Below are 112,493 nucleotides of genomic sequence, written 5' to 3' on the forward strand. Positions count from 1 at the left end.
CGGGTGACGTGACGGACCTTAAGCTATTCCGCCTGGATGCCGCGAGCGGGGACGTGGAGTTGCGGGGCTCGACGGTAGCGCGTGAGGTGGAGCTGCAGCGTCGAGTTGAGGCGGGCATGGAGGCGATGCTCGGCATTCGGTTCCTGGCGTCGGAGTACCCGACGGGGCCGTGGCATCGGGGTCGGATTGACACCTTGGGTTTGGACGAGAACGGTGCTCCGGTAGTTGTGGAGTACAAGAAGGGTGCCGACAGCGGGGTCCTCAGCCAGGCTTCCTCCTACCTGTCGTGGCTTTGCTCGGCTCGGCATGAGTTCGAGGCGCTGGTGCGGGAGCGGCTTGGCGCCGAGGCGGTCGCGGAGGTTGACTGGCGGAACGCGCGGGCGGTATGCATCGCCAGCGACTTCTCGCGGCATGACCGGGTCGCGGTGTACGACAACCGCAGACGGATGGACCTGGTGCGTTATCGGGTCTTCGACGGCGGCTTGCTGAGCCTGATGCTGATCGAGTCCTCACCAGCTTCTGCCGGCACGGGACCGGCGTGGCAGCGCAGCCGGGAGGGGCAGGCGACGGCCAGTGTCGGTGGCCGCCTTCGAGCGGCGCCGACCAGCGTTCCCGAGTGCCTGCGGGACCTGTACGGCGAACTGGACGAGGCATTGACGGCATGGGGCGAGGTGGAGGTCGCCCCGCTTCGCCACTACATCGCCTACCGGCGGATGGTGAATCGTGCTTCGGTCCTCTTCCGTCCGTCGTTCGGGGTGATCCTGGTGTATCTCGCTCTCGACCCGAGCACGGTGGAGCTGGAGGTGGATTTCACGCGCGACATGCGCGATATCGGCCACCTCGGAACGGGTGACCTGGAGGTCCGCATCGCGTCAGCGGCCCACCTGGAGAAGGCGGGCCCACTGATCCGGCGGGCGTTCGAGGCGGCCTGACAACAAGGGGAAGGGCGGCTGGGTGCACCGGTTTCTCGCTCTTCACCGCGGCACCGCACGCACTGGCAGCCACGTCCCACAACCGGTCCACCGTGACGCCACGGTTCGGCGCGGTCACCGACGACGCGCTCCCTCCCGTATCCGAAGCACGCCTGGACATGGGGCTGTGAGCGTACAAACCGCTGCTGCGGAGTTGATCCCCGAGGGAGTCGTGCGAGCAGTCGAAGAAGCTCCGCGTCGTGGTCACGGCGTCGGGACTCGGAGCGGTGTCGCGATGGGCCGACCGGATTGACGTCACCTGCGCTTCACGAAGTGGGCGGTTCGGGGTTGAGGAGTACCCCGAGGACGACGATGTCGTCCTCGGGGTGTTTGCCGAAGGTTTCGATCAGCGAGTCGCACAGGGCCCCGGGACCGGTGGGGCCGGTGGCTATGGCGTCGCGGAGGAGGTCGAGGCGGTCGGCCAGGTCGGTGCCGCGGGTTTCGATGAGGCCGTCGGTGATCATCAGCAGATGGCTGCCTGGCGCAGTCTCGTAGGGCGTCGCGGCGGGATGCGGAAGGTTCAGGCCCAGGAGCGGTCCGTGGCGGTCGAGGTAGCGGGCCGCGCGCTCGGTCGTGACGAGCAGGGGCGGCAGGTGTCCGGCGTTGGCGACCTGGATGCTCTGGTTACCGGGTTCGACGAGGATGATGCACAGCGTCGCGGTCCAGCCCGGGTGATGCAGGCGCATCAGGTTGTCCAGGTGTTCCAGCAGGATGTTCGGTGGGTGGCCCTGGGCGGCATAGGCGCGCAGGGCGTGGCGCAGTTCGCCCATGACCATGGCGGCCTGCAAGGAGTGGCCGACGACGTCGCCGACCGCCAGCAGCAGGCCGTGTCGCGTCGGGACCGCTTCGTAGAAGTCGCCGCCGATCTCCGCGGTGACGGCGGCGGGCAGGTAGCGTACGGCCAGTTCCACGCCCGGCACGGCCGGGAGGTCGGCGGGCAGGAAGGTGCGCTGGAGCGTGAGGGCGAGTTCGTGCTCCTCGGTGAAGCGTTCGACCACGTCGTTGTGCTCGACGGTGAGTTCCGCGTAGAGCGCCATCACTCCGGTGTTGGTCTCGGTCAGTTCCTGGTTGAGCCGTTCCAGTTCGTCGCGCTGGGCGTGTGCTTCCTGCAGGGCGGCCAGCAGGTCGCGGGTCTGGGCCCGCAGGTCGTCGATGGCCGTGGCCGGGATCTCGCCGCGCACGGCCTCACGAATCCGCAGCGGATCACTGACAGTCGCCGGCAGCGGGTGGGTGATCTCGATCCGTCCGCCAGGCCCCCGCCCCGGTTCCTGCCCCTGCCGGGCGGGATCTGCCCCGTGGGCGGAAGAGGGGTGGTGGCGCGTCTGGGGCAGCAGGTGGGTGACGGCGGTCAGGGATTCGCCGCTGGGAGCACGGTCGTCGGGCCAGGACAGCGCGACTTCCAGCGCGGCCGGTGTCTGGTGAAGGGTGAAGACCACGGCCACCGCGTCGCCCGGTCGCAGCAGGTCGCGGCCCAGCTCGCTGAGCGCGGTGGCCAGGCGCACCTGGCCGCGTGCGTCGATGCCGACCGCTTCGGCCAGGGCCTTCGCGCGGCGCCTGAGGGCGAAGACGTCCTGCTCGGTTGCCAGGGATGTCGCCAGCAGTTCGCAGCCCCCGCGCGCGGACGTGCGAGCGGGCCACGTCACGAGGTCTCCTCGATGATCACCGCGCACGCGTCGTCGCAGGGCGTTCCGGCGTGCCGCCGCCGTCCTGGCCTGGCCTTGGCAGGGCTTGTCCGGAATGCCGACGGCGCGGCGGCAGGGGTGTTCACCGGGACCACTTAGTGACGGTGACCGTGGTTCCCGCGCCTACGGCGGTCTCCAGCACGAAGTCGTCTACCAGCCGCCTGGATCCGGAAAGGCCGAGCCCCATTCCCGAGCCGGAGGTCCAGCCGTCGGTCAGTGCCAGGTCCACATCGGGGATTCCAGGGCCCTGGTCGGCGAACACCAGCCTGATCCCGCGCCGGCCGTGCTCGGTGACCAGGGCAGCGGTCACGGTGCCCCCACCCCCGTAGACGAGGGTGTTGCGCGCGAGTTCACTGGCGGCGGTCACCAACTTCGTCTGTTCCACCAGGGACAGCTGACACTCGTGCGCCAGAGTACGTACGAGCTGTCGCGCCTGCACCACACTGTCGTTGGCGGTGATCGACAGGACGGTCGAGCCTGCGTGGTCCGGGGTCGTCACCATGATGCCGGGCTGGTTCGGACATCGCCCGCGTCCACTTCACGCTCGCCGCCGTGCCGGCGGGCACGGGCGCGTTCCAGGGCTTGAAGTCCGTTGTCGAGGTTCAGAGCGGTCTTCACGCCGCCCATCGACAGGCCGAGTTCGACCAGGGTGATCGCGACTGCCGGGCGCATGCCGACGACCACGGTCTCGGCGTCGAGCATGCGGCAGATCGACGCGATGGTGGCGAGCATCCGGCCGACGAAGGAGTCGACGATCTCGACCGCGGTGATGTCGATGACCACCCCGTAGGCGCCGGTCGTGATCACCTGGTCGGCGAGGTCGTCCTGAAGCTGCGTGACCGCGTTGTCGTCGAGGTCGGTCTGGATGGAGACCAGCAGCACCTTGCCGATCTGCAGGACCGGGATCTGATCGCTCATCGGGCCGCTACCGCGCCCTTGGTGGCGGCCAGGGTGGTGCCGGAGCGGCGCAGGGCGTGCCGCAGGGCGTCGGCCAGGGTCGCCTTGGTGGTGATGTCGCCGAAGTCGATGCCGAGCGCGACGATGGTCTGGGCTATCTGCGGGCGGATGCCGGATATCGTGCATTCCGCGCCCATCAGCCGGGCCGCGACCACGGTCTTCAGCAGGTGCTGGGCGACCTCGGTGTCCACCGCGGGCACGCCGGTGATGTCGATGATGGCCTGCTCGGAACCGGTGTCGAGCAGCGCCTGGAGCATCTTCTCCATCACCACCATCGTCCGCGCCGAGTCGAGCGTCCCGACCAGCGGCACACCGATCACGCCGTCCCAGAGCTTGACCACCGGAGTGGACAGCTCCAGCAGCTGCTCGGCCTGCGCGGTGATCAGCTCCTCGCGCGCCCCGGTGTACACCTCGATGGTGAACAGCCCCAGTGCGTCGAGCAGTCCGGTGAACGCGAGATAGGCCGGGACGTCGGTGTCCTGACCCCCGAGCGTCGACTCCAGGGCCTGCTTGAGGGAGAAGACGCTCAACGCGGTCTCGGTCGGGGTGAAGCCCTGCCGGGCCCGGCTCCGCGACAGCTCCGTGAGCAGGGCACGGACTTCGCCGTACGCCTCCCCCTGCGCGTCCAGACTGCCCTGTCCCAGCCCGCCCAGCAGCGCCGCGTACAGCTCATCCAGCTCGCGCCGCACCTCCGCCCGGCTGACCCTTCCGCCCAGCGCGCCCGACACCCGCGCCACCCACTCCGACGCCAGATCGTCCCCCGGGACCGAGAGCAGTCCCACCACACGGTTCGCCACATCTTCCGAAGCCACAGCGCCCACCCCTTGTCGTCCACGGGGCCAGGTGGCCTCGGACTCGAACACTAGGCCATGCCACGGCCCCTGGACCCCGGCCCCTGATATCGAGCCGCCGACCGTGACCGAGGCGGTCGGCGGTGGGTTCCCGGGGAAGGCGAGTACACAGCAATGCCGACGTACGGTCGCCTCGGGCGTGTGCGCGGCCTCAAGGACAGATACGGCGATGATGGGTTGTGACGGGACGGTTCCTCGCGGTGAGTTCGGAGCCGGGCCAGCTCGCTGCGGCACGTGACTGGGTCCGCGGCCAGGTGCAGGACTTCGCGTGGCCGACGCGGTGGCGGCCGGACGCCGATGAGGCAGTGCTGGTGGTCTCCGAACTGCTGACCAACGCACGGCGGTACGCGGGGGGAACGGTGGGGTTGTCGCTGGTGTTCGGGGCCAGGCGGCTGCGGATCGTGGTGAGCGACGACTCGCGCCGCCTTCCGGTCCCGCGATGGTCCGGTGGCGCCGGCGGGGGCTACGGCCTGCGTGTCGTCGGTGCGGTGGCCGGCGCATGGGGTTCGGTGCCCAAAGAGAACGGCAAGCAGGTCTGGGCGGACCTTACCGACGCCGGCTCGCGAGGGCCGGGCGTCCGATCGGTGCCGCCGACGCTCGCCGACATGCCCGGTGCGTGGGAACCGGGTCAGGACTGCTTGAGCTGCCCGTCGGCGATGACCGGGAACATCTCTCCGACTCCGGTGAGGTCCAGGATGCGCTGGACGCTGATGCTCACCGCCAGCAGGCGGACGCTTCCCGCTTGCTTCGCCGCCGCGCTGCGGGCCAGCAGCAAAGCCCTGAGGAAGGTCGAGTCCGCGAAGCTGACTCCGGCGAGGTCCAGGACGAGCTGAGGGTGGTGGTCGAGCGCCTGTTCCACGGCCTGATGCAGAGGGCCGATGCTGTCCAGATCCGATTCGCCCGCCACGGTGAGCACGGTTGGCTCGCCGAGTTCCACGGTCACCGTCAGCCTTGGCCTGTCGCCTACTGGTGGAACAGAGTCGGCGCTCATCCGTACTCCCGCTCTCGATCTTCTCCGACCCGGAAATCGTTCCCCTCATTACCCCCTACGGGCCTTGGGGGGAATAACGAATCGCTCCAGGTCACTCAGCGGTCGGTGAGCATCGCGTTGCGGAGCTTGGTGAGAGTGCGGGAGAGCATGCGGGAGATGTGCATCTGGGAGTAGCCGAGCTCTTCGCCGATCTCCGACTGGGTGAGTTCCCGACCGAACCGCATTTCGAGGATGGTGCGTTCGCGGTCATCGAGTTCGCCGAGCAGCGGGGCGAGGGCGTGGAAGTCCTCGACGAGTTCCATCGCAGGGTCGCAGGCCCCGATGGTGTCGGCGAAGGAGCGGTCAGAGCCGGAGTCGTCGGCCTCGCCGGCGGGGAGGTCGATGGAGCCGGCCGTGTAGCCGTTGGACGCCACCAAGCCCTCGATGACCTCTTCCTCAGGGATCTCGAGGTAGGCGGCGAGTTCGGCAACGGTGGGCGGGGCGTCCAGGACCGCGGTGAGGTGGTCGCGGGCCCTGGCCAACTCCACCCGCAGCTCCTGGAGACGCCGGGGTACGTGGACGGCCCAGGTGGTGTCGCGGAAGAAGCGCTTCATCTCGCCGACGATGTACGGGACGGCGAAGGTGGTGAACTCCACCTCGCGGCTGAGTTCGAAGCGGTCGATGGCCTTGATCAGCCCGACCGTACCGACCTGGATGATGTCCTCCCACTCCTGCGGACCCCGGCCGCGGAAGCGGCGGGCGCTGAAGTTGACCAGGGACATGTTCATCTCGATCAGCGTGTTCCGCGCGTACTGGTACTCCCGGGTGCCCTCTTCGAGGGACTGCAAACGGTCGAAGAAGACCTTCGTCAGCGACCGCGCGTCCTTCGGAGCGACCTTCCGCGCCTGCTCGATCCACGGCAGATCACCGGCGCTCGTGGCGGGAGAACACAAGGCGGCGGCCTGAGCCGCCTCGACGGACGATCCTGCGGACTGCGTGGATACGGTCACGTCATCACCTTTGAGTTGTCGGCCGGTCTATGCCCCCTACCCCCGGTCTGCATTGCCACACCTTGCACAGCACGCCGGCGCGATGCCGTTCACCGCGACTCGTTGCACGGTCGCTGCCGGCGCAGGGCAGACCTTCCACTTCCGCGAGGCGCCCACGCGCCACACGAGCGTGCCGGACGGGGAGCCGGCGGTTTCTGTCGGTGCGATGAGCGGCAGTGCGTTCTGGGCGGTTGGCGCGTGATACGACCTGAATTCCGGTGGCCTGCCGGCTGCCCAGGGGCTGGATGAGGCGTATGTCCGCTGGGTACGGATACGGCTGCCCAGGGGTCCGGACCGCGGGCGCCGGCACCCGGCGCCTCCGTGCCCGTGGTGAAGGTCGAGGTGGCGCGGTGGAGGCTCGGCACGGGATTCTGGCGCTGATGGGTTCGGGAGAGACCAGCCCAACGATGGTGACGCTTCACCGGGAGCTTGCCACGTCGTCGGGCCTCGGTCCGGATGCGGGAGCGGTCATTCTGGAGACGCCGTACGGCTTTCAGGTGAACCGGGACGACATCTCGGCGCGCGCCCGGCAGTATTTCCAGCGCAGTGTGGGCTTGGCCACCGCGGTGGTACCTGATGAGGTGCGGCTGACGTCGGTGGAGGCAGACCGAGACCGGCTGCGCGATCAGGTGCGCACGGCGGGATGGGTGTTCTCCGGCCCTGGCAGCCCTTCGTACGCGCTGGGCCGGTGGCGGGACCAGGGCTTGGGGCAGGTTCTGGTCGACCGGGTTCGGCGGGGGTACGGCGTGACGGTGATGGCTTCCGCGGCGGCGTGCACCGTGGGACTGGCCGCGCTGCCCGTCTACGAGGTCTACAAGGCCGGGCATCCGCCGGCGTGGTTGGACGGCTTGGACCTGTTGGGCGTTCTGGGGTTGGCGGTGGCGGTGATCCCGCACTACGACAATGCCGAGGGCGGTACCCACGACACCCGGTTCTGCTACCTCGGGGAGACCCGGCTGGCGGTGCTGGAGGAGGAACTGCCCGGCGGTAGCGCGGTGCTGGGTATCGACGAGCACACCGCGGTCGTCATCGACCTGGCTGATCGTGTCGCCCGGGTGTGGGGGAAGGGGGTGATGACCGTACGCCGCCACGGGGTCAGCACCGAGGTTCCCGCGGGGTCCGTCCTGCCGCTGGACGCGTTGCGGGGCCTGCTGGCCGGCACGGTGACCAGCGGCAGTACCGTCCCGCGGCAGTCCGCGGCCGGCCCCGATGACGCCCCTGCGGAGACAGGTGGTCCGGCAACGCTTCAGGAGACCGCGTCAGCTGCGGAGACCCGTTTCGCGACGGCCCGAGCGGCCGGCGACGCCGAGCGGATGGTCGAGGCGGTGCTCGACCTGGAGGACGCGATCACCCAGTGGGGCGCCGACACCGAGGAGGACGAGGGCGGGCAGCAATGGGCCCGCACCATCCTGCGCGGGATGCTTCGCCAACTGGCTCAGCCTGCCCGGCAGGGGATGGTGGAACCGGAGCGGACCCTCGGCCGGGTGCTCGACCCCTTGCTCGATCTGCGGAGGGAACTGCGCGTGCAGGGTGCGTACGAGCTCGCCGACCGGCTGCGCGCGTCCTTGGCCGCAGGGGGCGTCCAGCTCCGCGATGATGCCCGGGGCAGCCGTTGGCGGCTGCTCCCGGTCGAGCCGGAGCAATCCTCGGGCTCCGGCTCGCGGCTGCTGTGATCACCTGCCCGCCGCCCCGATAGCCATCAAAGAATGCAGGTGCACATCCATCGCAATAAGGTGACTGAAGGGCCGTCAACCCGTGTGCCGATGCCCTGCCACGACTCGGGAGGCGTCACATGAGGGCTGACCAGCCGGCTTGCCGCAGGCCGATCCGTCCGGTTCGCCAGTATCGTTCCGCCTGGCGCGGGCAGTCGGCGGGGACGCCACCGGCCGCCGCTCCCGCGGTGGTGATCGAGACGCTGCTCCTGCGGCACGACCAGACCGGCGGCTTCGCCTATCGCCGGCTGCACACCGGCCTCAGCCAGGGCAACGACCCGGACCGTACCGCCCGCCGCCTGGCGGGACTCGACGGCCACCAGGACGAGGACGGCGACGGCGACGGCCACCTTGTGCACTCGACGAGTTGGCGGGCCGGCCACGAGGGCGAGATCATCCTCACCTACCTCGTCCATCCGGACCCCGACCCGGCCCGGCCCGCTGTCGCTCTGGCGGACCCGCACGACGTGGCTCGCGGGGACCGGCCGGGCCGTCCGGCACCGCTGGACCTGACGCTCGACCATGTCGCGGCCCACGCGGTGAGGCATCTCGCGTTCCTGGCCCGCACCGATCCGACGGTCACGGCGTTCGCCGCCGCCCGACCCGCCATGCGGCGGGCGCTCGACATCATCCCGGGCGTCCCCGCGGGTCAGTTCCGGACTGCCGCCGGAGAGCCGCTGGCCGTGGGCGTCGGGCCGCCCGCTCCGCCGAGCCTGGCGTAGAGATCGGTCCACCGCTGGTCGGTACGGGTGGGGGGCTTGCCGTCGCAGAACGCCTTGCCACCGTTGGCGGTGTAGTAGCGCATCAACTCCAGGACCGACCGGGGGTCGGAGCGGGCGCCGGCGGTGTAACGCTCGGACGGCTGCTGGTTCTGGTGCACGCGGCAGGCGGGTGTCGCAGTGGCGTCCTGAGCGTTGAGGGCGCCGCCCCCCGAGTGCGCGCAGCCGCCGAGGGCCAGTGCGGCCAGCATCGCTGCTGCGGGGACGATCCGGCGATACGTCATGGAGGACTCCCTGGTGACGACGCGTGCTACAGGACGGTGGGCAGGCTGCGCGCCATCAGACCGAGGCCGACGACGAGGACGAGTGCCGCGGTCAGCAGCGCGGTGTACGGAGTGATCCGGCGCAGCCGCGCGAACAGCGGATGGTCCGCCAGCCTGCCCGCGCGACCGCCCAGCCGTACGAGCAGCAGGCCGACGGCCGTGAGGGTGCCCGCCATGCCGAGCCCGTAGGCCAGCACGAGGGTCGCCCCGAAAACGGTCCGGCCGAGGGCGATGGCACCGAGCAGTACGACCAGCGCCGACGGGCTCGGTACCAGGCCGCCGGCCACGCCGAGCCCGACCAGGCCGCGCGTGCTGAACGGCTGGGCGTCAGGGGTGGCCGACCCATGGCTGTGGTGGTGTCCGAACAGGCCGTGTCGGTGGGGCTTTCCGTGGTCGTGGGCGTGGTCATGGGCATGGCTGTGGTCGTGGGGTCGGCTGTGCCCGTGCCCGTGGTGGTGTCCGTCGTGGTGGTGAACCTGCTCGTGGTGGTGCTCGTGCCCGCCGCGCGCGTCGGTGTGGACGGCGGGCGCCTCCACCGGAAGGCCGCCGGCCGCGCCGACCAGGGCCGCCTGCGGGGTGCCGATCTCCGCGGCCTCCGCTCGCGGATGCCGGCCGGCCCGCCGGGAGCGCCGGGCCGCGTCCGCGAGCAGCGTCGCTCCGACCACGGCCACCAGCGCGCCGCTGACCACGCCGAGCCAGTTGAGCACCGTGTCGCCGGCCAGCGAGGAGAAGGTGGTCAGGCACAGGCCGAGTACCAGGACCCCGGCGGTGTGGGTGATCGTCACGGTCGCGCCGACGGTGACGGCGTCGCGGGTGCTCCCCCGCCGGCCGGCCAGGTAGGCGGCCATCACCGTTTTGCCGTGGCCGGGCAGGAGTGCGTGCCCGGCGCCCAGCACGATGGCGAGCAGGATCGCCAGCAGCCCGACCGGGACGGTCAGGTGCCGTGCGCCGCTGAGGGACGCCAGGTGCTGGGACAGCGCCTCCACCCGCCCGGTCAGGCCGCCGCCGAGCGCCGTGGAGGGCCTGTGGCCCTCGACTGTGGAGGCACCGCTGCCGTTGACGGCGGTGAACCGGGCGCTGGTGTCGCCGCGCGGGGTCGAGAGGAGATCGCGCGGGTAGTTGCGCAGTTCGTCGGTGACCGACGAGGCCGCCGCGGTGGAGTGCTGGAGGTGGGTTCCCGCGCCCTTCGCGGTGATCTCGTTCCAGCCGACCCGGCCGGCGTCGGCGCCGGTGGCGACCGTGACCTGCACCGGGCCGTCGGCCAGATCCAGCGGAGCGTGCAGCCGGCACTCCAGGCGGCTGGTGCGCAGTCCGGCCTGGCCGGGCCGGTAGTCGAAGCTGGCCGAGGCGACCGTCCAGTTCAGGCGGTTCGGGGCGGTGACCGCGAGCTTGCCGGCCGTCTCGGCGCAGCGGGCGGTGGCCCAGGCGGCGCGTTCGGGCCGGCTCTGCACGCCGTCTCCGTCGGTGTCCACCGCGGGAGCGGCCTGGAGGGTGGGAATCTCCGCGGTGTCGGTGACCGCCAGCGCGTCGAGGCGGTCGGAGTGCACGGTGAACCCGGTGTAGTGGTTGATCGAGAAGTTGCCCAGCGGATGGGCCTGCGCGCCGGTGGCGGCCGCGAGTACCCACAGGGCGCTGCCGACCCACACGGCCGCGAGGCGCGCAAGGTGACGCGATGCCATATGACGCTCCGGGGACGGGGATCGGCCCGGCGGGCCCGACACGAGGCGACGGCCCGCGTGCCGAGGTGACGCGGACCGGGAGCCACTCACGTACCCGGCCTGGGCGTTCCCCCCACCTGACGCGAATCCGGACTCACCCGTGCGGCTCACCACTCCTACCGGGCTGGCGCAGCGGCGTCACCCCACCGATGGCACCGGCGTTCGTCCTTTCGTTCCGGATGCCCGGGCAGCCGACGTGAGTGCGTGCGGGAGCCGCTTCGTTGAGCCGGTTGGCGCACCATGTGGCCCTGTGTGACCCCTTTCGGACCCGGCGCGTTGCACGGTCCGTTCGACCATGGTGCTTTATATGCAGCTTAAGCCTTATATCGGACTTAACTGGACCCGGTCGCCGTCCTTGCGCGGCGCCGCCGGCCGGATTCCGTTCAGGGCTGAGGCATCTGCCACTCGCCGCCGTCTCGCCCTCAGCAGGGGGCTGCGGCCCTCACCTGGAACGGACGATCCATGCGCTCCTCGCACCTCCTGCCCCGCCGAAGGCGCGGCCGCGCCGCCGAACGATCCCTGGCCACCGCCGGTCTGCTGGCCCTGGTGTCCTCCGTGGTCCTGACCGGACTGACACCGGGCGTCAGCTCCGCCTCCAGCCACCGCGAGGCTCCGCTGATCGCCGGCGACCCCAAGGCCGACAACACCGACGTCTACGCGTTCACCAGCCCGGACAACCCGGACACGGTGACGATGGTGGCGAACTGGATCCCGTTCGAGGAGCCCAACGGCGGCCCGAACTTCTACCCGTTCGCCAATGACGCCCACTACAACATCAAGATCGACGCCGACGGAGACGGCAAGGCCGACACCACCTACACCTGGACATTCACCGACCACTACCGCGACGACGCCAACCAGTTCCTCTACAACACCGGCGTCGTGAACAACCTGGACGACCCCACCCTGAACTTCCGCCAGACGTACTGCCTGACCGTCACCGACGCGGCGGGCAACACCAAGACGCTACTCAAGGACGTCCCCGCGGCGCCCTCCAACGTCGGCAAGGCGTCGATGCCCGACTACGCGGCGCTGCGCAAGCAGGCCACCCTGCAACTCCCCGACGGCGGCCAGACCTACGCCGGACAGGCGTCCGACCCCTTCTTCCTGGATCTGCGGGTCTTCGACCTCCTCTACGGCGGCAACCTCAAGGAGAGCGGCCACAACACGCTGGCCGGCTACAACGTCAACACCATCGCCCTCCAGGTCCCCAAGTCGGCGCTCGCCCTGAAGGGTGACGCCACCCGCAACCCGGTGATCGGCGTCTGGTCCACCACCGACCGGCAGGGCGCGGCGGTCGCGGCTCCGTCCGGCAAGGGCGACGAGGGCACGGCGTCCAAGGGCAACCAGGCCGCCGCGGCCCCGCAGGACCAGGGCAAGGGCGGTCCCCCGATGCCCGACAAGGGCGGCGAGTCCGGCTGGCACCAGGTCTCCCGACTGGGCAACCCGCTGGTCAACGAGGTCGTCGTCCCGCTGAAGTACAAGGACGCCTTCAACACCCTCAACCCCGACCAGGACCACACCGTGCAGCCGGTCGTGGACAAGGTCCTGGACCCGATCGTGCCCAAGCTCATCCAGAGCATCTACGGCATCCCGGCCCCCGCGACCCCGCGCAAGGACCTCGCCGAGATCTTCCTGTCCGGTATCTGCAAGGCATGCGGGCCGATCCAGGCCGACCTCAACTCGCAGCTGCTGAACGCCGACGTCGACAAGAAGGCGTTCACCCCGTCGGAGGAGCTGCGGCTGAACATGGCCGTCGCGCCCGCCGCCAACCCCAACCGGCTCGGTGTCCTCGGTCAGGACCTGGCCGGCTTCCCCAACGGCCGCCGGCTCGACGACGACGTCGTGGACATCGAACTCCAGGCCCTGGAAGGCGCCGCGCAGACCGGCAAGATCGTTCCCGCGCTGGCCGCCGGTGACGCGGTGGACGCCCCCTACCGCCAGCCCGGTACGACCTTCCCGTACGTGGCGCTGCCCAACACCGCCGCGGTCAACCAGGCCGACTCGCTGCACCCCGACGGCGGCGTCGGCGCCGGCCTCGGCGGCACCGCGTTCCACGGCGGCTTCCCCACCGTTCCGGTGACCGCCCTCGGCGGCGGCGCCCTGCTGGCCACCGCCGGTCTGCTCGCCCTGCGCCGCAGGCGCGCCGACCGGGTGTGACCGCCCCTGCCACGGCCGGTCGCCCGCCCTCCGTACCGGGGGGCGGGCGACCGCAGCGCGCCCGCCACAGGTTCCGCCCCGCCCGGCCCTGGCGGCTGATCACCGCCATGGGCGTCCTCGCCGGCATCGGCATGATGACCGCCGGCGCCTGCGCGCTGCTCACCGACCGGCCCCCCGCCACCACCCGCGTCGATGTCGGCACCCTGCCGGTGCCCGCGACCGCCGGCGGCCACGCCGCGGCCATGCCCCCGGCCGCGCCCGCCGAGGCCGCTGCCCCGGTACGGATCCGCATCCCTAGCATCGGCCTGGACCGCACCCTGACCGGCCTCCAGGTCATGCAGGACGGCCACCTCGGCGTGCCCGACAACCCCGGCCAGGTCGGATGGTGGAGCGACGGCCCGCGCCCCGGCGATCCGGGCGCCGCCATCGTCGTCGGCCACGTCGACTCCCTCACCGGCCCGGCGGCCTTCTACGGCCTGTCCACACTGCGGCCCGGCAACTCCATCACCATCGACCGGGCCGACCACACCCACATCGTCTTCACCGTCCAGGCCCTGCGGCAGTACGAGAAGGACGCGTTCCCCGACGACCAGGTCTACGCGACCACCGGGCCGCCCACCCTGCGGCTGATCACCTGCGGCGGCACCTACGCAGGACCGGCGGGCGGCTACCTCGACAACATCGTCGTCTACGCCACTCCCGCCGCGCCACGCCCCGCGCGCCCGTCCGGTGCCGCCCCCAAGGCCCTCCCCACCCCTCAGACCCCACAACGGAGCGGGAATTGACCAAGTCCCCACGCCGGCGCCCCGAGCGCCGGCGTCACCTGCGGTCCGCCGCCACCACCACCGTCCTCGGCGTGGGACTCTTCCTCGCCGGCGGCATCGGCCTCGCGCCCTGGCCGGTGACCGGCGCCGACCACGCCGCGGGCTCCCCGGGCGGGACCGGAGCTCCCGCCGCCGACCCGCTCGCGCAGGACATCACCGGCGTCCAGGCCCACCTGCGGCAGGACCCGCACGACGCCGTCGCGCTCGGCACCCTGGGCCTGGACTACGTCCAGCAGGCCAAGAACACCGCCGACCCCACGTACTACCCCAAGGCCGAAGCGGTGCTGAAGCAATCGCTCGCGGTGGACGCCACCGACAACTTCACCGCGATGGGCGGCATGGCAGCCCTGGAGGCCGGCCGACACGACTTCGCCCAGGCCCTGGTCTGGTCCCGCAAGGCCGTAGCGGTCAACCCGTACAACTCCTCGCTGTACGGCACCCTCGCCGACGCCTACACCCAGCTCGGCCGCTACGACGAGGCCGCCGACGCCGTGCAGCGCATGGTCGACCTCAGGCCCGGCGCACCCTCACTGGCACGGGCGTCCTACGTGGCCGAACTGCGAGGCGACATCGGCACCGCCCGCACCGACATGCGTCGCGCCCTCGATGACTCCGCGGGCCCGGCCGACCAGGCATTCGCCCACTACTACCTCGGCGAACTCGCCTTCAACAACGGCGACCCCGCCACCGAACTGGCCGAAGCCGAGGCCGGCCTCCGGGTCGCACCGACCTACGCCTCGCTCTACCAGGCCAAGGCCAGAGCCGAGGCCGCGCTCGGCAAGACCGACGCCGCCCTCGCCGACCTCAACCGGGCCGTGCAGCAAGTCCCACAACCCGAATATCTCCTCCAGCTCGGCGAGCTGTACCAGTCGCTCGGCCGCACCCGCGAGGCCGACCAGCAGTACCAGGTGTTCCGCGCGGAACAGAGCCTCTTCGCCACCAACGGCGTCGCCCTGGACGCCGACGCCGCGCTCTTCGAGGCCGACCACGGCAACGCCCAGCGCGCCCTGTCCATCGCCCGCAAGGGCGTGAAGACGCGCCCCTTCCTCGACACCCACGACGCCCTCGCCTGGGCCCTGCACGTCAACGGCCGCGACCGCGAAGCCCTGGCCGAAAGCGACCGCTCCCTCGCCCCCGGCAACCGCAACGCCCTGTTCCGCTACCACCGCGCCATGATCGAGAAATCCCTCGGAGACACCGACGCGGCACACACCGACCTCGCGACAGCCATGGCCATCAACCCCCACTTCAGCCCGCTGTACGCCCCCAAGAAGTGATCGCCATATAAGGGTTCACACAATGAGTTGACCTGTCCCAGGGTGATCAGGCAGCAGGCGAGTTCGAGGAAGACTTCGTGAATGCCCCTGCCGCCGCCTCACTCGAAAGACTTTCCGAGAGTCACAGCGCCTGGGGACCGCCGTCTGGCTGCCGAGCGCAGAATTACGCGCTCTGTGGGCCCGCAGACGCGGGAGCACGTAAGAAAGGGCGACCATCGGCGCTGCTGTCACCCTGCTCGACGCGCTCGCCGTCCGGGAAGGTGGGTCCCGGTCCCTGGCTGACGGCCTCCGCAGCCAGATCAACGAACTGCAGGCTCGACCGCGAGAGTCCGACACCTCCCCGGCGCATGAGGAGGGACGGTCGTCCTCATTGATCTGGTCCAGCGCTGCTCTCTGTCATGAGCCTGTGGACTGTGTGCTGGGAGCATTCTGACGACCAGTGGTTTCCTGTCACTTGATCTTGAGCGTACGAATCGATCGAGGGTTGTCGCAGATCCCATGACGTCGCCATTGATCAGGTCGGCGGCTCAGTTCCCGTAATCGATGGAGTCAGTGAGGTTTTCTCAGCGGTGATCGTTCGTCTAGGGTGATCTGGTCCCCGTGCAGACTCAACTGAGGTTGTCGGTCGGTTTCCGGACCATGCGCACGTTCGGCAGTTTGCCTTGCCAGAGCTCTCGCTCGCCTGTGGCCTTGAACCCGTAGCGTTGGTAGAAGCGGATCGCGCGCTCGTTGTAGTCAGTGACCCACAGGCGCATAGGTGTGCGCCTTGCCCAGGTGAAGAACTCGCCCATCAGTCGGCCTCCGATCCCCCGGCCCTGGACTTCCTCCAGCAGGTACATCGGCCCGAGGGTGACCACCTCGTCCCGGCGACCGCAAAGGAAGCCGACGATCTCCCTCTCGGAGCGGACGACACGGCAGAACAGCAGATCCGGCTGCTGCCTCGCCGCATCGATGAACTCCCGCCACTGGGAGATTCCCTCCTCCGAGGCAGAAGGGCCGCGGTGTTCACGGATCCAGTTCTCATCAATCCCCGCGTCCTCGCAGGGATACGTCTGCAGCCAGACCCTCAACTGCAGCGGGCCCAGGGAGCCGGCGTCGTCGGCATCGGGAGCTTCGATCACGTGGGTCATGGGGACCATCCTCGACGACGCCCCCCGAGCGGCTCGCGCGATTTTTCGATCCCGTCGCCGCGGGTCACAGTCCTGACTCGGAGCGGATCACTTCCAGATTCCATTGAGGACGAGGGCCGCGCCGGCGATGTCGCCGATCCGGCTGGGGCTGAGCGTGACGTACTGGAGGGTGCGCCATCGCTGCTTGAGCTCGGCGGCGGTGCGCTCGCCCAGGGCCCGGACGTGCCGGAGCAGGATGTTGAACATGCGGGTGTCGACGTAATGTGCCTGTTCGGACTTGCCCTTTGGACGGCGGACGGGGATCAGGATGCCGATACCCGCGCCGATGTAGCCCTTGTCCGCCAGGGTCGGCAGGCCGTCGGCGCCGCCCTGTAGAGGGCGGGGAGTGCATGGATGCGGGCTGCGGTGATGTCAGGGACGCTGCCGGGCTCGACATCGGAGACCCACAGCGGGGTGCCGTCCGGCGCGGACAGGAACTGGATGTTGCCGGCGAATGCCTTGTGTTTCTGGCTGAACCACAGATCGTTGCCGTTCTCGCGGACGCCCGTGAGGCGGTCCGATTCGATCAGGGTGCCGTCGAGGATCACGTGCGTCACGCCCTCGTGCTGACAACCGTTCAGAACGTCGTGCAGGTCGGGGCCTGGTCGGCGAGGACGTCGATGCCCTCGTGCAGGTAGCGGTAGCCGGTGGCCTGGGAGACCACGGCGTCGCGGATCAGGCAGTGCACGCAGCCGCGCTCGCGGAACCAACGCAGCACCAACACAGCCTGTCGGAAGGGTCCGAGCGCCCGGGAGCCCTTCGGGGTGCCGATCCGGCGACGGTGGGCGGCCAGGTGACGGGCGAGGAACTCGACGACGTGGCGTGGGACGTCGAGCGTGGCAACATAGGTGACCAACGTAAGGCCTCTGGTTGAGTGGACGATCTTGTGAGAGAGACCTGTCCTACCAGGGGCCTCGCGTCTGTCCGCGACCGGGACCCCCGCTCCGTCCGCACGGTTCACATCACTTCGCGAAGATCAATCGTTGAGAAAACCTCAGTGATCCCGGGGCTGGCTCTTGAGGAGGGCCGGCAGCTCCTCGTCGACCTCGGCGGACTCACCTTCTGCGACTCCAGCGGCATCACCGTCCTGATCGCCGCCCGCAACGTCGCGCTCGCCGCCCGCTCCACCATCGCCCTGGCTGCCGTCCCCAACAGGGTCAAACGGATGTTCAGCATCGCCGGCCTGGACCAGGTCTTCTCCACCCACCCCACCGTCGAGGCGGCCGAAGCCGCTTGGACGCCCCCGGCCGGCTGACTGGCACACCGGCAGCGACACCCACCCGGCCCAGCTGGAGCGCGCCGATCCCATCGGCCCAATTCAGTCACCCGGGCGCAGGTTGTGCGCGTCGTCCGCCGGCCGTGACCACGAGATCTACCGTGACTAGGTACGAGATGCCGCATCGCGCCGCCCATCGCACGACGCGACACCCGGCACGGCACTGGCCTGGGCACGGTAGGTGTCGTGGCCGTAGCCGCGGTCCGCGGACAGAGAGTCCGGCTCTCGGCTCTCGATGTGCCAGCCGCCCTTCCTCTCAGGTCCGTGGCCTTTCGGACCGGTTTGGCGGATCTGACGCTCATTCCTCCGGTCCGGCCAGGACGACGTCGTCCTGGGTCAGTTCGGCCTGGAGCCTGCGTTCGGCGACGGCGGCGTAGTGGTCGGACAGCTCGACGCCTATGAAGTGCCGACCTTCGCGCAGAGCGGCGACTCCGGTGGTACCGCTGCCGGTGAACGGGTCGAGGACGGTGCCGTCATCGGGGCAGATGCGGACAAGCTGCTGCATGACCTCGACCGGCTTCTGGGTGATGTGGACGCGGTCCTTGCGGGGCTGGGAGGCGATGAAGTAGCCGGGCAGGTACAGGTCCCGGGTGTGGTCGAGGCTGCCCTTGACGCCCCAGGTGATGAACTCCGACGCCTGCTTGAAGCCGCCCTTCCTCGGGCGGCTCGCGGGCTTGATCCAGGGGATCGTCCCCGACCAGGTCCAGCCGGCCATCTGCAACGCGTCCGAGCTGGTGGGTTCCTGGCGCCAGTCGGAGAACACCACGGCGACCGCGTGCTCGACCGCGGCCCGGTACGCCTCGGTGAGCAGCTCGGTCAGCCAACTCCGGTATGAGCGCTGGTCGCGGTTCTCGCCGGGGAAGTTCTGCAGGTCGTGGGCAGAGCCGGTGGTGACGTACTTGGCGCGGGCGGTGCGGGCGGTGCGGTCGGAGCTGGTGCGTCCGCCGCTGTTGTAGGGCGGGTCGGTGATGACGGCGTGGACGGACTCGTCGGGGATGGTCTTGAGCACCGTGAGGGCGTCGCCTCGGTGCAGCGTGTAGGTCATGCGCGGGGCCTTTCTGGGCGCGAGAGATCTGCCCCCGCTCCGGGAATACCGAAAGGCGGCTGTTCGGAGCGGAGGTTGCGCCGGAGGGTAGCCGCGAATTCCGGACCGGCCTAACGAGACCGGGCGCTCTCCACGGCCCCGAGGGGGTCATTTGGCCCGTCCGGACTTCCGGTCTACTGTCTCGCCAGGTCACCGAGGCGGGGCAGCGCTGCACCTCGGTTTGACCTGGGCTGATCCGTGTTTCCCTGTCCAATTGAGCAACTGGAAAGGCGCGTTCGCCTATCGCTTTCCACACCGTCAGGCGGTCTGTTGTGTTTCACCAGAGATTACGAGCGCGGCCGGCTGCCGCGCATGACTGAGACCGGCGTCCGGGAGCCACCAACTCCCCTAACCCGGGCCCGCCCCAGGGGCGGATTCACACCGGCGCGGTGCCGGCGGCTTTGCACGAGAAGCCGGCACCGCGCCTCCTACGAACACCAAGGAGCCGCTGCGATGCAGCACGCCCTGATACTCCCGCAGCCCGGTCCAACCCCGCTTCCCGCTGCGCCTGTTGACCACGTCGATCGGTGTCGGCGATGAAGAAGACGGCCGGAGCCGTCGTCGGTCTGGCCGCTGCCGGCCCTCTGCTGCTGGCCGTTCCCCTGCTCGGCATCACCGCCGGGAACGCGGCGGCCTCGTGTTCCGCCGGCAGCGCACAGCCGGTGGATGTCGCGGCGGTCGCCGCACAGGTGAAGGCCATTCTGGACGGCGGCAGCCCCGGCACCGTCACGGTTGCGGGGCTGGACAACCCGGCTGAGCAGGTGCCCGGCGCCAGGACGATCGTTGCCACCGGTCTGGCCATGGGCATCCCCACCCGCGGGCAGATCGTCGCGCTGGCGACCGCGCTGCAGGAAAGTGGCCTGCGCAACCTCACCTACGGCGACCGCGACAGCCTGGGGCTTTTCCAGCAGCGGCCGTCGCAGGGATGGGGTACCGCGACCGAGATCCTCGTTCCGGTCCACGCCTCCACCAAGTTCTACCAGGCGCTGGAGCAGGTGTCAGGTTGGCAGTCGCTGTCGGTCGCCCAGGCCGCGCAGGCGGTGCAGAAGTCGGGCTTCCCCGATGCCTACGCGAAGTGGGAGCCGCTGGCGACCGCCGTGCAGAAGGCCCTCGAATCTCTGTTGGGACCCACCGACGGTGCAACGCCAACTCCCGCGCCGTCGGGCTCCGCTCCCACCGGCCCCGTGCACTCGGGTATCGGAGGCGGCTGTGCGCCGGGCGGGAACGGTACCGACTTCGGGGTCATCCCGCCGGGCTCGGTACCGACCGGATACGCGATCCCGGCGGACGCACCGGCGAAGGTGCAGACCGCGATCCGCTGGGCGCTGGGCCAGCTCGGTACCGATTACCAGTGGGGCGGGTCGTGTACCGATTCCCACGGTCCGGACCCGATGGGCAGGTGTGACTGCTCCAGCTTGATGCAGCAGTCCTACAAGGCCGCCGGAGTCACGCTGTCACGGACGACGTACACCCAGGTCAAAGAAGGCAGGCCGATCTCGGTCGATGCCCTTCGGCCCGGTGATCTCGTCTTCACCGCAGGCACGGCCGAAGTCCCTGAGCACGTCGGGATGTACATCGGCTCCGGCCTGATCATCAACGCCCCACACACCGGCGCCGTAGTGGACATCAACACCCTTGCCGACTGGAAGCCGCAGATCCTCGCGGCCCGCCGCGTCGTCTGACCGGCGCTTCTCCCCCTCCCCTCCCCTCCCCTCCGCGCCACGGCTGCGCCCCTGCGGGCTGTGGTGCGCCTTGAACCGAACTGGAGTTCCCCATGTTTCTCGCCGACAAGGTGATACGGCTCGCCTACGACCCCGGGATCAAGCCGAACGAGGGGGGACTGCCGGGCCTGTCCGTCCTCAAGGAGGTGACGGGCTCGATCAACCTCTTCGGGATCATCGCCGTGGTCGGAGCAATGGCGGTCAGCGCCGGGGTGTGGGCCTGGGGCCACCACTCCGGAGGTCACCAGGCCGAGGCCAACGGCAAGAAGGGCGTCCTGGTCTCCGCCGGCGCCGCCCTCCTGCTCGGCGCCGCCAACGGGATCGTGGCGTTCTTCTCCACGCTCGGAACGCAGGTCCACTGATGCCCGCCACGTCCTCGAACACCGGCGACACGTCCGGGATACGCCGCCGGGCGCTGCTCGGCACGATCGTCCTGGTGGTGCTCGTCGCCCTCGCCGGGCTCACCGCCTACCTCACCCGCGACGGCCGCACCTCCACCAAGCTCCCGGCTGTGCGGGCCAGTTCGGCCGCACCTTCCTCACCGTCGACCACGCCGCCACCGCACGGCGTGAGCAGCACGCTGCCGGTCCCACCGGACACGCACGACCCGATCGCCTTCGGGAAGGCGGCGGCCGTCGCGCTGTGGTCCTACGACACCCGCGCCTACTCCCAGCCCGAACTGCTGGGCGCGCTGCACCGGTGGATGACGCCGGAGGCCAAGTACGCCGACCGCGCCTCGGTCGATGCCCTGGTGCCCTCGCCGGTGCTGTGGACCGAGATGGCCGCCAACGCCCAGTCCGCCACCGCCAGTTCGGCAGAGGCGCACTTCCCCACCTCGTTCACCCGGGCCCTGCAGGCCGATCCGGGTGCGATCACCACCGCGTACGTCTACGCCGTCACCGTCAGCGGCCGGCAGTCCATCGCCTGGACCGGCTCACCCAGGCCCGCGCGATCACCCTGGCCGTCCAGTGCCGCCCCGACCAGCCCTGCGCGCTGGCAGGTGTTCTGCCGAACGTCGCGCCCTGACACCCGTTCCCCGAAAGGAGGTTCCGCTATGGGAGCCTGCGATCTCCCCCTGATGTCCACGGTGTGCGACACCATCGGCGGTGTCGTCTCCAGCACCGGCCAGGCCGTCACCGACGGCATCGGCGCCTGGCTGGCGAAGTCGGCCGGTGATCTCGCCGCCAGCGCCGCCGACCTCGCCGCCCGCGCGGTCAACGAGACCACCGCCATCGACCTGAACGCGCCCTGGTTCCGTGAGAACTACGAGCTGCTGCTGCCGATCGGTCTGATCATCACCGTCGGCACGTTCTGCCTGCAGCTCATGGCCGCAGCCTGGCGACGCGACGAACGGGCCCTGGCCCAAGCCGCTATCGGCACCATGACCGGAGTGCTGTTCTCCTTCTGCGCCGTGGCCTTCACCTCGGTGGCCATCACCGTGGTCGATGCCCTGTCCGACGGTCTCTTCCAAGCCGCTCACTCCTCCATTGATGACGCGATCCGCCGCGTCGTCGAAGTCAACGAGCTGGGCGCGATGTTCGGCCTGGGCTGGGGTGTGCCGGCCATCGTCGCGGTCGGCATGGCGATCGGGGCGTTCATGTACTGGGGCGTCATGGTCGCCCGCAAGGTCGGCGTGCTGGTCCTAGTCGCGCTCGCGGTCTTCGCCGGCTCCGGCGGCGGCTGGGAAGTCGCCAAGAAGTGGCGGCGCGGCTGGATCGAAGCCACCGCCACCCTGATCGTCTCCAAGCTGCTGATGACCGTGGTCTTCCTGATCGGCGTGTCCGCGATGGGCCAGTCCGACTCCCACGACGGGCTGTCCGCGCTGTCCGACGCGATGGCGGGCCTGGTCGTCATCGTCCTGGTGCTGCTGTGCCCCTACGCGACCTACAAGTTCGTGCACTGGGCCTCCGACAGCGGCGGCCACGACGACGTGCACCGCACCGGCGTCGCCGGGGTCGCCGTCGCCGCAGGAGCGGCCAAGACCGCCGGCAGCCTCGCTATGCAGGCCGACACCGGCGCTCCCGCACCGCAGGGCCCGAGCCAGGTGCCTGGTGCCGGCGCCGATGGAGTCGCCTCCGGCATCAACCCCGCCGGGGCCCACCTCAGCAAGGAAGGCATCGACGGCACCCCGCCGCCGAAGACCACCTTCCGCTACGGCGAAGACGACAACGCCTCCGGAGACAAGGGCCGCGCGCTCATCCAGCGCCCCGGCATCCCCCCGCTGGTCACCCGGCCCGCTCCCGCTGAACCGGGAGCCTCCCCGGCAGGCAATCCAGGAGCATCGGTCCCAGCACCCGCCCTCTCAGAGGAGCGAGCGATGGGAGCGCCACCGGACAGCGAACCGCCTGCTAGCGGCTCCACGGCGTAAACGCGCTGGGCCTCTCCCCTCCAGTCGTCCTCCTGACTAGCCGCCCCTCCTCCCAAGGCCGGATCTCTCCGGTTACTTCGCACCCTCTGGATACGCCATGCCTGACAACCGCACCGCTGACAGCGTTACCGCCACCGTGAAGTTCCCCCATCGCAGCCGCCGGGGCATCCTGCTGGGCCTGACCGCCCCGCAGCTGATCGTCGTGACCGCCACCGGTCTGCTGCTCCTGGCCGTCATCCTCACCCGCGGCGTGGTCGGCGCGTTGGAACTCATCCCGCTGTGGGCCGCGATCCTGCTGCTGGTCTTCGTCCGCTCCCGGGGCCGGAGCCTGGCCGACTGGACGCCGATCGTCGCCCGCTACGCCCTGCGCCGCGCCCAGGGTCAGCTCCTCTGGCTGGCCCGCCCGTCGCGCCGGCCGGTCCGCGAGGGGCTGCTGCACCTGCCGGGCACGGCAGCTTCGCTGCGGGTGGTCACCGCGCCCGACCGGCGGTACGGCGCCGTCCACCACCCGGGCACCGGCACCCTGACCGCCGTCGTGAAGGTCTCCTCCCGCGCCTACGCGCTGCTGGATCCCGGAACGCAGAACGCGAACGTGGCCGGCTGGGGGCGCGCTCTGGCGGCGCTGGCGCGCACCGGGCAGGTGGCCCGGATTCAGGTGGTCGAGCGCACCGTCCCCGACTCCGGTGATGCGCTGCGCCGCTACTGGGAGGAGCACGGCAACTCCGATGCCCCCATGGCCGGGCAGGTCTACAGCGAGCTGATCGCGTCGGCTGGCCCGGCCGCGGCGCCGCACGAGGCGTACGTCGCGGTGTCCCTGGACACCAAGGGCGCCCGGCGGCTGATCAACCAGGCCGGCGGCGGCCTGACCGGCGCCTTCTCCGTGCTGGCGCAACTCACCTCCACCTTCGACCAGGCCGCGCGCACCGCCGGCCTCAACCCCTCGGGCTGGCTCACCGCCGAGGAGATCGCGGCCGTGGTGCGGACCGCCTACGACCCCAGGGCCCTTGCTGGGCTGGAACGCTGGTCGGACTCAGGGCACCCGGCAGCCGACCCTGCAGCCGCCGGTCCGGTCGTGGTGGTGGAGTCCGCCGACCACATCGCCACCGACACGGCCTTCCACACCACCTACTGGATAGAGAACTGGCCCCGCATCGAAACGTCGGCTGGCTTCCTACACCAACTGCTGTTCACCGCCGGCGTGCGCCGCACCCTCAGCCTGTCGTACGAGCCGAAGGGCCTGGACGCCGCGCTGCGCGATGTCCAGCGCAAGAAAGCCTCGGTGATCGCGGACGCCGCCGAGCGGGCCCGGCGCGGCCAGGTCGACTCCGAGGCCGATTCGATCGAGTACCAGGACATCAAGTCACGTGAGCGCCAGCTCATCGCCGGGCACGCCGATGTCGCCCTGACCGGCCTGCTGACCGTGTCGGCCGACTCCGAGGACGAACTACGTGCAGCGTGCGCGGTCGTGGAGACCGCGGCGGTCGGCGCGCAGCTCGACCTGCGGGTCCTGAGCTGGCAGCAGGCCGAGGCTTTCACCGCCGCCGCCCTGCCGCTCGCCCTGTCCGCCTGATGCCGGCCCCAACCCTTCTCGCCGAAAGAGCACCTCCATGTCCCGCACCGCCAGTACCCCGACCGCCCAGGACTTCGTGCCCTTCGCCACCGCCGCACTCGACTCCCACCGCGCCCTCAACGTCCCCGCCGGCCCGCTCGTCACGTCCCGGGCCGAACTGGATTCGCTGCACGAGCACCTGGTCGCCGTGTACGAGCTGCTCGACGCGCACGCGATCCGCACCGGCTCCCTCGTGCCGATCGAGACCGACTGCCTGAGCGCAGCGCGTACCCGGATCTGGCAGGCAGCCGACCATCTTCACGCCGCCTACCACTCCTCGCCCCGGCCGGACTCCGGTGAGATTCCTGACCGTGAGGCGTGCCGTGCCGGGCTGCCCGAGGGCGCTCCGGAGTTGACCATTTGCCGCCGCCATCAGATCGCCGCCCGGCTGCTGCGCCGCCGCAGCACCCCGGCCGACCTGCACGGGCCGTTCACCGGCCTCGTCCGCCACTGACTTGACCAGCCAGACCTGGAGAAACGTTCATGCCCCGCACTGGCGCCAGCGCCTCCCATCTGTTCGTGCCCCGCAAGTCCCCTCGCGCCCAGCAGCGGGCAGCCCGTGCCGGGTTCGCCGAAGCCCGCCGACAGGCCCGACGCGCCCAAGCGCCGCCCCGGCGGCAGGGCGAGGAGGGCGTCGATCCGGAGCTTCGGCCGACCTACCCGCCCTCGGGGCGGCCCGGTCCGGCCTCGGCCCGCGGCGGGAAGCTGCGTCTGCCCGCCCACCGCATGACCACCGCTACCGTCTCCGGGGCCTACCCCTTCCTCGCCGAAGGCGGATTGGGGGCGGAAGGGATCTTCATCGGCCGGGACGTTCACGCCGAGGCCGGTTTCTGCTACGACCCGTTCTCGCTGTATTCCAGCGGCCGGATCGAGGGCTTCACCAACCCGAACGTGGTGTTGGCCGGGATCATCGGCATGGGCAAGAGCGCGCTCGCCAAGTCGATTGCCACCCGCGCCGTCGCCCACGGATACAAGATCTACGTCCCGTCCGACCCCAAGGCTGAATGGAGCCCGGTCGCAAAGGCGCTGGGCGGCCACACCATCGCGCTCGGCCCCGGGTTGCCCGGCCGGTTGAACCCGTTGGACGCACCCGCCAAACCGGCGGCGGTCAGCGAGGCGGACTGGGCCACCGAGACCCGCAAGCGCCGACTGCTGCTACTGGCGAGCCTGGCCCGCACCGTCCTGGCGCGCGATCTACTGCCGATGGAGCACACCGCGCTCGACCTCGCGCTCGACCTGGTCGTCACCGCCGCCGAGACGAACGGCACGGTGCCGCTGCTCGGCGAGATCGCGCACGTCCTCGGATCGCCCGGCCGCCTCGACCACGCGCTCGGCGAGCAGGCCGGGCACATGGGCAACGCCGCCCAGGACCTCGCCCACGCCCTGCGCCGCCTGGTACATGGCGACCTGTCCGGCATGTTCGACGCACCCAGCACCGTGGTCTTCGACCCGGTGGCGCCGATGCTGTCCATCGACCTGTCCCGCCTGGGCGGCTCCGGCGACGACACCGCCCTGGTGCTGGCGATGACGTGCGCCTCCGCGTGGATGGAGGCAGCGTTGGCGGATCCGGCAGCCGGCAGGCGCTGGGTGATCTACGACGAAGCCTGGCGGTTGCTCAGGCACATCGGCCTGCTGGAGCGGATGCAGTCCCAGTGGAAGCTCTCCCGCGGGCTCGGCATCGCCAACTTGATGGTCATCCACCGGCTCAGTGATCTGCTGTCCGCAGGTGATGCCGGCTCACGCGGCCGGGTACTGGCCGAGGGCCTGCTCGCTGACTGCTCCACGCGGATCATCTACCGCCAGGAGCCCGACCAGCTGGCAGCCGCGGCCTCCCTGCTCGGCCTGACCGGCGTCGAAACCCAGGCCGTGGCCGCCCTGACCAAGGGCCGGGGTCTGTGGAAAGTCGCAGGCCGGAGCTTCATCACGCAGCACCTGCTGCACCCGGCCGAACGGGCGCTGTTCGACACCGACGCCAGGATGCGCTGAAACGCCCGCACCGAAACCGAAGGAGCCGACCCGTGTTCCCCACCCCTGATTTCGAACTCTACGACAACGCCGGACGGACCACCGAGCAGATCAACTCCGCGCGCACCGGCGCTCCGACGCACGACGACCTGCGTCGCTGGTCGGTCAAGGAGGACTCCGTGCCCGACCCGGTCGGGCCGGCCATCACCGCCTGGACCGACCGCCTCGCCAGCGCCGAGCCCAGCGAGGTCGCCCAACTGATCGTCCTGGCCACAACCGACCCGAACGGCATACTTCCCCGCCTGCACGAGTTCGTCGAAGCCGCCGCCGACAAACTCCAGCAGGCAGGCGCGGGCGATGCTGCCGCCAACGTGACCGGCATCGTCAGCCGCCTCGGCGAAATCGACGAAGACCTGTACGACACGGCGGTGGACGCCTGGGAGGACATCAACACCATCCAGCGCCGCGCCACCGCCGCGACCATCACCTCCCCCGCCGCCGGTACCCGGCCCACCACCACTGCCCCAACCTCGGACTTTCCGCCCGCGGCGCCCGCAGCTCCACCCCGCCCGGACAATCCCCGCAGCCGGTGAACCACAGATCAGGAGGAACCCAGCGTGCCCCGAACCCGCAGACGCTGCCCCGTCCGCGCCAGCTCACCCCCTCCGTCCCGCCCGCATTGGACCCGCCATGCCCGCACCCGATCCGAACGCGCCCCTCCGCCACCCCGCGCCTCCCCGCCATGACCAGGCTCCTGGCCAGTTGCGGGCCTTCAGCGACGCCCTCGCCCGCCGGCTCCCCGGCTCATGGTCCGCGGCAACCGACGACTATTTCGCCTACAGCCCCACCCACGTCCACGTGATGGACAGGCTGTGGGACAACGGCCATGCCGAGTGGGCCCTGCAGGACGCCGTCCACGAGGAGGCCGCACTACTGGACGGCCCCGGCGGTGAAGGCTTCGTCGTCCTCGCCCGCCCCCGACACCGCGGGCAGTTCCTGGTGGCCGCCCTCGCACCGCCCGGAATCGACGGCGTGCTGCGCACCGGCCACACGCCCCATGGCATCGCCGTACCCGGCGACCCGATCCGGGCAGCGGTTGCCGTCGAACGCCGCCTGCTGCCCCGCTACCAGCACTCCGTCGAAACCGTCCGCGGCCCCGCGCTACGCGAAGCGCACCGCCTCGCCCAGGAGGCCCTGGACGACTGGGACGCGGTCTCGGACTCCTTGTGCGACGAGCGGGGCGTCCCCCTGGACGAAGACGCCTACGGCATCCGGCAGGCCCAGCGCGACACCGAAGCCTGGCAGCCGTTCGAAACGTTCCTCTTCCACGGCTCCGCCGCGATCGAGCACGCGAAAACCGCTCTGCCCGCGCTGCCGCTGCCTGCCTCCACCGCCGAGCGGTGGAGCTACAAAGTGCGCGAACTGACCGGTGCATTGACCGAGGGCATCGCCATCCGCGATGCATGGGAGTCCCGGTTGGCCGGGGTGCTCGACCAGCAGGTCGGCCCGGCGCGCTGGGTTGCCTTCAACGACACGCTCGACGAGCGCAACGCCGAGGGCTGGTACGCAATGACCCTCTTCATCGACCACGCACCCGTGCTGCACGCCATCGACAACGCCGAACAGCAGGGTGCCGAGTCTGCCGCTGCCCGCCTCACCGCCGCACGAGCACGCTCCACGATCGTGCCCGCGCACAGGACCAGCGCTCGGCCGCCGACACCCGATGCGCCTCCGCCGGCACCCGGGCCCCCGGCACGGCCACACACCCCTGGCCACTGACTGTCCCTCGCGTCCGCCCCCCTTCGCCGCGAGGGCGCGGAAGCCGGACGCCGCATCCGCTGACGGCCCCTACCACCGGATCCCGGACCGGCCAAACCGGCGATCCTCCGGATCCTCGTGCCTGCGCCCCTCCCCTCGCAGGGGTGCCGCCCGACGGTGTCTTACGCCGGCCGGGCGCGGACCACCAGGAAGGCAGCGGCATGCAACCCGATCAGATCTTGGTCACCATTGCTCGGGAGGGCACCCGGGTCACGGCCCGCACCACCGGCCCACCCATCAAGAAAAGCGCCCCAGGGGCCTTCCGCCAGGAACACGGCTACGCCCACCTGACCGCCCCACTGCGGCAGCGGGGCTTGGTGTGCACCGTCGAGTACGGCCTGAGCGACTACATCATCTACGCCGAACTCCCCGACGACAGCGCCCTGATCATCTCCCCGCCCCAGGAACCGCCCACCGACCATCCCCCGGGCTACCCGGGAAGCTGGCTGGTCACCCGGAGCAGTCCGTACGACTCCGCGATGCACGAAGTGCTCTACAACTCCCAGTTCGGAGGTCCGCACGCCCGCCACGGCGGCAGCACCACCCCACTCCTGGACGCCATCGACACCCGCCTGGACCAGCTCGGCCTGTCCCTAAAGGCACCTTCCACCACGCCAGAACCCCTCAACGCCGCCGACGCCGTACTCCACCGAGCCGGCTTCGTCTCGGAAGTGACCCACCGTGGACGCTTCCACCACCTGCCCGCCGGGATGACCGACCCGGTCGAGCAGCGCCACACGGTAACCCGGGCCGTGGACATGCTGGGCGCCGAGGGCTTCGCCTACGCCGTCGAGGCCGACCTGCTCGACAGCAGCCTCCCGGTCCGCACCGATAGCGGGCCGAGCCTCGGCGACCATCTCGTTCACCTCACCCAGTCCCTGTCCCGGGCCGGTCACACCAGCCAGGCCGTCGCAGCGCTCAGCGAGCTGACCGCGCCCGGCGACGGGGTCCTGGACCGGCTCACCGAAGTCATCGACGCCACCGCCGACTGGTGGGACGGACTCGGCGAGGCGGCCGATCCCCTCTACGCCGCGCGCCTGCGCCGCATCAACCACAAGATGGGCATCTCCATCCAGGAGATCCAGAACCTGCGCGACCGCCTGGCCGACCGCCACACCGCCCACCCCCTGCACGCCCAGACCGATCCGCTACCCACGCAGGAGCCCCGCGTCGCCGCAGCGCTGGCGTCCTCGCCGACCGCGCAGCGAAGCCGTCCAGCACCCACGCACACAGGCCCTGCCGCAACAGCCACCCCGCCCGCGGCCCGGCCCACACGCCCCCGCTGACCGGCACCCACCGCCCCGCCCGTTCACCAACCTGACGCCATCTACCGCCCCTGACCTGAAGGAAACGCCCCGTGATCCACACCCGCAGAGCGCCCGTCCCCGCCCACGCTTCCGCCGCCACCCACCCCGAACGGACCCGCCATGCCTCCTTCCGAGAACCCGCTCCCCGATATCGCAATCGGCCGCCACCCCGACTTCGGCATCGTCGCCACCAACCCCAAGGACCTCGCCGCGAGCACCTGGATGCTGCGCGGCTTCGACTTCCACCCCGTCCCCGGCCACCCCGCTCTCTACGCGCTCGCCGATCAGGATCGTGACGGACCAGGCCGCGCCAGCCGCGCCGTCGACCTGCTACGCCGGGCCGACTACCGGGTCCACGCCGAAGCCGAGTTCGACACCTTTCTTACCGCCCCTGCACCGGTTCCCGCCGCCGACCTGTCCCAACGCGGCGAGCCCGAGGTCGCGTTCGCCGACCACCCCGGCCTCGGCATCGTCGCCGCCATCACGGACGGCGCAGTCCTCGGCGAACAGCTCCTCGAAGAGCACGGCTGGCAGCGTCATCCCGGCCTGGACATCTACACGCTGCCGCCCGCCACAGGCCGCGACCAAGCTCTCGGCCAGGTCGCCCAGGCCACCGTGGCGATGCGCCGCGCCGGCCTTCAGGTTGCCGTGCAGCCTGCCCTCGCCCGGGACGTCACCGCCCGGCGCCGGCCCGCCCCGGCCAGGCCGGCGGCCCGGGAGCGCAGTCCGGACACCACCGTGCGCACGTTCCCCGCCATAAATGCCGCCGCGCTCGCCGCCAGCCCCGCCCGCGCCGGCCTGCCCGCCACACCCCCGGTCCCCGCACCCGCCGCCCCCGCCTCGGTCTCCCGCCCGGTGGACCCGCGCGTGGCGTTCTCCCGCACCCGCTGACACCCAACTTGCAAAAGGAACAGCTCTCATGGCCGTGAAGACGATCTACCAGATCACGCACTCCTGCGGACACATCGCCGAGCTCAACCTCGGCGACCGGCGGGCCGACGAGCGCGCCGGGTTCGCCCGATGGCTGACCGAGCGTCCGTGCGCCGGCTGCTGGAAGGACGCCCACCAGAGCGACGCCGCGAGCACGCGGGAGTGGCTGGAGAACAAGCGCGCGCAGGAGCAGGCGGAGTCCGAAGCCTGGTCGGGGCAGTACGCGATGCCTCCGCTGGAGGGCACCGAGCGCGCGGTGGCCTGGGGTGTCCGCTGTCGGCACCAGGTCCTGACCGCCGCCTACGCCGCTCTCGTCGTGGAGGGCGACACGGCCGAGACCGAGTGGGAGGCGATGGAGGACAAGGCGCGGACCGTCACCCGGGCGGGGTGGTGGATCGACCAGCGGTCCTCCGAGCCCGGTGATCTGGCCGAGCTGCTGGACGCGGCCACCGACGCCGACCGGCCGACCGAGAACCCGTACTTCTGACCCGCCTGGTGCCCCGCCCCAGGGCGGGCCACCGGCCCTCTCCTTGGCCCCTGCTCCCGATGCGGATCCGTCATGCCCGATTACCCCCTGCGCTGCGATGTGCGGCGCACCGAAAGCACCACCGAGCTGCTCGCCCAACTGCACGCCAGCGAACCCGGCTTCCAGCCGTATCTGCTTACCGCCTGGTCGCCCGAGCTGACCGCCCAGGGCATCTCCCTGCCGCTGCTGGCGGCCGTGCTCGACGAGCCGCTGGCCTTGCGCACGCCACGCACTGGACACGCTCCGGCCCGGCGGCTGACGTGGCACTGCGCGATCCGCAACACCGCCACGGTCGAGCTTCACGACGACGACTGGTTGGAGCTGACCCGCGAGGTCCTGGACGGCACCGGCATCGAACCGGACGATGACCCGGCCGCCTGCCGCTGGGCGGCTCTGCGCAACCAGGCCGGCGGGCTCGACATCGTCGCCACCGTCATCCGCCAGGACGGCCGCTGGGCCCAGCTGCACGGCGACGCCGACTTCGCCCGCGCGATCTTCGCCCACGACCACGGACTCCACTGGTCGGCATGACGAAGGCACGGCCTTCTATCACTGGTTTTCGGACGGGCCAAATCGCGGAATCTGCGGATCCTCATCACCCGGAAGCCCGACCACGGGCCCCACCCCTTAGCTCTCCTTCGAGGTCAACACCGTGATCGCCCATCTCCAGCGCGCTAGCAACACCGCCGGTCTGCTCGCCTACCTCTACGGGCCGGGCGAACGCGGCGACCAGAGCAACCCCCACCTGGTGGGCGGTGACTGCCACGGCGCCCCGATCGACCTGCTCACCCACGCCTACCTGGCACACGCTTTGGATGCGCCCGTCGAGCGCCTCGGCATCCGGGCGCCGGAGCGGCCGGTGTGGGTCTGCTCGGTCCGCTCCGACCCCCGGCACCGCGATCTGAGCGACGCCCAGTGGGCCGAGGTCGCCAACCGGCTGGCAGCGGTCACCGTCGCGCCTGACGGCGATCCGGACGCCTGCCGCTGGATCGGCCTGCGCAACCAGCCCCGCCAGGTGCACGTCGTGGCGACCCTCGCCCGCGAGGACGGCCGGCTCCACAACGCCTACCGCGACGCCTTCCGCCTGCAGACCGAGTGCCACCGCATCGCCGGCGAACTCGGCCACCTGCCTGCCTCCCCGCAGCCCACGTCCCTCGTACCGGAGAAGTCGATGCCCATCACCGTCACCATCGCCGCCGAGCCGAGCGGCAGCGTTGTCGCACGCGGCGGCGACAGCCTGGCCAAGTCCCTCCTCAACCACGCCGGCTTCGCCTACACCAACGACTGGCACGGCCCCCGCCACCGGCTGCCGACCTCAATGGACCGGCACGAACAGGCGGCAGTTGCCGCCCACGCGGCCGAGATGCTCCGCGCCGCCCGTTGCTACACCGTCCATCTGGATCCGGCTCTTGAGAGCCGGGCAAAAGTGACGGCCAGTGCCGCTCTCTCGGTGGGGGACGGTCTTGTCGATCTGACTGACCGAATACGCGCCACCACGACGGCGGGCGACCTCGCCCGGGAAGTCAGCACGCTCGCAGCCCCGGACACAGGTGTCCTCGACCGCCTGATCGAGGCACTGTGTGCAGCAGAGGAGCAGCTCGACGACCTCGACCCCCTCGGCACGGCTCACGCACTCGGTGACCGCTTCGGGGTGGCGTGGGAGCACGTCGGCGCCGCACAGAATGTCCTGCTCGGTATCGACGCCCGCATTCGCCACGTCGGTGAAGGCGACCACGCCCAAATGCGCACCGCCACGGCAGAACCGCCATCGACACGCCACGCAGCCCTGTCCGCCTCGCCCGCCGCGACCCAGGCATCAGCCTCCCGAACCACCACACCCTCCGGACCGGCCCCGGCACCGCCCGCCGGCCCGGCACGCGACTCCGCCCCCCGGAACCGGTGACCGGCGATGCGCCTGATGCCCGCCCTCTGCCATCGGCCCGACGGCCTGGCGTCCCTGTACCTGATGCGGTCCGCCGATGCCCTGGCCAGTACGACCGCCACCTATGCGATCCCGCTGCTGGTCCTGATCACCACCGGCTCCACGGCCCTGACGGGCCTGGCGTTCCTGTTGGAGTGGACACCGCGTCTGGGTGCCTTCACTTTCGCCGGAGCGCTGAGCGACCGGTTCGGTGCCGGCCGTGTCTTCCGCTGCACCAACTTCTTCCGCGCCACCGTGGTCGGCCTCGCCGCCGCGCTACTGACCGCTCTGCCCAGCGCGGGGACGGCGACCACCACCATTGTCCTGGCGTTCGGTGGGGTGTCGGGTCTGCTGGCGGAGGTCTCCTTCGTCGCGGTGGAGACCCTCGGCGCCGAAGCCGGCCGCCATCTGGGAGACCGGGCGCACCGGGTGCAGGCGGCGCAGACCGGGATCGACCAGGGCGCCGTCCTCCTCGGCCCGCTACTGGGTGGCGTGCTGCTGCTGGCGGGACCCGGCGTTCTCCTGGCTGTGGTCGCGCTGCTGGCGATGACCGCCGCCGCCGCGACCCAGGACGATGCTGTCCCGGCGAACCGGCACCGTGCGCCGAGCAGCCTGCTGACAGGGTGGCGGACTCTGCGCGGAACTCCGGCGCTGGCCTGGCTGATCGGCGGACTCGCCGCCTCCAATCTGGCCAGCGGCGTGCTCCAGGCCGCCGCCCCGATCACCGTCATTCACCGCTTCCACTACTCCACCGCCGACGTCGGCGCGGTGTGGAGCGCGGCGGCCGTCGCCTCCCTGCTCGCCGTGATCGCCGCCCGGCGGGCCATCGACCGCTGGTCGGTGTGGCCGGTCGGCGCCGTGACCGCCGGTGTGTCCACCGTCGCCTGCCTCGGTGTCGCCCTGGCACCCGGCTTCGCCGCCTACACCGGCGCTGTAGCTGCGCTGATGGCGGCCGAAGGGGCGCTGACCGTGGTCCTGCGCACGCTACGGGCCCGGCTCATCCCGGCCACGGCGTTCGGCTCGACCCTGGCAGTCACGATCATCCTGGTGCTGCTGCCGCTGCCGGTCGCCGGAGCCCTCGTCGCGGCGGTGCCCGCCGCCGGACTCCCGCACCTACTACTGGCCTGCGCCGTCCTGCAGGGCTTGGTGCTGACCGCGTGCTTCCACGGCCTGCGCCGCCACCGCACCGTCTGCGAGCCCGCGCCCTCGAAGGTCATCGCGGCACGCCGAGCCGAGCCGATCCAGCCGGCGGACGCACCGTGACCACCCTCGTCCCAGCTCCGGCACCTCTTCCCCTCTCCCTTCTCCTGGTCCAACTCCCGCCCTCTGGAGGGTTCCCCATGTCCCGATCCACCAGCCCGCTGCTCATCGTCGTCGGCGGAACCGACCCCGTATACAGGGGGTATTGCGTCGAGCAGGTCGCTGCGGCGTACCCGATCGCGCTGATCGACACCAAGCCGCCGAGCTGGCAGGAGCATCTGGTAGTCGACCACGAGGTTGCCGATACCCACGACCCGGCCGCCGTCGTCGCCGCCGGCCTCGCGCTGGCCGAGCGGCACGCCATCGCAGGGGTCGTCACCTGGGACGAATACTGCCTCGTGCCGACCGGGCAGCTCGTCGCCCGCCTCGGCCTGCCCGGCAACAGCGTCGAGTCGATGAACGCCGGCCGCAACAAGGCGGCCAGCCGACGCCTGTTCGCCGAGCACCACGTGCCCTCCGCGACGTCCACCCGCGTCGACACCCTGGAACAGGCCACGGCCGCCGCACAGCGCACCGGCTTCCCGGTCGTCCTCAAGCCCGCCTCGCACGCTGCCAGCATCGGCGTGATCCGCGTCGACACCCCCGAAGAGCTGCCCGCCGCGTGGGAGTTCGCCGCCGTCGGTGCGGGCGATCAGGGCCCGGAGGGGCACGGGGTGCTGGTCGAGGAGTACCTCGTCGGGCCGGAGATCAGCGTGGAGTGCGTGACCGTCGGCGGCCTGACGACCGCGGTCGCCGTAACCCGCAAGGACGTCGGTTTCGCCCCGTACTTCGAGGAGACCGGCCACACCGTCACCGCCGGCGACCACCTCCTGCCGCACGTCTCCCCCATCGCCGTCCAGGCATTGCGGGCGCTGGGGATCACTGACGGCGTGCAGCACGTCGAGATGCGCCTGACCGCCGCCGGCCCGCGGATCATCGAGGTCAACTCCCGGATCGGCGGGGACCTGATCGGCACGCTGGTGCGCCTGGCCACCGGCGTGGACCTGCCCCGCATCGCCGCCGACATCGCCTGCGGAAACGATCCTTCCCTGACCCCCAGCGCCCACCGGACAGCCGCGATCAAGATCCTCTATCCCCCGGCCGACGGCACCCTCACCGCCCGGCACCTCTCGGTCGACCCCGGCCAGCAGCGCCCTTGGCTGCACCAGGTGGCCTGGCTGCACGACGTCGGCGACCGCGTCGCACTTCCTCCGCGCGGCAACGCCAACGGGCGAATCGGGTTCCTCATCGTCACGCCGACAGCCCCGCTGAAGCCCGCGAACGGCTGGCCGCTCTCGCCGAGGGCCTGACCCTGACGGTCGCCCGGTGACCCGCGTGGCGTCCGCACCCGGCAGCAGATCGGCCGGAATGCAGAAGTCCCGTTCGCCGGGCGCGGAGCGCTCACCACCATGTGCTCCACGCCCGGCACCCGCGAAAGGAGCACTCGTGCCCGAGGTCTACCGGAGCATCGGCGAAGCCGTCGGTGCGGCCATGGCCCACAACATCCAGCTCGCCTACGGCGCGGCGAATCCGTTCGCCGACCCGTACTCGAATCCCGGAGCCCCGGCATCCACGACGCCCCGTCATGCCGCCGGGTCCGCTGAAGAATCCGACCGGGAGCACCCGATGACCCGCACGGCCCATACCAACCATGCCGACGCCTTCGACGTGGACGTGGAGATCTTCCTCTGGCGCGATCAGACCGTCTGGGCGGACACCCGCACCGGCATACCCGAAAGCGCGCGGCAGATCCTGCAGATGTACGGCTTCACCCGGGTCTGCCATCCCGGGATCATCGACTCCCACGAGCTGCCGCCTGACCAGTGGGGGTCCGCGCAGAAGGTCCGCGCCAGCCAGGCCGCGGAAGCCCTGGCCTTGTCCGGCCTGAGCGTCAATATTGATCCCGGCCTCTACGACGAAACCGTCCTACCCCTCAGCCTCGCCGAAGGCCGCCGCCTGCGGCGGGCGGCAGCCACCCGTCCTTCTCCGGCCGCCAGCGCCAACCCGCTGGCCACCAACGCCCCCTCGCCCGCGCCCCCGACGCCGGCTGCCCCCACCATGATCCGCCGCACCCGCTAGGACACCGGACATGACCAGCGGAAGAACCGGCACCGTCACCGCCCCTCCCCACTCCATCCACACCTGGAGCCCGCCATGCCCACTCCGCGTACCCGCGCGCCCTCGACCACCACCGGCACCGACGCCCTCCTGGTCCTCCTGTTCGCCCTCGCAGGCGCCGGCCTCTCCTTCGGCTCCCTGGCCTGGCTCACCGGCAACATCACCAACACCGCTGTCGGGAGCGGCCCTTGGGCTCCGTTCCGGGCCACCGACGCGGCGCTCCACCTGGGCACGCTGTGGCCGCACCTGAGCCCCGTCGCCCTGCTGCTCGGCGCCCGGGTCATCCCCGGTCTGCTCGCCCTCGGCCTTCTCGTGACCGGCAGCGTCGTGTTCCTGCGCGTACGCGGCGGCGCCAGGAGCGGCCTGGCGCGTAAGGCCGACCTCGCCCCTCTGATGGGCAGGGAGATCACCGCCAAGGCCCGCAGCCTGCGGCCGGCCCTGGCCGACCTGGAGGGTAAAAGAGGTCGCGCCCGCTGACCGCGGCATCCTCCTCGGCACCCTGTCCCCCGGCCGGGCCGAGGTCCGCGCAAGCTGGGAAGACGTCCTGGTCGCCATCATGGCGCCCCGTTCCGGGAAGACCACCAGCCTGGCCATCCCGGCGATCCTCGCCGCCCCCGGCCCGGTCCTGCTCACCAGCAACAAAGCGGCCAACGACGCCTTCACCACCACCTTCGACGCCCGCGCCGAGGTGGGCACGGTCTGGACGCTGGACCCGCAGCAGATCGCCCACCACCCCCGCCGGATGTGGTGGGACATCCTCGCCGACGCCCGCGACCTCGCCGGAGCCAAGCGCCTGGCCGGACACTTCGTCGCCGCCAGCGTGGACGAATCCGCCGGCTCCGACTTCTGGTCGACCGCCGCGAGCAACACCCTCGGCGCCCTCTTCTTGGCCGCAGCTTCGCACCGGCGGCCGATCACCGACGTCCTGGCCTGGCTCGCCTCGCCGGCCGACCGCACCCCCGTCGACCTGCTCACCGACGCCTGCCACGACGCGGTCGCCGCCCAACTCCAGGGCACCGTCTCCGGCGCCACCGAAACAAGGGACGGCATCTTCGAGACGGCGAGGCAGTACGCGAGCTGCCTGCTGGACCCGGAGGTCGCCGCCTGGGTCACCCCCGCCAAGGGGCTGCCGCAGTTCAAGCCGGCCGCCTTCGCCACCTCCCGCGACACGCTGTACCTGCTCAGCAAGGACGGCGGCGGTTCCGCCTCGGCGATCATCGCTGCTGCCGCCGACGCCGTGATGCGCTCAGCCGTGATCGTCGCCGAGCGCTCCGGCGGCAGGCTCGACCCGCCCGCACTGTGCGTGCTGGACGAAGCAGCGAACGTGTGCCGCATCAGCGATCTCCCGGATCTGTACTCGCACTTGGGCAGCCGGGGCGTCATCCCGATCACCATCCTGCAGTCCTACCGGCAGGGGCAGCGGTGCTGGGGCGAGGCTGGCATGGACGCGCTGTGGTCCGCCGCCACCGTCAAGATCATCGGCTCGGGCACAGACGACGCCGACTTCGCCGACCGGCTGTCCCGGATGATCGGCGACCACGACGTACAGACCACCTCGGTCTCCACCTCCGAGTCCGGCACGTCCACCTCGGTGTCGATGCGGACCGAGCGGATCCTGCCGCCCGACGCGATCCGCGCCCTGTCCAAGGGCAAGGCGTTGCTGTTCGCCACCGGCATCCGCGCCGCGATGCTCAACCTCAAGCCCTGGTACAAGGAACCCGCCGCCAAAACGATCGGCCCGGCGTCCGCCGCCGCTACCCGGGCCATCACCGAACGCGCCCTCGCCAAGGCCACGTTCGGCCGGGACGACTTCGAGGCGGCATCATGAGCGCCGCCCCGACGCTGCGGGTGCTGAGTCTCGGTGCCGGCGTGCAGTCGACGAGACTGCTGCTCCTGGCTGCCGAGGGCCGCCTGCCGAAGCTGGACGCGGCGATCTTCGCCGACACCGGCTGGGAACCCCGCGCGGTCTACGAGCACCTGGACCGGATCGAGCGCGAAGTCGCACAGCCAGCCGACATCCCCACACCTGCGGGGCCCACACCCAAAGAACTGGGGACCGAGTCAGCCTTCATCCCCCTTACCCAGCTCACCGGCACCATCTCCCGCGAGAGAGACAGCTGAGCAAGACTGGCCGCCTTCGCCAGGCCGCGATCGCCTGCGGACGGTTTCCACTCAGGGTTGGGCATCCACGTCTGCGATGAGCTCCGCCGCGGTGACGCCCGGCTGGACTCGCACATCGAAGTTGTAACCCTGATCGCAGAACACCAGCTCGACGGAATCCGGCATCAGCTGGCGAAGCAAGCAAGCGACCTGCGCCGAGTCTGCCAGGGCCGCGTCCAAGTACAGGCCCGTCCCATCCTCCGGCAGAAGCACCTCGCCCGGGCCCTCATTCGTGCAGAAGCTCCAGCTGAAGGCACATACCTCACTGCGTTGCGTCGGATCGGCTTCGACCTCGGCCCAGAGTTCCGTGATCCCGGAAGTCACGGCGGCTGAGCTGACCCGCCAGGTGGTGGTCGAACCATCGAAGAACGCCATGAACGCAGCCATGCCGCGTGTCTACCACGCCCGCTCACGCACCCCACAACCGCCCCGGGAGGGCCTTCCCTCCTCCAGACGAGAGGTCACGGACCTGTCTCGATTCTCAATAACTTGCCCGTACCACGGCAACGCCCAGTGGCGGGCCCTGCGGGACACCAGCCCGGCCGAGTGGGCGGACGTCGTGGAGTTCGACGCCGCAATCCGGGCGGGCAACGCACGGGCGAACGCCGACGGCAAGCCGCTGCTGGGCAGCGCATTCCTCCACCGCAGCCGAGTGCCGCTGGACCTGGCACCGATCGACCACGTCACCGCGCACGAACGCGCCGCCGCCGCCCAGGACAACCTCTCCGACGCCCTGGCCGAAGCCGAGGCAGAACTGGAGCTGGGCGAGCCGGACGGCTGCTCGCCCTGGTCGTGCCGCTCGGGTGCCCCCGTCCAGGACGACTTCGACATCACCGCATGACCACACCCGCCCACTCCCTGCCCGTTGGAGCGCCCATGCCGTCCTCCGTCTTCCCCCTCACCGTTCGGCCCTTCGGTGATCTGCCGGTTGTCCGGCGTGGCGGCCGGTGGCTGCTGACCGCCGGCACCGGCACCGTTCCCGCCGACCGGGCGCTCGCCACCGAGCTGGACGGTTTCGCAGTGGCCGTGGCCGCCGCCGACCGGGCCGTCGCCGCCCTGCCCCCGTTGCCCCCGCGTTCCGGGGGGCGGTGATGAGGCCGCTGCTGCAGGCCGAGCAGGCCGTGCTCGGCGCGGTCCTGCTCGACCCTGGCCAGCTCGACCACCTCGACTGGCTGGAGCCGGAGCACTTCTACCGGCCCGCCCACCAGGCGCTATTCGCCGCCCTGCGCCACCTTCGTTCCCAAGGCAAGCCGGTCCTGGCCGCCGACGGCAGCGTGCCCTTGGCCTGGGTGACCGCCGCCGTCACCGAAGCCGGAAAGCACACGCGCGGCCTGACCGCGGTATACGCGCACACCCTGGTGTCGGCCTGCCCTCGCCCCGCGCACGCCCCGGTCTACGGGCGGATGGTCCTGGAGGGCGCGATCCACCGCACGGTCACCGAGCACGCCGTGCGCCTGCACCAGATTGCTCGCGCCGACGCGGTCCGCGGCGAGGTCGACACCACACTCCACAACGCGGACGTACTCGCCGCTGTGCTGGAGGACCTCGCCCGGCGCTGGGGCACCGAACCCCGTCCCGCCAGCCCCGCGCCGCCGATCCTCGCTGCCGGACCCGCGCCTGCCGAGGCCCAAACGGTCGTGGACAACGAGCGGCTGCTCTTGGCGGCTCTGGCCGACCGGCCGGCGGAAATGAATGAGGTCGTCGGCTGGCTGCGACCCCAGGACTTCGCCGACCGCGCGCACGGCGAGCTGTATCGCTGCCTGGGCGCGCTCCACCACCGCGGTGAACCTGTCGACCAGGTCACGCTGCTGTGGGAGGCCCAACGGCGCGGGCTGCTCGCCGACAGCAGCGTCACCGGTGAGCAGATCACCGCCATCTGCGACGGTATCGGGGCCGGCAGCGCGCAGTGGCTCGGCGAGGAGGTGGCCCGCTCCGCGCTGCTGCGGACCGCCGCCGCCACTGCCGCCGCCATCCGCGACCTGGCCGCCACCGACGCCCTGGCCCCCGGGCAGCTCATCAACCAGGCCCTGGCCGCCCTCGTCGTTCTGGCCGACATCCGGCAGCGCTGGACCGCCGGCACCCAGCCGCCGGCACCGCCCCCGTCCCGCGGCGATCCCGCTGCCTCACCACCTCCCGCGCAGATCCGTGCCGCCCGCGCCCGCAGCAGCCCCTTCACACCGACGCCCCCACCGGCCACCTCACCGTCGTCAGTGCCGCCGGTACGACCGCCTTCCCGGAGCCACCCATGAACCAGCCACACCGCCCGGACACCGAACTCGACGCGCTCGCCGACGAGTTCGACGCCGTGCTGCACTCCCTCAGCACACCGGGCGCCGCCCCGCACCACCTGTCCGAACCTCTCACCACCGTCCTCAGCCTCGACGCTCGCCTCGGTCCCAAGATCCACGACGCCCACACCGCGCTGGCCACCTGCACCCCCGCCGACCGGCCCTTCCACGCGGCCACCGCGGACACGCTGTGCCACGCCGCCGCCGCAGCCGGCCGCGCGGTCAACGCACTGGTCGCCGCCCAGAGCGCCCACCTGTTCATCGACCACTTCCCCGACCGGTACGGCAATGCTGACGTGAACATCGCCTTCGCCCGCACCCGGATCGCCGCCGCGCTCACCACCGCCCGCGACAGCCTGGCCAAGACCAGCGACTGTCTGCGAGACCTGACAGCCGACAACCCGGCCGGACCACTCCTGCGCGCCGCCCGTGCCCGCAGCCCCCGGGCCGCCACAACCGGCGTCGGCCGTTCCTCCACGCCTGCGGCCAGTGGCAGTCCACCAGCACCACCGAACCGAGGACCGAAGCGCTGACGGACGAGCCGTAGATGATCCCGCCGGCGGCAGACCCATGCCGCCCAGCCACCCGGCACCCACTCCCAGAGGACTCCCACCATGACCAGCCCCGCCGACGTCCTGGCCCTGTATGACACAGCCAGCGCCATCGACCGACTCCGCTTCCACCTTCGGTCCCAGTCCGCTCAACCGGGTGGGCCGAGCGTTGAAGACGTCACCGGTCAGGTCCGCACTTTGGCCGCGATCATCATCAGTGTCAGCGACGAGGTCAGCCGCCATGCCGCCGACCTGCACCCGGCACCCGCGCAGCACGCCGCTCTGATATACAGCTCCGTCCTCCCGATGCTGGGCGAGGGCCTGACCGAACTGGGTCGACTGCACATGGAAGTCACTGGCATCCGCATTCCGGCGATGGGCCACGGCGACCCTTCGTTTGCGTACCGGTCTGCCGCGATCATCACCGGCTGCCTGGAGGCGGCCGACGAAATCCTCGACGAAGCAGCAATCGAACTGCGCACCGAAGCCGCGTACCTGAAGCCGGCCTCCGCCCACATGCAGGACGCCGCCCGCGCCCGCTCTCCCCACGCCCCCATCGGCGGGCGGGTCGTATCCCCGCCCGCCGTTCCTCCCGCCCCCGTGTCGCTCGTCGTGGCACCGACTACCGCGAAGGTCCGCTGACAGCCCAATCGAGGAAAGGACTCACCATGATCGAACTCATCGACGCCCGTGCTCTCACCGACGTGGCCACCACCATCGACCGTCTCCTGCTCTGTATAGACGATCACTCCAAGCGGAGGCCCGGGCCGATTCTGGCCGAAGTCTCCTCGCAGGTCCACGGTGTGACGCAGATCATCAGCGACGTCACCGGGGAGATCTCAGCCTGCCTCGCCGACAGGTCCTCAGATACCGGGCGGGCCGTCGCAGCATACTGCTCCGCCCTCGCGCCGCTGGGGCAGGCGGCCACGGAACTCGCCCGGCTCCAAGAGGAGATCATCGCCCTGCATTTTGCGGCTCCACGTCTAGACCCGTCGGCCTGGAGGTCGCCACGCCCGCACGCCACGGAGGGGATGATGCAGCGCTGCACGGCGGCCAAAGCACTCCTCGCAGCGGCCTCGACGCAACTCCGCATAGGCGCAGCCCCATCCTCCACACCCACCTTGTCTCCCGCGGATACGCGGACTGCCGCCCGCGCCCGTTCTCCCCACGCCCCCGCCCGGCCGGCCGTATCCGCGCCCCCCGTTCCTCCCGCTCCCGCGTCACTCACCGTGGCGCCGGCTACCGCGAAGAGCCGCTGACATGCCCGCCCGCCCGGCCGCCGGGCCTGCGATCGGCAGCCTGTGCACTGGGTACGGCGGTCTGGACCTGGGCGTCCAGGCCGCCCTCGGCGGCACCGTGGCCTGGCACGCCGAGACCAACCCCGACGCCTCCCGCATCCTGGCCCGCCACTGGCCGGACATCCCCAACTACGGCGACATCACCGCCATCGACTGGGCCGATGTGCCCCGGGTGTGCGTGCTCACCGCGGGCTTCCCCTGTCAAAGACGTCTCCGTCGCCGGCCGCCGCGCCGGACTCAACCCCGCAACCCGCTCGGGGCTGTGGCTGCACGTGGCCCGTGCGGTCGAAGCCCTCCGCCCCTGCCTGGTGGTGATCGAGAATGTCCGAGGACTCCTCACCTCGCCCGCCGGTTCCCCTGGCGACGTGGAATTCTGCCCGTGGTGTCTGGGAGACAACCCAGCCCAGCCTCCTCTGCGGGCACTTGGTGCCGTACTCGGATCCCTGGCCGACCTCCGGTACGACACACGCTGGCTCGTGCTACGCGCCTCCGACATCGGAGCACCCCACCGCCGCGAGCGGACCTTCCTCGCCGCCTGGCCCGAAGCGCGTGAGTTCGCAGAATCCCAGACCGCAGACAAGGTAAACCCGCACGCCGCACTCCTGTTGACCGCTGCTGGCGTACGGGTTGAGGTATCTGCCTACTGGTGGTCCCGCAGCCGGGGTCTGTGGAGTGCGTAATCCTGGGGGACCGGTGCACGGGACCGCGGTGCTGCTCCCGCCCGAAGGGACCTGCGCAGTTCCGTATTACGTGAAACCAGCAGCTTGTGCCGATGCTGGGTGTCTCGGTCCTGCGTAAAGTGTGCGGTTCGCTAGATGGCGCACGTGTCAAGGGGCCGGGGTGTAGACGACGTCCTGGTCGGCTCTCCTGCGGTTGGAGCGTCCGGTGACGCCGAACAGGTGAGTGGGCGGAGCACCATTCGACTGCACTTGGCCAGTGGGCAGGGACGCGTGGTAAACGACCACCGCGTTCTGCGCGGACGGCGCCCGTCCAAGTGGTCTGTACGGCCCTCGGTGTGGCGCGGGGACCGTACAGACCACCGTTCTGGCAGGGGCTTCGTCCGGCTAGGACAAGCTGTTCAGGAAGCTGGTGAGTGCGGTGGCGATCTTCTTGTGGTCCTGCTGGGAGGGGTGCCAGTCGCAGCCGAGCAGGTCGAGTCCGAGCGCGGAGTTGTCGTAGTAGAACGAGCGGACCCGGGCGTCACCCTGGTCGTTGCGCTGCTTGACGATCTGCGTGATGGAGTCGGCGAGGTCGTTGGTGTTGTACAGGTACGGGTAGGTCAGCACGATGTAGGTGTTCGCGCCGTACCGGGCCCGCAGTTTGTCGATGAAGGCCTGGTAGGCCGCGCGGTAGTCGGCGACCAGAGCGGCCTCGTTCGCCCAGGGCTCGCCGGGGTTGAGGGCGGTGGAGAAGTCGTTGATGCCCAGGCCGACCACGACGTACTGCGGTTTCCAGGAGTCGGGTCGCTGCCAGGCGGAGCTGTCGACGGCCTGGAGGGCGGTGTCGTAGTAGGTGCGGTAGTTGGTGCCGGCGTTTCCGCCGTTGTAGTTGCGGACCATGCCCATGCCGGACCAGGCGTTGATCTGGTAGTCGGCGTCGAGGTTGCGGGCGGTGAGGGCGCCGAAGCTCTGGTTGGCGTTGGAGTTGCGGTTGACTCCGGCGGCGGAGCAGTCGTGGCTGGTGGACATGTCGCCGTAGCCAGCGGTCCAGGAGTCGCCGATGAACTCGATCTGCTTGGTGCGGGCGGCGGGCTTGCTGAGCATGGTGCCGCCCGTGCCGGCGACGAAGCCGCCGAACTGGCCGGCCGACCAGGGGCTCTCGGTGCGTTTGGCGACCCGTACGCTGTGGTCGGCGTCGGTGAGGCCGGTGACCCAGTGGGTGACATCGCCGGGCGCAAGCAGGGCGGTCGCGGTGCCGCCGTCGATCTGGACCTCGTAGTCGTTGCTGGCGTCGTTGAGGACGATTCCGACGCTGGTGCCGTGGAAGCGGCCCTCGAAGTAGACGCCGGGCCACGTGTACTTCACAGTGCTGCCCTGGTCGGTGACGCGGCCCGCGGTGTTGACTTGGGCGAGGACGCCTGACGCGGGTGGTGTCGGGTCGGTGGGCGGCGTTGTCGGATCGGTCGGGGAGCCGGGGCACAACGCGGTTGTGCCGGCCGGGTCTCCGGTGCCGGTGAAGCCGACCGTGGCGGACTGCCCGGCGCTGAGCGTTCCGTTGTACGCGCTGTTGGAGACGGTGACCGTTCCGGTGCTGCCCGTGTTGACGCCGTTCCAGATGCTGCTGATCGTCACACCGGCGGCCAGGTTCAAGGTGGCCTTCCAGCTGTTGACGGTGGTGGTCCCGCTGTTGGTGACCGTGACCTCGCCCTGGAAGCCGCCCGTCCAGTTGCTGGTGGTGCGGTAGGCGGCGGTGCAGGTGGCGGTGGAGCCGCCGGTGGGCGGGGTGGTCGTTCCGTCGGGTGCGACGGCATGGCCGGTGGCCGGTGAGATCATCCCGGCGCACAGGCCGCGCGCGTGCAGGTTGGTGACGATCCGCGGGACGGCCTGGAGGGTGTTCGCGGGCCAGTCGTGCATGAGGATGACGCCGCCGGACTGCAGCTGGCCGGCGTTGGCCACGATCTGGTCGACGGTCGCGTTGTTCCAGTCCTGGGAGTCGACGTCGGCGTTGATCTCGGTGAGGCCGAACTGCCGCTCGACGGCTCGCAGGGCGTCGTTGGTGTCGATGTACGGCGGCCGGAACAGCTGGGGCGTCACTCCGGTGACCTGCTTGATGACGTCCTGGGTCCGCGATATCTGCGAGGTCTGCTCCTGCGTGCTCAGCTGGGTCATGTACGGGTGGTCCCAGCTGTGGTTGCCGATCCACATGCCGGCCGCGACCTCGGCTCGGGCGAGGTCGGGATTGGCCTGGACGTTCTGGCCGGTGTTGAACATGGTGGCCCGGACCCCGGCGGTCTTGAGCGTGTTGAGCAGGGTCGTCGTGTTGCCGGGCGTGGGGCCGTCGTCGAAGGTCAGCGCGACGTAGCCGGTGCACGAGGCGTCTGCGGCGCCGGCCTGCGTGGTCGCTGCCGCCGTCTGGACGACGGCAGCACCGACGCCGAGGGCGGTGACGACCGCCATGGCGACAGCAGGCCGTCGGAGAGAGCGTTGCATGGATGGTTCTCCTGTCTCGATGAGGTGGGGGGAGGAGAATGCGGCGTCACCGAGCGACGTGGCACTCCAGGGGCGGAGGGCGTAGCTCCATGGCGCCTGGGTGGTCAGCTGGTCGGGAAGTTGTCCGGGGTCATGATGCGGCTGCGGATGAACTTCCCCGAGGCCGTGAGGATGTCGGTGCCGCTGAAGTTGCTGCCGGCGCAGGTGCCGGGCAGCAGGGCGGCGCTGCTCTCGCCGGCGTCGGAGAACGTCCAGTTCGCGTAGCTGATCTTCAGGGAGTCGAGCAGGTCGAGCCAGGTCGTGCTACTGGCCTGGTCGAACGGTCCGCTGCCGGTGTAGTCGACGGTGCCGAACTCGGTGACGAACAGCGGAATCCGTGCTGCCGCCCTGCGCACCGCGTCGCGGTACGCGTCACCGTGGGACGCGGCGTAGAAGTGGAAGGTGTACATGACGTTCTGGGCGTTGACCGGGTTGTTGATGACCTCGGTTTCGTTGCCTCCTTCGGAGACGCCGAGGGAGGACCAGCCGCGGGTGCCCACGACGACGACGCTGCCGGGGTCGTTCGCGCGGATCACGGGGATGACCTGCTCGGCGTAGCCTTTGATCGATGCCCAGCTCACTCCGTTGGGCTCGTTGGCGATCTCGTAGAGGACGTTGTTCTTGCCGGCGTTGCGGGCGGAGACCGCCGCGAAGAACGTCTTGGCGCGTTCCAGGTTGTAGTTCGGGTCGCCCGGCGTGAGGGTGTGGAAGTCGATCAGGGCGTACATACCGCGCGCGGCGGCCAGGTCCACGATGTTGTTGACCTGGTTGGTGAAGCCCGCCGGATCGGTCTCGTACCCGCCCTCCTGCACGTACATGGACACGCGCAGCAGGTCCGCCTTCCAGTCGTTGGCCAGCGCGTCGAGCGAGGCGGCCTTGTAGCAGTCGCCGAACCACTGGAGGCCGTGCGTGCTGACGCCGCGCAACTGGACGGGCTTGTCGTACTGGTTGCAGAGGTTGACGCCGCACACGTGCAGCCGGCCGTTGATCGCGACGGGCGTCGTCCCCGCGGGCGGTGTGGTCGGTGGCGGTGTGGTCGGTGGCGGTGTGGTCGGTGGCGGTGTGGTCGGGTCGGTGGTGCCGGTGCAGGCCACGCCGTTGAGGGTGAAGCCCGCCGGGACCGGGTTGGCGCCGGTCGAGGTCCCGGTGAAGCCGATGGAGACCGAGGCGTTGGTGCCCAGCGAGGCGTTCCAGTCGGCGCTCGTGGCGGTCACTTTGCTGCCGGCCTGGCTCCACGTGGCGTTCCAGCCCTGGCTGAGGTGCTGGCCGGCGTCGGCGAAGTCGAAGCCGAGTGACCATCCGGTGATCGGGCTGCCCAGGTTGGTGATGCGCACATCGCTCTGGAAACCACCGGACCACTGGCCGGTGGGGGTGTAGTCGACCCGGCAGCCGGTGGCGGCCGAGGCGTCGGTCAGCGGTAACGCGACCAAGGCGAAGGCGGCGGCAGCGCCTGCCAGGAGGGCTGCAAGAGGGCGTTTCACGAAATCTCCTCACGCTTGGACGGACACGGAAGGGGGAACGAGACGGCGCTTGCCGGTGCATGCCTCGGGTGGCAGGTGCCCGGCCCGCTGAGTGCGGCGGCCTTCGTGTGAACGCGACGGCGGACGCACGCACTCGTTCGCCCATATGCGCTCAAATGCAGAATCTAAGCGCTTAGAACTGAAGGCGTGGGTCATCTAAACGCAAGAGACCAGTGCTGGCAAGACATCGCGCAGGCTCTTCTCGGCGGCGGGAGCGGCGCGGTGGGAAGCCGGAAGGAAGAACTCGCAGACGGGAGCGGCTACGGGCAGCCGCAGCTGGCTCGCCGCACGAGTTCGACGGGCAGCCGCAGGCGTTGCGGTCGCGTGCTCGGCTGCGCCTCCCAGTTCTGCAGGGCCTCGATGACGGTGCGTACGGCCGTGCGGCCGAGCTCTTCCATGGGCTGGCGGACCGTGGTCAGTGTGGGGGTGCTCAGCCGCCCGGCGAGGATGCCGTCGAAGCCGGTGACGGCGATGTCGTCCGGCACGGCGACTCCGGCGCTTCGCAGGATGCTGAGCGCGAGTACCGCTTCCTGGTCGGTGGCGCACATCAGGGCGTCGGGCAGCGGTCCGGCGTCGAGCAGGGCGCGGACGGCCCGCACGGTCGACCCGGCCGCTCCGGGGCGGCTGGGCAGCGCGGGCCGGGCCGTGAGCCCGTGGTCCGCGAGGGCCGCAGTGTGGCCCTCGTAGCGTGCCCTGGCCTCACCGGCGGCGAGATGACCGGCGAAGACGAGCGTACGCAGTCCGTGCTCCTCGATCAGATGCTCGGTCAGGCGGTACATGCCGTCGTGGTTGTCGGCGGTGACGGTGTGCACCCGGTCCACCCGGACGTCGTGGGAGAACTCCAGCACCGGGATGCGCTCCGACAGCCGCTGCAACGCGGGGTCGGGGACTGTTCCCGCGAAGGTGATCAGCGCGTCCACCCGGCCGGCGACGTCGGGTATCGGTCGCGTGTCAGGGGTGGCCCGCTCGCCGCTGAGGAGCAGCGCGTAGCCCCGGGCCCGGCACTCCAGTTCCACCCCGTTCTGGACCTCGTCCACGTACAGCGGGAAGAACCAGGACCTGTCCGCGCCGACGACCAGGTCCTCCGGTTCGCCCCTTCCCGCGACTTCGCCGTCCAGCAGGTAGTCGTAGGAGTACAGCCCGATCGCCCCGGTCCGCCCGCTGGCCAGGCCCCGCGCGCTCCCGCTGGGGACGTAGCCGAGGGCTGCGGCTGCGGCCAGTACCGTCTGCCGCGTCGATTCCTTGACGCGCTGGGGTTGGGAGAAGGTGAAGGAGACCGTGGCGATGGAGACTCCGGCCCGCTGGGCGACGTCGTAGACCGTCGCGCGTTTGGCCATCCCCCGCACCTCCACAGCCGAACCTTCGCACTGGCCCCGCAGCGGCCGACGGGCACCCAGCACCTATGACCCGGCAAGCCGTGGCACCCACAGTATGACCGCAGCGACAGCGGCGGCGGACCGATCGGCTGCTCCCCGCCGGCGCGGGGGAGGCCCTGCTAGGACATGGCGGACAGCGGCTCAAGCGGCCTCCTCACCAGGGCCGCGCCGGGGAAGGCGGGGGCGGGGCCGCCGACGTGATTCGGTCATACTGTGGGAGTCGCGGTGCCGTTCCAGGCGCTGGCGGCTGCCGGCCGCGTGGGTCCGGGTCGGTGTTCTCGGTTGCGGAGGTACTGCGTTGGCCAAGCGCGCGACGGTCTACGACGTCGCCCAGCGGGCCGGAGTCTCCATCGCCACGGTCTCCTTCACCTTCTCCCAACCTCAGCGCGTCAAGGAGTCGACCCGCGAGACGGTGCTCGCTGCCGCAGCGGCTCTCGGCTACGTACCCAGCGGGAGCGCCCGGGGTCTGGCCAGCGGGCGGACCGGGGCGATCGGGCTGTACTCCTACGACTACCTGCTGGACGAAGGGGCGCCGCAAGAGGATCGGGCGGCTCGTGCGGTACCCGAGAGCGACAAGTCGTGGTTCTTCCCGCTGTACGTCGACGAGGTCCAGAACGGGGTGGAGCTGGAGTGCCGGGCGCGGGGCTACGCTCTGCTGCTCGGCGGGGAGCGCGGGGCCCCCGTCACGCGGCCGGTACCCGACATCGCGGGCCGGGTGGACGCGCTGATCACCTTCGCGGAAACGGTTCCGTCCGCCGTGCTGGAGCGCGTGTCGGAGCGTATCCCGGTGCTGGAGTTCTCCTATGACGTGCGGGTGGAGCGGGTGCACACCGTCACGGTGGAGAACCACGAGGGCATGTACCGGCTGGTGCGCCACCTGGTAGAGGGTCACGGAATGCGCCGGCTCGCCTTCGTCGGCGACCTGGGCACCGGCGAGATGAAGGCCCGCTACGAGGGCTACAGCGCGGCCCTGTCCGAGCACGGCCTGGACGGCGGGCCTCCGCTGCTCAGCCGCCCCGGCGAGATCGGCGCGACCACGGCGACCGTCCGGTCGCTGATGGCGGCGGGGCCGCTCCCGGACGCCCTGGTGTGCGCGACCGACCAGGAGGCAGTCGTGGCCATGCGCGTCCTTCAGGACGCCGGGGTCGGCGTACCAGGCGACGTCGCGGTCACCGGTTTCGACGGCATCCTCGCGGGACGTCTGAGCACCCCGACACTGACCACGGTCCGCCAGCCGATGGAGGCGCTCGGTCGCGCATCAGTGGGCGTCCTGGTGGACGCACTGGAGGACCGCCACGCCCAACTCGGGCCGCAGCACCTGCGGTTGCCGGTCGAACTGGCGCTGCGGGCCAGCTGCGGCTGCCGGTAGGCGTTTGCGGGCACCGCCTGCCAACGGCCCCGGCAGCAAGGCGCTCTGGGGTCGGCCCACCGGATAAGTACCGCCGAAGTCTTGTTCTCGTCCAGGTTATGCGTTTAGATGACGGCCGCGACCGATTCTAAGCGCTTAGATTTCACCTTCGGGCGCATCAGGGCGGATATGCGGCATTAGCCCTTCCACCGCGAGCCGACGACAGAGGACGACAGATGATCGGAAGACGAACCGCGAGCGCGGTCGCTCTGGCCGCCGTGACCGGCGTGCTGCTGAGCGGGTGCGGACGCTCGGACGACACGGACAAGCCCGCCGCGGCGGCGACCCTCACCGCGGGCAAGGCCACCGGCACGGTGACGATATGGGCCCAGGGCACCGAGGGCGAGGCGCTGCCGAAGCTCGTCAAGGGCTTCGAGGCGGCCAACCCCGGCGTGACGGTGAAGGTCACCGCGGTCCCGTGGGACTCGGCGGAGAAGAAGTACCGCACCGCGATCGCCGGCGGTACCGGGCCGGACGTCGGGATGTTCGGCACCGACTGGATGTCGAGCTTCGGCAACGACCTGGCCCCGACCCCGGCGCAGGTCGACACCTCCGGGTTCTTCCCCGCGAGCGTGGACACCACAAAGGTGGGCGGCACGGCCTACGGCGTGCCGTGGACCGTCGACACCCGCGTCGTCTTCTACCGCACCGACCTGCTGAAAAAGGCCGGCCACTCCTCCTTCCCCACCACCTGGGCGGGGTTCGAGGCCCTGGCCCGTGATCTGCAGAGCAAGGCGGGCGCCCGCTACGGGGTCGGCCTGCCGACCAGCGGCTTCAACTCCTTCCTCAGCATCCTGCCGTTCATCTGGTCCAACGGCGGCAGCGTGCTCTCCGACGACCAGAAGACCTGGACCTTCGACTCGCCCCAGGTCGTCGAGGCCATGAAGTACCTGAACGGCTTCTTCACCTCGGGCCTGGCGAACAAGACCCCGAGCACCGCGGCGGGAAGCCCCGAGTCGGACTTCGTCAGCGGACGCGTCCCGATGATGATCAGCGGGCCCTGGGAGACGGCCTCGCTCGTCCAGGCCGGCGGCAAGGACTTCGCCGACAAGTTCGCCCTGGCCCCGCTGCCCGCGCAGAAGACGTCGACGTCCTTCCTCGGCGGCAGCGATCTGGTGGTCATGAAGAAGGCCAAGAACGCGGACGCGGCCTGGAAGCTCATCCAGTGGCTGTCGCAGCCCGCGACGCAGGTCGAGTGGTTCAAGCTCAGCGGCGATCTGCCCTCCCAGCAGGCCGCCTGGAAGGACCCGGTGCTCACCTCGGACAGCAAGGTCTCCGTGTTCGGCAAGCAGCTGCTCAGTGTCCGGACGCCGCCCACCCTCCCGACGTGGAACGAGGTCTCGGCCGCCGGGGACGGCGCACTGGAGGAGATGGTCAAGGGCGGCCAGTCACCGGAACAGGCGATGAAGGGCCTCCAGGGCAAGGCGGCGTCGATCGGGACGGGAGGCAGCTGATGTCGGCCGCCGTCCGTTCGACCGCCGCCGCGGCCGAACGCCCCCGCGGCGCGGGCCGCACGAGGGCCGACGCCCGGCGCAGAAGCACCCTGATGGCGTACTTCTTCGTACTGCCGTTCGTACTGAGTTTCCTGCTCTTCATGGTGGTCCCGCTGCTGTCCTCGCTCGGGATGTCGTTCACCGACTTCACCGCGCGGGACGTGGCGACCCCGTTCAATGTCACGCCCGTCGGGTTCGACCAGTACGCCAAGCTGTTCCACGACGCGCAGTTCCTGCACTCGCTGCGGAACACCGGCTATTTCGTGGTGGTCGCCATCCCCCTGACCATGGCTGTCGCCCTCGCCCTGGCCCTCGCGCTGAACAGCGGGATCACCCGGATGCGGACTGCCTTCCGCGTGGGCTTCTACACCCCGGTGGTGACCAGCATCGTGGCTGTCGCGGTGGTGTGGCGGTTCGTGCTCCAGCGTGACGGGCTGATCAACGCCGCGCTCGGCCTCGTCGGCATCGACGGGCCGGACTGGCTCAACAGCACCACCTGGTCGATGCCCGCGATGATCCTCATGGCCGTCTGGCGCAACATGGGCACCCTCATGGTGATCTTCCTGGCCGGCCTCCAGGGCATCCCGCAGGACGTCATGGAGGCCGCCAGGGTCGACGGCGCCGGGGCGTGGCAGCGCTTTGCCCGGATCACGCTGCCGCTGCTGCGCCCCACGATGCTGTTCGGCGCGGTGCTGCTGTCCGTGGGCTACCTGCAGTTCTTCGAGGAGCCGTTCGTCATGACGCAGGGCGGCCCGCTGGACTCCACGCTGTCGGTCAGCTACTACGCCTACAACCAGTTCGGCTTCGGCAACTACGCCACCGCGGCTGCGGCCAGCTACGTCCTGTTCGTGGCCATCGCGCTGCTCAGCCTGTTCCAGTTCCGGCTCTTCCGCTCTCAGGACTGATCCCATGTCCCGTACCACCGTCGGCCGTCTGGCCGTCTACCTGCTGCTCGCCCTCGCCCTCGTGGCGACCCTGCTGCCCTTCGTGTGGATGCTGCTCGGCTCGTTCAAGACTCAGGGCGAACTGCTGCGCGATCCGACCGGATGGCTGCCCCACTCGCCCACAGCCGCCAACTACAGCCAGTGGTTCGGGGATCTGGACATCGGCCGCTTCTTCGGCAACAGCCTGCTGGTCGCCGTCTTCACCGTCGCGGGGAACCTGCTGTTCTGCTCGATGGCCGGCTACGCCCTCGCGAAGATCGACTTCGCGGGCAAGAAGATCCTCTTCGGCGTCGTCCTGACGACGCTCATGATCCCCGGCGTGGTGACCTTCGTCCCGCTGTTCGTCATCGTCAGCAAGCTCGGCCTGGTGAGCACCTACCCGGCGCTCATCCTGCCCTTCCTCGCCTCCCCGCTCGGGATCTTCCTGATGCGGCAGTTCATGCGCGAGATCCCCGACGCGCTCCTGGAGGCCGCCCGGATCGACGGGGCGGGCGAGATCCGGATCTTCGCGCGCATCGTCGTCCCGCAGTGCGGGCCGGCGCTCGCCACGCTGGCGATCTTCACCTTCCTCGGGTCCTGGAACAACTTCCTGTGGCCCCTGGTCGTCGCCCAGACCAGCGACACCTACACCCTCCCGGTGGCCCTCTCCCTCTACTCCACCGGCCAGAACGCCACCAACTACGGAATCCTGCTGGCCGGAGCCGTGCTGGTGATCTTGCCGATCCTGCTCCTCTTCGTCTTCCTCCAGCGCTACTTCATCCAAGGCATCACAGCGACGGGTATCAAATGACCGCACAAACATCCGTGCAGCCCTCCGTCCGACTCGGCGAACACCCGGTCATCGCGGGCTTCCACCCCGACCCGACCGTCTGCCGCGTGGGCCGCGACTACTACCTCGCCACCTCCTCCTTCGAATACGCCCCCGCGGTACCCGTCTTCCACAGCCGCGACCTGGTGAACTGGCAGCAGGTCGGCAACGCCCTCGCCACCCCCGAGCACTTCCCCGCAGGGGACGTCCCGGCGAGCCAGGGCATCTACGCCCCCACCCTGCGGCACTACGACGGACGCTTCTGGCTGATCACCACCAACGTCTCCCGCACCCCCAGCGCGCAACTCCTGGTCACCGCCGCCGACCCGGCCGGCCCCTGGTCCTCGCCCACCTACATCGAAGGGCTGCGCGGCATCGACCCGGACCTCGCCTGGGACGACGACGGCAGCTGCTTCGTCACCTACTGCTCCAACGAACCCGGCCGCGAGGGCATCGCCCAGGCCCGGATCGATCCCGTCGCAGGAGTCCGGCTGGAAGAACCGCGCCTGATATGGCGGGGGACAGGGCTGGCCTACCCCGAGGCACCGCACCTGTACCGGGTCGGTAGCTGGTGGTACCTCATGATCGCCGAAGGCGGCACCGAACGCGGCCACGGAGTGTCGATCGCACGCTCGCGCACCCTCACCGGCCCCTTCACCGCCGCACCCGCCAACCCCGTCTTCTCCCACCGCAGCACCACACAGCCCGTGCAGAACACCGGCCACGCCGACCTGGTGCAGCGCCACGAGGGCGACTGGGCGGCCGTCTACCTCGGAGTACGCCCCCGCGGCACCACCCCGCTCTTCCACGTCAACGGCCGCGAGACCTTCCTGGCCGGCATCGACTGGACCACCGACGGATGGCCGGCCTTCGACCCCCACCGCTTCACCGCACGCCTCCCCGACCGGTCCTTCACCGACCGCTTCGACGACGAACTCCTCCACCCGCGATGGATCTCACCAGGCGCCGCCCCCGCCGACTTCACCACCCCCCACCCCGACGGCGGCGTACAGCTGCGGCGCGTCGCCTCGCCCAACGGCTCCCCCGCGATGCTCGGCGTCCGCGCCGGCGACCAGCACTGGACCGCGGAGGCGGAAGTCACGCCCGGCCCCGGCAGCAGCGCCGCACTCCTGCTCCGCCTGGACGACCGGCACTGGTGCGCCGTACGCGCCGAGGACGGCACGGCCCGCGGGGTGCTGCGGATCGGCCCCGTCGAATGCGAGATCGGTTCACTGGTGGCCGGGGTCGCACCCGGCGCCGCACTGCGTCTCAGCTCCGTGCCCGCCACACACGACGGCCCGGACGACATCGAGCTGGCCGCGGTCACCGACGGGGTGGTGCATCTGATTGCCCGCTTCGACGGCCGCTACCTGTCCACCGAGGTGGCAGGCGGCTTCACCGGCCGCGTCATCGGTGTCACGGCCGAGCACGGCACCGCGCGGCTGACCTCCTTCCGCTACACCGCTGGCCACAACCAGGCCGAGACGATCACGGCGGCTCCCGTATCCGAGCCGGCAAGCGGTCACTACGACGCCCAGCCCGCGGATTCCTGACACGCCCGTCCCGCTCCCGCCGTACCGCCCCACCCGGCAGCGCGGCGAGACGGGGCGGCACCTCTGCCTGTCGAGTCGCAAACCGGCCGGGAAGGTCCGGGTACAGGGTCGAAGATGGGCTGGCTGGTGCTCGTGGAGCTGTCTTCCCGATCGTGAGGGCCGGGAGCCCTGTCGCCGACTGGTGGTGGCCGCGGGCCGGCCCGGGCGGAACGGGGTCAGCGGGCGAGGTCGCGGCGGCGGAATCCCGCCAGGCCGATGGCGAGGAACGCCGCCGTGACGAGGGTGATCCACAGCAGTCCCCACCAGTCGGGATGTGCGGCGGTGACGTGCGGGATGTGGTGGAAGGGGCTGATGCTGAGGGCCCAGTCGGGGAGTTTGAAGGTGGGGCCGAGGAGGGTGAGGGCGAAGGAGGCCAGGACGCCGATCCAGGCGGATAGCTTGACCTGGGGGCGGGCGCCGATGACCGCGACGGAGACGGCGGTTGCGGTCCAGACGGCGGGGACGGTGGCGACGGTCTGGAGGAGGACGTCGCCGATGCCGACTCCGATGTCCGCGGTCCCGGCGATCAGGGCGGTGACGACGCCGGCGACCAGGACGCCAGCGGTGGGACCGGCCAACGCGACCAGGGTGTGCGCGCCGAGGTAGGAGGGGCGGCGCACGGCTGCGGCCATGACGGGCTCGACGCGGTCCTCCATCTCCTCGCTGCGGACCTTGAGCATGGTCTGGACGCCGCTGATCGCGGCGATGATCCCGACCAGGGACAAGATGGTGACCAGAAAGGAGGCCACGAGGGCGTCCGGGCTGGTCGCTCCGGAGGCGAGGACGGCGGCGGCGGCGGGATTGTCGGTGAGGAGGCCGGTGACGGAGGTGGAGAAGTTGCCGAAGACGACGCCGAGCAGGACGAACGCGACGGTCCACGACAGTACGGGGCCGCGGTTGAGGCGCCAGGCCAGGGCGAGGGGCGAGCGCACGGCCCCGCGCTCGGGTCCCGGGCGCGGGGCGAGTGCGCCCTGGCCGAAGTCCCTGCGGGCCTGGAGGGCGAATGCGGCCAGGAGCAGGAGGGCTGCCAGGGCGAGCCCTGGCAGCAGGGGCCACCAGGTGTTGCCGGTGGCGGGCTGGGTGCGTTCCATCCAGCCCAGCGGGGTGGTCCAGGAGACCCAGTCACCGAAGTCCATGCTGTCGAGGTAGCCGCGCAGGACGAACAGGCAGCCCAGTACGGCGACGGCGAGGGTGGAGGCGGTGCGGGCGTCGGAGCCGAGCTGCGCGGTGACCGCCGCGACGGCGGCGAACATCAGGCCGGTGACTGTGAACGTCGCCGACAGCAGCACCGTGTCCGCCCACCCGGCGCCGCAGAGCCCGGTCACCACCGCGGAGACGACTCCGACGGCGAGCGAGGCGAGGGATGCCTGGGCGACAGCGACGGCGAGGCGGGTGGAGCGTCCCATCACACCGGAGGCGAGGAGTTCGGCCTGCCCGGAGTCTTCCTGGGCACGGCTGGCCCTGATGACGGCGAAGATCGCCATCAGGGCGGTGATGAAGCCGCCGAGCGCCAGGGAGCGCCAGGTGTTGAAGCCGTCGGTGCTGGACAGGTCGCGGGCCGGGCCGAAGATCAGGCTGAGGGCCGGGTTTCCGCCCACTGCCGCCGCCAGCGACTTGCGGTCGGAGGCGTCGGGGAAGATGAACGCGTACGCCAGGACCGAGGACGCAGACAGCGCGGTGACGGCGGCGATCCACGGGGCGAAGGAGCGGGCCTCCTGCCTCAGCGAGGCGTGCAGCAGCGGCCGGGTGCCGGTCAGGCCCGACCCGCGGGCGGCGGAGCGGGGGCCGGTGAGGGTGTGACTCATCGGTTGCCCCGCACGGTCTCGTCGTTGTCGTAGTGGCTCAGGAACAGGCTCTCCAGCGACGGCGGTGCGACGGTCAGCGAGGCGAAGCCGTAGGGGGCGAGAGCGTTCATCGCCTCGGTGAGGCGGGCGGAGTCCACGTCCGGCGGTGAGCTTGCGGCCGTCCAGGCGTACGTCCCGCAGCGCTCCGCCTTCCGCGAGGGCCGCGGCAGGGTCCGGGGCGTCGGGCAGGCGTTCCAGGACGGCGTGGATGCCGGTGCGGGCGTGGCCGCGCAGTTGGTCCAGCGTGCCGGTCTCCACCACCTTGCCGTCGCGGATGATGCTGATGCGGTCGGCGAGCGCCTCGACCTCGGACAGGATGTGGCTGGAGAGCAGCACCGTCCCCCCGCGCTTCTTCGCCTCCCCGACCACTTCCTGGAAGACCGCCTCCATCAGGGGGTCCAGGCCGCTCGTGGGCTCGTCCAGCACCAGCAGCTCGACGTCGCTGGCCAGCGCGGCCACGATGGCGACCTTCTGCCGGTTGCCCTTGGAGTACTGCCGGCCCTTCTTGCGCGGGTCCAGCTCGAACCGGTTGACCAGCTCCGCGCGGCGCTTCTCGTCGATCCCGCCGCGCAGCGATCCCAGCAGGTCGATCGCCTCCCCGCCGGTCATTCCCGGCCACAGCGACACGTCCCCGGGTACGTAGGCCAGGCGGCGGTGCAGGTCGGTGACGTCCTTCCACGGGCGCCGCCGAGCGGCGGACCGATCCGGCGTCGGCATGGAGCAGGCCGAGCAGGACCCGGATGGTGGTCGACTTGCCCGCGCCGTTGGGGCCGAGGAAGCCGTGCACCTCCCCCCGTTCCACGCGCAGATCCAGGCCCTTCAACGCCCGGTACTTGCCGAAGGACTTGTCCAGTCCCTCGACGTCGATCACCGCATCCTGAGAGGCCATCGCTGTTCCTTCACCGGCACGAATATTTCCACGACCGTAGAACTCCACAGATGTGGAAGTCAACGTGAGTGGATATCCTTGCACGGTGACCGAGACCGACGGGCAGAGCACGCCCAGGAAGCGGCCGAGCGGTCGGCGGACCGGGGACTCCGGGACCCGGCAGGCCATCCTCGACGCCGCCCGCGACCTGTTCGCGCAGTACGACTACACCGGGGCGTCTCTGCGGGCCATCGCGGGGCAGGCCGGCGTGGACACGGGCCTGATCAGGCACTTCTTCGGAGACAAGAACGGCCTGATCGCCGCCACCCTCGCCGAGGGCACCACCGCCCCCGACCGCCTCGCCGCCGCCCTGGGCGGAGACCCCCACACCGTGGGCGTCCGCCTGACCGAGACCTACTTCGCCCTGTGGGAGGCGCCCGACACCGGGCCCACCCTTGCCGCGATACTGCGCTCCGCCGTCACCAGCCCCAAGGCGATGGACCTCCTGCGCGCCTCCTTCGGACCCCGACTCCAGGACCGGATCCTCGGGGCCGCGCCAGATCCGGCACGCGCGGCGGGTGTGGCCCTGGCCGTGTCCCACCTCATGGGGATCGCCCTCGCCCGCTACGTCGTCAAGGCCGAACCGCTCGCCGCGATGGAGCGGGCCGAACTGGTCGGCCTCGTCGCCCCCGCCGTCCAGCGGTACCTCACCGGGCAGGTCGGCTGACGCAGGCCAGGGTGCGCCGCTGCGCGCTGCAGCGCCGGCCCACTGCTGCCCGCCCGACCCTGCGGAGGGCTACCGCCGTCGTGAAACGCGCGGCGGAGAGCGCCCGCGTGAGCCGCGGGGCGCCGTGCCGCCTTCAGTCGCGGGCCCGGCGGCGTTCGGCGGAGGAGGGGGCAAGAGCGCGCAGGCGGTCGCGTACCGCGCCCAGCGCTTCGGCCAGTGTGTCGGCCTGGTGGTCGTCCAGGGCGTCGAACATGCCGTTCTCGACCAGGGCGACATGGCCCGGCAGGACCTTGTCCAGCAGTTCCCGGCCCGGACCGGTGAGGACGGCGGTCACCGAGCGCTGGTCGTCCTGCGAGGGTTCGCGGCGCAGCAGGCCGGCGCTTTCCAGTTTGGCGGCCTGGTAGCTCAGGCCGCTGCGGCTGTGCAGGAGGGTGTCGGCCAGGTCGGTCATCCGCATCCGGCCGCCCGGAGCCTCGGACAGGCGGGCCAGCAGGAAGAACTGCAGGTAGCTCAGGCCCCCGTCGCGCTGCAGCTGCTCTTCCATGAGCTGTTGCAACAGGCCGCCGGTCTCCAGGAGCGCGAAGTACGCCTGGGTGCGCCGTGCGTCGAGCGCCATCACCCCTCCGGTTGCTTGTTTCGATTCGGAACCATGTTAGCGTCGGGTGTGTTGTTTCGAAATGGAAGCAATGCGGTGGTGTGCCGCCGCTGACAGTCGAGGAACGGAGACAGCCCATGAAGGCAGTGCGCTACAGCCAGTACGGCGACAGCACGGCGCTGGTACTGGAGGAGGTGCCGGCCCCCCAGCCGGGCCCCGGCCAGGTCCTGGTCAAGGTCACCGCGACGACGTTCAACCCCGCCGACGCGGCGTTCCGCGCCGGTTACCTGCGCGAGATGATTCCGCTGGAGCTGCCCCACATCCCCGGCGTCGAGGTCTCGGGCACCGTCGCGGCTCTCGGCTCCGGCGTCACCGGCTGGGAGGTGGGTGCGGCCGTGGTCGCGTTCCTCCCGATGAACGCCCCCGGCGCCTCGGCCGAGTACGTCCTGGCGCCCGCCGAGGTCCTGGCCGCACTTCCGGCGGGCGTGGACGCGGTGGACGCCGCCGCGCTGCCCGCGGTCGCACTGACCGCCTGGCAGGCCCTGTTCGAGCACGGCGGCCTCGCCTCCGGTCAGCGGGTGCTGGTCAACGGGGCCGGCGGCGCGGTCGGCGGCTTCGCGGTCCAGCTCGCGCACCAGGCCGGCGCCGAGGTCACCGCCACCGCCAGCGCCCGCAGCGCAGAGCGCGTGCGCTCCTTCGGCGCCGACCACCTCATCGACTACACCGCCACCCCCGTCGCCCAGGCCGCCAACGGGCCCTTCGACATCGTGGTCAACCTCGCGCCGACCAGCCCCGAGGACACCGACGCCGTCGCCGCGCTGACCGCCGACAACGGCGTGTTCGTCACCGCCACCACCGCACCGGCCACCGAGCCCGGCCGCGGGGTACGTATCGTGCAGATGGCCGTGCGCAGCGGCGCCGCACAACTGGCCGACCTGCTGGAGCGCGCCGCCGCCGGCTCGCTGCGCATCGAGGTCGCCGACCGGCGCCCGCTGGCCGAGCTGCCCGACGTCCACGCCGAGGCCGACCGGGGCGCCCTCAAGGGCCGCACCGTCCTCATCCCCTGAGCCAGCAAAACCGCCGGTCCGGCCCGGGTGCCTCCGGGCGCCCGGGTCGGGTCCGGGTGCTCAGTGGAAGCGCCCGAGGAAGTCGTGGATCTCCTCCTTCTTCTTGATCATGCCCAGCAGGTGGTGGGAGCGCTCGTTGCCCAGGTAGGCAGCGGCCGAGGACCAGCCGCCGTCGACGATGATGTCGGTGCCGGTGATGTAGGACGACTCGTTGCTCGCGAGGAACAGCGCGGTATTGGCGATCTCCTCGGCCTTGCCGCTGCGCCGCAGCAGCACGGTGGTGTTCATCGTGTGCTCCTGCATCTTCTTCATCACCGGGTTACTGTTCATCCCGGCGGTCAGGTCCGTCTCGATCCAGCCGGGCTGGATCACGTTGCAGCGGATGCCCCAGTCGGCGTAGCGGTAGGCCGCCGAGCGCGACAGGCCCTCCAGCGCCCACTTCGAGGCGGAGTATGCGGTGGAGAAGTTGCCGGTGATCCCGCCGACCGAGCCGATGTTGACGATCGAGCCACCACCGGACTCCTTGATCAGCGGAGCGCACGTCTGGATGCCCCGCAGGGTGCCGGTCACATTGATCTCGAAGAGCTTGTTCCATGCGTCGATGTCGATCTCCGGGAACATCACCAGGTCGTTCGAGCCCACGATGTTCATCAGCACATGCAGCGCGCCGAACTTCTCCTCGACCTGCTCGACTGCGGCCGTCCACTGATCCTGGTCGGTGATGTCCAGTTCCACGAACAGGGCCTTGGCTCCGCCCTCGGTGAGCTCGGCGACCAGCTCACTGCCGCGCTCCCGACTGCGGCCCGCGACCACGACGGCCGCTCCCTCCTTGGCGAACAGCCGCGCCGAGGCCCGGCCCATCCCGCCGTAACCACCGGTGATCAGGGCGACCTTGCTCTCCAGCCTCATCGCAAACCCTCCAGGTTCGGTGGCAGCGCGGACGCAGCGGCCCCGGGAGGTCACCACCCGCTCGGGGCGCGGGCCCCGGGAAACTGGTGCGGCCACACCCCTGACACTAGAGAAAGATGTTTTGAATCAGGAACATAGGGAGCCTGGCGGCGTGTCCCCACCTGCCTGCCGCAACGCTGCCAGTCCATCCACGGCCGGTCTCAGACCCCTTCCGGCTCCCCGTGCTACGGCCCCGCGGTTGCTCGGGCAGGTTGTTACCGGGGCAGCTTCGCGGTGCGCTCGGGGTAAGCCGTGGTGACGTAGCGCATGGCTGTGCGCTCGGTGATCCCGAACAGGCGCATGAGTTTGAGGGGGTCGGCGCTCTCGAACGCCTCGTTGAGGATGCGGTCTTGGCGCAGGCTGTCCAGGGTCACGCCCTTGGGCAGGACGGCGCGGAGCATGTTGGTGCTGATAGCCGGCCGGTCGGGGTCGAGCGCGGTCTTCTGGCTGACCAGGAGATGCGGGTTCGCGCAGGCGGGCCAGCGGCGGTGGCGGTAGGCCAGCCACTCGGCGGCCTGCCGGTGGGTGAACTCCTCCAGGTAGAGGGTGTGTCGCAGTAGTCCGCGGCGGATTTCGAGGGTGCCACGAGCGAGGTCCGTATCGGCGGTCAGGATCGTGCGGATGTCGTGGCCGGAGAGCGCGTGCACGGCGGCCAGGGCGACAGTCAGGGCCCCGAGCGGGGAGGAGGCGTGGTTGAGAAGGCCGCCGAGTAGGTCGCTGGGCACCGAGCGCGGAACCCCTTTCAAGTCGCCGACGGGCAGGTTCCGGGCGGGGTCGCGGAAGACGATTCGCTGTCGTTTCAAGGACCGGAACAGGCTGCGCAGAGCGATGGTGAGTTGTCGGCGGGCGTGCCCTGCGAGGTTCTCCAAGGCGCTTTCGACCTGCTGGTACGTGATCTCCCGCAGTGTGGTCACCCCGGCGGCCGTCCATGCGGTGAGCACTGGCTGGAGGTGGGTGAGGTAGCGGCGGATGCCGTCCCAGCTGCGGTTCTCGCCTTCGCGGCGTCCCTGGCTGCGCAGGACGTCCACCCAGGCGCGGACCTCGCTCGCAGCCGGTCGCGGCAGCGTGGCGAGGGAGGCCTCGATCCAGGCGAGGTCGGCGTCCCGGTGGAAGTCCGGGTCGTCGACGAGCAGGCCGCGCCTTCGCAGGAATTGACAGACAGGCTTGGCCGCGAGGTTCGGATCGAGCTGGGCCAGGTCGTGGACATCGCGCTCGAAGACGGCTGACTCGGCGCCGAGCCAGTACATGACGATGGTGAGGGTGTGGATGTTCTTGCGGTAGTCGGGCGTCTGGTGGTCCCTGCGCATCTGGCCGTATTCCTCCACCAGCAGCCGCGCCGTGTCGGTCAGCGGTAGATCGGCCCGTGGCAGGCCCCGGAGCCGGGCAAGCACCGGCGACCAGTCACGCCGGAGGGTGAAGAGAGCTTCCTGACCGCGGGATGTCAGCCCGGCGGGTGACTGCTCCGGATCGGCGGCAGGTGGGGCGTCGACCGGCACCGGCAGGGTCGGCCCGCGCGCGCCGGTGGGAAGGACGATCTCCAGTTGCGTGGCCTGCGATGTGGCGGGCCGGGCCTGGTCCAGGAGCCGGTACGGGTGGCAGGTGCGGCAGCGTTCGGCCCGCAGCGGTAGGTCCTCGCGGCGGCATCGTGTGCACCGGCCGCGCGGGTGCTTCTCGCGCCAGTGCCGACACGCGGTGCAGCGGAATCCGGCCCGCCGGCCCGCGGGAATCCAGAAGTGGCAGTCACGGCACTGCCGCGGCGCAAGCGGTGGAATCGGTACCGGGGTGGTGATGTAGCGGGTGAGGGTGGGCAGGTCCCTGCGGGAGAACCGCATCGGCTCCGGTGCCGGTTCCAGCAGGCCGGCCCGCAGCAGGACCAACCGCACCGCATCCCCGTGCGTGGGCAGGTCCCGCAGCGCCGGCTCGGGCAGCCGGACGGTTCCCTCCGCTTCGCCGACCGCCAGGGCGAGGCGGACCATCTCGCCGACCTGGTAGTACCAGCCCTGGCTCATGCCGTGCTCGGCCGCTATCTCCACCAGGACCCCACGGGCACGATCCCAGCCGGACAACGGCCGTCCGAAGATTGCCCGCACCGTGGCATCGGTCAGCGTGCGCGGCGCGGTGAACAGTGCGAGCTGGCCACGCAGCCCCGGCAGCAGTACGGCTGCCTGCCCAGCGGGCGCCTGCTCCTGCGTGGATTTGAGCCGCCATGCCTGACTCACGCGGCGAGTACCGTCCGGGCTTCGGACCAGTTTCCGGGCCTGCGTCGCGTAGTCGCGCCACGCGCCGATGATGAGCTGCAGGTCGCGCGGCCGGGATCCTGGAACGTGCAAGGCCCACTCGGCGTCATCGACGGCGCGGATTGCCTGCAGACACGGCTTGCACAGGCCATCGGTGTTCAGATGGGCCTCGTGTCGGCACCGCGGGCACACCCCGACCTCCGGGTGCGTTCGCTTCCAGGCCCTGCAGCCCTGGCACGTCCGGGTCCACCGCAGCACAGACCAGCTGAGGCACATCTCGCAACTGCGGGCGCTGCCATTCTCCTTCGCCATGCCGGGGCCTCAGCTCGGAGGCAGCGAGCGTGGTCCGCCACTGCGACGGCCGCGTGGCACCGGCCGCACCGACCCCGACGGTTGAGTCTCCGCGCCCACGGCCACGTCGCCCGCCTCCCCCGCGGGCTTGGTGCCCGCGAGCGGTTCGGCTTGGAGCAGCTCCGCGACGGTGCAGTTCAAGGCTGCGCACATCAGGTCCAGGTCGTCGAGCCGCACGGTGACCGGCTTGCCGCCCCACAGCGCGGCGACCTTGCTCAGTGAGGGGTTGAACCCCACCTGCTGGAAGGCGGCCAGCACCTCGGTCGGCCGCCACAGGTCCCGTTGGGCTGCCACCATCCGCAGATTCCACTTCACCGCAGGTTCCCCTTGTCCATCACCAGTCGTTGGGCCGCCCGAGAGCTGGCCGCCAGGTTCGCGTGCTCCGGGTCGGCGTGCGCGGTCGCCATGTACCGAAGTGTCGTGGTCGCCCAGTCGTGTCCGAGAACCTTCTGCACCTCCCACAACGTCATCCCACGCTCGTAGTTGTGGGTCGCGCAGGCATGGCGCAACAAGTGGGGGAACAGGTCGCTGACCGGCCCGGTCAGATAGCTCGCCGCAGCGCTGTGCAGGGCACGGCGGAAAGTCGAGGGGACGATCGCCGGTGCGATCGGCAGGTTCAGCGCGGCCACCGCTGTCGGCTTGCGCTCCGACGGCCACAGCGGCGCCCTCGGATGCTCGACGTCGTCGCCGAACTCGCCGCGGATCTCCTCGATGTACCACCACAGCAGGGCGCGGCCCTCCTGGAACATGTACGCCTCGCGCGGCCGGGGCCCCGACCCGCGGGCACCCTTGCCGAGCACGACGAAGCGCCCCCATTGGCCGTGCTCCCAGTGCAGGTCGCCCATGCACACCCCGCACAGCTCAGCCGCCCGAACGCCGGACAGATACGCGACCTTCGTCATCACGTAGTCGCGGCAGGCGACCAGGTACTTCCGGGCGTTCGGCAAGTCCTCACGCCAACGGCCGAAGAAGTCACGCAGCGCCGTCTGCGACGGCGGGATCCGCAGGCCGAAATCGCCGCGGTGGCGAGGCCGGTTGAACGGGTCGATCGGCGACTCGACAGCATGGCCGAAGCGGCTCATGATCTCGCCAGCGTAGCGCTGTTCGAGGAACGCGAAATAGGCGTCGATCTTGTTGATCTTGCTGCGCAGAGTGGACTGTGCGCGCTTCCCGGGTCCGGCGAAGTATCGATCGACCTCCCGGGACGTGATTTGCCACGGCACCGTACCGTAGAACTCGCAGACCTCCACCACCGGCTTGATCAGGCCGTCCAGCGTCGCCGGTGCCAAACCGGCCGAGTCCCTCGCCCACTGGTACTCCGACAGCGTGTCTAGGAAGAAGCTCTCCTCGTCCCGCACCGAAATGCGCGCCTGACGGCGGCGCTGGAGCGTGACAACGTCCGCAAGCCCGGTCTCGACAGAGACGGTGGCCAGGTCCACCGGCACGGCCGCCTCCGGCCCGGGACGCACGAGCGTCAGCACGCGACTTTCAGAATCTGACACGAGGCCGCACATTACGGCGATCACACGCAGAATCCGCCAGCTACTGCCGATATCTCACACCATCGAGTGACGGACCGACACGGCACCATCTACCTGCTGAAATGCGGGTTAGCACCGCCGGAGCCGCCCTCGGGAACCCGCGCGTACTCCACTAGCCGACGACCCTGCTCAAGACACCGACGACCAACATCGGGTCGAACGGCGGGAGCCAGCACCCGGCGAAGAGGAAGAGCGGCCGTCACGGGCCCAACCTGGCCGACGAGGTGGAGTGGCTGCTGCCCACTCCGAAGGCGTCGGACGGGATCAAGGGCTCACCGAACCAGCGGCACGGCAACGGCGACCTCACCCTCCCCTCGGCGGCGGCCTCGCTGCTCCCTACCCCGCGGGCGAGCGACACCGGCACCCCTGGACGCCGTCCCGGCACGGGCTGGCGACCGCCGCAGTCGGCGGTGGTCCTACCGCTGTGGGCGGACACGACTCCGGATACGGCGGAAGCGGCTGGCGATGGGGACCATACGGCGCCGCCATCACCCGATGGGAGACCCTCACCCGCCCCGCACCACCGCCCACCGACACGGCCGGGCGCCTGCGGGCGGAGTTCGTGGAATGGATGCAGGGCCTGCCCGCAGGCTGGGTGACCGCCACCCCAGGTCTCGGCCGGCCCGCCCAGCTCACCGCGCTCGGCAACGGCGTCATACCCCAACAGGCCACCCGAGCAGTGCAGTTGCTTCATCCGCCGTTCCCGCGCTGCCCTCGCTGCGCGCGCTCGTAGCCGCACTACCGCCTTTTCCCGGACCGGCCAAATCGCCGATCCTCCGCATCCTCTGACCCATGCCCACTTCCTCCCCGAGGAGCAACGCCATGGCTTCCAGAACAACCCCGCCCCTGCGAGCACCGCCTCCGACCTGCTCACCCCTCCCCCTGGAAGCGCCATGTCCGAACCCACCACGGCCACCCCCGACCCCGGGGCCGAGCCCGAGCCGTTCCGCGTCGCCGACGAGAACCTCGGCGACCTGGCCAGTACGCTGGCCGCGACCATGGCCGAGGTCCGCCAGCACGGCGTGATCCTCGACCGTCTCGGCTCCGAACCCGAGCCCGAACCCCCTACCTCTGACGCACCGGCCGACAACGCCGGCCCCGACCCCGAGGCTGCCGACACCACGCCGGACAGCGGCCCAGCCAGTGTGTTCATCCTGGCGCTGGGCGGCCAGAAGTACGCCACCGAACTGGCCGCGCTCGCGGGCTGGGTGCACTACCTGTTCCTGCCGGTCTACGGCCGGGAGATCAGCACCACCCGCCCTTGGTGCGCCAAGTGGTACGAGCACCCCGAGGCCGTCGCCCGGCTGCACGCCCTGTGGCTGGCATGGCAGCAGCTCACCGACGCCGAGGCAGGGCTGTCCGGTCCCTCGACATGGCACCGCGACCACCTCGACCAGACCCTGGTCCACCTGCGGGCACCGGACGGGCCGTTCGCCGCGTGCACCACCAGCCCGGCCCGTCCGACCCACCGCGTACTGGCCACCCCGGCACCCGTGCCGGCGGGCGGTGCCCAGTGACCGTCGAACCCGGCAGCCTGGACCTGGCCCTGGCCCTGGACGGGCTCGAACCGGCCGACGCCGACTCCGAGGACAACGAGAGCAACCTGTGGGCCGGCGACCTGGACGTCATGGCCACCCACCTCAGCGGTCCGTACGGGTCGCACAGCTACATCGTCGCGCACGACCGGTCGGCGACCTGGGGGCTGCCCGGGGCGCCACAAATCCTCGCGATCGCGGTCGCCCGGGACTTCGCCCTGGGGACGTTCACCCTGGAGCAGGCGTTTCACGCGTCGGTGCCGTTCGCGCAGGCGTGGCTCGTCGAACGCGGCTGCCCGCCCGAGCGGACCGCCGTGCCGGCGGGCACGTTCATCGAGCCTGCCGACGACCTGACCCGGCGGACCGAGCAGAAGATCCGCGAGGCCGGGCAGCGCTACCAGGTTCTGGACACCCACACGCGGGACTACGACCCCTACGAGTCCTGGACCCTGGCCCGCGACACCCTCGCACTCCAGGAGCCGATCCGGGTCTTCCTCGAACGCGACAACCCCAAGACGTTCACCTACACCGTGCGCGAAGGAGCGTTCGCCGACGAGGACGCGGCTAACGCCTGGCTGGAGGACCGCGACGGCCCGCTGCCGCCGGAGCCCGCGGAACAGGCAGATGCGACCTCGGCGCGTGCCCGTGCCGCACTGGCCCGCTCCACCAGCCCCACCGGTCCGCGGGCAGTCTGCGGCCTCGACACCCTTCCCCAGCCCACCCCGCCTGCGGCGCAGCGGCCCGGTCCGGGGAGGTCACTGTGAGCACACCCGATCTCCGTACCGCCGGCTACACCCCCGCCGACCCGGCCACCGAGCAGGCGCTCGCTTCCCTCGCCGTCGCCGACCTGAGCACGCTCATCGACCACCACACCGACACGACCAGCTACCTGCTGATGTACGACACCACGGCGACCTGGTACGACCCCAAGCCGCAGGTGCGCACCGTCGCGGTCCACCGCGATCCGCGGCACCGGACGTTCGCCCTGGACGCCGCCTCCCACACCGGGATCGCGTTCGCCCAGCGGTGGCTCGCCGACCGCGGTGCTCCGCTCGACGCGATCAGCGTCGCCGGCAGCAGCCTGGCCCGGCCCGCCGACGCCGCCACCGAGCAGGTCGAGGACAAGATCCGCGCCGAATCGGGGCGGTACGACCTCGTCCAGGTTTTCCACGAGGACCTCGACGACACCTGCGACGCCTGGACGCTGGTCCGCGACCGCGCCGCCGCCCAGGTGCCGGTCCGGGTGTTCCTGCAGCAGGGCGACCTCGACGAGCGCACGTACACGCTCCGCGAAGGAGCCTTCCCGGACACGGCAACCGCCCTCGCGTGGCTGGCGAGCCGGACCGGACCGCTCCCGCCTGTGCCGGAGCAGCCGCCGGTACAGCGCGTCTCGGCAGCGCGCGCCCGCAGCGCGCACCGTTCTGACGGCAGCGGCACGGCTCAGTCCGTTCCGCCGTCCGGCGTCCAGCCGCCGAAGCGGGGGAGGTCGCTGTGAGCCTGCCCCGCCGCGCCTTCGCCGCCCACCCCGACGCCCTGGCCGACCTGCGTAACCTTCCCGAGCCCATCCGCGATCAGGCGCTGCTGCACCTGCAGGACCTCGTCAACGGCGAACGCGTCGCCACCCGCCTGACCGGACGCCTCGAAGGGTTCCACAAGGTCATCCTCGGCGTGGGCTCGGGCTGGGCCAGCCACCGGCTCGTCGTCCAGTTCCGGCCCGCGCCGGCCACCTCCAAACACGAACGCGAGGTGTACCTGGTCGCCGCCGGCCCCCGCGCGGACTACGCCGTCTACCGCACCGCCCAGCACCGCACCGGCCGCACCCAGACCCCGCCCCCGGACCCAGCGACCGCGGCCCGCATCCGCGCCGCCCGCGCCCGATCCCCCCGCGCCGCGCACCTCACCCCTGACTCATCCACCGCCTCGGTCGCCTACAGCACCAGCACCCCCGCCACCAACCGAAAGGGCGCCCGATGACCATCACCGACCGCACCCCGCTGTCCTGCACCGAGCTGGCCGACCTGCTCACCGGCGCGGCCCACAGCATCTCCGGCATCCTGACCGCCGAGTACCCCACCCCGGCTGGCCGTTCCTACCTCCACCCCGTCCTCGGCGCACTTGCCGCCGGACCCCGGGTGGTCGGCGAGCTGACCGACCGGCTGGAGGAGTTCCTCGACGAGCCGCTGCCCGCCACCCCGGCCGGATTGTTCGCGCTCGCCTCCTACGCCGCAGCCCTGGGCTGGCTGACTGAGTCCCTCGGCGAGCTGACCGACGCGGTCGACCGAATCTGCACCCATGTCGGCATCCCCGCCGGACCGCCCGATTCGGCCCTCGCCCCGCTGCTTCCCCAGGAAGACGGCACAGCGGAACCGGGTTTCGGGTTCAGCGTGCTGGAGCTGGCGGCCATCCGCGCCGCCGCCGAGACCGCCGGGCTGACGTCCAGCGAGTACGTACAGGTCCTGTCGCAGTCGCTGCTGGCCGCAGCCCAGATCACCGACGCCTGCATGGAGATCGCCAGCGGCTTGGCCGAAGACTCGGCGTACGTGCTCGGCGAAGCCGACGGCCGCCTGCGGATCGGCGAAGGCCCGGACAGCCTGCCGACGCTGGTCCGCACCCTGCTGGTTCGGATGGAGGCGGCCCGGTGAACCCCCACGACCCCTCCGTCCGGCCCGGCGCGCACTTGGTCGCAGCAGAATTCGGTGTCGAGGACCCCTGGGAGCTCAGCGACCGCCACCCGCTGCGCCACCCCTTGGACATCGTGGGCAGGCTCGTCGCCACCGCCGCGCACGAGGCCGATGACCTGCACACCGACCTCACCCACGCCGCGAAGGCAGCGATCGAGATTCTCGAACCCATCGCCGAGGGCAAGGCCCCGCAGACGCGCGGTTCGTACGGTCTGCTGGGTGCCGCCGGCCCTCAGCTCGAACTCCTCGCGGCCTGCCGGGATACGGCCTACCCGCAGCTGGTCCGCACCGTAGCCGGCTACCGGCGGCTGCTCCCCGAAGCCGCTGACGCAGTGGCCGAGGGGCTCGGCCTTGAACTGGAGCAAACGGCGGAAGACGCACCGGGCCGGGACGACGACTGGGCCATTGCCGACGATCGGCAGGTTCAGGCCCTGCGGGCGGTCGAGCGCGGCGGGCTGCGGTTGAAGCAGAGCGCGCTGTCCGAGCAGGACCGGTACCTCTCCGACGGCACCGGCATCCTGGTCCCCATCTGGGCGCAGACCGTCGAGCGGATGCTCGCCGACGGCCTGCTCGACATCGACACCGCCACGAAGCCCACGCAGGGACAGCTCCTGTCGCTGTCCCATCTGGGCCAGGAAGCCCTGCGGGCAAGCGACGACGCAGCAGCCGCAACCGGCAACGGGCCCGCCTCCCGTGACGACGTCAACCGCGCTCAGACGGCGGCTGGTTCGAGCTTGGCTGTCGATCCGCTGCCCACGCGCGAGGAGCTGCTGGCGCTGGAGGAGATCAAGCGCGGTCGGGTGCTGCTGAAGGAACGCGCCTTCCGGACCCGCCTGGGCGTCTACACCGGCTCGGGGGCGCAGCGGATCTCCACCGCGACGGCGGAGGCGATGCAGGAACGGGGCTGGATCGAGCGGGACGCGAGCACCTCGTTGAACTTCGGCCAGCAGCTCTCCGTCACCGACTCCGGCGAAGCCGCCTTCCGCGCCGGCAGCGCCCAGGACCCGCGCACCACCGCCGCCCTCAGCCGCAGCACGGGGAACACCCTCCCCTCACCCCCGGCAGAACCGCCCGCCGCAGATGCCCCCGGTCGGGCCCAGCGGCCCCGCTCCCGCTGACTCCGAGATAAGGAACCGCCCATGTCCGCCACCGCCTTCCACACCCGCCGCCTGGTCGAGCACCGCTATGGCCGCCCGCTTCAGTACCTGCAGGACGAGGTCGCCCACCACCGCTGCACCGACCCGGTGCTGCCGATCGTGCTGCGTCGCCTGACCGTTCTGGAGCAGACCGGCGAGCAGGGCCGCGCAACCCGCCGCGCCCTGCGTGCCACCGTGCAGAAAGCCGTCGCCGAGGGAAGTCCTCGGGATGACCGCCTGCGCCCCTACATCGCCGAACTCCTGCGCGTGGAGCAGCAGGAGCAGTCCCAGGCCGAAGCGCTGTGGGATCTGTTGGACGTCCGGCTGCTGCTCGAACAGCGAGGTGCCGGCCGCCTGCCGTCCCGGAGGTCCGATCGCGGACTCGAAGACCCGGACCTGATGGATGCCGCCCGCCAGGCCGCCACCCAGATTCCGCGCCTGACCCGCGACGCACTGCGTGCGGCCCTGCACGAGCGCGGCATCCCCATCAGCAACCGCCGCCTCGGCGCCGTACTCCAGCAGCTCCGGGCCGAACGCACCCGCTGACCATCCGCCCTTCCCCCTTCGACCTTCGACCTTTTGGAGTACGCCATGACCACCATCACGCAACCCAACGCCCTGCAGACCGGCACCGTTGACGCTCAGCGCGTCGAGGACGCGCTGTCCCTGATCGCACCGAAGTGGACGACCTGGGTGGCACAGACCCTGGGACAGCAGCACCAACCGATGCGGGTACGGGACGTCGCCGACCGCATCCCGTTCGTCAGCATGCAGCTCGTCGGCAAGCGGCTGGCCCAGATGCACGCCGACGGCCTGGTCACCCGGACAGACCACCGTTGCGGATCCCCTTACCAGCTCAGCTCCTTCGGCACGGCGCTGGCCCCGGTCCACCGAGCCCTGACCGACTGGTCCAAGGAGCACCTCTCCGCCCACCAGATGGCCGGTGCCGAGCGCGTCGAGGACGCCCTGCGCCGTCTGCACCTGCGCCACACCACCGCCGTGATCAGCTCCCTCGCCGACGGGCCCATGCGGTTCGTCCACATCGGCGAGGCGGTCGGCTTGGACGACCCCTACATCCGGCAGCGCCTGGTCCGTCTGCAGGCGGACGGCCTGGTCACCCGCACCGGTCCCCGGCACGGCGACCCCTACACCCTCACCGCCGCCGGCCGCGCCCTGGGCCCGGTCTACGCCGCCGTCGAGCGGTGGGACGACCCGACTGCCGCAACTCGGCCCAACGCCACTCCCGTTCCGGCCGCCAACCGCACCCGCCGTGCAGCCCCGCCCGGCCCCGAAAACATACGCACCGCAGCAGCTCTGCGCCGCAGCCCCACCGCGCCGGGCGGCCTGTTCAGCCACGCCCCCGCCCCGCAGCCGCGGGTGCCGGCCACCATCACCGCCCGGTCCGCCCCCACACGCGGAAGGTAACCCCCCCTATGCCCAGAGCCAGACCCGTTCTTCCGCCGAGCCCTGTCCCGCGCGCCGCTCCCGGCGGCGCGCGGGCCCCACCCACCCCGGAGCGCACCCCCTCATGAGCACCTCGCAACCCGACGGGCAGCACCCCGACCAGCCGGTCCAGGTCAGCCCCGTGTACCTGGCCGGACGCGGCAACCCCGCCGCCATCGGCAACGCCTTGAACTCGCACCGCGACTGGGGTTGGACCACTACCGACAACGGGCAGCTCTTCGTCAGCCCCCACCACGACGTCCACGTCGCCTACCTGCCCCACAGCCGCGACGGCGGCTGGCGCGTCGCCCGCTACCACGAGCCCCTCGGCATGCCGGCTTGGTCCGCGACCTTCAGCCGTAACACTCCCTCCGAGATCACCAACGCCTTCACTCAAGCCCTGGTCGAGTGCCTGGACAGCCACCACCGCCACCCATGGGATCGCGGTCCTCAAGGCCAAGGCGTTTCGGCCGACGGCATCCTTGCCGAGCGCGGCTGGCGCAGCGACGACACGACCATGGAGCACTGTCAGTACTCCCCGGACGGGCACGCCTTCTTCAGCCGGCGCGCCTTCGACCTCGACGACTACGCCGAACTGGCCGGCGACAGCCAGGCGATGTGGACGATGCACGCCTGCGTCAACGAGGTCAACGGCGAACGGTGGCACGCCGACTTCACCCAGAACACGCCTCTCTACCTCGTCACGCAGACGGTGCGGGCATTCAGCAGCACCGAACCCGTAGAACGGACCCGCTCCGCCATCCCCGAGCGGAACCTGCCCTACGTCACCACCGAGCCTGTCTCCGAGCCGGATTCCGACCGGCTCAGGGAGGCGGCGCTCGCCCGCACTCCGCACGCTCTTCCCGCCGTTCCCGCTCCGGCCGCCGACGCGACCGAGCCCGGCCGCACCCCGCCCGTGCCCTTCCGGCGCCGCTGAACGCTCGAAGGAGCACTCCCATGCCGAATGCCCCCGTTTATCCGTGGGCCGAGTACCTCGTCACCCCCCGCTACCTGGCTGGGTCCAGCGGAACTGGCGACGCCGGCTTCGCACCCGTCGCCCACTGGCCGCATCACCGTCTGGACGACGGCCCCTGCCAACTCCTCGTCACTTCCCCCGACGGACGCATCCGCATCGGCTGGTTCGGGGATGACTTCGAGCTGTGGAAGATCGGCGCTGCCGAGGACGCCGTCTCCGCGCCCCGCTGGACCGCGACCTTCAACCACGTCACCCCGGCAGAAATCGTCGCCGGTCTCACCACCGCCCTGGAGCACGACTACTCCGAAGCCACTCAAAGCGAGGGCCGGTTCCTGGCTGGCGGCTCGCTGTACTGGGCCGACGGCATCCAGCCGCTGATCGATGCCGGCTGGAGCCCCGGTGCTGCCGAGTACGGCACCGTTGAGGTCCTTTCCCCCGACCGGCAGGCCGGTGCCTTCATCGACAACCGGCACTCCAGCAGCGACGAGGCCGTGACGCTGTGGGCCGGGCCCCCCGGGTGGGGCACCCGCGCCGAGGCGGTCTTCAGCTCCCGCACCCCCTCCCACCTGATCGCCGCCACCGCCACCACCATGACCGACCCGGCTCCGGTGATCCGCGAAGGCCACGCGATCAGCCGGAGCATGGAGCACCGGGTCACGCTCACCCCCCTCCACCCGCCCACACCGGCAGCCCCGCGGGCGCCGACACCGCTGGACGTGCGCCGCACCCAGGCCGCCCGCGCGCGCTCCACGCTCGCGCTGCCCACCCAGGCCGCCCGGCCCGTCATCCCAGCACCCCGCCAGCCACCCGGTCCGCCACGCCCGGGACTTGGCCGCTGACCCAACCCGTCGCCGAAGAAGGGGTGTTCACCCGTGACCGACACCACCGTCCTGGACCAGGCCACCGCGATGATCGAGAAAGCCTGGGGCCGCCCCATCAAGGACCTGGAGCCCCTCGCCCTCCAACGCCCGTTGCAGGAACCGCTGCTGCGCTCGGCGATGCATATCCGCTCCGCCCTCGTCGTCTCGTCCAACGCGGCCGTCGTCCACCAAGACCGCCTGCACGCCATGACCCGGCCCAGCCAGGTGCCGACCTTCTACGACCTGGAACGGATCACCAGGGCTGCGGTGAATCTGCAGGTCGCCCAAGCCGAGAGCCAAGCCCGCCTGCAGGCCATCGGCCACATCATCGACGCGCGCGAAGCCGCCCAGCCCACGGACCAGGCCCCGGCGATCCGCCTCGCCCAAGCCGCCGTCGCCCGCTCCGTGCAGGCGCCGCCCGCCCCGGCCCCGCCGCCTGGCCCGCCTTCCGCATCGGCCGCTGCCGGCCCGGCGGTGACGGCCAGCGGGCCACGCCGGTAGACCCTGAGCACGGCTCAGAGACGTCAACGAAATGACCTTGTCTCGGCGCGGGCGCCGAACGGACTGGGGCATCTCGGTCCGTGACGGCGCAGGGAGCACCTAAGTGGCTGTTGTCGTTCCGATCTTGAGTGGTGCTGATCGAACAGGGGTCTCGTTGGGCTGATCGCGACGGGCGCGAGGCATGAAAGCAGGGCCTCTTGGTAGCCCGTTGGGTGTCTACGCCAACAAGCGATCCAGGAGACCCTGTTGTCGCAGTTCTACGCCCTGGCTTCGGCCGGGTCCAGCCCGGCCACTCCGTCGTGTGACTGTCTCGCGCACCGGTTCGGGAACGCCACCGACAACGGAACGCGCGAGCGCCGCTACCCCACCGACATGACGGACGCCCAGTGGGCAGCGATCCGTCCGCTGCTTCCGGTGCCGGGCTGGCTGCAGGGACGCGGCGGGCAGCCGGAGGCGTACTGCCACCGGGCGATACTGGACGCGCTCCACTACCTGGTCGACAACGGAACCAAATGGCGGGCCCTGCCTGCGGACTTCCCGCCGTGGGACCGGGTCTACGCCTTCTTCCGCCGCTGGCGGGACCATGGCCTGGTCACCGAGTTCCATGACCGGCTGCGCGGGAAGGTTCGCGAGAAGGCGGGCCGGGATCCGGAGCCCAGCGCCGGGGTGATCGATTCCCAGTCGGTCAAGGCCGACGCCGTCGTGGGCTCAGACACCCGGGGTTTCGACGGCGGCAAGCTGATCAACGGACGCAAGCGCCACGCCGCGCTCGACACCCTCGGCCTGCTGCTCGCCGTGATGGTCACCCCCGCGGACACCGGTGACCGCGCCGCCGCGCAGACCCTGCTCGCGCGGGTCACCGAGGCACACCACCGGCTGGAACTGGTCTGGGCCGACGGCGGCTACACCGGCAGCCTCATCACCCACTGCCTCACCGCCCTCGCCCTGGTCCTGGTGATCGTCAAACGCAGCGACGACATGCGCGGCTTCGTGGTGCTGCCCAAGCGGTGGATCGTCGAACGGTTCTTTGCCCACCTGATGCGCACCCGGCGCCTGGTGCGCGACTTCGAGCGAACCACCAGCAGCGCCGAGGCGATGGTCTACTGGTCAATGACGCTCCTCATGACCCGCCGCCTTGCCCGGCCACGCCCTTCGCGAGCGTGACCGGTCCGACACTGGGGCTTCCGGCCAGAGCCAGTCTGGCCCCTGCGATCATTCACACATGAGCTACGACCTGGCCGTCTGGCATGGAGAGCAACCGAGCGACGACGAAGCCGGCGCTGTCCTCGACGAGCTTTACGACCGCTACTTCGATTCGGAAGACGTGATCGCCGAGCCGTCGCCGCGCATCGCGGCCTATGTCGAGGCGCTGGTCAAGCGGTATCCAGACGATGACGCCGGCAGCCCCTGGGCGTCACCGCCCGTTATCGACGAGGCCTCGGGCCCGCTCGTCTATCTGCTCATGTCCTACAGCAGAGCGGAGGAGGTCTCCGAGTATGCGGCCGCTCTGGCACGCGAGCACGGGCTCGTCTGCTACGACCCCCAGGGAGAAACCCTGCGGGTCTGACGGTCGCCGTTCACCATCCCCCCTTGTCCGGCCACACCCTGCGAGAGCGAGAACCGACCAGGCACCGGCTCGACCAGCCACCCCCGGGTCACCATCCGCTTCGCCTTCGACCGCAGCGCCTCCACCTTTGCCGGCACCACCTCCAGGCCGAAGCAGACGGCCATCTCCTGGCAGGAAAGCGGACCTTGGCCCTCTCGGTCGCGGTCGACAAGGACTCGCAGAAGGCGTTGGTAGTCCACAGATAGAGCTGACCAGGCCAGCCCCGCGCGCCACATCGGCACTACCGACTTCGGCTTCGCCGATTCCGAAGCCCCCACCGTCACCGGCTGTTCACCGACATCCGGCAGGCCCACCGCGAGATCAGGACCGGCGACGCCACCGTCGCCAGGGGCCAGTACTTCGCCGACACGCGAGCAAGCGACGACCCACTCATTCCAATCCCGCTCGGCCACGGCCAACTCGGCCTGGATCCGATCGGCCTCCTCGCGCAGTTCGTCCACACGACGGCGAGCGGCGCACTCCCGCTGTTCCAGCAGTCCCACGACCGACGGCATCCCCGACCTCCACCAGAGCGACGACACGACAGATCACCACTGCCACAGAACCGCCGCCCTATTCCTGACCAGCGGAAACGCAGTCCTCAAGCTCGGAAAGACAACGACTTCTAAGACGGAGTACCGGGCGCACTGGCAGGCCCGCGCATCGGCGGTCGGAGTCGTCATGAACCGATCGTGGCACGGCAAGCGCAGTCCGAGCGGTTCAATCCCCTGACTCGATCTCCGGTGGCAGATCGTCACGGGTGAGGAACACCCGGTTCGCGACCTCGTTGGGCCCAGGGGCCAGCCCCAGGGTTCTCATGGCAGTGATGGACCGAAGCCGGTCCCGAAGCTCCGGGTTGTCGATCTTGTCGATCAGAGCCAACGCCTCTTCGCGGGTGTGATCAAGCTGAAGCTCCTCGCTCACTCGCCGAGCTTCGTCAGTCAGGCGCTTGTGTGACCTCTTCGACTGGAGAGCGAACGCTCCCCCGCACGTGCCCACCAGGACACCCCCCAGGGCCGTAGACGGCCCGACAGCGCCCCCGTGGTTCAGCAGGACCAGCAACCCCCCGCAAAGCACGATGGCCGCTCCAGCCGTCATGCAGATCCTGCTCAAGAGCGAAACGCTCTTCGCCTCGCTGAGTGCCAGGTCGCGAACCTTCGAGAGGAACTCATCGCGAGAGTCGCGCCGATGCGATCCAATCGCTGTGTCTCTGCCTGCCTGAAAGACCCGCGAACCAGCGCCGCTGATTACGGCGTCTCCACCGATTCTGATGTGGTTGACAACCTGGCTTCCGAAGTCGGCAGCTTCCGCTGCACCCGGTTGCGCGCCGTCCTCCTCTGAATCATCTGCCACGCGATCCCCCCTAACGAAACAGGCCGGTAGCCACGGCAAGCTTGGTGGGCTTCAACCGTAGCGACCGGCCAGACGAAGCGTCAGGGAACTACGCGACCAAGTCCATCCGGAATCGGATGGCACTCCCCGGCATGGACGTGGGAAGACCGTGTACGAGCGCCATCGCCGGTGGTCGGCGGACGGCACCTGGGACCGGGTTCTGCACGCTGTCCAAGCCGATGCCGACCTGGCCGGCCGCATCGACTGGTCCATGGTCAGCGTCGATTCGACGTCCTGCCGGGCCCATCAGCACGCGGCCGGCGCACGCAGGAAGGCGCCTCGCATCCCGAAAAAAGCACAACGCCCCGACACCACCGCCCCGACGAGGGACTCGGACGGTCCCGGGGCGGTCTGACCTGCAAGATCCACCTCGCAGGCGAAGGCGGTTGCCGCCCGATGGCCTTCCTGCTCACTCCGGGCCAGTGGGGCGACGCACCCCAACTGGTCGAGGTCCTGGACCGGATCCGAGTGCCCAGGCCACTGGGTGGCAGGCCACGCACCCGCCCGGACCACGTCGGCGGCGACAAGGCGTACAGCTCCCGCCGCAACAGCCGCTACCTGCGAAGACGCCACATCAAGCACACGATCCCCGAACCGAGGGACCAGCGGGCCAACCGCCAACGCCGCGGCACCTGCGGCGGCCGGCCCACCAGCTTCGACCGTGAGATCTACCGGCGCCGCAACGAAGTCGAGCGAACGATCAACCAGCTCAAGAGCTTCCGGGCCGTCGCCACCCGCTACGACAAACGGGCCCACGTTTCCACGGCACCGTCACCACCGCAGCCATCCGCTTATGACTCCGACCATGATCCGCCGGACAGGCCCTAGCGCTGCTGGTCACCCCCGGGCAGTGTGGCAACAGCCCGCAGTTGATCCCCGTCCTGGAACGGATCCGCGTCAAACGGCAGGGTGCAGGACACCCGCGCAACCGCTGCTACCTGCGCCGACGGCAGATCAAGCACACCATCCCCGAACTGTAGGACCAGTGGGCCAACCGCCAACACCGCGTAAGCCACGGCGGCCGGCCCACCGGCTTCGACAAGCAGACGTACAACGCCGCAACGAAGTCGAGCGCACCATCAACCGACTCAAGCACTCCCGCGCCCTCGCCATCCGCTACGACAAATGGGCCTACGTCTTCCACGGCACCGTCACCCTCGCAACGATCCGCCTCTGGCTCAGACCATGATCCGCCGGACAGGTTCTAGATGTGATGACTCCCGGGAGGGCCGTACTCGTCAATGAACCGTTCTGCTGTCCGGCGGACTTCGGTGGAGGCGATGCCTTGGGCGGAGAGGATGCGGGCCGCGGTGCGGCGTGTCATCTCCAGGTCCATTCTCATGCCGCGCTCAATGGGTTCGATCGGGAGCTGGCTGTAGCGCTGGTGGACTGCCTGGGCTGAACATTCCAAGCCGAGGCCGAGGTCGTCCCATGTTGCGCCGCGAGCTTGTGCCTCGTACAGGAGCTGCTCCACCACGCGACTGTTCATCTCCCCAACCGTGCGCAGGGCGTGCAGACTAGCAAGGGCGTTGCTGTGATCCTCGGACAGCTCGGCCCAGTACAACTGGGTCTCCAACATCCCCTCTTCCGCACGCACACGGAAACGATCTTGGGCGTTCAGTGTTCGCCCGATGGACTTCGTGATCGCCTTCCCTGAGGTGAGGTTCTGCATCAGTACGAGGTGGCTCTCGCGGAGGTTGGCGACCAGCCCGCGGAATCTGCCTACTGTCTCGTGGTCGTTCCAGCGACCCAGATCCGGTAGAGATGGGTTGCCGTACTGCTTCTGCGCGGCTTGTCGAGAGCACTCCAAGGCGGCAGCGATCTTGGGCCAGGGCACCTGTACCTGCCGGGCATGGCGCAATTGGCGAATGCGCTCGTGGTGCACAAGCGAGTGCACGCCGCGAGCAGCATGCAGTGCGGCGAGCACGACGCGTCTCCCCCGCGGCAGGGACGCCGCGTAGTGCGCGTCCGCGCTTCGCCCAGCTCTGCTACGCGCCTCGCCTGTGCGACCTCCTCGCCTCGGTAGGTGCAGGTCATCCAGAATGCAGCAGGGCTCCACCGTAGGCCGTGACCAGTTGGTCAGGCGGCTGTCGCGGAGCACGGCCAGCAGTTCGCGCAAGAGGGTGTTGGGCTCGTCGTACTGCCACGTCCACTCCAGCATGAGCGGCGAGAGGTAGTCCCAGGGGAAGGGCGGATTGAGCAAGATCAGCTTGTAAACCCACGGCAGGACCAGGGATCCCTGGTCCGTGCCTGTCATCGGACCAAACGGTCCTTCGACTGACCGCTGCTCCGTTTCCAGGTCGTCTTCCATATCAAGGAAGGTTGCCATTTTCTGGCTGCCGGGGCATCAGTCCAGTTCAGCCTTGCTATCCGCGGACCCTGGACATGGCTGTCAAGGAACGTTTCCGCAGGTCCTGGTGAGTGCCCGTCAGTCTTGACGTACGCGGAAACAGCGACCGTGGGCTGCACTCCAGTCATGAGTGCGGCCCCCTGCTCCTACAGGAGGCCGCTGCGTCCACGCCGACATCCTCCGGGACAACGACTGGAGCGCATCTCCATGACATCAGATTCAACCTCTTCCGACACGCCTGCGGCAGCCAAGCAGCGAGGTCTCGCCCCAAGGCCAGCGTGGTTCGTCGGCCTTGCCGTGCTCGCTGTCGCTGCCCTGATCACCTTGGTGGTGGTTACCGGGGAACCGGTCGACTTCGTTGCCTCGGCCATCGGCAGCATCATCTGCGCGGTGACCGGGCTGGCAGCCGTCTTCCGTCGCGGTGGTGAGCGTCGATAGCGCCACCCGCTCAACTCGAAGGGGGCCTGACACCGAGAGGTGGCTGGCCCCCTTCTCATGCACGTGGCGATCCTGCCCAATACTGCCGCCATTGCCAGCGCATGCCGAGTTCGGTGAGCCGAGTTGCGCCTTCGGTGACGATGGCGGCTTTCCTGCTGCGCCTGTTGGCGAGGAACAGGCCGAGGCTGGTCGTGATGGTGGTGTTGTCGTCCGAGGCCAGGTCCTCCTCGTGGCTGCGTGAGGCGTTGAGGTGGCTTCGCGTTTGCGGTATTCGGCCTGCGGCGGCCAGGTTCCGGGCTTCCTTCTCTATGTGCGGGACCCTCGCCGGTGCGCAGCCGGAACAGGATCCCGTTGATCACCCTGCGGTAGTCGCACCAACGCCGGCCCCGGCCACCGCACTTCGGCAGGTGCAGCTTCAGCCCCACCCACTCCTCATTCGTCAGATCACCCCACCCCACGACCAGAACAACGATCACACCGTCGGCTGGCCACAAGATCCGCCGGACAGGCCCTAGGCCTGCCCGAGCACTGTCATCACCATGGCAAGCAACCCACAGAAGCCAGAAATGATGACCCATCAGTAGAGTCAGTATTGGGTCAGCATTCGTTCTGGCACACCAGGTCAGAGCAGGGCACGGTTGGGACTCTCGGCGCCGGTCGAAACGCCGTACCAGGCCGCCACACAAGTCGCCCGGCGCTCAGGGCGCGCAGCCGCGCGTGCGGAAGCCCTGGGTGCCTGCGGCAATCTCGACATCCCACGAAATGGCCAGCTCAGCGGGTGCGGCCCCGGGGTTTCAGGGGGGTCGGGGGGAGAGCAGGAGCGGAGAGGCGGGGGCCGGCGTAGCCGTGGACTTCTCCGAAGCGGGAGCCCTTGATCCAGTCTTCTCGGGCTTCTACGATGTCTTCAGCTGACCGGCCGAAGAAGTTCCACCACATGACCAACCGCTCCTCGAAGGGCTCGCCCCCCAGCAGCATCAGCGAGCTGTCCACCTCCGCGCTCAGCGGCAGCGTGCTGCGGCCGGAGCCGAGGTAGAGCATCGAGCCGGGGCCCACCCGTACGCCGTCCACCTCGGCCTCGCCGGACATGGCCATGACCGCGTACTCGAAGTCGGGCTCCACCGGGAGCCGGGCGGAGGTGCCGGCCGCCAGGGTGACGTCGGCGCCGACGATCGGGGTGAAGGTGCTGCCGGGGGAGGCGGCGCCGTCCAGCTCGCCGAGGATCACCGTGGCCCGCAGGCCGCTGCCGCCGCTGACCTCGGGCAGCGCCACGTGGTGCTCGAAGGCGGGCGCGCGGTGCCGGTGGGCGTCGGGCAGCGCCACCCACAGCTGGGCCCCGTGCAGGTAGCGGGCGTGGTCGCGGGGCGACTCCTCGGAGTGGGAGATGGCCCGGCCCGCGGTCATCAGGCCCAGCTCGCGCGGGCGCACGGTCTGCTTGCTGCCCAGGCTGTCGCGGTGCAGCACCTCGCCCTCGTGCAGCCAGCTCACCGTCTGGAGGCCGATGTGCGGGTGCGGCGGCACCTGCATGCCGGGCTCCTGCGCGATGTCGTCGGGCCCGTAGTGGTCGACGAAGCACCACGCGCCGACCATCCGGCGGCCGAGGTTCGGCAGCAGCCGCCGTACCTGCGTGCTCTCACCGAGCGGCACGGCACGGGCGCTGAGCAGTTCGCGGACCGGTCCGTCGGGAACGTCCTCGCGACCGCCGCATTCGGTGGCCGCCGGTTGCACATCGAGATTGCTCATGCCCCGATCATGCCGCTACCGGCGGCCGAACCGCCGTCAAGGCCGCTGCGGCGGCGCCGTCAGAGCACGCACACTCCCTCAGGCCTCCGGCATCGCCGTGTACACGCTCTGCCACGGGTCGGCCAGGCTCTCCGGGATGTCGGCCAGGCAGCCGCGCAGCCGCTCCCCCAGCGCCTTGGCCTGCGGATCTGCGCTGGTGGAGGCCGCGACCCCGGCGCCGAGCAGCCCGTGGACGACGAAGTTGACGGCCCGCAGGTTCGGCAGCTCGTAGCGGCTCACCGGCAGCTTGGCGGTCTCCGGGAGCAGCGCCCGCAGCCGGGCCACGTCCAGGTAGTCGCGCAGCCAGGCGTACGTCTGGTCGTCGCGCGCCCACAGCCCGACGTTGGCGTCGCCGCCCTTGTCACCCGACCGGGCGCCGACCAGCGTGCCGAGCGGCAGCCGTACGGTACGGCCCCGCCCCTCGTACGGCTCGGGCCGCAGCGGCCGGACGGCGGTGGCGGGCGCGGCCGCCGGGGGGACGGGATCCGGCCGTATCGCGTCGGCCTGCGGCCCCGGCCGGGCGTACCGGGTGTCGGAGGCCGCCTCGGACGTGTCGGCGCGGGGCACCGGCAGCCGGGTGCCGTCGTCCAGTACGGTCACGGCGCCGACCTCGGCGGCCGGCACCAGCGCAGGCCAGTAGACGCCGTATTCGGTGGCCTTGGCGGCGGCGTGCTCCAGGTAGAGGCCCGGGTAGCCGGCCAGCGCGGTGCCGGCGACCGCGCTGAAGAAGCCGCGGCCGACCTTGTCCTGGTCGGGGTCCTGCACGGTGAGGGTCAACCGGTCGGCGGTGCCGCCGTGTTCGCGGCGCAGGTCGTAGACGGCGAAGCGGCCGGGGCCGCCGGTGGCGTCGCGGAGGGTGGCCTCGGCGAAGTCGGCCTTGGCGTCCAGGTCGAGCCCGGTGAGCACGAAAGTGGCCGAATTCCGGTACCCGCCGCGGTGGTTGACGCAGACCTTGAGGTCGGCAGGGGCCGGTTCGCCGATCACCGGGCCGACCGCGACCCGGTCGGGGCCCTGCTGGGTGAGCCGTACGGTGTCGAACCGGGCCACCGCGTCGGCGTTGAGATAGGCCGGGCGGCCGATCTCGTAGAGCAGTTGGGCGGTGACGGTGCCGACGGTGACCGCGCCGCCGGTGCCGGGGTGCTTGGTGATGACGCTCGAACCGTCGGCGTGCAGTTCGGCGATCGGGAAGCCGGGGTGCACGGGGTCGGGGATCTCGGTGAAGAAGGAGTAGTTGCCGCCGGTGGCCTGGGTGCCGCACTCGATGATGTGGCCGGCGGTGATCGCGCCGGCCAGCCGGTCCCAGTCGTCGAGTGCCCAGTCGAACGCCCAGGCGGCGGGCCCGACCACCAGCGCGGCGTCGGTGACCCGGCCGCAGATGACGACGTCGGCGCCGGCCCGCAGCGCCCGCGCGATGCCCCAGCCGCCGAGGTAGGCGTTGGCGGTGAGCGGTTCGACGCCGGAGCCGGCCAGCGGGCGGCCGGTCGACAGATGGGCGAAGTCGTGGCCCGCGGCCTGGAGTTCGGGCAGCCGGTCCATCAGGTCGTCGCCCTCGACATGGGCGATCGACGGATTCAGCCTTCCGAGAGCGGCCACCTCGCGCAGCTTGGCGGCGAGGCCGGCCGGGTTCAGGCCGCCCGCGTTGACCACGATCTTGATGCCGCGCTGGAGGCAGGTGCCGAGCACGTCGCCCATCTGCGCCAGGAAGGACAGCGCGTAGCCGCCCTCCGGGTCGCGCTGCCTGGCCTTCCAGAGCAGCATCATGGTCAGTTCGGCGAGGTAGTCGCCGGTCAGTACGTCGATCGGGCCGCCCTCGACCATCTCGCGTGCGGCCGACAGCCGGTCGCCGTAGTAGCCGGAGCAGTTCGCGATACGCAGGGGTGCCTGCCGTCCGGTCAACTCGCTCTCCTGTCACTCCCGCGGTCACTCCTACGGGTCACCGACCTGAACGATCATCTTGCCGGTGTTCGCGCCGCGCAAGACCTACCGGGCAGCGTCGGCCACCGGCCCGCCCCGCCGGGCCGGTGGTTGAATCGGCGCATGACATCACCGCAACCGCCGCTGTCCGCCGACGAGATCATCGACATCGTCGACGAGGACGACCGGGTCGTCGGCCAGTCCAGGCGCGACGAGGCCTACGCCAGGGGGCTGCGGCACCGCTGCGCGTTCATCCTGGCCAGGGACGCCGAGGACCGGATCTTCGTGCACCGGCGCACCGACCGCAAGCTGGTCTTCCCCTCTCTCTACGACATGTTCGTCGGCGGGGTGGTCGGCGCCGGCGAGACCTACGACCAGACGGCGCTGCGCGAGGCCGAGGAGGAGCTCGGGGTGAGCGGACTGCCGCAGCCCGAGCGGCTGTTCACGTTCCTGTACGAGGACGGGCCGCGCCGCTGGTGGTCGGCCGTCTACCAGGTGCGCTGCGAACTCCCGGTGCGCCCGCAGCCGGAGGAGGTCGCCTGGCACGCGTTCCTGACCGAGGACGAGCTGACCGCCCGGCTGCCGGAGTGGCAGTGGGTGCCGGACGGCCTTGAGGGCTACCGCAGGCTGCTCAAGTGGCGGGCAGAGAAGAGCGGTTGAGCCTCGGGGAGGGCGTCACGCGCTCGCCGCGAGCAGCGACTCGGCCACCGCCGTCCGCATGTAGAGCACCGAACGGCCCGCCCGGTGCGCCGAGATGATCCCGGCGTCCCGCAGCGCGGTCAGATGCTGGTTGACGCCGGCCGCCGACAGGCCGGTGCGGCCGGCCAGTTCACTGGTGGAGGCGGGCACGGCCAGCTCGGCGAGCAGCAGCGCGCGGGTGCGGCCGATGACGGCGGCGACCGCGTCTGGCACGGCGGCCCGGTCGCGTTCCCACACCGAGCCGAGCCCCCGGCTCGGGTAGAAGAGCTGCTTGGTGGCCGGCGGCGCGGCCGTGGTGTGCACGCTCGACCAGGCGAAGACCGTCGGGACCAGTACCAGTCCCCTGCCGCCCAGGTCGGCGCCGATGTGGCAGACCGAGCCCGCCACCGTGAGGGTGTTGGCGCCCCAGCGCACCGACGGGTGCAGGTCGTCGAGCACCGCCTCGGCGCCGTCCGACGCCAGCCGCCGCGCCTGGTGGAAGACGTCGGCCTCCAGGATCGTCCGGACCTTCGGCCAGTACGGGGCCATCGCCAGCTGCCAGTAGCCGCTGATCTCGTCGGCGAGCCGGGCCAGGCCGGCCGCCGGGTCGTGGAACATGGCCTCGATCCGCGCGGTGCGCAGTCCGTATTCGGCCAGTTCGCGGCGGACCTCGGAGGCGGGGGTGGCGGCGACCTCGCGCAGTTCGCCGTCCAGGCCGGCCGAGGCCACCGGCGGCGGGGTGATGAAGTCCGGCAGGTAGCCGTCCGGCGGCACCAGATCGACCAGCAGGCCGCTGTCGAGTCCGGCGGCGGCCAGCCGCGGCGCGACCTCGTCCCGCCAGCGGCGGTGCACCGAGCGGCCGGCCGCGGTCTGGAACGCGCGGACGCTGGCGACGACCTCCCACAGCGGGGAGACCGCGAACCGGGTCCGCGCCACGTCACCCGCCGAGAACGCGAAACGGACATGTGCCGCCATCTGCTCCCCCGGATTCGGTCCTGCCTTAATGAATAGGGTCAACCTATCGGCCGGTCACACCATTCCCCCATGACCGCTCCCGTGCTTCCGGCCGAAGCCCCGGCAACTGCCCCGGCGCCGCCCGCGCCCACCGGCACCCCCGACCCCTCTCCCGCCTTCCCCGAGGCCCCCGCCGGCCGGTCGTCCGGGCGGATCAGGGCCGCCGCGTCCCGGCACTTCGGCGGCCTGCCCGGCCCGTTCTGGGTGGTCTTCAGCGGCACGGTGATCAACCGGATCGGCACCATGGTGCTGCCCTTCCTGGTGTTCTACCTCGGCTCCCGCGGCCTCAGCGACGGCCAGATCCCGTACGTCCTCGGCGCGCTCGGCGCGGGCGGGCTCGCCGGGCCGATCCTGGGCGGCTGGTTCGCCGACCGGTTCGGCCGCCGCCCGGCGATCCTCACCGGCATGATCGCCACCCCGGCCACCCAGGGGCTGCTGTTCCTGTCCCCCGGCCTGGTCACCCTCACGATGGCCGCCGCCCTGGTCGGTGCGGCCTCGGCGCTGCACGCGCCGGGCGTCGGCGCGGTGATCGCCGACTCGGCGCCCGTGCAGCGGCGGCAGGCCGCCTTCGGCCTCTACCACTGGGCGATCAACATCGGCGCGGCCACGGCGGGCGCGCTCGGCGGCTTCCTGATCGTGCACGGCTTCTGGGTGCTGTTCCTGCTCGACGCGGTCACCTGCCTCGGCTTCGCCGCCGTCGCCGCGTTCCTGCTGCCGCACGACGAGCCGCACACCAAGCCGCGCGACAGGCGACAGGGCAAGGGCGCGGCAGGGGGATCTCCTCAGCCCGCGACCGCCGGATACGGGGTCGTGCTGCACGACCGGCTGATGCTGCTCTTCGCCGCCGTGTGCGTCGCGGGCGAATGCGTCTACGCCCAGACCGAGTTCAGCATCCCGATGGCGATCCGCGACGACGGGCTGCCGGCCGGCGTCTACGGGCTGGTCGCAGTGGTCAACGCGCTGGTCGTCGTGCTGCTCCAGCCGTTCACCAACGCCTGGCTGCTGCGCTTCGACCGGATGCGGGTGTGGGGGGTGGCGTCGGTGCTGGTCGCGGTCGGCGTCGCGCTGACCGGGGTGGCCGGCGCCACGTCCGGCTACGTACTGACCACCGTCGTGTGGAGCGCCGGCGAGGTGTGCGCGGCCGGCATCGCCACCTCCGTCGTCGCCGACCTCGCCCCGGCCGACGCCCGCGCCCGCTATCAGGGGGTGCTCAACTGGTCGCGCGGCGTGGCCCGTTTCCTCGCACTGGCCGCCGCGCCCGCGCTCTACGCGGCGGCCGGCCCGGCCACGCTGTGGTGGACGGTCGCGGGGTTCGGGCTGTGCGGCGCGGCCGGTGCGCTGCTGCTCCGTCCCGCGCTGCTGCGCCGGACAGCGGCGGAGCCCGTCGTCCGGTGAACGCCGGGCCGTCAGCGGGGGTCCGGGCAGCCACGGGGGTGCTGCCCGGACCCCGGCTCAGCCCAGCACCAGCAGCCCGGCGATCACCGAGGCCGCGTTGGCGGCGACCGAGGCGGCGTACGGCAGCGGCCCGCGCATCCGCAGCAGCCGGCCGAGCAGCGCGCCCTCGATCACGCAGACCGCGCTCTCCGCGACGGCGAAGGCGGGCCAGTACGCTGCGCCGTGCACCTGCCGCAGGAACCACCAGAGCGGCGGGTGCGTCACACAGTTGACCATGACGGCGGCGAGGGCCGTACGGCGTGCTCGGGTGCGGGCCGCGGGTGCTCCGACCGGGGACGCCACCGCGACCGCCGCCACGTAGACGGGGACCTCCACCAGCAGGGTGAGCGCGAGGGCCAACGGGTACGGCACGAGCGGATCGTGCCACGGGGAGGGGCCGATGGCCAGCACGGCCGGTACGGGTGTACGCCCGCTGGTGACGACGGGCCCGCGCGGCCCGGCCCGGGCAGGCGTGACCGTACCGGTGGCGGGCTTCGCGCTCGCCACCTGCGTGACGCTGGCCCTCGCGCTGCGACTGCCCGCCGGTACCGCGGTGGTGGGCCTCGCCACCTTCGGCATCCTGCACAACGTGCTCGAACTGCGGTACATGGCGGGCCGGTTCGAGGGCGTGCTGCGCGGCCCGTTCCTGCGGCTGCTGGCCGCGCTGATCACCGGCATCGTGCTGTGCCGGGTGCTGCCGCCGTCGACCGGCACCCGGGCCGCGGAGATCCTGCTCGCGTACGGCCTGCTCGCGGTGGCCTGCGTGCACGCGCTGCGCTCCCGTCCGCTGCTGCTCGCGACGGCGGCGGTGGTGATCGCCGCGGCAACGACAGCGTCGCTGACCTTCCCCGCCTACCACTTCGTGATGCTGACCCATCTGCACAACGTGGTGCCATTGCTCTTCTTGTGGGAGTGGTCGCGGGACATGCCGCGCGGCCGGACCGCGTTCAGGGCGGTGCAGTTCGGCTGGGTGCTGGTGATCCCGGCGCTGCTGCTGGGCGGCGCGTTCGACGGCCTGATGGGCGGCGGCTCCGGCTGGACCGACCGGCTGTCGCTCTCGTACACCCCGCCGGCCTGGCAGCACACCGAGGCGGGGCTGCGGTTCGTCACCGTCTTCGCCTTCATGGCGATGATGCACTACCTGGTGTGGGTGTGGTTCATGCCGCGCTACGCGCCCGACGCCACCGAGGCGTTCGAGCGCCGGGTGCCCGGGATGACCGGCCGCTGGGCGTGGGGTCTCGGGCTCGGCGGGGCGGCGGCGCTCGCGGTGCTGTTCGTCAGCGACTACTCGCAGGGCACCTCGCTGTACGCGGCCGTGGCCAGCTACCACGCCTACCTGGAGTTCCCGGTCCTGCTGATGCTCGTCCTGGGCCTCGGCCCCGGAACCCCCGGAGGGAAGAAGTGACCCAGACCCTGTCCGGCGGCCTGCCGTCGTACCTGCTCGCCGATGTGGCGCCGCCGCCGTCGGACTCCGGCGGCTCGCACCACGTGGTGCTCGCCGTGGCCGGGGTGGTGCTGCTCGCCGCCGTCCTGGCGCTGATCATCGCGGCGGTGTCGCGCCGCAGGTGACCCCGCTCGCCGGATGGTTAGGGTGGGCGGGTGAGCGAAATCGACGGGGCGGAGCCGGCGCGGCGGGGCGGGCTCGACTCGGTCCGGCTGTGGTTCTCCCCGGCCCGCGTCCAGGACGAGGGCAGCACGCCCGACTACCGCTTCTCGCTCGCCAACGAGCGGACGTTCCTGGCCTGGATCCGTACGGCGCTGGCCCTGATCGGCGGCGGTTTCGCCGTCGACCAGTTCCTCACCGACCATCTCACCCACTGGGTGCGGGTCGCGCTCGCGCTGGTGCTGCTGGCCGGCGGCGTGGCCTGCACGCTGCGGGCGGTCAACCAGTGGGTGCGCTGCGAGCGCGCGATGCGGCGCGGCGAGGACCTGCCGGTGTCCCGTTTCCCGGCGGTGCTCGCGGTGCTGGTGGCGGTGACGGCGGTGGCGATGGTGTGCGTGGTGCTGTTCGGGTGGGCGGGGTGACGAACGCGCGGCGCGCCGTCGAGACCGATCGCGACCCGGGGCTGCAACCCGAGCGCACCCGGCTGGCCTGGCGGCGCACGACGCTCTCCTTCGCGGTCGTCACCGTGCTCGCGATGCGGCTGGCGCTGGAAGGCGACCGCTCGGGGACGGTGCTGCCGGCGGTCGCGGTGTTCCTCTCCGCCCTCGCCTTCCTGGCCTTCCTGCGGCTGGCCCACCGGCGGATACAGCGGCTGGACGCGTCACGGCCGTCGACGATGCCGCCGAGCATGGCGGTGGCGGTCGCGGGCTGCACGGTGGCGGTCGCGGTGTTCGCGGCGACGCTGGCCCGCTGACCGCACGGGTTCGGCGGCGGTCAGCGGGACCGGCGACGGTGATCGGGGCCGGCGGCGGTCAGCGGGACCGCCGGCGCAGCACGCTGACCAGCGCGCGCACCTCGCGGTCGGCGAAGCCGGGCTCACCGGCGATCGTCCGCACCAGCCCGTCCCGTACGGCACGGCTGCGCCCGGCGGCCACCATCGCCAGCGACTCGGCCAGCGCCTCGGGCAGTTCGCTGTGGTGCCAGGGCGTGCCGGCGTCCTCGTCGAACCACCGGACGGCCGGGAAGGAGGCGTGCACCTTCGGCTGCCGGTTGCCGAGCCAGTCCCAGACCGGCCACGGCATCGACACGTTGACCACATGCCCGGCCGGCAGCGTGCGCACCCAGGGCGCCGACTCCGGCGACTGCTGCCAGCGCCAGTGGTTCGGGCTGGTCCGGCCCTGGACGGTGACCCCGACATAGCGCAGCTTGCGGCGGACCACCGGCCACGGCTCGCGGCTCTCCTCGATCCAGCCGGCCAGCTCACGGTGGATACGGTCGAACGTGGAGCCCCCGTCGACCACGTCCACCACGGCGAGCGGCCGGTCGCGCCGGGCCAGCGCCCGCGGTTCAAGACCGGCGGCGGCCAGGTGCTCGCGGAACCGTTGCCGTACGGCCGCCGTCCACTCCGAGCGATAGCGGGACCACATCGACACCGGCAGCCGGTACAGGGCGCAGGGCCCGCCCGCGACCTCGAAGGCCCCGGTCAGCAGGTCGTACATGCTGTCGAGCGAGCGCCCCACGAAGCACAGGTCGCCGGCTCCGGCCCGGGCGAGCACCTTCCCGGTGCACACGGTCAGCTCCGGCAGATGCCACAGCGGGGCCTCACCCGCCCCGTCCAGCAGGCCGCCGAGCCGGGCCGGACCGCCGCCCGTGTACGACGACAGGGCCCACCGGTACGGCTGGGGCGGCGGGCTGGGCGGGCTGGAAGAAGCGCGGCGGGACATGCGTCCAGTGCAGCACCGCGAGGTCGGCCGCGTCACCGGATTTACCGGGGATCGGCCCTACCCGGGATCGGCGGCCACGGGCTGCGGCGGCACCACGGGGCCGGGGCCGGCGAACGCCCGCCGGGCGTGGGTGAGCAGCTCGCGTACCGCGGGACCGCGGGTGTTCCGCCAGGCCAGGGCGAGCAGGGCGGGCGTCTCGACGTCCTCGATGATCCGCGCGGTGAGCCGGTCCCGGTAGCGCGCGGCCATCGACTCGCTGAGGACGGCGACCCCGAGCCCGCGGGCGGCGAGATCGGCGACCGCTTCGGCGGCACTGGCCTGGAGCGCGATCACCGGGTGCAGGCCCTGTGCGGCGCAGGCCCCGTCGAACACCGTCCGCAGGCCGGTGCCCGGCGGCATGCAGATGACGGACCGGCCGGCCAGGTCGCGCAGGGTGACCGGCGGCCCTTCCGCGAGCGGGTGCCCGGCCGGAACGGCGACGACCAGCCGCTCGCTGATGATCGTCAGCGTGTCGAGGCCGCCGAGGTCGTCGGTCGCGGTGCCGATCAGCGCCAGGTCGATCGCGCCCGCCCGGACCTCCTCCACGAGCCGGTCGGAGCTGTCCTCAAGCAGCTCCAGCTCCACTCCGGGATGCGCCCGGTGGAACGCGGCAAGGGCCTCGAACAGCGGCGTCACCGTACAGCCGATGACCATCCCGACCGTCAGCCGGCCGCGGATCAGCGCGGTCACCTCGCCCACCGCCTGGCCGACCGCACCGGCGGCGGCGAGCGCGGCACGGGCGTGTTCCAGCGCCGCCTTCCCCGCCACGGTGAGGGTCGCGGTACGCGCGGAACGGTCGAAGAGCTCGCCGCCGAGCTCCCGTTCGAGCCGGCGGATCTGGGCGCTGACGCCGGACTGGCTGATGTGCACCCGCTCCGCGGCCCGGGTGAAGTTCCGCTCCTCGGCGACCGCGACGAAGTATTCGAGCTGCCTCAGGTCCATGACTCCTGATTCTAGCTCTCAGAAGAACCATCTGTTGGACTTCTGATCGGCCGGCGGCCACGCTGGAGGGAACAGCACATCGGAAGCCGGGAGGAATCCATGTCTGAGTACGAGCCCGAGTACGAGAAGGCCATGCGGCCCGAGGACATCACCCGCCTGTTCGTGGAGCGGTCCAACGCCGGTGACGCGGCCGGCGTCGCCGCCCTCTACGAGCAGGACGCGGTGCTCGCCTACCCGCCCGGCGGCCGGACCGTCGGCCGCGAGGCGATCCGCGCGCTGTGGGAGAAGGTACTGGCCGGCCGCCCGCACTTCGAGCCGGAGCAGCCGCTGCCGACGCTGCTCAGCGGCGACATCGCCCTCACCTCGACACCGCCGGGAGACGGGGCCGGCGCCCGCGCCCAGGTCGTACGGCGGCAGTCCGACGGCAGCTGGCTGCGGGTGCTCGACCAGCCCGAGTTCGTCCATCCCTCCGACCGGCCGGCGGCGCCCACCGCCTAAGCTGCGTACGGCGGCAGGCAGCCTGCGCCCGGGGGCCGGACCGGAAGGTGCGCATTGATGGCAGTCGGGCCGGTGGTCGTGGTGATGGGGGTCGCCGGGTCGGGGAAGTCGGTGGTCGGGCGGCTGCTCGCACAGCGGCTCGGCGTGGAGTTCGCCGAGGGCGACGACTTCCACCCCGCGGCCAACGTCGCGAAGATGTCTGCCGGGCAGCCGCTCGACGACGCCGACCGGGAGCCGTGGCTCGACGTGGTCGCCGGCTGGATAGCCGGGCGCGGCGAGCTGGGCGGGGTCGTGAGCTGCTCGGCGCTGCGGCGGCGCTACCGCGACCGGCTCCGCGCGGACACCCCCGGGGTGTTCTTCCTGCACCTGGACGGCTCGCCGGCGCTGATCTCCGGCCGGCTGGCCGAGCGGACCGGCCACTTCATGCCCGCCGAGCTGCTGCGCTCGCAGTACGACACGCTCGAACCGCTCCAGCCGGACGAGGCCGGGGCGGCCGTCGTCATCGACGGGCCGGTGGAGGCGACCGTCGAACGGGCGCTGGCGCGGATCCCGCGCTGACCGGCCGGGTACGGCGGGGTACGGCGACGGGACGGGGCGCGGCGACCGGGCCGGAGGTGAGGCCGGGCGCGGCAACTGGGCGCGGCGACCGGGCCGGGCACGGTAGCCGGGCCGGGAGCACCGGCCCGGGCCCGCTACCGCCGCGTCGCTACCAGCGCGGCACCGACGGCGTCACCCACTCCGGGTCCGCCTTCCGCATCGCCGCCGCGTCGTCGCGGTTCCGCATCGTGCCGTCGTCGTCCAGCCAGCGCTGGTGCAGCGCCGCCAGCGCGGCACGGTCGAGTTCGACGCCGAGGCCGGGCAGGTCGCTGACGGTGAGCCGGCCGTCGGTGAAGACGTGCCGCTCGGTGATGACGTCCTCGGTCTGCCACGGGTAGTGCGAGTCGCAGGCGAAGTCCAGGTTGGGGACGGTGGCGGCGACGTGGGTCATGGCGGCGAGGCTGATGCCCAGGTGGGTGTTGGAGTGCATCGACAGGCCGACGCCGAACGTCCGGCAGATCGCGGCCAGTTCGCGGGTGTTGCGCAGGCCGCCCCAGTAGTGGTGGTCGGACAGCACCACCTGCACGGCGCCGCGGCTGAACGCCTCGGCGATCTCCGGGAACGTCGTCACGCACATGTTGGTCGCCAGCGGCACGTCGGTGCCCGCCGCGACCTGGGCCATCCGCTCGGTGCTGCTGGCCGGGTCCTCCAGGTACTCCAGTACGTCGGCCAGCTCGCGGGCCACCGACAGCGAGGTCTCCACTGACCAGGCGCCGTTGGGGTCCAGGCGCAGCGGCCGGCCGGGGAACGCCTCGGCGAGGGCGCGGACGGCGGCGATCTCCTGGTCGGGCGGGAAGACGCCGCCCTTGAGCTTGAACGAGCCGAAGCCGTAGGTGTCGGCGAACCGCCGGGCCTGGGCGACGACGCCGGCCGGGTCGACGGCGGCGCCCCAGTCGTCGGACTCGCCCTGGCCGCCGGGGTGTTCGGCGAGCCGGTAGAAGAGGTAGGCGCTGTAGTCCACGGCGTCGCGGACCTTGCCGCCGAGCAGCGTGTGCACCGGCAGGCCGAGCACCTTGCCGAGGGCGTCCAGGCAGGCCACCTCGAAGCCGGAGATGACGGAGAGCCGCAGCTTGTCGGCGGTCTGCACGCCGCGCAGGCCGCCGACGTCCACGGAGTCCGACACGTCGGCGGGATCGCCGCAGACCTGCTCCGCGAGGGTGAAGAGGCCGTTCAGGTCGCTGACCTGGTGGCCGGACAGCGCCTGGGCGAGCGGCGCGGCGAGGTCGAGATAGCGGGTGTCGCCGTAGGTCTCACCGACCCCGGTGGTGCCGTCCGCGGTGACGACCTCGATGATGAGACGCGGGGTGTACGGCTGGTGGACGCCCTGGGTGTTGAGCAGCGGCGGATCGGCGATGAGGATGGGGGTCAGCCGGACCTCGGCGACCGTGAGGGCCGCGGAGCGCTCTGCTGTCTTCATATGTGAATTATGTTCACCCATGAGACCAGAGCCTAGGCGGGCCGCCCCTCGGGCGTCAATCGGCACGATTCTCGCGGTGCTGGACTGCATACCGACCGGTCGGTACGATGACCTGGCCACGACGGTGACGAGGAGCAGGAATGAGCAGCGATACCGACAACCCGCCGGGACTCGACCTCGGCCGGCTGCGCCGCCATCTGGACCAGTCCTGCCCCGGCCTCGTGGCCGGCGAACTGCGCGCCAAGCTCATCGAGGGCGGCCGGTCCAACCTGACGTACTGGGTCACCGACGGCGGCGCCGAGTGGGTTGTGCGCCGGCCGCCGCTGGGGCACGTCCTGGCCACCGCGCACGACATGACCCGCGAGCACCGGGTGATCAGCGCGCTCGCGTCCACTCCGGTGCCGGTGCCGGGCACGGTGCTGCTGTGCGAGGACGAGCAGGTGATCGGCGCCCCGTTCTACGTCATGGACTTCGTGGAGGGCACGCCCTTCCGCAGCGCCGGGCAGCTGCGGGAGCTGGGCGAGCGGCGCACCAAGGACGTGGTGCTGGCGCTGGTGGACACCCTGGTCGACCTGCACGCGGTGGACCCCGGGCAGGTCGGGCTCGGCGACTTCGGCCGCCCCGACGGCTACCTGGAGCGCCAGCTGCGCCGCTGGGGCAAGCAGCTCGACGCCTCCCGCAGCCGCGAGCTGCCCGGCATCGACGAGCTGCACTCCGCGCTCGGCGCCGCGCTGCCGCACTCCCCCGCCCCGGCCGTCATCCACGGCGACTACAAGCTGGACAACGTCCTGGTCGGCACGGACGACCGGCTGACCGCCGTCCTGGACTGGGAGATGTCCACCCTCGGCGACCCGCTCACCGACCTCGGCCTGCTCGTCATGTACAGCGAGCAGCAGACCGTCCCGAACTACGTCGTACCGAGCACCAGCGCCGCGCCCGGCCACCCGTCCACCGACGAGCTGATCGAGCGGTACGCGCTCCGCTCCGGCCGTGACGTGTCGGCCGTCGGCTGGTACACCGCGTTCGCCGGCTTCAAGCTCGCGGTCATCGCCGAGGGCATCCACTACCGCTACACGCTGGGCCAGACGCTCGGCGCCGGGTTCGACCGGATCGGCAGCGCCGTCCCGCTCATCATCGAGCGCGGCCTGCACACCCTCAAGCAGCACGAGCAGCACGAGCAGCACGAGCAGCACCAGCAGCGGCACGAGAAGCGACAGGAAGGCTGAGCAGCGATGGATTTCGCCTTCGACACCAGGACCGAGGAGCTGCGGGCCCGCCTGCTCGCCTTCCTCGACGAGCACGTGTACCCGGCCGAGCCGGTCTTCGACGAGCAGCGCGAGCAGGCCGAGGGCGAGGCCCGCTGGTCGGCGCCGCCGGTCGTGGAGGACCTCAAGGCGGAGGCCAGGCGGCAGGGCCTGTGGAATCTTTTTCTTGTGAACCAGCACAGCCTTCCGGGCGAGCACGGCGCCGGGCTGACCAACCTCCAGTACGCGCCGCTGGCCGAACTCACCGGGCGCAGCCCGCACTTGGCGCCGCCGGCGACGAACTGCGCGGCGCCCGACACCGGCAACATGGAGGTGCTGAGCGAGTTCGGCACGCCGGCGCAGCGCAAGGAGTGGCTGGAACCGCTGCTGGCAGGCGAGATCAGGTCCGCGTTCGCGATGACCGAGCCCGACGTGGCCTCGTCCGACGCGACCAACATCGAGACGCGGATCGTCCGTGACGGCGACTCGTATGTGATCAACGGCCGCAAGTGGTACATCTCCGGGGCGATGAACCCCAAGTGCGCGATCTTCATCGTGATGGGCAAGACCGACCCGGCCGCCGACCGGCACCGGCAGCAGAGCCAGATCCTGGTGCCGCGCGACACCCCCGGCATCGAAGTCCGGCGCGGCATGCGGGTGTTCGGCTACGACGACGGCGACCACGGCGGCCACGCGGAGGTCGTCTTCCACGACGTGCGGGTGCCCGCGGAGAACCTGATCGGCGAGGAGGGCGGCGGATTCGCCATCGCCCAGGCCCGGTTGGGCCCCGGCCGGATCCACCACTGCATGCGGCTGATCGGCATGGCCGAGCGGGCCGTCGAGCTGATGTGCCGGCGGGCGGCCGGCCGGACCGCGTTCGGCAAGCCGCTGGCCGCGCAGGGCGTGGTGCAGGAGTGGATCGCCGAGGCGCGGGTGGAGATCGAGCAGTTGAGGCTGCTCGTGCTCAAGACCGCGTGGCTGATGGACACGGTGGGGAATCAGGGGGCGCACACGGAGATCCAGGCGATCAAGATCGCGACGCCCGCCGGGGTGCAGCGGATTCTGGACCGCGCGATCCAGCTCCACGGCGCGGGCGGGGTCGGCCAGGACTTCCCCCTGGCATCCCTGTGGGCCGCCGCCCGCACCCTCCGTCTCGCCGACGGCCCCGACGAGGTCCACAAACGCTCCCTCGCTCGCCGCGAGCTCAAGAAGTACGCCTGACGCTTCCAGCGCGGACCCGGCCCACAGCTGCCGCCGCCCCGGCATCACCAGCGGCGCGGGACCGTTCCCCTTCTGCGGCTGCCGCCGCGCGGGCGCGATGTGCCCCGGCATCACCAGGCACGCGGGACCGTACCCGTTCAGCGGCTGCCGCCGCGTGGGCGCGATATGCCCCGGCATCACCAGGGGCGCGGGACCCTTCCCACTCTGCGGCTGCCGCCGCGTGGGCGCGATGTACCCCGGCATCACCAGGGGCGCGGGACCCTTCCCACTCTGCGGCTGCCGCCGCGTGGGCGCGATGTACCCCGGCATCACCAGGGGCGCGGGGCTGTTTCCGATGTGCGGCTGGCGCCGCGTGGGCGCGATATGCCCCGGCATCACCAGGGGCGCGGGCCCCTTCCCACTCTGCGGCTGCCGCCGCGCCTGCGCGATGTGCCCCGGCACCACCAGGCGCGCGGGACCATACCCGTTCAGCGGCTGCCGCCGCGCCGGCGCGATATACCCCGGCATCACCAGGGGCGCGGGGAACTGCGCGACAAGCCACGGCGGTGGCGCGCCTTACCACCGGGCCGAAGGGGCTGGTGCTGATGTTTCCCGGCCACCGGCCGGTGGGGGGCTGGTGGCGCAGTTCCCCGCGCCCCTGGGGTGACCGGGGCAGCCACCGCCCCTTCGGGGCGCATTCTGGCCGGGAGCGCCCCGCAGGGGCTAAGGCTGGATGACCAGGCGGCCCGTCGTCTGGCCGTCTGCGACGCGCTGGACTGCGTCCGCCGCCTCGGACATCGGGAGCCGGGCCGTGATCAGCGGCCTGATCGTGCCCTCGGAGGCCAGCCGCGTCAGGTCCTCGTGGGCCTGGTGGACGGCCACCGGGTCGTAGCGGTTGTACAGGCCCCAGTGCAGGCCGAGGATGCCGTAGTTCTTCACGAGTGCGTGACTGAGCGCCGGCGCGGGAATCGTGCCGCCGGCGAAGCCAACCACCACGATCCGGCCCTCGAAGGCCACGCACTTGGTGGACCGGGTGAAGGCGTCCCCGCCCACCGGGTCGTACACCACGTTGGCGCCGCGCCCGCCGGTGGCCTCCTTCACCACGGCCACGAAATCCTCGCTGTGGCGGTCCACCACGATGTCCGCGCCCAGCTCGCGCGCGACCTTCGCCTTGTCGGGGCCGCCGACGACGCCGATCACGGTGGCCCCGGCAGCCTTGCCGAGTTGGACGGCCGCGCTGCCGACCCCGCCGGCCGCCGCGTGCACGAGCAGCGTCTCGCCCGGCCGCAGCGCCGCCCTGCGGTGCAGGCCGAACCAGCCGGTCTGGTAGCCGATGTGCAGCGCCGCGGCCTCCGCGTCGTCCAGCGCCTCGGGCGCGGGCAGCACCCCGGCGGCGGGCACCACGACGTATTCGGCGAAGGCCCCGTCCGGCGGCGAGGCGGGCGAGATGACCCGGGTACCGGGTTCGAGTCCCGTCACTCCCTCGCCGAGCCCGGCGACCTCGCCGCACAGCTCGACGCCGGGGATGAACGGCAGCTCGGGCCGGATCTGGTACTCACCGCGGCAGAGCAGCGCGTCGGGGAAGTTCACGGCCGCCGCGCGTACGCGCAGCAGCACCTGTCCGGGCCCGGGCTCGGGGGCCGGGATCTCGTCGAGGCGCATCGCCTCGCGCGGTTCGGCGTTGCGGTGGACGCGCCATGCCTTCACGTGGGACTCCCGGGGGTCGGAGGGGGGTCGAGGGAGGTTCAGCGGGGGTTCAGGTGGGTTCAGGGCCGCCGGACCGAGTGCAGCAGCAGGTCGGCGAACTCGGCGGCGACCTGGTCGGCGGACAGCGGGCCGTCCGCGTGGTACCAGATGCCGAGGTGGTGCACGGAGCCGAAGAAGAAGTCCACCACCAGGTCGGGGCGCAGCTCGGGCCTGAAGTGGCCGTCCCGCTGCCCCTCCTCGATCAGCGTGCGGAACATCTCGTGGTAGCGGCGGCGCTCGGCGCGTACCGCCTTCTGCTTCTCCGGCGCGAGCTGGTGCATCGACCGGAAGAAGATCTTGGTGTCGTCGAGGTTCTCGATGCTGGTGACCACGACGTCCACCGCGGCCTCGGCCAGCCGGTCGGCCACGTCGGTGTCGCGGGCGGCGATGGCGTCGAGCCGCTCGGTCTGGAGCCGCAGCACCCGCCCGTAGATCTCGTGCAGCAGGTCGTCCTTGGAGCCGAAGTAGTGGTAGAGCGCGCCCTTGGTGACGCCGGCCGCCTCCACGATCTCCTGCACGGAGGTGCGGTCGTAGCCGCGTTCGGCGAACAGCCGGGTCGCCTCGGCGAGCAGCCGCTCGGGGACCGCCGTCCCGCTGCCGCCGTTGCCGGTACCCGTCGCGTTGCGTGCCATGGCCTGCCTGACCTCTCTGCCGTTCCTCTTGCCCGCTGTGGACCCTATCCGGCCCTGCCGCGCAGTTCCCGTCGGAGGATCTTGCCGGTGGCGGTCTTCGGCAGTTCCAGCAGTACCTCCACCTGGCGCGGGTACTTGAACGCGGCGAGCCGCTCCTTGCAGTAGGCGACCACGTCGGCGGGGTCGGCGTCGGCGCCGGGCCGCAGGCTGATGTACGCCTTGACGCTCTCGCCGCGGTAGGAGTCGGGCACGCCGACGACGGCGGCCTCGCGGACGGCGGGGTGGGTGTAGAGCACGTCCTCGACCTCGCGCGGCCAGACCTTGAAGCCGGACGCGTTGATCATGTCCTTCTTGCGGTCCACGACGTAGAGCCAGCCGTCGGAGTCCATGAAGCCGATGTCGCCGGTGAGCAGTTCGCCGCCGGGTATCGCGGCCTCGGACTCCTCCGGCCGCTCCCAGTAGCCCGGTACGACCATCGGCCCGCTGACCGCGATCTCGCCCTGGGCGCCGAACGGCACCTCGGCGCCGTCGTCGTCCAGGATCCTGACCATGGTGCCGGGCCCCGGCACGCCGACCGCGAGGGTTCCGGACTCCGGGTCGACCGGCGCCTCGCGGCCCGGCGGCACGCTGGCGCAGGGCGCGGTGCACTCGGTCAGGCCGTAGCCGTTGGACAGGTAGTGGCCGAACCGCGACCTGAAGGTCTCCACCACGGCGGGCGGCAGCGGGGCGCCGCCGGACGAGATCAGCTCGAAGGAGCGGAAGTCGTCGGCGCTCGCGCCGGGTACGGCCATCAGTGCCATGAAGGCGGTGGACGGGCCGACGGTGTAGGTGGGGCGGTGCTCCCGGAAGGCGTCGAGTACCACGCCGGGCTCGAACCGGTAGGCGAGTGCCACGGTGTGGCCGCCGGCCAGGCCGGCCGACAGCTGGCAGACGATGCCGGTGATGTGGAAGAGCGGCGCCAGCGCGAAGACCACCGCGTCCGGGCCGAGGTCCTGGACGCGGACCTGCCGGTGGGCGTTGAACGAGATGTTGCCGTGCGTGTTGAGCGCGCCCTTGGGCCGGCCGCTGGTGCCCGAGGTGTAGCTGATCAGCGCGGTGTCGGCGGCGGCAGGCAGCGGCAGGCCGAGCGGCGGCCCGGCGGCGGCGCGGGCGGCTTCCAGTACGTCGCCGGCGTCGGCCGCGGGCTGCCGCTCGCCGCGCAGCACCCGCGGATCGTCCCGGGTCTGGAGGTCGAACTCGCTGGCGGTCAGCGCGATCCTGACCTTGGTGCCGGCCGCGGCGGCGCGCGCGTAGCCCTCCCAGGCGCGCTCGGAGCAGACCAGGGCGACGGCCCCGGAGTCGCCGAGCACGTGCGCCAGTTCCTGCTGCTTGTACATCGGGTTGACGGGGACGACCGCGCCGCCGGCCTTCCAGGTGGCGAGCAGCGCGACGACGAACTGCGGGACGTTCTGCAGCATCACCGCGAGCCGGTCGCCGGGGGCGAAGCCGCGGTCGGCGAGGTGCCGGGCGAGGCCGTCGGACAGCGCGTCGAGCTCGCCGTAGCCGAGCCCGCCGTCGAAGTACCGCAGCGCCGGGTGGCCCGGGTCGCGCTCGGCGACCGCGCGGAAGGTGTGCAGCACCGACGGCGGGTGCTCGACCTCCTGCCGCTGCTCCTCGGTGAAGTGCTTCAGCCAGGGCTGGTCGGCATATCCGGTCACGCCAGGTCACCTTCCTTCGCCGCGGGCACGGGGGAACCGGCGGCGGTCCCGGCGGCGGGCCGGGCCTGCTGGGCCTGAAGTTCCTCGTAGCCGCGCTGGAGCTTGTTCATGCCGCCGAGCCAGTGTTCGGGGTCGGCGGCGCGGGCCGCGTAGTAGTCGGCGACCTCGGGGTGCGGCAGGATCAGGAAGTGCTCGGCCTCGATGCCGGCCAGCACCGCGCGGGCCACGTCCTCCGGCTCGATGGCGGTCGGCGCGAGCACCAGGTCGCCGGCCGGTCCGGTGGATTCCAGCATCCGGGTGCGTACGCCCTGCGGGCAGACCGCGTGCACCTTGACGCCGCGGTGCCGGTAGGTGAGGGAGAGCCATTCGGCGAAGGCGAGCGCGCCGTGCTTGGTCACCGAGTACGTGGCCGCGCCGATCATCGTCAGCAGGCCGGCCGCCGAGACGGTGGACACGAACCGGCCCTGGCCGCGTTCCAGCCACTCGGGCAGCAGCGCGCGGGCGGCGCGGACGTGGCTCATCACGTTGACGTCCCAGGCCAGTTCCCAGGCGGCGTCCTCGGCCTCGGGGCCGCCGCCGGTGCCGACTCCGGCGTTGGCGCAGAAGACGTCGATCCGGCCGCCGAGCGCGGTGCGGGCGGCGGGCACGATGCCGGAGGCGTCACCGGGGACGACCGCGGCGCCGATCTCGGCGGCGACCGTCCGGGCGGCGCCGGCGTCCAGGTCGTTGACCGCCACCCGGGCGCCCTCGGCGGCGAACGCCCGGGCCAGCGCCGCTCCGATGCCGCCGCCGGCTCCCGTGACGACCACTCGGGCGTCGCGCAGCGCTTCCACCACGATCGTGTCTCCCTTGACTCGATGTCGGCTCGATCACTCTCCCCCGTTCGCATACTAAGCGGTTGGTCACTGCATCGGAAGGGCCGGGCGCGCCCGACAGACTCACCCGTCCGAGGGATGGACGGCGGCGGCCCGGCTCGGGATGATGCGGGCAGAACTCACAGAGCGGACAGAGCGGACGGACGCCGGGGGGCAACCATGGCCGTGACCGTGCGGGTGACAAGTGTGCGGCCCTTCTGGGACCTGACCGTCGACGCGCAGGGCGATCCCGATCCGGCGCAGCGGGACGCGCTGCTGTCCGGGGTGGTGGCGGCCGGCAGCACCGACCTGGCGGTGTTCTCGCACGGCTGGAACAACGACGTGTCCACCGCGAGCACGCTCTACGACCGGTTCTTCGCGCCCTTCCCCGGCCTGCTGGCCGCCGCGCCGGCCGTGCCCGCCGCGCGGTTCGGGTACGTCGGGGTGCACTGGCCGTCGATGCGGTTCTCGGACGAGCCGATCCCGGACTTCCCGCACCAGTCGGTGGCCGCGCCCACCGGGCAGGACCCCATCTCCGCATTCCTCGGCCCTGAGGCACGGGCGGCGCTCGCCCGGGTCTTCCCCGGCCGGGAGCCGGTCATCGGCCGGCTGGCCGAACTGCTCGCGCAGCAGCCGGCGGACGCCGGGGCGCTGGACGAGTTCGCGGCCGCTGTGCGCACCCTCACCGGCGGCCCCGCCGACCCGGCCACCGCGCGCTTCGCCCAGGACCTGCCGGGCACCGGCGGCGCTCCGGCGCTGCTGACCGGGGACCCGGCCGCCGCCTGCCAGGCGCTGGCCGACGCGCTCGAACAGGCCGGCTGCCCGGTCGCCCCGGCCGACGACGGCCAGGCGCTGCTCGGCGGACTCGGCAAACGGGTCTGGGACGGCGCGCGCGAATTGCTGCGGCAGGCCACGTACTACACGATGCGGGCCCGCGCGGGCACCGTCGGGCAGCTCGGACTCGGGCCGCTGCTGGGGCAGTTGGCGCAGCGCGCGCCCGGGGTGCGGATCCATCTGATCGGGCACAGCTTCGGCGCCCGGCTGGTGTCCTTCGCACTGCTCGGCCTCGGCGAGGACGCGGCCGGCGCCGCCGGTCAGGACGCGCCCGGTGTCGCCTCGGTGACACTGCTGCAAGGCGCCTTCTCGCACTACGCGTTCAGCGGCCCGCTGCCGTTCGACTCCGGCGGCGGCGCGCTGCACGCGGCGTTGCAGCGGGTGAAGGGGCCGCTGGTGGCCTGCCACTCCAGCCATGACGAGGCGCTCGGCGTGCTCTATCCGGTGGCGTCCCGGCTCGCCGGCGAGGACAGGTCGCTGCTCGGCCTCGGCGATCGCTGGGGCGCGCTCGGCCATGACGGCTTCCAGCAACTGCCGGGCGCGCGGGCGCTCATGCTCGCCGACGCGCTGGCCGGGCCGCTGCCCGCGTCCGGGCCGGTGAGCGTGGACGCGTCGGCGGTGGTGTGCTCGGGCGGGCCGCCGTCGGGCGCGCACAGCGACATCTGCCATGCGGAGCTGGCCCGGTTGGTGCTGCGGGCCGCGGGCCGGATCCCCGGCTGAGGACCCGGCCCGCGGCCGGCGTGCGGCGGGACGGCGTCCGGTCGAGCGGCCTTGCCGTGGCCGCGCTCCCTTGGACGCCGTACCCGCCGTTCTCCCTGCGGGACCGTTCAGCGGTGGGCCGGGAACTCCACCACCTGCTGGTAGGTCGGGCGGTTCTGCCAGCTGATCCGGTCGTCGGTCACGCCGCCGAGCGGGCGCTGCACGATCGAGTCCGCGCACCACTGGTCGCCGGCCGAGCAGCCGCCGTCGTCACCGGGGTAGACCGTGGTCGCCGGGGTGGCCGCGGCCTGCTTCAGCGTGGACAGCAGCATGTCGCGGCAGGCGGCCAACTGCCCGCCGCCGCAGTACGTCTGGGCCAGCGGCCCCTGCACGGACTGGCCGAGCACCCGCCGCAGGTCCTTGTCCGCGTAGGACCACCAGCCGTACTGGAACGAGCTTCCGGCGTGCGAGCCGGTCGGTCCGTGGCCGGCCGACGGCGACTCGTCCACCGTCAGGTTCGCGGTGAGCGCGGTGTAGAGGTCGCTGCCGAGCCCGCCCTCGAACTCGCCCTGGATCAGCAGCGGCCACCACGCGTCCATCACCCGCACCGCGTCGGCGTCGGCGTAGGTGTGCGAGCCCGGTGACGTCTCGTGCCGCTTGCTGCCGTCGGCGCTCCAGGTGCGCAACTGCTGTACGGCGGCGGCCTCCTGGGGATCGGCGACGGCTCCGTTGCCGATCACCTGGAGCAGGTCGGGCAGCACGTCCTCGCCCCGCAGGTCGGTGAGCGCCGCGTCGTCCATCGCCTTGGCGAGCGCGGAGCGGGTGACGCCGCCGGCCTGCACCAGCGCCTTCACCCGGTCGTTCAGCAGGTCGGCGCGGTGCACCGAGCCGTTGCCGAAGCCGGCCGAGGTGTAGCCGGGCGCCTGCTTGTTGTTCCAGCTGATGTAGTAGTCCTGGTCGACGGACTGCGGATGCTGCGCGGGTGGTGTGTAGGAGGCGGTGTTGGTGGCCGGGTCCCAGCCCTGCCAGTCGTAGGCCGACTGCGCCCACACCGGGAAGGAGGCGTCAACGCCCGCCGCCCGTACGGGGTTTGTGCCGCTGTTGTAGTAGGCGGTCTGCCGGGAGTCGGCGTAGAACCAGTTGAAGGTGTAGTTGATGTTCTGCGCGGCCGTCTGGAAGGACGCGGCGTCATGCACGACCCCGGGGTCGTTGAGCATCTGGAAGCCGATGATCGAGTCGGCCTCGTGCCGGTACGAACTGCGCAGCTCCGTATAGGCGACGCGCTTGCCGCCGACGGTGGCCCGGTACTCGACGGGGCCGTAGGCGGTGCGCCACACCTGCATCCGGTAGGAGCCGGCGGCGGTGCTGTCGGCCAGGGTGGGCTTCCAGGAGTTGACCCGCTCCAGCTTCTCCATCGGCACGCAACTGCCGTGGAAGAGGTAGTGCGTGTCGTCCTGGCACAGCTCGACGGCGTAGGTGTCGGTGACGTCCTGCGACGCGGAGGTGGCACTCCAGGCGTAGTCCTGGCCGCGGCCGAGCTCGATGTACATCCCGAGGCCGGCGAAGGACGCGCCGCGGGCGCTGATGCCGGGCCCCTGCAGCTCCTGGAGCATCAGCAGCTGCGGGGCGAAGTAGCCGGTCTGCGGGCCGAACACGGCGACCGGGTGGCCGCTCGCGGTGTGCGCGCCGCTGACCACGAGGGCGTTGGACATGCCCTTGCGCGGGTCGGAGAACAGGTTGGCCGGCAGCATGCCCGGGCTCTTGGTGGCGGCCTGGGTCGCGCCGCCGGTGGCGTCGTAGACCAGCGGTTCGGGTACGACCGAGCCCGGGTCGGGCAGCGCCTCGCCCTGCGGGCTGGCGGGCTTGCCCGCGTACGGGAAGCTGGTGCCGTCGTGCACGGTGGCGGTGGCCTCGGGGTCGTCGCGCTCGCGGAAGGACTCCCAGACCTGGGTGCCCTGCTGGACGCCGTACTTCTGCTGGGCCGCCGCCAGCGACAGCGCCGACTGCACCTCCCCACCGCCGCCGGTGCCGAACAGCGCGCCGACCACGGAGGCGAGCGCGATCAGGTCGGTGAGCTGGAACGGGTCGATGGTGCCCGCGTTGGTGATGGCGTTCACATGGCCGGTGAGCACGTACTCGCCGGGGAAGTAGCGGCCGTTCTTGGACGCGGTGATGTACGAGTTGATGCCGTCCACGTACGACTGCGCGTCGGCCAGCGCCTGCTGCCCGCGGGGGCCGCTGTGGTTGGCCAACTGGTCGACCTGCGCCTGGAGATCGGCCTCGGTGTAGGGCGCCTGCTTCCAGAACTCCTGCTCCAGGCCGCGGTTGGCGGCGGCACCGCCGGCGAAGGACGACAGCTCGCCGCGGCCGACGTGCCGGAACAGGTCCATCAGCCACAGCCGGTCCTGCGCGGCGGCGTAGCCCGCGCCGAACTCGGTGCCCTGCCGGGTGCTGCCCTTGATGTGCGGCACGCCGGTCTTCTTGTCCCGGGTGATCGTCACGTCCGAGCGCGGGCTGATCACCGACGCGATCTGGTTCGCCGGCACCCCGAAGGAGGCGTCGTTGAAGAAGTCGGTGATCGTGGAGTCGGTCAGGCCCTGGTAGTTGTCAGCCAGGTCGGCGTAGGGGCCGAGCTGGTCGGAGGTGTGCGCGGGGCGGGTGCCGAGCGCCTTGTTCGCCAGGATGTCGGCAAGGGTGGCGTTGCCGTTCTCGCCCGGCGGCAGGATGTCCGCGCACTGCCCCGCGCAGTAGTCGTTGCTCTGGGTCGCGGCCTGCGCCGCGGTCGTCAGCGGGGTGATCAGGGTGGCTCCGAGCGCCAGCAGGGCGGCGGCGGTCGCGGTTCTCCAGATCGCGCTTCTGTGCGTTGTGCTGGTGCCGATCCGTCGTGGGGTCCGTAGCGGCATGTCTGCTCCTTCCGGGTACCGGTGGGCGGAGGTTACCGCCGGTACGTCGGCCCCGGAAGATGAACATGCGTCACGTTTTTCCCAACCGGCGGATCCCGGCCGAGGTTCGCTCAGCCGGCCGCGCGCAGCACGAACACGCCCCAGCCGAGCTGGTGACGGAGGAACTCCAGGTGGGCGCGGCGGCCGTGGGAGAGGAACTCCCGCATGTCGGCGGCGTCCTTGTGGTCGGCGGGCACCGAGCGCAGCCAGTCGGAGATCGCGAACCACTGCTCGGCGGCGTAGCGGTCCCAGCTGTCGCCGTCCGCGAGCACCATCTCGACCAGGTCCATGCCGGCCGCCTCGAAGCGGTCAAGGGTGCCGACCAGCGAGGTGAAGTCGTCGGGCCCGGCGCCGAGCGCTTCGAGCGCCCCCTCGGGGGCGGGCTCGTTCCAGTACGGCTCGCCGATCAGCATCAGGCCGCCGGGGCGCATCGCGGGCCGCAGCAGTTCGATCGTGCCGGCCAGTCCGTCGCCGATCCAGGTCGCGCCGATGCACGACACCACGTCGTAGCCGGCCGCCTCCGCCTCGTACGCCCCGGCGTCGCCGCGCTCGAACCGCACGCGATCGGCCACGCCCAGTTCGGCGGCCCGCTCCCGGGCGGCGTCCAGGAACACCGCGCTGACGTCCACCCCGACCCCGCCGGTCCCCCACCGCTGCGCCCACCGGGTCAGCATCTCCCCCTTGCCGCAGGCCAGATCGAGCTGTCGCTGCCCCTCCTGGAGCCGGCAGATCTCGCCGAGCAGCATCAGCTTGTCCTCGGTCATCGGATTGAGGATGCGGTGGCCGGCTTCGGCGATCTCGTGGTGGCGCAGGCTCATTCGTTTCCTCGGGGAGTGTCGACAGCGGAACCGGTTCCCCCGGCATGCTGCCGGACCGCCGAACGGACCGCCACTCGATTCCTCCGCTGATCACCCGCGCCCGAGCCCCGAAGGGGCGCGGGGAACCGCGCGACAAGCCACGAGGTAACGGGCACCCGACCCACCGGGCCCGCGCCGGAGGCGGTCTGGCCGCTACCGGCCGGTAGTGCGAGGATCGCGCCGAGGCGACGGCACTTCGGCGAAGGGACTGACGGCCATGGGCGAGCTGCACGATCTGACGGCGGTGGAGCAGGCGGCGGCGATCCGCGCCGGATCGCTCTCACCGGTCGAACTGACCGAGCACTACCTCGCGCGGATGGAGCGGCTGGACGCGGCACTCGGCGCGTTCATCACCCGGACCCCGGAGATCGCCCGCAAGCAGGCCGCGGACGCGGAGGCCACCGCGCTGGCCGCGCGGCGCGAGGACCGCGGGCTGCCGGCCCTGTTCGGGGTGCCGGTGCCGGTCAAGGACCTCAACTTCGTGGCGGGCGTGCGCTGCACCCTGGGCAGCGCCGCCTACGCCGAGCACGTCCCCGACACCGACGACCACGTGGTCACCCGGCTGCGGGACGCCGGCACGATCCTGCTCGGCAAGACCAACACCCCGGAGTTCGGCCTGCCCTGCTACACCGAGAACCGGCTCGCGCCGCCCGCCCGCACCCCCTGGGACCTCACCCTCTCGGCCGGCGGATCGAGCGGCGGTGCGGCGGCCGCGGTCGCCGGCGGCCTGGCGCCGATCGCGCAGGGCAGCGACGGCGGCGGCTCGATCCGCATCCCGTCCTCGGTGTGCGGCCTGTTCGGGATCAAGCCGAGCCGCGGCCGGGTCAGCGCCGGCCCGGTGCAGCACGACGTGAGCGGGCTGAGCACCTCGGGGCCGATCGCCCGCACGGTCGCGGACGCTGCGACGCTGCTCGACATCCTGGCCGGGCCGATGCCGGGCGCCCCGTACGGCGCCCCCTCGCTGCCGCCCGGCGAGACCTTCGCCTCCTACGCCGGCCGCGACCCGGGCCGGCTGCGGGTGGTGTCGCTGCCCGAGCCGCCGGTGCCCGGCGTCGAGCTGCACGCCGACTGCCGGGCCGCGCACGACGCCGCCGCCGCGCTGCTGCGCGACCTCGGGCACGAGGTGGACGAACTGGAGCTGCCGGTCGACAAGTCGGTGAAGACGGCGTTCGAGACGGCGTGGGCGGTGATGGCCACGGTCTACCCGGTCGCGCCGCAGGACGAGGAGCGGCTGATGCCGCTGACCCGCCGGCTGCGCTCGATCGGCGCCGGGGTGAGCGGGCCGGCCTTCGCCTCCGCGCTGTACGGCTTCCGGGCGCTCGGCCAGCTGGTCGCGGACGCGCTGCTGTCCACGTACGACGTGATCCTGACCCCGACGCTCGCCAAGCCGCCGGCGCCGGTCGGCGGCCTGCGCGACGACGAGAACCCGGCGGCGGAGTTCGAGGGGCTGGCGCACTTCACGCCGTACACCCCGCTGTACAACGCGACCGGGCTGCCGGCGGTCAGCGTGCCGCTGCACTGGACGGAGGCGGGGCTGCCGATCGGCGTGATGCTCGGCGGCCGGTACGGGGAGGACGGCACGCTGGTGTCGCTGGCCGGCCAGCTGGAGCGGGCCAGGCCGTGGGCGCACCGGCGGCCGGAGGTGTGGGCGTAGGGCGCCGCTCCTGAGGTGGGCCTTCAGCCGTGGTGGCACGTTGACAGCCGGGGCGGGCGGAAGCATGCTGAGCAAGCGCTTGGAAACCGGCGGGCGCGTCACCGTACGATCGCGCCCGGCGCCGTACGACGGCCCTCGTCACCGTGGGATCGCGCCCGGCGCCGTACGACCGCGGTCCGCCAAGTCAAGCCGCCAGGAGGCCGACACCATGTCCCAGCAGCCCCGCATCTTCGCTTCGCCGGACGAGCTGCGCGCCGCGGTCGGCGAGCAGCTCGGCTGGACGGACTGGCTGGAGATCGACCAGAAGCGGATCGACGAGTTCGCCGAGGCTACCGGGGACCACCAGTGGATCCACGTCGATCCGGAGCGGGCGGCGCAAGGGCCGTTCGGCGGCACGATCGCGCACGGGTTCCTCACGCTGTCGCTGATCCCGTCGCTGACCCCGCAGCTCTTCCGGGTCGAGGGCATCACGATGGGCGTGAACTACGGCGTGAACAAGGTGCGCTTCCCCGCGCCGGTGCCGGTCGGCTCGCGGCTGCGCGCCACCGCCGTGGTCGCCGAGCTGACCGAGGTGGGCGGCGGCGTGCAACTGGTCACCCGGGTCACGATCGAGCGGGAGGGCGGCGAGAAGCCGGTGTGCGTGGCGGAGACGGTGGCCCGCTTCTACCTGTAGGGCCGCGGCTACGGGTACCGGCCCTGTCCCCCGTACCCCGACGGCTCAGGCGGCGTGCCGGACCATCCGCTGCACGAGGTCGGCGTAGAGCGCGCCGACCTCGTCGGGCGTCCTGCGGCCCTGCGGGTTGAACCAGCGGGCCACGTCGATGCACAGCGACAGCACCGCCAGCGTGGTGCCGGAGACGTCGGGCACGTCGAACTCGCCCGCCGTCACACCGTCCTTGATGATCGACTTGATGGCGTCCTCTGACTGCCGCCGCAGGCCGACGATCTCGGCGTAGTGCTCCTCGGCCAGCGCCCCCAGCTCGTACTGCACGACCCGGCCCGTGGTGTGGTGCTCGGCGTGCCAGCGGACGAAGACCCTGACCGCGGCGGCCAGCCGCTCGGTGGCGGGCGCGTCGGCGTCCCTGGCCTCGGAGAGCAGCGCCAGCGAGCGCAGGTGGCCGACCTTGCTGATCTGGTAGAGCAGCTCTTCCTTGGTCTTGTAGTGGATGTAGAGCGCGGCGGGGCTCATACCGGCCCGGCCGGCGATGTCCCGGGTGGTGGTCGCGTGGTACCCGCGCTCGGCGAACGCCTCGACCGCGGCGAGCACCAGCCGCCGGGCGGCGTCGGGGGCCACGTCGGCCCATGCCTCGCCGGTTGCCGCCTCGGTACTCATCGCACGCTCCTCCCACCTGGCGGGTTGCCAGGGGGCCAGCTTACCCGCTGGGTGAGCAAGCGCTTAGAGGACGGGCGATCGGGTGACCGGCCGGGCCCGGGGCGCGAGGTACGGGGCGGGCCCGAGGTGCGAGGTACGTGGCGGGGGCGGCCCCGGAGCGCGGGGCCGGCGGGGGTCAGAACGCCGAGACGCCGGTCAGTGCTCGTCCGATCAGCAGCTTGTGTATCTGGCTGGTGCCCTCGTAGAGCGTCATGACCCGGGCGTCGCGCAGCAGCTTGCCCGCCGGGTACTCGTCGATGTAGCCGTAGCCGCCGAAGACCTGGAGCGCCTGGTTGGCGCAGCGCACCGCGGCCTCGCTCGCGTAGAGCTTGGCGACCGAGGACTCGGTGGCGAACGGCAGCCCGCGGTCGATGTGGTCGGCCACCCGCCAGGTGAGCAGCCGGGCCGCGTCCACGTCCACCGCGATGTCGGCGAGCAGTTCCTGTACGAGCTGGCGGCCGGCGATCGGCGCGCCGAACTGCTCGCGCTGCCCCGCGTAGGCCACGGCCGCCTCCAGGCACGCCTGCGCGATGCCCACGCAGCCGGCCGCGACCGACATCCGGCCCTTGGCCAGCGCCGACATCGCCACCGAGAAGCCCTTGCCCTCCGGGCCGAGCATCGCGGACGCGGGCACCCTGACCTCGTCGAGCACCAGCTCGGCGGTGGCCTGGCCGCGCAGCCCGAGCTTGCCGTGGATCTCCCGGCGGGTCAGCCCCGGGCTGTCGGCCGGCACCAGGAAGGCGCTGACGCCGCGGTGGCCGGGGCCGCCGGTGCGGGCGAAGAGCAGCACGACATCGGCCCAGGTGCCGTTGGTGATGAACATCTTGCTGCCGGTGATCAGATAACCGTCGCCGTCGCGGACCGCCCGGGTGGTCAGGTTGGCCGCGTCGGAGCCGGTTCCCGGCTCGGTCAGGCCGAAGCAGCCGACCGCGTCGCCCGCGGTCAGCCGCGGCAGCCAGCCGCGCTTCTGCTCCGCGCTCCCCCAGTGCGCGATCGACTTGCCGACAAGCCCGAGGGAGACCGAGACGATGCCGCGCACGGCGGAGTCGCCGCGGCCCAGCTCCTCGGTCACCAGGCAGTACGCCAGGTGGTCGCCGCCCGAGCCGCCGTACTCCTCGCCGACGGTCAGGCCGAGGAAGCCCAGCGCGCCGAGCTTCTTCACGATCGCCCGGTCCACGCTCTCCGCCCGGTCCCAGGCCACCGCGTTCGGCACGATCTCGCGCTCGGTGAAGTCCCTGGCCAGCGCCTTGACCGCGGCCTGCTCCTCGGACAGCTCCAGATCCACTGCGCACACCCGCCGTCTCGCCACTCGAAACTACCACCGCTAGTTTTTGAGCGGCGGCCTCTACTATGTGCCGCATGGCCCGACCCCGCAAGCCCCTGCTCAGCCGCGACCGCATCGTCAGCGCGGCACTCGCCCTGATCGACGCCGAGGGGCTGGACGCGCTGTCCACCCGGCGGCTCGCGGCGGAGCTCGGGGTGAGCGGACCGTCGCTCTACAACCACTTCGCCACCAAGGAGGCGATCCTCGACGCGGCGGCCGACACCGTCGTCGCCCAGGTCGACCTGTCGATGTTCGGCGCCGGCCTGGACTGGCGGCAGGCGCTACTCGACTGGGGCCGGTCCTACCGCGCGGCGCTGACCGACCACCCGCACATCGTGCCGTTCCTGGCCACCGGGCCCGGGCTGCGGCCGGCCGGGCTGCGGATGGCCGACGCGGTGTTCGGCGGCATGGTCGAGGCGGGCTGGCCGCCGGCCCAGGCGACCCATGTCGGCGCGCTGATGCGGTACTTCGTGACCGGCTCCGCGCTCGGCTCCTTCGCCGGCGGCTTCGTCGGCGACGCGGCGGCCTACGATCCGGCCGACTACCCGCACCTCGGCCAGGCCCACCTGCTGGTCAAGCACCGGCGGCAGGTGGACGACGGCGCCTTCGAGACCGGGCTGCGGGCCCTGGTGGACGGTCTGGCGCTGCAGTATCCGCCGGCCGCCGGCGGCAACGGAATTCCCTCGGCGGCCGGTGCGAACGGCTGACAGGATGGCGGGCATGCCGGCTCAAGATCTCGTACAGGTCAACTACCGCAAATACGACGGCTCCCTGCACTGGAACCTGTGCATGCGGCGGCTCGGCGAGGACGAGCACGGGGTGTGGCTCGGGCTGCCCCCGGAGGGTGTGACCCGCAAGGGCCACAACCCCGCGATGACGCTCCCCGAGGCGCACGTCATCCTCTTCCCGCCCGCCGCCTGGTGGACCGCCACGTTCAACGCCGCCCCGCGCCGCACCGAGGTCTACTGCGACATCACCACCCCGCCGAACTGGCTCTCACCGGCCGAGGTCACCATGGTCGACCTGGACCTGGACGTGCTGCTGCGGCGGGACGGCTACGGCCCGATCCTGGTGGACGAGGACGAGTTCGACGAGCACCAGGTGCTGTACCGCTACCCCGCCGACGTGGTCAACGCGGCGCGGGAGTCGGCCGGTTGGCTGATGGAGGCGGTGGCGGCCCGCAGCGGGCCGTTCGACGGGGTGCACCGGAAGTGGCTGGCGATGGTGGACGAGCCGCGCTGACCCGCCACCTGCCGGCCTCGCGAACCCGTCGCCCCGCCGCTCAGAAGACGACCAGCGCCCGGCCGCCGCGGCCTGCCGTCATCGCCTCGAAGGCGGCCGGGATGCCGTCGAGCCCGATCCGGTCGGTCACCATGCCCGACAGGTCGAGCCGGCCCTGCCTGACGTGCTCGGCGAGGATCGGCAGATCCTCCGCCGGGTCGCAGTTGCCGTAGACGCAACCGGCCAACGTGCGGCCGAAGTAGAAGAGTTCGAGCGCGGAGAAGGTCACCTGCTGGTCCTGGCCGCCGATGCCGACCACCGTCGTGCGGCCGCCGCGACGGGTGGAGGACCAGGCGGTGCGGATGGTGTCGGCCCGGCCGACGCACTCGATGGCGGCGTCCACGCCGATGCCGCCGGTCAGCCGGCGGATCTGCTTGGCGGTGTCCTCGCCGGAGACGACGAAGTCGGTGGCGCCGGCCGCCCGCGCCAACTCCTCCTTGGCCGGGGCCACATCGACCGCGATGATCTGCCCGGCGCCGGCGATCCTGGCGGACTGGAGCACCGCGAGTCCGACCCCGCCGACCCCGTAGAC

The 112,493-nt window shown here is 71.4% G+C and carries 105 protein-coding genes and 9 pseudogenes (1 of these 114 only partly in view); 71 read left to right on the top strand and 43 right to left on the bottom strand.

What is annotated here, in order from left to right; translation table 11 throughout:
- Positions 1–8: 8 nt before the first annotated feature.
- Positions 9–932 (top strand): DUF5655 domain-containing protein, encoded by a 924-nt coding sequence (locus tag ACQPW6_RS05875; protein WP_433888466.1) that lies wholly within the window; start codon positions 9–11, stop codon positions 930–932.
- Between the two features lie 305 nt (positions 933–1,237).
- Here ACQPW6_RS05875 and ACQPW6_RS05880 read toward each other — a convergent pair whose 3' ends face one another.
- From ACQPW6_RS05880 to ACQPW6_RS05905, 6 genes are all read right to left on the bottom strand, one after another.
- Complete coding sequence (locus tag ACQPW6_RS05880; RefSeq protein ID WP_433888467.1) at positions 1,238–2,614, bottom strand: PP2C family protein-serine/threonine phosphatase; 1,377 nt, start codon at positions 2,612–2,614, stop codon at positions 1,238–1,240.
- A gap of 121 nt (positions 2,615–2,735) precedes the next feature.
- Entirely contained in the window at positions 2,736–3,155 is a 420-nt protein-coding gene (locus ACQPW6_RS05885; protein ID WP_433888468.1) for an anti-sigma regulatory factor, read from the bottom strand.
- Positions 3,149–3,571 (bottom strand): STAS domain-containing protein, encoded by a 423-nt coding sequence (locus tag ACQPW6_RS05890; protein ID WP_433888469.1) that lies wholly within the window; start codon positions 3,569–3,571, stop codon positions 3,149–3,151. Before ACQPW6_RS05890 ends, ACQPW6_RS05885 begins: the two co-directional genes overlap by 7 nt.
- A complete protein-coding gene (locus tag ACQPW6_RS05895; protein ID WP_433888470.1) occupies positions 3,568–4,422 on the bottom strand; it encodes an STAS domain-containing protein in 855 nt (284 codons plus the stop codon). Before ACQPW6_RS05895 ends, ACQPW6_RS05890 begins: the two co-directional genes overlap by 4 nt.
- Positions 4,423–5,089: 667 nt before the next feature.
- The gene (locus ACQPW6_RS05900) at positions 5,090–5,452 is read right to left on the bottom strand and encodes an STAS domain-containing protein (RefSeq protein WP_433888471.1); all 363 of its coding nucleotides are present in this window, start codon (positions 5,450–5,452) and stop codon (positions 5,090–5,092) included.
- A 95-nt stretch (positions 5,453–5,547) separates the two neighbouring features.
- Positions 5,548–6,441 (bottom strand): RNA polymerase sigma factor SigF, encoded by an 894-nt coding sequence (locus ACQPW6_RS05905; protein WP_433888472.1) that lies wholly within the window; start codon positions 6,439–6,441, stop codon positions 5,548–5,550.
- Between the two features lie 389 nt (positions 6,442–6,830).
- Here ACQPW6_RS05905 and ACQPW6_RS05910 point away from each other — a divergent pair, with 389 nt between their 5' ends.
- On the top strand, positions 6,831–8,153 hold the full coding sequence (locus tag ACQPW6_RS05910) for a hypothetical protein (RefSeq protein ID WP_433888473.1): 1,323 nt from the start codon (positions 6,831–6,833) through the stop codon (positions 8,151–8,153).
- A 227-nt stretch (positions 8,154–8,380) separates the two neighbouring features.
- Positions 8,381–8,914, top strand: a complete 534-nt coding sequence (locus ACQPW6_RS05915) for a hypothetical protein (RefSeq protein ID WP_433888474.1) — start codon at positions 8,381–8,383, stop codon at positions 8,912–8,914.
- On the opposite strand, the gene ACQPW6_RS05920 is transcribed toward ACQPW6_RS05915, so the two are convergent.
- Complete coding sequence (locus ACQPW6_RS05920) at positions 8,842–9,195, bottom strand: hypothetical protein (protein ID WP_433888475.1); 354 nt, start codon at positions 9,193–9,195, stop codon at positions 8,842–8,844. The two genes, ACQPW6_RS05915 and ACQPW6_RS05920, sit on opposite strands and share 73 nt — an antisense overlap.
- Before the next feature lie 26 nt (positions 9,196–9,221).
- Positions 9,222–10,913 (bottom strand): nickel/cobalt transporter, encoded by a 1,692-nt coding sequence (locus ACQPW6_RS05925; RefSeq protein ID WP_433888476.1) that lies wholly within the window; start codon positions 10,911–10,913, stop codon positions 9,222–9,224.
- 501 nt (positions 10,914–11,414) lie between these two features.
- Here ACQPW6_RS05925 and ACQPW6_RS05930 point away from each other — a divergent pair.
- The 3 genes from ACQPW6_RS05930 (at position 11,415) to ACQPW6_RS05940 (ending at position 15,213) form a co-directional block, all read left to right on the top strand.
- The gene (locus tag ACQPW6_RS05930; RefSeq protein WP_433888477.1) at positions 11,415–13,112 is read left to right on the top strand and encodes a DUF4331 domain-containing protein; all 1,698 of its coding nucleotides are present in this window, start codon (positions 11,415–11,417) and stop codon (positions 13,110–13,112) included.
- Between the two features lie 107 nt (positions 13,113–13,219).
- Entirely contained in the window at positions 13,220–13,897 is a 678-nt protein-coding gene (locus ACQPW6_RS05935; protein WP_433888478.1) for a class F sortase, read from the top strand.
- A complete protein-coding gene (locus tag ACQPW6_RS05940; RefSeq protein ID WP_433888479.1) occupies positions 13,894–15,213 on the top strand; it encodes a tetratricopeptide repeat protein in 1,320 nt (439 codons plus the stop codon). Before ACQPW6_RS05935 ends, ACQPW6_RS05940 begins: the two co-directional genes overlap by 4 nt.
- A gap of 608 nt (positions 15,214–15,821) precedes the next feature.
- Here the strand turns inward: ACQPW6_RS05940 and ACQPW6_RS05945 are convergent.
- Positions 15,822–16,343: a GNAT family N-acetyltransferase gene (locus tag ACQPW6_RS05945; protein WP_433888480.1), complete on the bottom strand. Its 522-nt coding sequence runs from the start codon at positions 16,341–16,343 to the stop codon at positions 15,822–15,824.
- Positions 16,344–16,430: 87 nt separating this feature from the next.
- Positions 16,431–17,238: pseudogene (locus ACQPW6_RS05950) on the bottom strand (transposase family protein).
- 141 nt (positions 17,239–17,379) lie between these two features.
- On the opposite strand from ACQPW6_RS05950, the gene ACQPW6_RS05955 reads away from it, so the two are divergent.
- On the top strand, positions 17,380–17,637 hold the full coding sequence (locus tag ACQPW6_RS05955; RefSeq protein WP_433888481.1) for an STAS domain-containing protein: 258 nt from the start codon (positions 17,380–17,382) through the stop codon (positions 17,635–17,637).
- A gap of 319 nt (positions 17,638–17,956) precedes the next feature.
- Here ACQPW6_RS05955 and ACQPW6_RS05960 read toward each other — a convergent pair whose 3' ends face one another.
- The gene (locus ACQPW6_RS05960) at positions 17,957–18,703 is read right to left on the bottom strand and encodes a DNA-methyltransferase (RefSeq protein ID WP_433888482.1); all 747 of its coding nucleotides are present in this window, start codon (positions 18,701–18,703) and stop codon (positions 17,957–17,959) included.
- Between the two features lie 575 nt (positions 18,704–19,278).
- Here ACQPW6_RS05960 and ACQPW6_RS05965 point away from each other — a divergent pair.
- The 19 genes and pseudogenes from ACQPW6_RS05965 to ACQPW6_RS06055 all read left to right on the top strand — a co-directional run bounded on the left by ACQPW6_RS05965 (position 19,279) and on the right by ACQPW6_RS06055 (position 38,385).
- Positions 19,279–20,424 carry a C40 family peptidase gene (locus ACQPW6_RS05965; protein WP_433888483.1) on the top strand — a complete coding sequence of 382 codons (1,146 nt, stop codon included), beginning with the start codon at positions 19,279–19,281 and terminating at the stop codon, positions 20,422–20,424.
- Between the two features lie 92 nt (positions 20,425–20,516).
- The gene (locus ACQPW6_RS05970; protein WP_433888484.1) at positions 20,517–20,825 is read left to right on the top strand and encodes a DUF6112 family protein; all 309 of its coding nucleotides are present in this window, start codon (positions 20,517–20,519) and stop codon (positions 20,823–20,825) included.
- Positions 20,825–21,489: pseudogene (locus ACQPW6_RS05975) on the top strand (hypothetical protein). The gene ACQPW6_RS05970 and the pseudogene ACQPW6_RS05975 overlap by 1 nt, the downstream one beginning before the upstream one ends.
- A 28-nt stretch (positions 21,490–21,517) precedes the next feature.
- Positions 21,518–22,831 carry an SCO6881 family protein gene (locus tag ACQPW6_RS05980; RefSeq protein ID WP_433888485.1) on the top strand — a complete coding sequence of 438 codons (1,314 nt, stop codon included), beginning with the start codon at positions 21,518–21,520 and terminating at the stop codon, positions 22,829–22,831.
- 97 nt (positions 22,832–22,928) lie between these two features.
- Positions 22,929–24,401 (top strand): SCO6880 family protein, encoded by a 1,473-nt coding sequence (locus ACQPW6_RS05985; RefSeq protein WP_433888486.1) that lies wholly within the window; start codon positions 22,929–22,931, stop codon positions 24,399–24,401.
- Positions 24,402–24,438: 37 nt separating this feature from the next.
- Positions 24,439–24,894: a DUF6238 family protein gene (locus tag ACQPW6_RS05990; protein ID WP_433888487.1), complete on the top strand. Its 456-nt coding sequence runs from the start codon at positions 24,439–24,441 to the stop codon at positions 24,892–24,894.
- 29 nt (positions 24,895–24,923) lie between these two features.
- A complete protein-coding gene (locus ACQPW6_RS05995; RefSeq protein WP_433888488.1) occupies positions 24,924–26,426 on the top strand; it encodes an ATP-binding protein in 1,503 nt (500 codons plus the stop codon).
- Between the two features lie 32 nt (positions 26,427–26,458).
- The gene (locus ACQPW6_RS06000) at positions 26,459–26,998 is read left to right on the top strand and encodes a hypothetical protein (RefSeq protein ID WP_433888489.1); all 540 of its coding nucleotides are present in this window, start codon (positions 26,459–26,461) and stop codon (positions 26,996–26,998) included.
- Positions 26,999–27,095: 97 nt separating this feature from the next.
- Positions 27,096–28,184, top strand: coding sequence for a hypothetical protein (locus ACQPW6_RS06005; RefSeq protein WP_433888490.1), 1,089 nt, complete (start codon positions 27,096–27,098; stop codon positions 28,182–28,184).
- Positions 28,185–28,384: 200 nt separating this feature from the next.
- Complete coding sequence (locus ACQPW6_RS06010; protein WP_433888491.1) at positions 28,385–29,509, top strand: hypothetical protein; 1,125 nt, start codon at positions 28,385–28,387, stop codon at positions 29,507–29,509.
- A 141-nt stretch (positions 29,510–29,650) separates the two neighbouring features.
- Complete coding sequence (locus tag ACQPW6_RS06015) at positions 29,651–30,421, top strand: hypothetical protein (protein WP_433888492.1); 771 nt, start codon at positions 29,651–29,653, stop codon at positions 30,419–30,421.
- Positions 30,422–30,449: 28 nt separating this feature from the next.
- On the top strand, positions 30,450–30,947 hold the full coding sequence (locus ACQPW6_RS06020) for a hypothetical protein (protein ID WP_433888493.1): 498 nt from the start codon (positions 30,450–30,452) through the stop codon (positions 30,945–30,947).
- Between the two features lie 72 nt (positions 30,948–31,019).
- On the top strand, positions 31,020–31,517 hold the full coding sequence (locus ACQPW6_RS06025; RefSeq protein ID WP_433888494.1) for a hypothetical protein: 498 nt from the start codon (positions 31,020–31,022) through the stop codon (positions 31,515–31,517).
- Between the two features lie 121 nt (positions 31,518–31,638).
- Positions 31,639–32,889: a hypothetical protein gene (locus tag ACQPW6_RS06030; protein ID WP_433888495.1), complete on the top strand. Its 1,251-nt coding sequence runs from the start codon at positions 31,639–31,641 to the stop codon at positions 32,887–32,889.
- Between the two features lie 15 nt (positions 32,890–32,904).
- Positions 32,905–34,170, top strand: a complete 1,266-nt coding sequence (locus ACQPW6_RS06035; protein ID WP_433894439.1) for an MFS transporter — start codon at positions 32,905–32,907, stop codon at positions 34,168–34,170.
- 77 nt (positions 34,171–34,247) lie between these two features.
- Positions 34,248–35,456 carry an ATP-grasp domain-containing protein gene (locus tag ACQPW6_RS06040; RefSeq protein WP_433888496.1) on the top strand — a complete coding sequence of 403 codons (1,209 nt, stop codon included), beginning with the start codon at positions 34,248–34,250 and terminating at the stop codon, positions 35,454–35,456.
- 136 nt (positions 35,457–35,592) lie between these two features.
- Positions 35,593–36,225 carry a hypothetical protein gene (locus ACQPW6_RS06045; RefSeq protein ID WP_433888497.1) on the top strand — a complete coding sequence of 211 codons (633 nt, stop codon included), beginning with the start codon at positions 35,593–35,595 and terminating at the stop codon, positions 36,223–36,225.
- Between the two features lie 75 nt (positions 36,226–36,300).
- Positions 36,301–38,092 (top strand): annotated as a pseudogene (locus tag ACQPW6_RS06050) (type IV secretory system conjugative DNA transfer family protein).
- Positions 38,089–38,385: a hypothetical protein gene (locus ACQPW6_RS06055; RefSeq protein ID WP_433894799.1), complete on the top strand. Its 297-nt coding sequence runs from the start codon at positions 38,089–38,091 to the stop codon at positions 38,383–38,385. The pseudogene ACQPW6_RS06050 and the gene ACQPW6_RS06055 overlap by 4 nt, the downstream one beginning before the upstream one ends.
- Before the next feature lie 51 nt (positions 38,386–38,436).
- Here the strand turns inward: ACQPW6_RS06055 and ACQPW6_RS06060 are convergent, their stop codons facing one another.
- Entirely contained in the window at positions 38,437–38,811 is a 375-nt protein-coding gene (locus ACQPW6_RS06060; RefSeq protein ID WP_433888498.1) for a hypothetical protein, read from the bottom strand.
- 172 nt (positions 38,812–38,983) lie between these two features.
- Between ACQPW6_RS06060 and ACQPW6_RS06065 the strand changes: the two genes are divergently transcribed.
- The 8 genes and pseudogenes from ACQPW6_RS06065 to ACQPW6_RS06100 all read left to right on the top strand — a co-directional run bounded on the left by ACQPW6_RS06065 (position 38,984) and on the right by ACQPW6_RS06100 (position 43,241).
- A complete protein-coding gene (locus ACQPW6_RS06065) occupies positions 38,984–39,265 on the top strand; it encodes a hypothetical protein (protein WP_433888499.1) in 282 nt (93 codons plus the stop codon).
- Positions 39,266–39,300: 35 nt separating this feature from the next.
- Positions 39,301–39,516, top strand: coding sequence for a hypothetical protein (locus ACQPW6_RS06070; protein WP_433888500.1), 216 nt, complete (start codon positions 39,301–39,303; stop codon positions 39,514–39,516).
- A complete protein-coding gene (locus ACQPW6_RS06075) occupies positions 39,516–40,673 on the top strand; it encodes a DnaB-like helicase N-terminal domain-containing protein (RefSeq protein ID WP_433888501.1) in 1,158 nt (385 codons plus the stop codon). Before ACQPW6_RS06070 ends, ACQPW6_RS06075 begins: the two co-directional genes overlap by 1 nt.
- Positions 40,670–41,245, top strand: coding sequence for a hypothetical protein (locus ACQPW6_RS06080; protein ID WP_433888502.1), 576 nt, complete (start codon positions 40,670–40,672; stop codon positions 41,243–41,245). The genes ACQPW6_RS06075 and ACQPW6_RS06080 overlap by 4 nt, the downstream gene beginning before the upstream one ends.
- A gap of 81 nt (positions 41,246–41,326) precedes the next feature.
- A complete protein-coding gene (locus tag ACQPW6_RS06085) occupies positions 41,327–41,905 on the top strand; it encodes a hypothetical protein (protein WP_433888503.1) in 579 nt (192 codons plus the stop codon).
- A 26-nt stretch (positions 41,906–41,931) separates the two neighbouring features.
- Complete coding sequence (locus ACQPW6_RS06090; RefSeq protein WP_433888504.1) at positions 41,932–42,522, top strand: hypothetical protein; 591 nt, start codon at positions 41,932–41,934, stop codon at positions 42,520–42,522.
- Position 42,523: 1 nt separating this feature from the next.
- Positions 42,524–42,697: pseudogene (locus tag ACQPW6_RS06095) on the top strand (DNA cytosine methyltransferase); the annotation flags it as partial.
- A gap of 25 nt (positions 42,698–42,722) precedes the next feature.
- Positions 42,723–43,241: a DNA cytosine methyltransferase gene (locus tag ACQPW6_RS06100; protein WP_433888505.1), complete on the top strand. Its 519-nt coding sequence runs from the start codon at positions 42,723–42,725 to the stop codon at positions 43,239–43,241.
- Positions 43,242–43,625: 384 nt separating this feature from the next.
- Here the strand turns inward: ACQPW6_RS06100 and ACQPW6_RS06105 are convergent, their stop codons facing one another.
- The 3 genes from ACQPW6_RS06105 to ACQPW6_RS06115 form a co-directional block, all read right to left on the bottom strand.
- Positions 43,626–45,710, bottom strand: a complete 2,085-nt coding sequence (locus ACQPW6_RS06105; RefSeq protein WP_433888506.1) for a polysaccharide deacetylase family protein — start codon at positions 45,708–45,710, stop codon at positions 43,626–43,628.
- A gap of 104 nt (positions 45,711–45,814) precedes the next feature.
- Positions 45,815–47,230 (bottom strand): cellulase family glycosylhydrolase, encoded by a 1,416-nt coding sequence (locus ACQPW6_RS06110; RefSeq protein WP_433888507.1) that lies wholly within the window; start codon positions 47,228–47,230, stop codon positions 45,815–45,817.
- 299 nt (positions 47,231–47,529) lie between these two features.
- Positions 47,530–48,606, bottom strand: coding sequence for a LacI family DNA-binding transcriptional regulator (locus tag ACQPW6_RS06115; protein WP_433888508.1), 1,077 nt, complete (start codon positions 48,604–48,606; stop codon positions 47,530–47,532).
- Positions 48,607–48,943: 337 nt separating this feature from the next.
- Here ACQPW6_RS06115 and ACQPW6_RS06120 point away from each other — a divergent pair, with 337 nt between their 5' ends.
- The 5 genes from ACQPW6_RS06120 (at position 48,944) to ACQPW6_RS06140 (ending at position 54,851) form a co-directional block, all read left to right on the top strand.
- On the top strand, positions 48,944–50,014 hold the full coding sequence (locus tag ACQPW6_RS06120) for a LacI family DNA-binding transcriptional regulator (RefSeq protein ID WP_433888509.1): 1,071 nt from the start codon (positions 48,944–48,946) through the stop codon (positions 50,012–50,014).
- 215 nt (positions 50,015–50,229) lie between these two features.
- Positions 50,230–51,507 carry a sugar ABC transporter substrate-binding protein gene (locus ACQPW6_RS06125; RefSeq protein ID WP_433888510.1) on the top strand — a complete coding sequence of 426 codons (1,278 nt, stop codon included), beginning with the start codon at positions 50,230–50,232 and terminating at the stop codon, positions 51,505–51,507.
- Positions 51,507–52,451, top strand: a complete 945-nt coding sequence (locus tag ACQPW6_RS06130) for a carbohydrate ABC transporter permease (protein ID WP_433888511.1) — start codon at positions 51,507–51,509, stop codon at positions 52,449–52,451. Before ACQPW6_RS06125 ends, ACQPW6_RS06130 begins: the two co-directional genes overlap by 1 nt.
- Before the next feature lie 4 nt (positions 52,452–52,455).
- Positions 52,456–53,280 carry a carbohydrate ABC transporter permease gene (locus ACQPW6_RS06135; RefSeq protein WP_433888512.1) on the top strand — a complete coding sequence of 275 codons (825 nt, stop codon included), beginning with the start codon at positions 52,456–52,458 and terminating at the stop codon, positions 53,278–53,280.
- Positions 53,277–54,851 carry a family 43 glycosylhydrolase gene (locus ACQPW6_RS06140; RefSeq protein ID WP_433888513.1) on the top strand — a complete coding sequence of 525 codons (1,575 nt, stop codon included), beginning with the start codon at positions 53,277–53,279 and terminating at the stop codon, positions 54,849–54,851. The genes ACQPW6_RS06135 and ACQPW6_RS06140 overlap by 4 nt, the downstream gene beginning before the upstream one ends.
- A 215-nt stretch (positions 54,852–55,066) precedes the next feature.
- Here ACQPW6_RS06140 and ACQPW6_RS06145 read toward each other — a convergent pair whose 3' ends face one another.
- On the bottom strand, positions 55,067–56,695 hold the full coding sequence (locus tag ACQPW6_RS06145; RefSeq protein ID WP_433888514.1) for an ABC transporter permease: 1,629 nt from the start codon (positions 56,693–56,695) through the stop codon (positions 55,067–55,069).
- A pseudogene (locus ACQPW6_RS06150) lies at positions 56,692–57,623 on the bottom strand (ABC transporter ATP-binding protein). The gene ACQPW6_RS06145 and the pseudogene ACQPW6_RS06150 overlap by 4 nt, the downstream one beginning before the upstream one ends.
- 85 nt (positions 57,624–57,708) lie before the next feature.
- Between ACQPW6_RS06150 and ACQPW6_RS06155 the strand changes: the two are divergent.
- On the top strand, positions 57,709–58,329 hold the full coding sequence (locus ACQPW6_RS06155) for a TetR family transcriptional regulator (protein ID WP_433888515.1): 621 nt from the start codon (positions 57,709–57,711) through the stop codon (positions 58,327–58,329).
- A 133-nt stretch (positions 58,330–58,462) separates the two neighbouring features.
- Here ACQPW6_RS06155 and ACQPW6_RS06160 read toward each other — a convergent pair whose 3' ends face one another.
- Complete coding sequence (locus ACQPW6_RS06160) at positions 58,463–58,945, bottom strand: MarR family winged helix-turn-helix transcriptional regulator (RefSeq protein ID WP_433888516.1); 483 nt, start codon at positions 58,943–58,945, stop codon at positions 58,463–58,465.
- A 116-nt stretch (positions 58,946–59,061) separates the two neighbouring features.
- Between ACQPW6_RS06160 and ACQPW6_RS06165 the strand changes: the two genes are divergently transcribed.
- Positions 59,062–59,991, top strand: coding sequence for an NADP-dependent oxidoreductase (locus tag ACQPW6_RS06165; RefSeq protein ID WP_433888517.1), 930 nt, complete (start codon positions 59,062–59,064; stop codon positions 59,989–59,991).
- 60 nt (positions 59,992–60,051) lie between these two features.
- Here ACQPW6_RS06165 and ACQPW6_RS06170 read toward each other — a convergent pair whose 3' ends face one another.
- The 4 genes from ACQPW6_RS06170 to ACQPW6_RS06185 all read right to left on the bottom strand — a co-directional run bounded on the left by ACQPW6_RS06170 (position 60,052) and on the right by ACQPW6_RS06185 (position 64,966).
- The gene (locus ACQPW6_RS06170) at positions 60,052–60,900 is read right to left on the bottom strand and encodes an SDR family NAD(P)-dependent oxidoreductase (RefSeq protein ID WP_433888518.1); all 849 of its coding nucleotides are present in this window, start codon (positions 60,898–60,900) and stop codon (positions 60,052–60,054) included.
- Positions 60,901–61,154: 254 nt separating this feature from the next.
- Positions 61,155–63,488, bottom strand: a complete 2,334-nt coding sequence (locus tag ACQPW6_RS06175) for a hypothetical protein (protein WP_433888519.1) — start codon at positions 63,486–63,488, stop codon at positions 61,155–61,157.
- A 9-nt stretch (positions 63,489–63,497) separates the two neighbouring features.
- Positions 63,498–63,842 carry a helix-turn-helix domain-containing protein gene (locus ACQPW6_RS06180; protein WP_433888520.1) on the bottom strand — a complete coding sequence of 115 codons (345 nt, stop codon included), beginning with the start codon at positions 63,840–63,842 and terminating at the stop codon, positions 63,498–63,500.
- On the bottom strand, positions 63,839–64,966 hold the full coding sequence (locus tag ACQPW6_RS06185) for a tyrosine-type recombinase/integrase (protein WP_433894440.1): 1,128 nt from the start codon (positions 64,964–64,966) through the stop codon (positions 63,839–63,841). Before ACQPW6_RS06185 ends, ACQPW6_RS06180 begins: the two co-directional genes overlap by 4 nt.
- Positions 64,967–65,961: 995 nt before the next feature.
- Here ACQPW6_RS06185 and ACQPW6_RS06190 point away from each other — a divergent pair.
- The 13 genes from ACQPW6_RS06190 to ACQPW6_RS06250 all read left to right on the top strand — a co-directional run bounded on the left by ACQPW6_RS06190 (position 65,962) and on the right by ACQPW6_RS06250 (position 75,767).
- Positions 65,962–66,585 (top strand): DUF4913 domain-containing protein, encoded by a 624-nt coding sequence (locus tag ACQPW6_RS06190; protein WP_433888521.1) that lies wholly within the window; start codon positions 65,962–65,964, stop codon positions 66,583–66,585.
- A complete protein-coding gene (locus tag ACQPW6_RS06195) occupies positions 66,582–67,367 on the top strand; it encodes a glycosyl hydrolase (RefSeq protein WP_433888522.1) in 786 nt (261 codons plus the stop codon). The genes ACQPW6_RS06190 and ACQPW6_RS06195 overlap by 4 nt, the downstream gene beginning before the upstream one ends.
- The gene (locus ACQPW6_RS06200; protein WP_433888523.1) at positions 67,364–68,098 is read left to right on the top strand and encodes a glycosyl hydrolase; all 735 of its coding nucleotides are present in this window, start codon (positions 67,364–67,366) and stop codon (positions 68,096–68,098) included. The genes ACQPW6_RS06195 and ACQPW6_RS06200 overlap by 4 nt, the downstream gene beginning before the upstream one ends.
- Positions 68,095–68,577, top strand: coding sequence for a hypothetical protein (locus ACQPW6_RS06205; protein ID WP_433888524.1), 483 nt, complete (start codon positions 68,095–68,097; stop codon positions 68,575–68,577). The genes ACQPW6_RS06200 and ACQPW6_RS06205 overlap by 4 nt, the downstream gene beginning before the upstream one ends.
- Positions 68,574–69,245 (top strand): hypothetical protein, encoded by a 672-nt coding sequence (locus ACQPW6_RS06210; protein ID WP_433888525.1) that lies wholly within the window; start codon positions 68,574–68,576, stop codon positions 69,243–69,245. The genes ACQPW6_RS06205 and ACQPW6_RS06210 overlap by 4 nt, the downstream gene beginning before the upstream one ends.
- The gene (locus ACQPW6_RS06215) at positions 69,242–70,402 is read left to right on the top strand and encodes a hypothetical protein (RefSeq protein ID WP_433888526.1); all 1,161 of its coding nucleotides are present in this window, start codon (positions 69,242–69,244) and stop codon (positions 70,400–70,402) included. Before ACQPW6_RS06210 ends, ACQPW6_RS06215 begins: the two co-directional genes overlap by 4 nt.
- A 21-nt stretch (positions 70,403–70,423) precedes the next feature.
- The gene (locus ACQPW6_RS06220) at positions 70,424–70,966 is read left to right on the top strand and encodes a hypothetical protein (RefSeq protein ID WP_433888527.1); all 543 of its coding nucleotides are present in this window, start codon (positions 70,424–70,426) and stop codon (positions 70,964–70,966) included.
- A 45-nt stretch (positions 70,967–71,011) separates the two neighbouring features.
- A complete protein-coding gene (locus ACQPW6_RS06225; protein ID WP_433888528.1) occupies positions 71,012–71,845 on the top strand; it encodes a winged helix-turn-helix transcriptional regulator in 834 nt (277 codons plus the stop codon).
- A gap of 103 nt (positions 71,846–71,948) precedes the next feature.
- On the top strand, positions 71,949–72,800 hold the full coding sequence (locus tag ACQPW6_RS06230) for a DUF317 domain-containing protein (protein ID WP_433888529.1): 852 nt from the start codon (positions 71,949–71,951) through the stop codon (positions 72,798–72,800).
- 20 nt (positions 72,801–72,820) lie between these two features.
- The gene (locus ACQPW6_RS06235; protein ID WP_433888530.1) at positions 72,821–73,678 is read left to right on the top strand and encodes a DUF317 domain-containing protein; all 858 of its coding nucleotides are present in this window, start codon (positions 72,821–72,823) and stop codon (positions 73,676–73,678) included.
- Between the two features lie 33 nt (positions 73,679–73,711).
- Positions 73,712–74,200 carry a hypothetical protein gene (locus ACQPW6_RS06240; RefSeq protein ID WP_433888531.1) on the top strand — a complete coding sequence of 163 codons (489 nt, stop codon included), beginning with the start codon at positions 73,712–73,714 and terminating at the stop codon, positions 74,198–74,200.
- A 246-nt stretch (positions 74,201–74,446) separates the two neighbouring features.
- Positions 74,447–75,364, top strand: coding sequence for an IS5 family transposase (locus tag ACQPW6_RS06245; RefSeq protein WP_433888532.1), 918 nt, complete (start codon positions 74,447–74,449; stop codon positions 75,362–75,364).
- A 58-nt stretch (positions 75,365–75,422) separates the two neighbouring features.
- The gene (locus ACQPW6_RS06250; RefSeq protein ID WP_433888533.1) at positions 75,423–75,767 is read left to right on the top strand and encodes a hypothetical protein; all 345 of its coding nucleotides are present in this window, start codon (positions 75,423–75,425) and stop codon (positions 75,765–75,767) included.
- On the opposite strand, the gene ACQPW6_RS06255 is transcribed toward ACQPW6_RS06250, so the two are convergent.
- The 3 genes and pseudogenes from ACQPW6_RS06255 to ACQPW6_RS06265 all read right to left on the bottom strand — a co-directional run.
- Positions 75,734–76,321, bottom strand: coding sequence for a hypothetical protein (locus tag ACQPW6_RS06255; RefSeq protein ID WP_433888534.1), 588 nt, complete (start codon positions 76,319–76,321; stop codon positions 75,734–75,736). The genes ACQPW6_RS06250 and ACQPW6_RS06255 overlap by 34 nt on opposite strands.
- Positions 76,322–76,526: 205 nt before the next feature.
- A complete protein-coding gene (locus ACQPW6_RS06260) occupies positions 76,527–76,730 on the bottom strand; it encodes a hypothetical protein (protein ID WP_433894800.1) in 204 nt (67 codons plus the stop codon).
- Between the two features lie 30 nt (positions 76,731–76,760).
- Positions 76,761–77,159, bottom strand: a pseudogene (locus ACQPW6_RS06265) (TRADD-N-associated membrane domain-containing protein); the annotation flags it as partial.
- A gap of 133 nt (positions 77,160–77,292) precedes the next feature.
- Here ACQPW6_RS06265 and ACQPW6_RS06270 point away from each other — a divergent pair.
- Together ACQPW6_RS06270 and ACQPW6_RS06275 are read left to right on the top strand one after the other, a co-directional pair.
- Positions 77,293–77,995, top strand: a pseudogene (locus tag ACQPW6_RS06270) (IS5 family transposase); the annotation flags it as partial.
- 21 nt (positions 77,996–78,016) lie between these two features.
- Positions 78,017–78,387 (top strand): annotated as a pseudogene (locus tag ACQPW6_RS06275) (IS5/IS1182 family transposase); the annotation flags it as partial.
- Between the two features lie 15 nt (positions 78,388–78,402).
- Here the strand turns inward: ACQPW6_RS06275 and ACQPW6_RS06280 are convergent.
- The 4 genes and pseudogenes from ACQPW6_RS06280 to ACQPW6_RS06295 all read right to left on the bottom strand — a co-directional run bounded on the left by ACQPW6_RS06280 (position 78,403) and on the right by ACQPW6_RS06295 (position 83,661).
- Positions 78,403–79,509, bottom strand: coding sequence for a hypothetical protein (locus ACQPW6_RS06280; protein WP_433888535.1), 1,107 nt, complete (start codon positions 79,507–79,509; stop codon positions 78,403–78,405).
- Between the two features lie 800 nt (positions 79,510–80,309).
- Positions 80,310–80,444, bottom strand: a pseudogene (locus ACQPW6_RS06285) (transposase); the annotation flags it as partial.
- A 313-nt stretch (positions 80,445–80,757) separates the two neighbouring features.
- Entirely contained in the window at positions 80,758–81,726 is a 969-nt protein-coding gene (locus ACQPW6_RS06290) for a pirin family protein (protein WP_433888536.1), read from the bottom strand.
- 78 nt (positions 81,727–81,804) lie between these two features.
- Positions 81,805–83,661: an acyclic terpene utilization AtuA family protein gene (locus ACQPW6_RS06295; RefSeq protein ID WP_433888537.1), complete on the bottom strand. Its 1,857-nt coding sequence runs from the start codon at positions 83,659–83,661 to the stop codon at positions 81,805–81,807.
- Positions 83,662–83,802: 141 nt separating this feature from the next.
- On the opposite strand from ACQPW6_RS06295, the gene ACQPW6_RS06300 reads away from it, so the two are divergent.
- Positions 83,803–84,339: an NUDIX hydrolase gene (locus tag ACQPW6_RS06300; protein ID WP_433888538.1), complete on the top strand. Its 537-nt coding sequence runs from the start codon at positions 83,803–83,805 to the stop codon at positions 84,337–84,339.
- Positions 84,340–84,354: 15 nt separating this feature from the next.
- On the opposite strand, the gene ACQPW6_RS06305 is transcribed toward ACQPW6_RS06300, so the two are convergent.
- Positions 84,355–85,332 carry a winged helix-turn-helix transcriptional regulator gene (locus ACQPW6_RS06305; protein ID WP_433888539.1) on the bottom strand — a complete coding sequence of 326 codons (978 nt, stop codon included), beginning with the start codon at positions 85,330–85,332 and terminating at the stop codon, positions 84,355–84,357.
- Positions 85,333–85,401: 69 nt separating this feature from the next.
- Here ACQPW6_RS06305 and ACQPW6_RS06310 point away from each other — a divergent pair, with 69 nt between their 5' ends.
- On the top strand, positions 85,402–86,766 hold the full coding sequence (locus ACQPW6_RS06310) for an MFS transporter (RefSeq protein ID WP_433888540.1): 1,365 nt from the start codon (positions 85,402–85,404) through the stop codon (positions 86,764–86,766).
- 57 nt (positions 86,767–86,823) lie between these two features.
- On the opposite strand, the gene ACQPW6_RS06315 is transcribed toward ACQPW6_RS06310, so the two are convergent.
- Positions 86,824–87,177 (bottom strand): hypothetical protein, encoded by a 354-nt coding sequence (locus tag ACQPW6_RS06315; RefSeq protein WP_433888541.1) that lies wholly within the window; start codon positions 87,175–87,177, stop codon positions 86,824–86,826.
- 28 nt (positions 87,178–87,205) lie between these two features.
- Here ACQPW6_RS06315 and ACQPW6_RS06320 point away from each other — a divergent pair, with 28 nt between their 5' ends.
- The 4 genes from ACQPW6_RS06320 to ACQPW6_RS06335 are packed head-to-tail and all read left to right on the top strand — an operon-like array spanning position 87,206 to position 89,162.
- Positions 87,206–88,210, top strand: a complete 1,005-nt coding sequence (locus ACQPW6_RS06320; RefSeq protein ID WP_433888542.1) for a hypothetical protein — start codon at positions 87,206–87,208, stop codon at positions 88,208–88,210.
- Positions 88,207–88,374 (top strand): hypothetical protein, encoded by a 168-nt coding sequence (locus ACQPW6_RS06325; protein ID WP_433888543.1) that lies wholly within the window; start codon positions 88,207–88,209, stop codon positions 88,372–88,374. Before ACQPW6_RS06320 ends, ACQPW6_RS06325 begins: the two co-directional genes overlap by 4 nt.
- A gap of 39 nt (positions 88,375–88,413) precedes the next feature.
- Entirely contained in the window at positions 88,414–88,830 is a 417-nt protein-coding gene (locus tag ACQPW6_RS06330) for a YidH family protein (RefSeq protein ID WP_433894441.1), read from the top strand.
- The gene (locus ACQPW6_RS06335) at positions 88,818–89,162 is read left to right on the top strand and encodes a DUF202 domain-containing protein (RefSeq protein WP_433888544.1); all 345 of its coding nucleotides are present in this window, start codon (positions 88,818–88,820) and stop codon (positions 89,160–89,162) included. The genes ACQPW6_RS06330 and ACQPW6_RS06335 overlap by 13 nt, the downstream gene beginning before the upstream one ends.
- 58 nt (positions 89,163–89,220) lie before the next feature.
- Here ACQPW6_RS06335 and ACQPW6_RS06340 read toward each other — a convergent pair whose 3' ends face one another.
- Both ACQPW6_RS06340 and ACQPW6_RS06345 read right to left on the bottom strand, forming a co-directional pair.
- Positions 89,221–90,132 carry a hypothetical protein gene (locus ACQPW6_RS06340; RefSeq protein ID WP_433888545.1) on the bottom strand — a complete coding sequence of 304 codons (912 nt, stop codon included), beginning with the start codon at positions 90,130–90,132 and terminating at the stop codon, positions 89,221–89,223.
- Between the two features lie 57 nt (positions 90,133–90,189).
- Positions 90,190–91,113 (bottom strand): LysR family transcriptional regulator, encoded by a 924-nt coding sequence (locus ACQPW6_RS06345; RefSeq protein WP_433888546.1) that lies wholly within the window; start codon positions 91,111–91,113, stop codon positions 90,190–90,192.
- A gap of 99 nt (positions 91,114–91,212) precedes the next feature.
- Between ACQPW6_RS06345 and ACQPW6_RS06350 the strand changes: the two genes are divergently transcribed.
- Both ACQPW6_RS06350 and ACQPW6_RS06355 read left to right on the top strand, forming a co-directional pair.
- On the top strand, positions 91,213–91,611 hold the full coding sequence (locus ACQPW6_RS06350) for a YybH family protein (protein WP_433888547.1): 399 nt from the start codon (positions 91,213–91,215) through the stop codon (positions 91,609–91,611).
- A gap of 57 nt (positions 91,612–91,668) precedes the next feature.
- Positions 91,669–92,169: a gluconokinase gene (locus ACQPW6_RS06355; RefSeq protein WP_433888548.1), complete on the top strand. Its 501-nt coding sequence runs from the start codon at positions 91,669–91,671 to the stop codon at positions 92,167–92,169.
- A gap of 148 nt (positions 92,170–92,317) precedes the next feature.
- Here the strand turns inward: ACQPW6_RS06355 and ACQPW6_RS06360 are convergent, their stop codons facing one another.
- Positions 92,318–93,625 (bottom strand): glucarate dehydratase family protein, encoded by a 1,308-nt coding sequence (locus ACQPW6_RS06360; protein ID WP_433888549.1) that lies wholly within the window; start codon positions 93,623–93,625, stop codon positions 92,318–92,320.
- A 140-nt stretch (positions 93,626–93,765) separates the two neighbouring features.
- Here ACQPW6_RS06360 and ACQPW6_RS06365 point away from each other — a divergent pair, with 140 nt between their 5' ends.
- Complete coding sequence (locus ACQPW6_RS06365) at positions 93,766–94,851, top strand: phosphotransferase family protein (RefSeq protein WP_433888550.1); 1,086 nt, start codon at positions 93,766–93,768, stop codon at positions 94,849–94,851.
- 6 nt (positions 94,852–94,857) lie between these two features.
- The gene (locus tag ACQPW6_RS06370; RefSeq protein WP_433888551.1) at positions 94,858–96,090 is read left to right on the top strand and encodes an acyl-CoA dehydrogenase family protein; all 1,233 of its coding nucleotides are present in this window, start codon (positions 94,858–94,860) and stop codon (positions 96,088–96,090) included.
- Positions 96,091–96,792: 702 nt separating this feature from the next.
- Here ACQPW6_RS06370 and ACQPW6_RS06375 read toward each other — a convergent pair.
- Genes ACQPW6_RS06375 through ACQPW6_RS06390 form a run of 4 tightly spaced genes read right to left on the bottom strand, consistent with a single transcriptional unit; the run spans position 96,793 to position 100,980 of the window.
- Positions 96,793–97,776: an NADPH:quinone oxidoreductase family protein gene (locus ACQPW6_RS06375; protein ID WP_433888552.1), complete on the bottom strand. Its 984-nt coding sequence runs from the start codon at positions 97,774–97,776 to the stop codon at positions 96,793–96,795.
- A gap of 59 nt (positions 97,777–97,835) precedes the next feature.
- Positions 97,836–98,447 (bottom strand): TetR/AcrR family transcriptional regulator, encoded by a 612-nt coding sequence (locus ACQPW6_RS06380; RefSeq protein WP_433888553.1) that lies wholly within the window; start codon positions 98,445–98,447, stop codon positions 97,836–97,838.
- 44 nt (positions 98,448–98,491) lie between these two features.
- The gene (locus ACQPW6_RS06385) at positions 98,492–100,144 is read right to left on the bottom strand and encodes an AMP-binding protein (RefSeq protein WP_433888554.1); all 1,653 of its coding nucleotides are present in this window, start codon (positions 100,142–100,144) and stop codon (positions 98,492–98,494) included.
- Entirely contained in the window at positions 100,141–100,980 is an 840-nt protein-coding gene (locus ACQPW6_RS06390; protein WP_433888555.1) for an SDR family oxidoreductase, read from the bottom strand. The genes ACQPW6_RS06385 and ACQPW6_RS06390 overlap by 4 nt, the downstream gene beginning before the upstream one ends.
- Positions 100,981–101,178: 198 nt before the next feature.
- Here ACQPW6_RS06390 and ACQPW6_RS06395 point away from each other — a divergent pair, with 198 nt between their 5' ends.
- On the top strand, positions 101,179–102,552 hold the full coding sequence (locus ACQPW6_RS06395) for a serine-threonine protein kinase (RefSeq protein WP_433888556.1): 1,374 nt from the start codon (positions 101,179–101,181) through the stop codon (positions 102,550–102,552).
- A gap of 107 nt (positions 102,553–102,659) precedes the next feature.
- Here the strand turns inward: ACQPW6_RS06395 and ACQPW6_RS06400 are convergent, their stop codons facing one another.
- Both ACQPW6_RS06400 and ACQPW6_RS06405 read right to left on the bottom strand, forming a co-directional pair.
- The gene (locus ACQPW6_RS06400) at positions 102,660–105,434 is read right to left on the bottom strand and encodes a penicillin acylase family protein (protein ID WP_433888557.1); all 2,775 of its coding nucleotides are present in this window, start codon (positions 105,432–105,434) and stop codon (positions 102,660–102,662) included.
- 110 nt (positions 105,435–105,544) lie between these two features.
- The gene (locus tag ACQPW6_RS06405) at positions 105,545–106,291 is read right to left on the bottom strand and encodes an SAM-dependent methyltransferase (RefSeq protein ID WP_433888558.1); all 747 of its coding nucleotides are present in this window, start codon (positions 106,289–106,291) and stop codon (positions 105,545–105,547) included.
- Between the two features lie 256 nt (positions 106,292–106,547).
- Between ACQPW6_RS06405 and ACQPW6_RS06410 the strand changes: the two genes are divergently transcribed.
- Positions 106,548–107,984 (top strand): amidase, encoded by a 1,437-nt coding sequence (locus ACQPW6_RS06410; protein WP_433888559.1) that lies wholly within the window; start codon positions 106,548–106,550, stop codon positions 107,982–107,984.
- 208 nt (positions 107,985–108,192) lie between these two features.
- Complete coding sequence (locus ACQPW6_RS06415; protein ID WP_433888560.1) at positions 108,193–108,657, top strand: MaoC family dehydratase; 465 nt, start codon at positions 108,193–108,195, stop codon at positions 108,655–108,657.
- 45 nt (positions 108,658–108,702) lie between these two features.
- Here ACQPW6_RS06415 and ACQPW6_RS06420 read toward each other — a convergent pair whose 3' ends face one another.
- Both ACQPW6_RS06420 and ACQPW6_RS06425 read right to left on the bottom strand, forming a co-directional pair.
- On the bottom strand, positions 108,703–109,317 hold the full coding sequence (locus ACQPW6_RS06420; RefSeq protein ID WP_433888561.1) for a TetR family transcriptional regulator: 615 nt from the start codon (positions 109,315–109,317) through the stop codon (positions 108,703–108,705).
- Positions 109,318–109,492: 175 nt separating this feature from the next.
- Positions 109,493–110,641 (bottom strand): acyl-CoA dehydrogenase family protein, encoded by a 1,149-nt coding sequence (locus tag ACQPW6_RS06425; RefSeq protein WP_433888562.1) that lies wholly within the window; start codon positions 110,639–110,641, stop codon positions 109,493–109,495.
- A gap of 74 nt (positions 110,642–110,715) precedes the next feature.
- Here ACQPW6_RS06425 and ACQPW6_RS06430 point away from each other — a divergent pair, with 74 nt between their 5' ends.
- Together ACQPW6_RS06430 and ACQPW6_RS06435 are read left to right on the top strand one after the other, a co-directional pair.
- Positions 110,716–111,387, top strand: coding sequence for a TetR/AcrR family transcriptional regulator (locus ACQPW6_RS06430; RefSeq protein WP_433888563.1), 672 nt, complete (start codon positions 110,716–110,718; stop codon positions 111,385–111,387).
- A 13-nt stretch (positions 111,388–111,400) separates the two neighbouring features.
- On the top strand, positions 111,401–111,922 hold the full coding sequence (locus ACQPW6_RS06435) for a DUF402 domain-containing protein (RefSeq protein ID WP_433888564.1): 522 nt from the start codon (positions 111,401–111,403) through the stop codon (positions 111,920–111,922).
- A 40-nt stretch (positions 111,923–111,962) separates the two neighbouring features.
- Here ACQPW6_RS06435 and ACQPW6_RS06440 read toward each other — a convergent pair whose 3' ends face one another.
- A protein-coding gene (locus ACQPW6_RS06440) for a zinc-binding dehydrogenase (protein ID WP_433888565.1) crosses the window boundary here: on the bottom strand, positions 111,963–112,493 show its 3' portion. The gene runs 552 nt beyond the window's last position; only the last 531 of its 1,083 coding nucleotides appear in the window; its start codon lies beyond the right edge, outside the window; it ends in the stop codon at positions 111,963–111,965.

The organism is Streptomyces sp. CA-111067 (assembly GCF_050956065.1).
In the GTDB taxonomy this organism is placed as follows: domain Bacteria; phylum Actinomycetota; class Actinomycetes; order Streptomycetales; family Streptomycetaceae; genus Actinacidiphila.

Coding starts and splice junctions, on each gene's coding strand:
- ACQPW6_RS05885 (WP_433888468.1), bottom strand. CDS start 3,155: ATGGTGACGACCCCGGACCACGCAGGCTCGACCGTCCTGTCGATCACC.
- ACQPW6_RS05890 (WP_433888469.1), bottom strand. CDS start 3,571: ATGAGCGATCAGATCCCGGTCCTGCAGATCGGCAAGGTGCTGCTGGTC.
- ACQPW6_RS05900 (WP_433888471.1), bottom strand. CDS start 5,452: ATGAGCGCCGACTCTGTTCCACCAGTAGGCGACAGGCCAAGGCTGACG.
- ACQPW6_RS05920 (WP_433888475.1), bottom strand. CDS start 9,195: ATGACGTATCGCCGGATCGTCCCCGCAGCAGCGATGCTGGCCGCACTG.
- ACQPW6_RS05925 (WP_433888476.1), bottom strand. CDS start 10,913: ATGGCATCGCGTCACCTTGCGCGCCTCGCGGCCGTGTGGGTCGGCAGC.
- ACQPW6_RS05930 (WP_433888477.1), top strand. CDS start 11,415: ATGCGCTCCTCGCACCTCCTGCCCCGCCGAAGGCGCGGCCGCGCCGCC.
- ACQPW6_RS05935 (WP_433888478.1), top strand. CDS start 13,220: ATGGGCGTCCTCGCCGGCATCGGCATGATGACCGCCGGCGCCTGCGCG.
- ACQPW6_RS05945 (WP_433888480.1), bottom strand. CDS start 16,343: ATGACCCACGTGATCGAAGCTCCCGATGCCGACGACGCCGGCTCCCTG.
- ACQPW6_RS05960 (WP_433888482.1), bottom strand. CDS start 18,703: ATGACCTACACGCTGCACCGAGGCGACGCCCTCACGGTGCTCAAGACC.
- ACQPW6_RS05965 (WP_433888483.1), top strand. CDS start 19,279: ATGAAGAAGACGGCCGGAGCCGTCGTCGGTCTGGCCGCTGCCGGCCCT.
- ACQPW6_RS05970 (WP_433888484.1), top strand. CDS start 20,517: ATGTTTCTCGCCGACAAGGTGATACGGCTCGCCTACGACCCCGGGATC.
- ACQPW6_RS05980 (WP_433888485.1), top strand. CDS start 21,518: ATGGGAGCCTGCGATCTCCCCCTGATGTCCACGGTGTGCGACACCATC.
- ACQPW6_RS05985 (WP_433888486.1), top strand. CDS start 22,929: ATGCCTGACAACCGCACCGCTGACAGCGTTACCGCCACCGTGAAGTTC.
- ACQPW6_RS05990 (WP_433888487.1), top strand. CDS start 24,439: ATGTCCCGCACCGCCAGTACCCCGACCGCCCAGGACTTCGTGCCCTTC.
- ACQPW6_RS05995 (WP_433888488.1), top strand. CDS start 24,924: ATGCCCCGCACTGGCGCCAGCGCCTCCCATCTGTTCGTGCCCCGCAAG.
- ACQPW6_RS06005 (WP_433888490.1), top strand. CDS start 27,096: ATGCCCGCACCCGATCCGAACGCGCCCCTCCGCCACCCCGCGCCTCCC.
- ACQPW6_RS06010 (WP_433888491.1), top strand. CDS start 28,385: ATGCAACCCGATCAGATCTTGGTCACCATTGCTCGGGAGGGCACCCGG.
- ACQPW6_RS06015 (WP_433888492.1), top strand. CDS start 29,651: ATGCCTCCTTCCGAGAACCCGCTCCCCGATATCGCAATCGGCCGCCAC.
- ACQPW6_RS06020 (WP_433888493.1), top strand. CDS start 30,450: ATGGCCGTGAAGACGATCTACCAGATCACGCACTCCTGCGGACACATC.
- ACQPW6_RS06025 (WP_433888494.1), top strand. CDS start 31,020: ATGCCCGATTACCCCCTGCGCTGCGATGTGCGGCGCACCGAAAGCACC.
- ACQPW6_RS06035 (WP_433894439.1), top strand. CDS start 32,905: ATGCCCGCCCTCTGCCATCGGCCCGACGGCCTGGCGTCCCTGTACCTG.
- ACQPW6_RS06040 (WP_433888496.1), top strand. CDS start 34,248: ATGTCCCGATCCACCAGCCCGCTGCTCATCGTCGTCGGCGGAACCGAC.
- ACQPW6_RS06055 (WP_433894799.1), top strand. CDS start 38,089: ATGAGCGCCGCCCCGACGCTGCGGGTGCTGAGTCTCGGTGCCGGCGTG.
- ACQPW6_RS06060 (WP_433888498.1), bottom strand. CDS start 38,811: ATGGCTGCGTTCATGGCGTTCTTCGATGGTTCGACCACCACCTGGCGG.
- ACQPW6_RS06070 (WP_433888500.1), top strand. CDS start 39,301: ATGCCGTCCTCCGTCTTCCCCCTCACCGTTCGGCCCTTCGGTGATCTG.
- ACQPW6_RS06075 (WP_433888501.1), top strand. CDS start 39,516: ATGAGGCCGCTGCTGCAGGCCGAGCAGGCCGTGCTCGGCGCGGTCCTG.
- ACQPW6_RS06080 (WP_433888502.1), top strand. CDS start 40,670: ATGAACCAGCCACACCGCCCGGACACCGAACTCGACGCGCTCGCCGAC.
- ACQPW6_RS06085 (WP_433888503.1), top strand. CDS start 41,327: ATGACCAGCCCCGCCGACGTCCTGGCCCTGTATGACACAGCCAGCGCC.
- ACQPW6_RS06090 (WP_433888504.1), top strand. CDS start 41,932: ATGATCGAACTCATCGACGCCCGTGCTCTCACCGACGTGGCCACCACC.
- ACQPW6_RS06100 (WP_433888505.1), top strand. CDS start 42,723: ATGTGCCCCGGGTGTGCGTGCTCACCGCGGGCTTCCCCTGTCAAAGAC.
- ACQPW6_RS06105 (WP_433888506.1), bottom strand. CDS start 45,710: ATGCAACGCTCTCTCCGACGGCCTGCTGTCGCCATGGCGGTCGTCACC.
- ACQPW6_RS06115 (WP_433888508.1), bottom strand. CDS start 48,606: ATGGCCAAACGCGCGACGGTCTACGACGTCGCCCAGCGGGCCGGAGTC.
- ACQPW6_RS06125 (WP_433888510.1), top strand. CDS start 50,230: ATGATCGGAAGACGAACCGCGAGCGCGGTCGCTCTGGCCGCCGTGACC.
- ACQPW6_RS06130 (WP_433888511.1), top strand. CDS start 51,507: ATGTCGGCCGCCGTCCGTTCGACCGCCGCCGCGGCCGAACGCCCCCGC.
- ACQPW6_RS06135 (WP_433888512.1), top strand. CDS start 52,456: ATGTCCCGTACCACCGTCGGCCGTCTGGCCGTCTACCTGCTGCTCGCC.
- ACQPW6_RS06140 (WP_433888513.1), top strand. CDS start 53,277: ATGACCGCACAAACATCCGTGCAGCCCTCCGTCCGACTCGGCGAACAC.
- ACQPW6_RS06145 (WP_433888514.1), bottom strand. CDS start 56,695: ATGAGTCACACCCTCACCGGCCCCCGCTCCGCCGCCCGCGGGTCGGGC.
- ACQPW6_RS06160 (WP_433888516.1), bottom strand. CDS start 58,945: ATGGCGCTCGACGCACGGCGCACCCAGGCGTACTTCGCGCTCCTGGAG.
- ACQPW6_RS06165 (WP_433888517.1), top strand. CDS start 59,062: ATGAAGGCAGTGCGCTACAGCCAGTACGGCGACAGCACGGCGCTGGTA.
- ACQPW6_RS06170 (WP_433888518.1), bottom strand. CDS start 60,900: ATGAGGCTGGAGAGCAAGGTCGCCCTGATCACCGGTGGTTACGGCGGG.
- ACQPW6_RS06175 (WP_433888519.1), bottom strand. CDS start 63,488: ATGGCGAAGGAGAATGGCAGCGCCCGCAGTTGCGAGATGTGCCTCAGC.
- ACQPW6_RS06190 (WP_433888521.1), top strand. CDS start 65,962: ATGTCCGAACCCACCACGGCCACCCCCGACCCCGGGGCCGAGCCCGAG.
- ACQPW6_RS06210 (WP_433888525.1), top strand. CDS start 68,574: ATGACCATCACCGACCGCACCCCGCTGTCCTGCACCGAGCTGGCCGAC.
- ACQPW6_RS06220 (WP_433888527.1), top strand. CDS start 70,424: ATGTCCGCCACCGCCTTCCACACCCGCCGCCTGGTCGAGCACCGCTAT.
- ACQPW6_RS06225 (WP_433888528.1), top strand. CDS start 71,012: ATGACCACCATCACGCAACCCAACGCCCTGCAGACCGGCACCGTTGAC.
- ACQPW6_RS06230 (WP_433888529.1), top strand. CDS start 71,949: ATGAGCACCTCGCAACCCGACGGGCAGCACCCCGACCAGCCGGTCCAG.
- ACQPW6_RS06235 (WP_433888530.1), top strand. CDS start 72,821: ATGCCGAATGCCCCCGTTTATCCGTGGGCCGAGTACCTCGTCACCCCC.
- ACQPW6_RS06250 (WP_433888533.1), top strand. CDS start 75,423: ATGAGCTACGACCTGGCCGTCTGGCATGGAGAGCAACCGAGCGACGAC.
- ACQPW6_RS06255 (WP_433888534.1), bottom strand. CDS start 76,321: ATGCCGTCGGTCGTGGGACTGCTGGAACAGCGGGAGTGCGCCGCTCGC.
- ACQPW6_RS06280 (WP_433888535.1), bottom strand. CDS start 79,509: ATGGAAGACGACCTGGAAACGGAGCAGCGGTCAGTCGAAGGACCGTTT.
- ACQPW6_RS06290 (WP_433888536.1), bottom strand. CDS start 81,726: ATGAGCAATCTCGATGTGCAACCGGCGGCCACCGAATGCGGCGGTCGC.
- ACQPW6_RS06300 (WP_433888538.1), top strand. CDS start 83,803: ATGACATCACCGCAACCGCCGCTGTCCGCCGACGAGATCATCGACATC.
- ACQPW6_RS06305 (WP_433888539.1), bottom strand. CDS start 85,332: ATGGCGGCACATGTCCGTTTCGCGTTCTCGGCGGGTGACGTGGCGCGG.
- ACQPW6_RS06310 (WP_433888540.1), top strand. CDS start 85,402: ATGACCGCTCCCGTGCTTCCGGCCGAAGCCCCGGCAACTGCCCCGGCG.
- ACQPW6_RS06320 (WP_433888542.1), top strand. CDS start 87,206: ATGGCCAGCACGGCCGGTACGGGTGTACGCCCGCTGGTGACGACGGGC.
- ACQPW6_RS06340 (WP_433888545.1), bottom strand. CDS start 90,132: ATGTCCCGCCGCGCTTCTTCCAGCCCGCCCAGCCCGCCGCCCCAGCCG.
- ACQPW6_RS06345 (WP_433888546.1), bottom strand. CDS start 91,113: ATGGACCTGAGGCAGCTCGAATACTTCGTCGCGGTCGCCGAGGAGCGG.
- ACQPW6_RS06350 (WP_433888547.1), top strand. CDS start 91,213: ATGTCTGAGTACGAGCCCGAGTACGAGAAGGCCATGCGGCCCGAGGAC.
- ACQPW6_RS06355 (WP_433888548.1), top strand. CDS start 91,669: ATGGCAGTCGGGCCGGTGGTCGTGGTGATGGGGGTCGCCGGGTCGGGG.
- ACQPW6_RS06360 (WP_433888549.1), bottom strand. CDS start 93,625: ATGAAGACAGCAGAGCGCTCCGCGGCCCTCACGGTCGCCGAGGTCCGG.
- ACQPW6_RS06365 (WP_433888550.1), top strand. CDS start 93,766: ATGAGCAGCGATACCGACAACCCGCCGGGACTCGACCTCGGCCGGCTG.
- ACQPW6_RS06370 (WP_433888551.1), top strand. CDS start 94,858: ATGGATTTCGCCTTCGACACCAGGACCGAGGAGCTGCGGGCCCGCCTG.
- ACQPW6_RS06380 (WP_433888553.1), bottom strand. CDS start 98,447: ATGGCACGCAACGCGACGGGTACCGGCAACGGCGGCAGCGGGACGGCG.
- ACQPW6_RS06395 (WP_433888556.1), top strand. CDS start 101,179: ATGGCCGTGACCGTGCGGGTGACAAGTGTGCGGCCCTTCTGGGACCTG.
- ACQPW6_RS06400 (WP_433888557.1), bottom strand. CDS start 105,434: ATGCCGCTACGGACCCCACGACGGATCGGCACCAGCACAACGCACAGA.
- ACQPW6_RS06405 (WP_433888558.1), bottom strand. CDS start 106,291: ATGAGCCTGCGCCACCACGAGATCGCCGAAGCCGGCCACCGCATCCTC.
- ACQPW6_RS06410 (WP_433888559.1), top strand. CDS start 106,548: ATGGGCGAGCTGCACGATCTGACGGCGGTGGAGCAGGCGGCGGCGATC.
- ACQPW6_RS06415 (WP_433888560.1), top strand. CDS start 108,193: ATGTCCCAGCAGCCCCGCATCTTCGCTTCGCCGGACGAGCTGCGCGCC.
- ACQPW6_RS06420 (WP_433888561.1), bottom strand. CDS start 109,317: ATGAGTACCGAGGCGGCAACCGGCGAGGCATGGGCCGACGTGGCCCCC.
- ACQPW6_RS06430 (WP_433888563.1), top strand. CDS start 110,716: ATGGCCCGACCCCGCAAGCCCCTGCTCAGCCGCGACCGCATCGTCAGC.
- ACQPW6_RS06435 (WP_433888564.1), top strand. CDS start 111,401: ATGCCGGCTCAAGATCTCGTACAGGTCAACTACCGCAAATACGACGGC.